The following is a 115,343-nucleotide window of genomic DNA, read 5'->3' as shown; positions in this document are numbered from 1 at the left end:
ATGCGAACAACTTGCCCAGCGCGGCTTCGCGGGTCATGCCGCCGCCGCTGACCAGGCCGGTATCGCGCAGGCGGCTGCCAGCGGCGTAGGTGTCGAACACCACCGAACCTTCCGGGCATTGGCTGATGGCAACGATCATCACGCCACGCTGGCGGGCCTCATGCAGCACGTCGAGCAGTGCCTGGTCATCGGACGGGCCGGTACCGCTGCCGTAGCATTCCAGCACCAGGCCCTGGATGCCGCTGTCGAACAGACCGCGCAGATGGGCGGCCTGCAGGCCGGGGTACACCGGCAGCACGGCCAGGTTGACCGGGACCCGTGGCTGGCGGTAGTCCAGCCGATCCGGGACTGCCGCCGCCCGCTCGCCTTCGCGATGACGGGATGGCGCGGTGAAAGCGTCGAACGCCTCGCTGCGCAGTTTCGAGGCACGGCAGCCGTGCAGCAACTGGCCGTGGAAGAACAGTTGCACACCGTTCGCCAGGCCGTGCTCGAAGTGCTTCAGGGCACCGAGCAGGTTGTCCCAGGCATCGCTGTCCGGCGCACCGGCCGGCAGCATGGAGCCGGTCAGCACTACCGGTACCGGCAGGCCGAGCAGCAGGAACGACAGGGCCGCGGCGCTGTAGGCCAGGGTGTCGGTGCCGTGCAGCACCAGCACGCCGTCATGGCCACGCTGTTCGACGGCGTCGACGATGGCATCGCGCATCGCCAGCCAGTTGGCCTGTTGCATGTTGGCGCTGTCGATCAGCGGGTTGAGCTCATGCAGCGACCAGTGCACCTGCGGCGCGTCGGCGCAGCCGGCGAGGTATTCGCGCATGCGCGCCTCGAAGCCGCCAGCCGGAGCCAGGCCTTCGGCGGTCTGCAGCATGCCGATGGTGCCCCCGGTATAGAGGACGAGGAGATTCTTGACTGCACCCATGGGAGCATTCCGTAGAGATTTGGCGAGAGAAAGACACAGCCGCCCACGAACGGGGCGGCTGAGGCAAGGAGAATATCAGCGTTGCGGCTGCGCTTGGGCGGCTGCTTTGTCAGTGGCTGTTTCTACTTGCGGGTTGGCGGGCCAGGCGGCGCGGTCCAGGTCCAGGTCGTTGAACTTGCTGGAATCGAACACGGGCTGGTCGACGCCGGCACGACGTTGCTCGTCGTAGTCGCGCATCACCCGCAGACCGACCTTGAACAGCAGGGCCAGGGCGATCAGGTTGACGAAGGCCAGGCAGGTCATGGTGATGTCGGCGAAGGCGAACACGGTCGACAGGTTCTGCATCGAGCCCCAGACGATCAGGGCCAGTACCAGGGCGCGGTAGGTCATCAGCACGGCGCGGTTGCGGCTGAGGAACTGCAGGCTGTTCTCGCCCAGGTAGTAGTTGTAGAGGATGCAGGTGAAGACGAACAGCGACAGCGCGACGCTGACGAAGATCCGGCCCCAGTCACCGACCACGGCGGCCAGGGAGTTCTGGGTCAGGACGATGCCGTCCCCTTCGAAGCCCGGGGTGTAGAAGCCCGACAGCAGGATCAGCAGCGCGGTGCAGGTGCAGATCACGAAGGTGTCGAGGAACACGCTGAATGCCTGGACCACGCCCTGGGCGCCCGGGTGTTTCACGGCCGCCACGGCGGCCACGTTCGGGGCACTGCCCAGGCCGGCTTCGTTGGCGAACACGCCACGCTTCACGCCCATGACGATGGCGCTGCCGAGCAGGCCGGCGAAGGCCGGGTCGAGGCCGAAGGCGCTCTTGAAGATGGTTTCCAGCATGGCCGGCACGTGTTCGATCTGGGTGCCGATCACGTACAGGGTCACGCCGATGTAGGCCAGGGTCTTGACCGGCACCAGCAGGTCGGAAACCGCGGCGATACGCTTGATGCCACCGAGGAACACGATCGCCAGCAGGACGGCGAGGACGATACCGGTGTGGTTGGGCGAGAAGCCGAAGGCGTTCTGCAGCGAATGGGTCACGGTGTACGACTGCAGGCCGTTGAAGGCGAAGCCGTAGGTGACCAGCAGCAGTACGGAGAACACCACCGCCATGCCTTTCAGCTTCAGGCCGTGCTGGATGTAGTAGGCCGGACCGCCACGGTACAGGCCATCGCCATCGGCGCGCTTGTAGACCTGGGCCAGGGTACATTCGAAGAAGCTGCTGGACATGCCGACCAGTGCGGTGACCCACATCCAGAACACGGCGCCCGGACCACCGAGGGTCACGGCGATACCGACACCGGCGATGTTACCGGCACCGACGCGGCCGGCCAGGCTCAGCATCAGGGCCTGGAACGAGCTCAGTTGGCCTGCCTGGCCGCGGAGGGACTCCTTGAAAACACCGAACATGTGGCCGAAGTGGCGGAATTGGACGAACCGCGAGCGGATCGTGAAGTAGCTGCCGAGTCCGACGATCAGCACGATGAGCAGTTTCCCCGAGAGGAAATCATTGAGTGCTTCTAGCATTGGAGAATGACCTCGATTCTTATTCTTTGCGTGAAAAGAGCAACAGGCGGCAGGCGCGCTGCTATCCGTTGGGGCGCATGGTTGGTCATGGCAGGGGTGGTGACAATTTCGCGGGTTGCTCTGCTTTGGTGCGAGTTGATGCTAGAATGGCGTCACTCGCACCATCCGGGTTCATCGTCATGAGCGACAATTTCGCCGTCAATCTCAAGCTGGCCTGCAGTCATTACCGCTCTATTTCAGAGGTTTGCCGCCAGCTGTCGATCAATCGTGCACAGTTCAACAAGTACTTGAGCGGGCAAAGCCATCCGACGAACTACAACCTCAAGCGCATCGGCGACTTCTTCGGGGTGGAGGATTACGAGCTGGGCCTGCCGCCGGAGCAGTTCGCCCGTCTGATCGGTGCGCGCAATCCGGCGCAGCGCACCGAGCAGCGCAACGATCCGATCAGCGAGCTGTTCAAGCCGTTGCATCAGGAGGCGGGCAACCTGTCGCGTTATTGCGGTTACTACTTCGAGTATTCCAATTGCATGTCGGTTCCCGGCTCGATCCTGGTGTCGCTGGTGCACCTGCGCGAGGAACGAGGGCATTTCCTCTTCGAGCGCCAGGAGCGCCAGGAGCGCAGCACCGCCAACGACGGGCATGCCGAGGTGCGTTGCCGTTATCTCGGTGCGGCCTTCCAGTTGCAGGATCGGCTGTTTCTGATCGATTACGAATCGCTGACCCTCAACGAGATGAGCCAGACGATCCTCATCCCCAGTTTCAAGAGCCGCATTACCCGCCTCAATGGCCTGAAGACCGGGGTTTCCAGCGGCGACCGGCGTAACCCGGCGTGCACCCGCGTGGTCTGGGAGTTCCTGGGGAAGAAATCAACCGCATCAACGCCTACCGCCAGGTCAAGCTCTACCGCCCGGATGACCCGCGGATCGATGATGACGTGCGCGAACGGCTGAGTGCCGGCTCGGTCGGCAACGGCCTGTTCGAAATCGAATAAGGCGCTGGAACCGGCTGTGGGAGCCGGCTCCCACAGACCCGGAGAGAGGCGCTCAGTAAAGCGCCGCGAACAGCTTGCGCCGGTAGGTGGTCACCAGCGGATGGTCGTTGCCCAGCAGGTCGAACACCTGCAGCAGGGTCTTGTGTGGCAACCCCTCGCTGTAGCCGCGATTGCGGGTGAACAGCTTGAGCAAGGCATCCAGTGCGGCTTCGTACTGCTGGCGGGCCAGTTGCTGGATCGCCAGTTGGAAGGTCGCCTCGTCATCCTGCGGGTTCTGGGCCAGGCGGGCCTTCAGGTCGGCAGCATCGGGCAGGTCGGCGGCCTGGCGCAGGAAGGTCAGTTGCGCCTTGGCGCCGGCCAGCGCCGCCTTGTGCTCGTCGCCCTTGACCGCATCGAGTACGGTCTGGGCCTCACCCAGCTCACCGCGTTCGGCGAGGCAGCGGGCGTACAGGATCAACGCCTTGGCGTTGCTGTTGTCTTCATTCAGCAGGGCGACGAGGGTGGCCTCGGCTTCGGCGACGCGGTCTTCGCCGAACAGCGCCTGGGCCTGTTCGAGCGGGTCGGCGGCGGCCGGCGGCGGCATCTGCACATGGGGTTCGAGCATGGCGCGTACCGCCGATTCCGGCTGGGCACCGGCGAAACCGTCGACCGGCTGGCCGTCCTTGAACAGCACCACGGTCGGCAGGCTGCGGATACCGAAACGGGCGACGATGTCCTGCTCGGCATCGCAGTCGACCTTGGCCAGCAGCAGCTCGCCCTGATAGCTCTCGGCGATCTGTTGCAGCATCGGCATCAGCGCCTTGCAGGGCGCACACCACTCCGCCCAGAAGTCCACCAGCACCGGCTTGTGGAAAGAGTTCTGGATCACCGACTGGTCGAAGTTCAGGGCGGTGGCGTCGAAGATGTAGGGCGTGTCCTGGGTCATCGGGAGTCTCGAAGAACGGGGTATCGCGCAACTATAAGGCCTGGGCCGGTTGGCCGAAAGCGGGTGTTCACAGGAGTTTGCCAATCAGGCCACTGTGGGAGCGGGCTTGCCCGCGAATGGACCTGCATGTCCACGGCAAGAGCGTGTCAGGCCAGATGCCCTCGTGGCCGGCTGGCGTGATAGAGGCTGACCAGGCGAAATTCCTCCGGTTCCATCAGGTCCGGCAGGGTCAGGGCCTGGAGGATCTCCAGGCGCCGGTATAACGGATGACGGAAATCCCGCACCCGCGAGTCGGCCACCAGCGCCTCCCGGCCGCGGCTGAGGAACTGGTCCAGCAGCGGCAGGTTTTCCCGGTCGTACAGCACATCGGCGACCAGAATCAGGTCGAAGCGATCGCTCTCGGCGAAGAAATCCTCGCTGTAGTGGAGCGTCACCTTATTGAGTGCGGCATTCGCCCGGCAGGCGGCCAGTGCCAGTGGGTCGAGGTCGCAGGCCACCACTTCCCGCGCCCCGGCGCGGGCCGCGGCAATGGCCGCGATGCCGGAGCCGGCGCCGAAATCCAGCACGCGCTTGCCGGCCACCCACTCCGGCCGTTCGGCCAGGTAGCGGGCCATGGCCAGGCCGCTGGCCCAGCAGAAGCACCAGTAGGGTGGTTCGTGCAGGATGCGCCGGGTCTCTTGCGGGGTGAACTCGCGATCCATGTTCCCGGCGTCGATCAGCCACAGTTTGAGGTCGGTCCCAGGCAGCGCGCTGGCGGTCAGCCGCGCATCGCCGAGCAGTGCGGCCAGCGCCCGCTGCAGGTCGAGCGGGGCGTTCATGGGGCGCTGACGAATTGCAACGGGCCCATGGCCTGAGTGGTCGGCTGGGTCACGGCCACGGAGGGCAGGTGCAGGATCAACTGCCCGGATTGGCTGGCCCGCCCGCGCAGTTCGACGCGCGCACCGACCGGGAACACGTCCGGGTTGAAGCGCAGACGGAACGGCAGTACCTGGCCGGTGCCATTGATCCTGCTGCTGGCGAGCAGCTGCTGCGGCCGGCCGCGCTCGTCGATCACCAGCAGCGCCAGCTCGACCTCGGCATTGGCCGGTACCCCCAGCAGGGTGCCGCTCAACTCGCGCTGGTACGCGGGCAACGGGCCGAGTGCTTCGTATTCATTCACCGGCTTCTTCACCTGCTGCTGGGGCGGTGGCGTCGGCACGGGCTTGGGTGCACTGCTGCAGGCGAGCAGCAGGCCGGTGAGGCTGAGCAAAACAAGCGGTCGTACTGACATCTACAGCTCCAACTGAGGCGAAAATCGACGGTTCTGATGGGATAACGTTAGCCCGCCGACTGTATACCGCAAACCCTATGGCTTGTCTTGCCACGGAGATGCGCTACCATGGCCCTCCCATTTTTTGTTGCCTGCCACCATGCACTGTCCCTTCTGCGGTGCCAACGACACCAAAGTCATCGACTCGCGTCTGGTCGCCGAGGGCGAACAGGTGCGCCGCCGGCGCGAATGCGTGGCCTGCGGTGAGCGTTTCACCACCTTCGAAACCGCCGAACTGGTTCTGCCACGCCTGATCAAGCAGGACGGCAGCCGCCAGCCCTTCGACGAAGAAAAACTGCGTGCCGGCATGCAGCGGGCCCTGGAAAAGCGCCCGGTGAGTGTCGAGCGCCTGGAAGCCGCACTGGCCCATATCAAGCACAAGCTGCGCGCCACCGGCGAGCGCGAGGTCAAGTCGCTGGTCGTCGGCGAAATGGTGATGACCGAGCTGCAGAAACTCGATGAGGTCGCCTACATCCGTTTCGCCTCGGTCTATCGCCGCTTCCAGGACCTCGACGAGTTCCGCGAGGAAATCGATCGTCTTGCCCGGGAGCCCGCCAAGGAATGAGCCTTGCAGCCGAACAGGCGGTTCTCGACGCCCACTACATGGCCCGTGCCCTGGAGTTGGCGCGCAAGGGGCGCTATTCCACTCATCCGAACCCTCGGGTCGGCTGCGTCATCGTGCGTGACGGCGTGGTGGTCGGCGAAGGTTGGCACGTGCGCGCCGGCGAGCCCCATGCCGAGGTCCATGCCTTGCGCGAGGCGGGCGAGTTGGCCCGTGGCGCGACCGCCTACGTGACCCTGGAGCCGTGCAGCCACTTCGGGCGTACGCCGCCCTGTGCCGAAGCGCTGGTCAAGGCCGGCGTGGGGCGGGTGGTGGCGGCCATGCAGGACCCCAATCCGCAGGTTGCCGGCAATGGCCTCAAGCGTCTGGCCGATGCCGGGATCGCCGTACACAGCGGCGTGCTCGAAGGCGAGGCGCGGGCGATCAACCGCGGCTTCCTCAAACGCATGGAGCACGGCCTGCCGTTCGTGCGGGTCAAGTTGGCGATGAGTCTCGACGGGCGCACCGCGATGGCCAGCGGCGAGAGCCAGTGGATCACCGGCCCTGCCGCGCGTTCCGCCGTGCAGCGTCTGCGCGCCGAGTCCAGCGTGGTGCTTACCGGCGCCGATACGGTGCTGGCCGACAGCGCCCGGCTGACCGTGCGCCCTGCCGAGTTGGGCCTGGACCCCGAGCTGACGGCCCTGGCCGAGAGCCGGCCGCCGCTGCGGGTGCTGATCGACGGGCGCCTGCGGGTGCCCCTGGAGGCGGCATTCTTCCAGGCCGGCCCGGCACTGGTGGTGACCTGCGCGACCGCGGTCGGCGCCGCCTACCAGGCCGCCGGCCACGAAGTCCTGAGCCTGCCCGGCCATGATGGCCAGGTCGACCTGGCGAAATTGCTCGGGCAACTGGCTGCCCGTGGCGTCAACGATCTGCTGGTCGAGGCCGGTCCGCGCCTGGCCGGCGCCTTTGCCCGCCAGGGGCTGGTGGACGAGTACCAGATCTTCGTCGCCGGCAAGTTTCTCGGCTCCAGCGCACGGCCCCTGCTGGACTGGCCGCTGGAACGGATGAGCGAGGCGCCACGGCTGAAAATCACTGAAATGCGTGCGGTCGGCGATGACTGGCGAGTCACCGCAATACCTGACCCGGCACCCGGCGTATAATTCGCGGCCAGCGCCAGGCGCTGGCTCGTTTTCGAGGAGTACTTCATGTTTACCGGCATCATCGAATCCATCGGCAGCATCCGCGCGCTGAGCCCGAAAGGCGGCGACGTGCGTGTCTATGTAGAAACCGGCAAGCTCGACCTGGGTGACGTCAAGCTCGGCGACAGCATTGCGGTCAACGGCGTCTGCCTGACCGCCGTCGAGCTCCCGGGCGACGGGTTCTGGGCCGACGTCAGCCGCGAAACCCTGGACTGCACCGCCTTCAACGACCTCAAGGCCGGCAGCCGGGTCAACCTGGAAAAGGCCCTGACGCCGACCACCCGCCTGGGCGGTCACCTGGTCAGCGGCCACGTCGACGGCGTCGGCGAGATCGTCGCCCGCGAGGAAAACGCCCGGGCCATCCAGTTCCGCGTGCGTGCACCCAAGGAGCTGGCCAAGTACATCGCCCACAAGGGCTCGATCACCGTCGACGGCACCAGCCTGACGGTCAACGCGGTGCACGGCGCCGAGTTCGAACTGACCATCGTCCCGCATACCCTGGTCGAGACCATCATGGCCGACTACCGCCCCGGTCGTCGGGTCAACCTCGAGGTCGACCTGCTGGCCCGCTACCTGGAGCGCCTGCTGTTGGGCGAGAAGGCCGCGGAGCCGACCAGCGGCGGCATCACCGAAAGTTTCCTGGCCGCCAACGGCTACCTCAAATCCTGACGCAAGGGGGTGCCGCGTGGCGCTCAACACGATTGAAGAACTGGTCGAAGACATTCGCCAGGGCAAGATGGTCATCCTCATGGATGACGAAGACCGCGAGAACGAAGGCGACCTGATCATGGCCGCCGAGTGCTGCAAGGCCGAGCACATCAACTTCATGGCCAAGTACGCCCGTGGCCTGATCTGCATGCCGATGAGCCGCGAGCGCTGCGAACTGCTCAAGCTGCCGCTGATGGCGCCGCGCAACGGTTCCGGTTTCGGCACCAAGTTCACCGTGTCCATCGAGGCCACCGAAGGGGTGACCACCGGCATCTCCGCCGCCGACCGAGCGCGCACCGTGCAGGCGGCAGCGGCCAGGGACGCCAAGGCCGAAGACATCGTCAGCCCCGGTCACATCTTCCCGCTGATGGCCCAGCCCGGCGGTACCCTGGCCCGCGCCGGCCACACCGAGGCCGCCTGCGACCTGGCGCGCATGGCCGGTTTCGAGCCGAGCGGGGTGATCTGCGAGGTGATGAACGATGACGGCACCATGTCCCGGCGCGCCGAGCTGGAAGCCTTCGCCGCCGAGCACAACATCAAGATCGGCACCATCGCCGACCTGATCCACTACCGGATGATCCACGAGAGTACCGTTCAGCGGATTGCCGAGCAGCCGCTGGACAGCGAACTGGGCCAGTTCACCCTGGTGACCTATCGTGATTCGGTGGAAGGCGACGTGCACATGGCCCTGACCCTGGGCAAGGTCTGCGCCGAAGAGCCGACCCTGGTGCGGGTGCACAACATGGACCCGCTGCGCGACCTGCTGATGGTCAAGCAACCCGGGCGCTGGAGCCTGCGCGCGGCGATGGCGGCGGTGGCCGAGGCCGGTAGCGGCGTGGTGCTGCTGCTCGGCCATCCGCTGGATGGCGACGTGCTGCTGGCGCATATCCGCGAGACGGTCGAACATACGCCAGTGAAAAAGCCGACCACCTACAGCATCGTCGGTGCCGGTTCGCAGATCCTGCGCGACCTGGGCGTACGCAAGATGCGCCTGATGAGTGCGCCGATGAAGTTCAACGCGATATCCGGTTTCGACCTGGAAGTAGTAGAATACGTGCCCTCCGAATAAAAGGCCGGCTGGTTTCGACCTTGATTCGCGGTACACATATCCCTGAGGGGCGCGTATCAGACGCGTCCCGGCTCTTTAAGAGAATTGTCGAATGACCCTGAAGACCATCGAAGGTACCTTCATCGCCCCCAAAGGCCGCTATGCCCTGGTGGTCGGCCGTTTCAACAGCTTCGTCGTCGAAAGCCTGGTCAGCGGCGCGGTTGACGCCCTGGTTCGTCACGGCGTGAGCGAAAGCGATATCACCATCATCCGTGCACCTGGCGCGTTCGAGATCCCGCTGGTGGTGCAGAAAGTCGCCCAGCGTAGCGAATACGCGGCGATCATCGCCCTGGGCGCGGTCATTCGTGGCGGTACTCCGCACTTCGAATACGTGGCGGGTGAGTGCACCAAGGGCCTGGCCCAGGTGTCCATGGAGTTCGGCGTACCGGTCGCCTTTGGCGTGCTGACCGTCGATTCCATCGAACAGGCCATCGAGCGTTCCGGCACCAAGGCCGGCAACAAAGGTGCCGAAGCCGCCCTGTCCGCCCTGGAAATGGTCAGCCTGCTGGCGCAGTTGGAGGCCAAGTGATTAACGACGACAGCGATCGTTTCAACCCGCGCGAGCCTCGCCCCGAAGGCGCCGGCAAGCCGTCCAAGAGCGCCAAGCGTCGCGAAGCCCGTCAGCTCGCGACCCAGGCCCTCTATCAATGGCACATGGCCAAGCAATCGCTGAATGAAATCGAAGCGCAGTTCCGTGTCGACAACGATTTCAGCGATGTCGACGGTGCGTACTTCCGTGAAATCCTTCACGGGGTTCCGCAGTTCAAGAACGAGATCGACAACGCGCTCAAGCCCTGCCTGGATATCGAGATCGAAGAGCTCGACCCGGTCGAGCTGTCGGTGCTGCGCCTGTCCACCTGGGAACTGCTCAAGCGTGTCGACGTGCCGTACCGCGTGGTGATCAACGAAGGCATCGAACTGGCGAAGATCTACGGTTCCACCGACGGTCACAAGTTCGTCAACGGTGTGCTCGACAAGCTGGCACCGAATCTGCGCGAAGCCGAAGTGAAGGCGTTCAAGCGCTGACCGGCGCTTGCTCCTCCCATGGGTGAGTTCGAGCTGATCCGCAATTTCTTTGCCGCCGCGCCCTGTGCGCAGGCCGGCGAAGGTGTTGCGTTGGGCATCGGCGACGACTGCGCCCTGCTCGATGTCCCCGTCGGGGAGCAATGGGCGATTTCCACCGACACCCTGGTGGCCGGTGTGCACTTCGCCGATCCCTGCGATGCTTTCCTGCTCGGGCAGCGTGCCCTGGCCGTGGCCGCCAGCGACCTGGCCGCCATGGGCGCGACGCCGGTGGCCTTCACCCTGGCCCTGACCCTGCCGCACAACGATGTCGACTGGCTGCAGGCGTTCGCCCGCGGGCTGGACCGGATGGCCCGCCAGTGCGGGTTGCGCCTGGTCGGCGGCGATACCACCCGTGGTCCCCTGAGCCTGACGCTGACGGTGTTCGGCCGGGTGCCCGTCGGCCAGGCGCTGACCCGTAGTGGCGCGCAAGTCGGCGACCTGCTCTGCGTGGGGGCGACCTGGGCAATGCTGCCGGCGCCTTGCCGCTGGTGCTCGGCCAGCGGAGTGCCGAGCCGGCGTTGGCCGAGCCATTGCTGGCCCACTACTGGTCGCCCCGGCCGCAGTTCGAACTGGGGCTGGCCTTGCGCGGCAAGGCCAGCGCGGCGCTGGATATTTCCGACGGCCTTTTGGCCGATTGCGGACATATCGCGGCGGCATCCGGCGTGCGTTTGCTGGTCGAACGTGAAAAGCTGCCGTTGTCCCCGTCACTGCTGGGCTTTCTCGGCCAGGCGGCGGCCTGGGAGGCGGCGCTCAGTGGCGGTGACGACTATGTCCTGGCATTCACCCTGCCTCCCGCCGAGCTGCCCGCGCTGTTGCTCGGCCATGACTCGGTTCGGGTGGTCGGGCGTGTGGTCGCCGGGCAGGGCGTTGCCCTGCTGGCGGCCGATGGCCAGGACATCACCCCGCGAGTCCGCGGTTATCAACATTTTCCGGAGACGCCGTGACAGATCATCCCAAACAGGTTCCCGCCGAGTTCGTGCCACCGTCGGTGTGGCGCAACCCCTGGCATTTCCTGGCGTTCGGCTTCGGCTCCGGAACCTTGCCCAAGGCCCCGGGTACCTGGGGTTCGCTGGTTGCGCTACCCTTTATACCGTTGTGGCAGATGCTGCCGGACTGGGGCTACTGGCTGATGCTCGGCATCACCATGCTGTTCGGCTTCTGGCTGTGCGGCAAGGTCGCCGATGACCTGCGGGTGCATGACCACGAAGGCATCGTCTGGGACGAGATGGTCGGCATGTGGATCACCCTGTGGCTGGTGCCGCAGGGCTGGTACTGGTTGCTGGCGGGCTTCCTGATGTTCCGCTTCTTCGACATCCTTAAGCCCTGGCCGATCCGCTGGATCGACCGGCATGTGCACGGTGGGGTCGGGATCATGCTCGATGACGTTCTGGCCGGGGTGTTCGCCTGGCTGGCCATGCAGGGACTGGTGCATCTCTTCACCTGAGGAATTGACTATGTCCGGCTTGCGTTTGTGGGGCCTGCTTGCGCTGGTGCTGCTCAGTCCGTTGCTCAGGGCGCAGGAGGTCGCTGGCTTGCCGGCGCAGGTCCGCCTGGTCAGCGAGGAGTGGGCCGACTACACCAATGCCGATGGCAGCGGGCTGGCCTGGGACGTGCTGCGCGAGGTGTTCGAGCCGCAAGGGATCAAGGTCGAGATTCGCAGTGAGCCGTACGTGCGTTCGGTGGGGCTGGTGGAGCGCGGCGAGGCGGATGCCTGGGTGGGCTCCTACAGCCAGGAGATCAGTGGAGCCCTGTACCCGCGCTGGAACTACGATACCGATCACATCTATGCCGTGGGCCTGGCCAGCAAGCCGGTGCCCACCCTGGATAACCTCGGCAGCTATCGCCTGGCCTGGGTGCGTGGCTACAAGTACCAGAAGTACCTGCCCAACGTGCGCGACTTCAACGAGATCCAGCGGCGTGACGGGATCCTGTCGATGCTGCAGCACGATCGGGTCGATTTCTATATCGATGCGTTGACCGAGGTCGAATCTGTACTCGGGCAGGCCGAGGATCCCAAACTGTTCCGTAATACCCACCTGGTGGAACTGCCACTCTACCTCGGCTTCGCCGACAACGAGCGGGGGCGGGCGCTGCTGGCGCTGTATGATCAGCGCATGACCGAGCTGGTCAAGGCGGGTGGCCTGCGCAGGATATTCGAGCACTGGAAGCAACCCTACCCGTTCGAAAGCGGAAAGTTTCCGGCTGTGACCGATCAAACTTATTGATAGTTATCATGGACAAATCGGCCTAAGCGTCTGTAGGAACCTCCTGTTACAATGTCGCAACCGCGAATTTCCAGCCTTCATACTGATCAGGAGCACAGGGTGCCTGTCGTTTTTGTCGCTGCCTCCAAACTGCCTACCCCCTTCGCGACTTTCACCATGAACGGTTTTCTCGAGGAAGCCACCGGTCGTGAACATGTCGTGCTGACGCTCGGGGATGTGGCCGATGGCGCACCGGTGCTTGGCCGCGTGCATTCCGAATGCCTGACCGGCGATGCCTTGTTCAGCCAGCGTTGCGACTGTGGTTCGCAACTGGAAGCCGCCCTGCAGGCGATTGCCCGTGAAGGCCGTGGCGTGTTGCTCTACCTGCGCCAGGAAGGTCGGGGTATCGGCCTGATGAACAAGATCCGCGCCTACGAGTTGCAGGACGGTGGCGCCGACACGGTCGAGGCCAACGAGCGCCTGGGTTTTGCCGCTGACCAGCGTGACTATGCGATCTGCCGGCCGATGCTCGAACACCTGGGCATCCAGTCCCTGCGGCTGATGACCAACAACCCGCGCAAGGTCAAGGCGTTGACCGACATGGGTATCACCGTGGCCGAGCGGGTGCCGCTGCACACCGGGCACAACCCGCACAACCGGCTCTACCTGGCCACCAAGGCCGGCAAGCTCGGCCACATGATGGGCAACGAGCACCAGAGCGAGGCCGACCCGGCGTGACTCGCGGGCAGGTGAAACGGCGGCTCGCCTTCGGCTGGTACAAGCAATTGCTGCTGACGGTCCTGCCGCTGTTCGTCGCCAACTGGACCTTTGGCCAGACGGAACCGGTGCTGCCGGTGCTGGCGATGCCGTTGTTCATTGCCGGTATCGCTTCGATGTTCATCAGCCTGCGGTTTTTCGGCGGCTACAAGCATGCGTTGATCGCCACCGAGAAGGCGCTGGATACCCCTGAGGAACCGGCGGCCTGGATCACGCTGGCCAACGTCCGGCGCAAGGCACTGGTGATCGCGGCCCTGCCGACCTGGATCGGCACCCTGGCGGTGTTCGTCGGCCTGGAGGCGGTGCCGCTGATTCTGCTGGTGCTGTCCACCGTGCTGCTGTTCTACCTCTACCGCATTCCGCGCCAACTCGGCTGATGGGACGCTGGCTGGCGGTGTTGCTGCTGGCCGTTGTGACGTCGGCTGGCGCTGCGCCACGGGTCAGCTTGAGGCGGTCTTGCAGCGTGATCCGCAGGTGATCCTGGCGAGCAACCAGGCTCAGCTCGATGCCTGGAAGGCCTGGCCGCTGCGGGAAGGACGGTTGGTACAGGTGCCGGACAAGGAGTTGGAGCGGCCCAGTGGGCAGATGATCGAGGCGGTGGCTCGCCTGTGTGCGGTGATGGTGCCGGGGCGGTAGCGCGCGATGGCTGCATTCGCGGGCAAGCCCACTCCCGCAAGGGCGGGGCTTTCGATGGCGTGAGGGCTTTTCCGTGGGAGCGGGCTTGCCCGCGAAGGGGCCGCCCACCATTCCACTTGGCTTAGAGGCCGAGCAGCTTCATCCGCTCGGTGACCGAAGCCTCGATCCCCGCCACATCCAGCCCGCACTCGGCCAGCATCTGCGCCGGCTTCGCATGCTCGACGTAGGCGTCCGGCAAGCCCAGGTGCAGGGTCGGCTTGAGCAGGTTGTCCTGTGCCAGGAACTCGCTGACCGCCGCACCGGCGCCACCCATGATGGCGTTTTCCTCGATGGTTACCAGCAACTCGTGGCTGCCGGCGACCTCGCGGACCAGTGCCTCGTCCAGCGGTTTGACGAAACGCATGTCGACCACGGTCGCATCCAGTTTCTCGGCCACCACCAGCGCTTGCGCCAGTTGCACGCCGAACACCAGCAGGGCGACCTTGCTGCCGCGGCGGCGCACCACGCCCTTGCCGATCTCGATCGGTTCGAGGTTCTTCTCGATGGTCGCGTTCGGACCGCTGCCACGCGGGTAGCGCACGGCCGCCGGGCCGTTGTACAGGTGGCCGGTGCTGAGCATCTTGCGCAGTTCGTTCTCGTCGCTCGGCGTCATCACCAGCATGCCGGGGATGCAGCGCAGGTACGACAGGTCGAAGCTGCCGGCGTGGGTCGGCCCGTCTTCGCCGACCAGGCCGGCGCGGTCGATGGCGAACAGCACGTCGAGGTTCTGCACCGCCACGTCATGCACCAGTTGGTCATAACCGCGCTGCAGGAAGGTCGAATAGATCGCCACCACCGGCTTGGCGCCTTCGCAGGCCATGCCGGCGGCGAAGGTCACCGCATGCTGTTCGGCGATCGCCACGTCGAAGTAGCGCAGCGGGAAACGTTCGCTGAAGGCCACCAGGTCGGAGCCTTCCTTCATCGCCGGCGTAATGCCGACCAGGCGAGGGTCGGCGGCGGCCATGTCGCACAGCCATTCGCCGAACACCGCGGAGTACTTCGGCCCGCTGGGCTTCTTCGGCGCGGCGGCGGGGGCGTCGAGCGGCTCGAGCTTGGTGATCGCGTGGTAGCCGATCGGGTCGATTTCGGCCGGGGCAAAGCCCTTGCCCTTCTTGGTCACCACGTGCAGGAACTGCGGGCCCTTGAGGTCGCGCATGTTGCGCAGGGTGGCGATCAGGGTCGGCAGGTCGTGGCCGTCGATCGGGCCGATGTAGTTCCAGCCCAGCTCTTCGAACAGGGTGCCGGGTACCAGCATGCCCTTGGCGTATTCTTCGGTGCGGCGGGCGATTTCCCAGGCGCCGGGCAGGCGCGACAGCACTTTCTTGCTGCCTTCGCGCATGCTGGCGTAGGTGCGGCTGGAGAGAATCTTGGCCAGGTAGTTCGACAGCCCGCCGACGTTGCGCGAGATCGACATGTCGTTGTCGTTGAGGATCACCAGCATGTTGGCGTCGACTTCCGGCGCGTGGTTCAACGCCTCGAAGGCCATGCCCGCGGTCAACGCACCGTCGCCGATCACCGCGATGGCCTTGCGCTCGCTGTTCTGCAGGCGGGCGGCGATGGCCATGCCCAGCGCGGCGCTGATGGAGGTGCTGGAGTGGCCGACGCCGAAGGTGTCGTACTCGCTCTCCGAGCGGCGCGGGAAGGCGGCCAGGCCGTCCTTCTGGCGCAGGGTGTGCATCTGCGCGCGGCGACCGGTGAGGATCTTGTGGGGATACGCCTGGTGACCCACGTCCCATACCAGCCGGTCGTCCGGGGTATCGAAGACGTAGTGCAACGCGATGGTCAGCTCGATGACGCCAAGCCCGGCACCGAAGTGCCCGCCGGTCTGGCCGACCGAATAGAGCAGCTCCTGGCGCAGTTCATCGGCCAGGGTTTCCAGCTCGGCTTCACCTAACCGGCGCAGGCCGGCCGGCGTGTCGGCACGGTCCAGCAGGGGCGTGGTCGGGCGCTGGCGGGGAATCTCATGGAACGTCGTGGGCATCAGGCGAATCGTTATAGGTATGAAGACGCGGCAGTTTACCTTATGGAGCGCACGCTGCCCACGCGATGTCGCATCAGCGGGTCGGATGCTGGCGTTTCGATTGTGCGAAAGGCCAGCATGACCGTCCGGTCAGCTGCGCCGTTCGACGATGTAGCGGGCCAGCTCGCGCAGTGGCTCGGCGGCCGCGTCAAACGGTCGCAGGGCGTGCAGCGCCTGGTCGCGCAGCTCCAGGGCGTAGGCCTTGGCCGCCTCCAGGCCGAGCAGGGCCGGGTAGGTCGGCTTGTCGCGGGCGATGTCGGCACCCTGGCGTTTGCCGAGGGTGGCGGTATCGCTTTCGACGTCGAGGATGTCGTCCTGCACCTGGAAGGCCAGGCCGATGGCCTGGGCGTAGGTCTGCAGCGACTTGAGTTCGTCCTTCTGCACGTTGACGCTGGCCAGGGCACCGAGGGTGACGCTGGCCTCGATCAGCGCACCGGTCTTGTGCCGGTGCATGGTTTCCAGGGCCTTCTGGTCGAGCTTGAGGCCCACCGAGCCGAGGTCGATGGCCTGGCCGCCGACCATCCCGGCCGGGCCTGCGGCGTGGGCCAGGGTGTTGACCATCGACAGGCGGATCTCGGCGTTCAGGTCGCTCAGGCGCGGGTCGAGCAGGGCGCTGAAGGCCAGGCTCTGCAGGCCGTCGCCGGCGAGGATCGCACAGGCCTCGTCGAAGGCCTTGTGGGTGGTCGGCTGGCCGCGACGCAGATCGTCGTCGTCCATGGCCGGCAGGTCGTCGTGGACCAGCGAATAGGCGTGGATCAGTTCAACGGCGCAGGCGGCGCCGTTGGCCTGTTCCGGCTTGCCGCCGAGGGCTTCGCAGGCGGCATAGACCAGCAGCGGGCGTACCCGCTTGCCGCCGTTCATCACGCTGTAGCGCATGGCCTCGTAGAGACGGGCGAGCCCGGCGCCGGGCGGCACGAACAGGGTGTCCAGGGCGGCGTTGACCCGTTCCTGGCAGGCGGCCTGATAGCTTTTGATCATTCTGGCTGTTCCGCATCGAAGGGCTCTTCGGCCAGTTCGCCGTCGCGCTCCAGCAGGATCTGTACCTTCTGCTCGGCCTGGGCCAGGGCGTTCTGGCAGTCGCGGGTCAGGCGGATGCCCTGTTCGAAAGCGGTCAACGAATCTTCCAACGACAGCTCGCCGTTCTCCAGGCGCTCGACCAGTGTCTGCAGATCGGCGAGGGATTGTTCGAAATCCAGGGAAACTTTTTTGCGGGCCATGGCGGCGATCTCGGTAGGCGTTCAACGGGCGCGACACTAGCAGACAGCGGGTTGCGGGGCAAATGCGAGGGGTTGCCAATCATGAGGGCATCAGGTGTGTCCGCAGCCTTTTGGCGGGCACCATCATACCTCCTGAATCATGGGGTGATTTGGGGCACGCATGACAGTCTGTGATAGTGGCCTTTTGCCTTGTTCTGCGGGGCTTCCAGGCCATTGAGTGTGCACGATCTCTCATTTGCCGATTGCCCCTGTAAATACCGGTTTTCCGCCATTGTGTAACAAGATCTGAATCGCTAACCTCTGCGACTTCCCGACCTGCCTCGCCAGGTTCTTTCTGATTTTTCGTGTTTCAGGGGTGCGCCGGTCTGGATCGGGCGCAGGGTTTCGTGATGCATGGCAAGGAGGCTGTTGATGCGCCGGTTATTTCCAATGCTGATAGCTCTCTGGGCCGCGACCGCCTGGGCCGAGCCCTCGGCCGAGCTGCAGGAGCCGACCGGCGGCTGGCGTTACTCGGGCCTGCTCGATCGCAGCGATGCGCCGCAGGTGGCCTATCCGACGCCGCCCATCGACCGTGGCATCCAGCGCAGTCGCACGCCGATCGAAGGGCGGATCAACCCGCCCTCCGGCCCGCGTGAACCGCATACCCTGGCGGTCAACGGCAACCCCCTGAATCTCTACACCGATGACAACGGCCGGTTCGTGCGCCCCTATGCCTTCGGTTCCGGCTCCAACAGCGTCGAGGTGCGCAGCGCCCAGGGCAAGTCCCTCAAACGCGTACAGTTCTACGAAGCCAACCAGCAGATAACGCCGGCGCGCATCCGCGTGGTGCTCGGCTGGGATGACCCCAAGGCCGAGCTGGACCTGCACATCATCACCCCCGACGGCCAGCACGCCTTCTACGCCAACCCGCGCCTGACCAACGGCGGCGGCCTCGACCCCGACGGCGTCGACGGCCCTGGCCCGGAGATGTTCACCATGACCGCGCCGATGCACGGCACCTACCTGGTCTACGTGAACTACTGGGGCAACTACAGCGCCAGCGACGGCTATAACTTTACCGAGCGAGCCAACCAGAACGAGGTCATCACCTCGCAGATCAACCTGGTGCTCAACGAGAACACCGTCGATGAAAAGCGCGAGAGCTTCACCGTACCGCTGCGCGCCATCGGCGACCTGCTGCTGGTCAAGACCTTCAACTATTGAACATCCCGCTCCACGGATGAATGGGCTTTGCGAACATGAGCGATAACACTGCTTCCCCGGCCGCCGCCGCGCCGGCCACTCCTCCAACTGCCGGTTCGCGCCGCTGGCTGGGCCTGGTGCTCGGGCTGTGCGTGACCGGTGCGGTGGTCGGCGGCCTGGGCTGGTTTTTCCAGCACAAGTCGGTTGCCCCGGTGCCGGAACTGGCCCTGGAAAAACTCGGCGTCAGCCGCCCGGACGCGCTGCTGGAAACCGCGTCGCTGAGCCAGTTGCCCAAGGACCTGCTCAGCGTGCCGTTCCTGCGCGACACCCTCACCGAGGACTTCGTCTTCTACTACGAGAGCCATGGCGATCGCCTGGGCCTGATCGGCAGCCTGCGGCGGATCATCTACGAGCACGACCTCAAGCTGCAGGACAACCTGATCGAGCAACTGTTCGACCAGCCGGCCGACATCGCCCTTTGGCGTGGCGCCGATGGCCGTCTCAAGGACTTCCTGCTGGTGATGGACCGTGGTGGCCTGGCCAAGCTGCTCGAACCGCTGGCCCATGTCGCCCTCGACGACACCCAGTTGAGCAAGGTCGGCGAGTTGAAGGTCGCCGGCGACAACGTGGCGCTCTACCGCCTGGCCTACAACGCCAGCAAGGCGCTGCTGTTCGCCTCCCGTGGCGACAAGCTGGTGGTGCTGTCCAACCCGGATCGCCTCTACGAGCAGACCAGCGATGACAGCGAAGTGGCGCCCGGCGAGGTGTCGAGCCAGGCCCTGGCCGCGCTGCTGGGGGGCGACAAGCTGTTCCCCGAGGCGTTCGGCCTCAAACCCCGTGAAGCGACCGTCAAGCAGCGTATCTCGGTGGCCTCCAGCGTCCTGGCCATGGGTTATCAGCGCTTTATCCCCAGCTTCGCCGGCCTGCGCCTGGACATGGACGACAAGGGCTGGCACAGCTTCCTCGCGCTCGACGAACAGGACAAGTCCGCCGACTTCGACTTCAAACCGATCTGGCAGGCCATGCCGGTCGGTGCCAGCGCCTGCGTCGCCCTGCCGCTGGCGGCCGAGCAGCAACAGCCGCTGCTGGTCAAGCTCGGCGCCGATGCGGCCACCGCGCAGAAACTCACCGAACACATGAGCGGTGCCGCCGGCCTGTGCTGGTATGCCGATTCACGCCTGTACACGCCGCTGCTGGTGGCGAACCTGAACAAGGACAACGACAGCCTCGATGCCGACCTCGGCAAGCTGTTCGGCTCCATGGTCGGCACCCGGGAAAGCAACGTCGAAGGGGGACTGTTCCCGATCGACGAACAGAACAAGGACAGCCTGCACCAGTGGAAGCGCGTGGTCAGCTCGACCTTTGGCCAGTACGCCGCCCAGGAAGCCGAGAACCCCGACGCCATCACCGGCCGCGCCTTCTTCCGCGTGAGCCTGGCACGGCACGGCTCGACCCTGTTGTTCTCCCTGGACGACAAGCTGGTGGACAAGGCCCTCGGCACCCTCGACAAGCACTTCCCGCCATTGGCGGACGTGGTGCCCCAGGATGCGCTGACGCCGGTCTACCTGGGCCCGGACTCCCTGGCGCAACTGATGAAGCAGGAGACCCTCGACAGCCTGCCCCAGGACATGGAACCGGTATTTCGCAACGCCGCGCAGACTCACCTGCTGCCCAAACTGCAGAAGCTCGCCGGCTTCGGCAAATACGCCCTGACCCTGCCCGAAGGCACCGAGCCTGACGGTCACTGGCAGTGGCTGCCGCTGCAATGGCGGGCGATGTGATTCGTCTGTCCAAGGCCCTGAGCGTGCTGGCGCTGCTGAACCTGGTGTTCGGCACGTCGGCGTTCGCCGTCGAAACGCCGGCCCTGGATGTCGAGCAGTCCCAGGTGTTCCGCGCCTGGTTCGTGCGCATCGCCCAGGAGCAACTGACCCAGGGGCCGAGCCCGCGCTGGTACCAGCAGGACTGCGCCGGCCTGGTGCGCTTCGCCGCCAACGAAGCGTTGAAGAAACACGATGACAAGTGGCTGCGGGCCAATGGCCTGTCCAACCGTTACCTGCCGCCCGAGCTGAGCCTCAGTGACAGCCAGCGCAAGCTGGCCCAGCAGTGGCAGCAGGGCGGCGGCAAGGTCGGTCCGTACGTCAATGCGATCAAGCTGATCCAGTTCAACAGCCAGCTGGTCAGCCGCGACCTCAACCAGGCGCGGCCCGGCGACCTGCTGTTCTTCGACCAGGGCGACGACCAGCACCTGATGATCTGGATGGGCCGCAACATCGCCTATCACACCGGCACCACCACCCCCACCGACAACGGCATGCGCTCCGCCAGCGTGCAGCAACTCATGACATGGAAGGACACCCGATGGATACCCGATGCAACGAACCCCAACTTCATCGGCGTCTACCGGCTGAACTTCCTCTCTCGATGAACGGGTCTTCCATGATGCGTCTGTTATCCCGAATGGTTTTCGCCCTGGCCGTGCTGTTGCCGGTCACCGCTGGTGCCGCCGATGACTCGGTGCCGCCGAGCAACTACACGCCGATTGCCGGCGAAAGCTTCTTCCTGCTCGCCGACAGCAGCTTCGCCAGCGACGAGCAGGCGCTGGTCCGCCTGGAAGCACCGGGCCGCGACTACCGGCGTTTCCGCATGGAACCGTACGGTGGAGCGGACATCCGCGTGTACCGCATCGACCAGCCGCTGGAGTTTCTCAAGCGCCAGAAAAACCTGCATCGGGTGGTCAGCGATGGCCAGTTCAAGGGCGAGGGGTTGTCCAATACCCTGGCCTACCTGTGGGACAACTGGTACCGCAAGTCCCGTCGGGTGATGCAGCGGGCGTTCTCCTACGAGTCGCGCAAGCAGGTGACCGAGGAGGTGCCGGAACTGAAGATGGGCGACGTCATCAACCGGCCGACCCAATATGACAACCCGCCACAATACGCGCCGCTGCCGGGCCTGCCACTGGTCAGCCAGTTCCGCTACCCGCTGTGGGACGCCAAGCCGATCCAGCCACCCAAGGGCGTCGACCTGGCCGGGTCCTCCAGCCAGTTCATCAGCGTCGCACCGGGTAACGTCTATATCCCGCTGGGCAAGCTCAAGCCGGGCCTGTACCTGGTCGAGGCGCTGGTCGGCAAATACCGCGCGACCACCGTGGTGTTCGTCTCCAACACCGTGGCGGTGAGCAAGATCGCCGGCGACGAACTGCTGGTGTGGGCCGCACGCAAGCACGAAGGCAGCTCGGTGCCCAAGGTCAAGGTGCTGTGGACCGATGGCCTGGGCGTGATGAGCAGCGGCGAGACCGATGCCGAGGGCCTGCTGCGCCTGAAGCACGTCAGCCCCGAGCGCTCGTTCATGATCGGCGAGGATGACGAGGGCGGGGTGTTCGTCTCCGAGAACTTCTACTACGACAGCGAAATCTACGACACCAAGCTCTACGCCTTCACTGACCGGCCGCTGTACCGGCCGGGGGACTGGGTGTCGCTGAAGATCGTCGGTCGCGAATTCAAGAACGCCCGCGACTCGGTCAACCCGACCGGTGCGCCGGTGCGGGTCAGCGTGCTCGATGCCACCGGCACCACGCTGCAGACTCTGGACCTGAACCTGGACGGCAAGGCCGGTACCCAGGGCCGTTTCCAACTGCCCGACAACGCCGTGGCCGGCGGTTACGAGCTGCGTTTCAGCTACCGTGACCAGACCTACAGCAGCGCCTTCCGCGTCGCCGAGTACATCAAGCCGCACTTCGAAATCTCCCTGGACCTGGCCAAGCAGGACTTCCGTACCGGCGAGCCGGTCAAGGGCAAGTTGCAACTGCTGTACCCGGACGGCAAGCCGGTGGTCGATGCCCGGGTGCAACTGACCCTGCGTGCCCAGCAACTGTCGATGGTCGACAACGAGCTGCAATACCTCGGGCAATTCCCGGTGGAACTGACCAGCGCCGAGCTGACCACTGACGACAAGGGCCAGGCCGTGCTCGACCTGCCGGCGGCGGAGAAGCCCAGCCGCTACATGCTCACCGTGTTCGCCAGCGATGGCGCGGCGTATCGGGTCAAGACCACCAAGGAAATCCTCATCGAGCGTGGCGCGTCGCGCTACAGCCTGTCGGCCCCGCAGCGCTTCAGTGCCAGCGGCGAGAAGGTCGCGTTCAGCTACGCCAACGAGTCCGCCGTGGAGCCGGCCAACGCCAGCAAGCCGAGCAGCTACAGCTGGGTACGCCTGGAAGACCAGTCCACCGGTGGCGGCAAGCTCGCGGCCGGCGACAAGGGTTTCAGCCTCACGTTCGACCGTCCCGGCACCTACAACCTGTCGCTCAAGGACGAACACGAACGCATCCTCGGTGCCACCGGCCACTCGGTGACCGGCGATGGCGTCAAGGCCGTGCCCGGCACCGTGGAGATCCTGCTCGACAAGCCCGAGTACCACGCCGGTGACGAAGCCCTGGCGCTGATCACCTTCCCGGAGCCGGTCAACGACGCGCTGCTGTCTCTTGAGCGCGACAAGGTCGAGGCCACCGCGCTGCTGTCCAAGGGGCCGACTGGCTGCGCCTGGAGAAGATCAGCGCCAACCAGTACCGCGCGCGGATTCCGGTGAAGGACAACTTCGCCCCCAACCTGACTTTCTCGGTGCTCTACACCAAGGGCGGCGAGTACAGCTTCCAGAACGCCGGCCTCAAGGTCGCCACGCCGCAGATCGACGTGGCCATCGCCACCGACAAGGACAGCTACCAGCCGGGCGACACCGTCTCGGTGGACCTGACCACCCAGTTCGCCGGCAAGCCGATCCCGGCGCACCTGACCGTCAGCGTGGTGGATGAAATGATCTATGCCCTGCAGCCGGAAGTGGCGCCGAGCATCGATCAGTTCTTCTACCACCCACGGCGCAACAACGTGCGCACCAGCGCCAGCCTGTCGTTCATCAGCTACGACGTGGCCCTGCCGGGCAGCCCCGGTGCGCCGGGCAAGGCCAACCGCAGCGAACGCGGCGTGAAGGTGCTGGAGCGGCCGCGTCGTGAAGACGTCGACACCGCCGCCTGGCAGCCGGAACTGGTCACCGACGCCAACGGCAAGGTGCGCTTCACCTTCCGCATGCCGGACTCCCTGACCCGCTGGCGCATCACCGCCCGGGCCATTTCCGATGCCGGGCAGGTAGGCCAGCGCAACCAGTTCATCCGTTCCGACAAGCCGCTGTACCTGAAATGGAGCGGTCCGACCCACTTCCGCAACGGCGACCAGCCCAAGCTCGGCCTGTTCGCCTTCAGCCAGGACGACAAGCCGGCCAAGGCCGAACTGCTGATCCGCTACGCCGGCCAGGAACAACGCCTGCCGCTGTCGCTGAACAAGGGCATCAACTACATCCCGCTGCCGGCGATCGCCCTCGGCAGTGGCGACTGGACCGCCGAACTGCAACAGAACGGCAAGGCCCAGGACACCCTGGCCGTACGTCTCACCGCGGTCGCCGACGGCTGGCAGGTGACCCAGAGCCAGAGCCTCAGCGTGGCCAGCGGCGATACCCCGCTGAGCCTGCCGGCCGATGCCAGCGACATTCGCCTGCGCCTCGACGACAGCCCGCAGGCGCTGTTCCGGGCCAGCCTCGACGACCTGCTCGGCTACCCCTACGGTGGTGTCGAGCAGACCGCCAGCCAGTTGCTGCCGCTGAGCATCGCCTACCCGGCGCTGTCGGGTAACGCGCAGATCCGCGATCGCCTGCGCCTGATCCTGCAGAACAGCCGCCTGCGCCTGGTCTCGATGGCCGGTCCCGATGCCTGGTTCACCTGGTGGGGCGAGGACGTCACGCCGGATGCCTTCCTCACCGGCTACGCCTATTACGCCGACTGGTACGCCAGCAAGGCCCTGGGTGTGAGCCTGCCGCCGGAGCATTGGCAGCGGGTGCTGGACGTCTACGGCAAGCAGGCTTCCGCTACGCCGTTGCTGCAACGGGCACTGGTGCTGTCGTTTGCCAGGGACATGCAACTGCCGGTCAACACCCTGCTCAGCGGCCTGATGGACGAACTGGCGAAAGCCGGCGAGGGTGCCGACGCCAACCTGCTGGATGATGGTGAAGACAGCGTGGTGATGGGCGCACCGGACTCGGCCCTGGGCCTTGCCAGCGCGCGGGTACTGACCGCAGCACTGGCGCGCCAGAGCAAGGTCGCCTTGCCGGACGCGTTCAGCCGGCAACTGCCGGCCGCCGAACAGCGCCTGGGCGCCAGTTCGCAGCCGTTCGCCACCGCCCTGAACCTGTCGCTCAAGCCGTTCAATGCCGAGCAGGCCCAGGATCTGCTGCAGCGTCTGCTGCCGCAACAATCCACCCTGGAGCGTGCGCTGGCCCTGACCTGGCTGCAACGCAGCGTCGAGCAGACCCCGAAAATGGTCAGCCTGACTCCGGGCGAAGGCTGGCAGGTCCGCCAGGGCAGCACCGGCGAGGCCTACTGGCAATGGCAAGGCCAGGGCGTGCCGAGCGTGCTGACCCTGAGCGGTGCCCAGGAGCGTCCGTTGCGCGCCAGCCTGAGCTACCTCAGCCAGGGCAAGGCCGCCGCCGACCTGCCGGTGCAGATCAGGCGCCGCCTGCTGGAACTGGTGCCGGACGGTGAGCCCAATAGCTTCAGCCTCCAGGCCGTGGGCGACAAGCCGCTGTCCAGCGACAGCCTGTACCTGGACGAAGTGATCCTCACCAGCAAGGCGGCCAAGCCGGTGCGTTACGGCATGCTCGAACTGCCGCTGCCACCGGGGGCGGATGTCGAGCGCACCACCTGGGGCGTCAATCTGGCCGGGCTGGCCGGCGAGGAAGCCACGCCGCTGGAGAAGGCGCATTTCGAACCGGGGCAGATGGCCTACGGGGTGCCGGTCAACAGCCTCAACGGCGAGGTGCGCGTGCGTCATCTGCTGCGCTTCTCGCAGAAGGGCCAGTTCAAGCTGCCGCCGGCGCGCTTCAGTCAGATCTATGCGCCGGAGCACCAGGCCCAGGAGCAGAAGGCGGCCCTTGGACAAGTCACGGTTCAATGACATGAGCCGTCCGCTGACCTGGCTGGTGCTGTGCCTTCTTCCTCTGCTGGCGACGGCAGAGGAGGCGCCGTTGCGCCTGGCCTGGAAAACCGCTGGCGGTTATGAGCTGGTGCAGTTGAACACCACGCAGGTGCTCAGCCGCGAACCGTTGCCGGCGGACCTGCAAACCCCGCTGGGCAGCCTGTGGAAGCTGTTCGTCTATGCCTGGCTGGTCGATACCGACCAGCAGGAGCCGGCCTACGATTGCCACGGCCAGGATCACGAGGAAGTCTATTGCTGCACGCCGGGCGGCAACATCGCCCGCGATGCGGCGCTGGTCCGTTCCTGTGGGTTGTACTTCGACCCCAAGCGGCTGAACCTCGATGCCGGCCGGTGGCGCGACTACTGGCAGGCCCGCCAGGCTCCCGCCTGGCTGCAGAGCCTCGACCACCTGCAGCCGCAGACCCGCGTCCCCGTGGCACAACTGCTGGAGTCGCTGCGTACGCTGCCGGCCCAGGACGCGGCGCGTCGGCTGCTGCTCGACGTGGTGCTCAACGCCGCCGACGGCCAGGCCGTGGCGGTGTTGGGTGGGCGGCTGCGGGTCAAGACCTGGAGCTGGCTCGGCGACCAGGACCCGCAGTCGCGCCAGGGCGGTTTCGCCGGCTGGCTGGCGGACGGCACGCCGCTCTGGGCCGGTGGCCGCGGCACCAGCCAGATGGTGTTGCGACACTACTCGGACGTGCTCGGCGGTTTCCTGCCGGCACCGCAGGCGGAAGACGCCGGGCGTTGCGTGCAGGTCGAGCTGTTCTCGCGCTACCCGCTCAAGGGCGTCAGCCGTGTGGATGGGCTGGCGGCCGCGGAGGGGGGCCTGCAAGGCCGCTACCGGGTCGACTTCGCCAACGGCAACCAGCTGGACATCGAAAGCACGGGCGAACTGTTCCTGTTGAAGAACGCCGGCCAGCCACAACTGGTGGCCCGGCTCGATCGTGAGGAGTACGTCGCCCGGGTGTTGCAGCGCGAGGCCAGGAGCGAACCGGCCGAGGCGGCCAAGGCCCTGGCCGTGGCGATCCGCAGTTACCTGTTGCAGAACGCCGGGCGCAGCGGCGACTGCCTGAGCATCGACGACAGCAGCAGCCGCCAGCGCGTGGCGCCGCGACCGGCCACGGCCGAAACACGTGCCATCGCCGCCTGGACCAGCGACCTGGTGCTGGCCGGCAGCCCGGTGACCTACCACTCCGACCAGCCCGGCCCGGACAAGCTGTCCTGGCAGCAGGCGGTGGAGCAGGCCAACAACGGCGCGCGCTACGACCAGATCCTCCAGCACGCCTATCCACGGGCGAGCCTGAGCCGCTGGGACAACCCGGTGGCGTCCTGCGAGCCCTTGCCGGCGGCCCAGGAGTGGCTGCTCAAGCAGCGTCGCGTCTGGCGCCAGCGGCTGGACCGGGAGGTCGGCTATAACGAACTGAGCCGCTTCGCCGTCTGCCGCGTGGCGTTCGGCCGGCCCTATGTCGATCGCGAGCGCCAGCGCATCTACGTGCGCGGCGTGCTGACCCAGCAGGACCGCCTCGACCTGACCCATGAATACCTGCACCTGGCGTTCGAGGCCCACCCGAACGGCCAGGACGAAGACTACATCGAAGGGCTTGCCCGCCACCTGTTACTGGAATAGGCCATGACATTGCGTATCCCCACCCTAGCCCTGTTCCTCGCCACCCTGGCGGTGCTGGGCACGGCCCATGCCGACATCAAGCTCGACACCCCGCGGGGTGGCTGGCGCCAGGGTTCGTCGGACGGCGAAAACTACAGCCAGACCGTCAACTACCCGGCCTCGTCGGTCAACACGCCACTGGGCCAGGCCGACACGGCGCGAATCATGGGCCAGATCAAGGGCACGCCGAAGAGTGCCCGCGAGCCGGGCAACCTGATCGTCAATGGCGTGAGCATGCCGCTCAAGCTCGATGCCTCGGGCAACTTCGACCGGCCGTTCGCGTTCCCCAATGGCACCAACAGCATTGAAGTGCGCAGCCCTGACGGCCAGCAGCGCAAGCGCGTGCAGTTTCTCAACGCCGGTGGCGCGACCAAGGCCAAGCTGCGCATCCTGCTGTCCTGGGACAGCGACCACTCCGACCTCGACCTGCACGTGGTCACGCCAGACGGCGCGCACATCTGGTACGGCGACCGCACGGCGCCCAACGGCGGCTCGCTGGACGTCGACGTCACCACCGGCTACGGCCCGGAAATCTTCTCCATGCCGGCGCCGATCAAGGGCCAGTACCTGATCTACGTGAACTACTACGGCGGCGGCTATCGCAGCGATGACGACGGGGACGGTGGCCAGGAAAACGCCGTACAGGCCCTGACCACGGCGAAGATCACGCTGATCACGGAAGAGGGTACGGTGAACGAGAAGATGGAATCGTTCATCGTCCCGATGCGTGCGCCGGGCGAGCTGACGCTGGTGCGCAAGTTCAGCTATCCCTGAGAGCGTGGCGTTTCCAGGCTGGCGAACAAGTCTTGAGGGCCCATTCGCGGGCAAGTCGGATCGCCGCACCGCCGGCTCCTACAGAGACCGCGCCAGACACCTGTCCGATGTGCGCTCCGGGGGCGCAGCATTTATCCGCGAAAGAGCCCGAGAGGGCAGACCAGGACTGATCCGTTATCAGCTAACTCGCGTCATTCCCTGCCAGCTCACGCTCGATCTGTTCGATACTGGGTAGGCTGGTTTGCAGCTCGGCTGGCAGGGACTCCACCAGCTGATACTCGGCCACTCCGATGGGGAGGGCACTATCTCGCAGAGCGTATTCAGCCACGACCTTATTCTTGCTTTTGCATAGCAGTAGGCCGATGGTTGGTGCGTCCTGGGGATGTTTGAGTTGGGCATCTACTGCTGTCAGGTAAAAGCTCAATTGACCCAAATGCTCAGGTTTGAATTTGCCAGCCTTGAGCTCGATCACCACGTAGCAACGCAGCTTCAGGTGATAGAACAGCAGATCAATGAAGAACTCGTCTCCGCCGACATCCAGCAACACTTGTTTGCCGACGAAGGCGAATCCCGCACCCAGTTCCAGCAGGAATTCGGTGACGTGTTTGATGAGGGCACTTTCAATCTCGCGCTCTTGGGCATCGGCGGTCAGGCCGAGGAAGTCGAAGCGGTAAGGATCTTTCAGCGATTCGCGGGCCAGATCGGAGTGGGGCTTGGGTAGATGGTTTTCGAAATTGCTGGCAGCGTTGCCGCTACGCTCCAGCAGGCGGGATTCGATCTGCATCACCAGAATGTTGCGCGACCAGTTGTGCTCGATGGCTTTGGCTGCGTACCAGCGACGAGTCTCTGGGCCGGGCAACTTGTCCAGCAGCGCTAACTGGTGATACCAGGGTAATTGTGCAAGCACCTCTTGCACAAATTCCGTGTCCGGCCACGCTTCGGCAAATGCGCGCATGTATTTGAGGTTGCGGGGCGAAAACCCTTTCATGTCGGGAAAGGCAGTGCGCAGGTCCTGCGCCAGGCGCTCTATGACCTTGGCCCCCCCCAACCCTCCTGGACCTGCCGAGTCAGGATCTCGTGGCCGATCTGCCAGTAGAGCAGCACCAGCTCTTGATTGACCGCCAGCGTGGCGCGCTGTTGAGCGGTATGGATGCAACCTTTGAAGTCGCCATATCCTTCGGGAGGTGAGCTCAGACCAGCAGGTTGGTTGCTCATGCCTTTTCCTCGTGACGTTCCTTGTGCTGCATTTGCGGGTATCCGGGAGCGCAGGTCAAACGGTTTCCTGAACGATCAGATTTCGAAATCTTACGCAGGCCGTTGGCCTTGGGGTTCAGGAGGATGTGTTTGAAGAGGGGAGCACCTTGCTCACCCGAAGTCGAAATCGAAGATAGTCACCCGAATGGTCAGGCACAAGCGCACTGGAATTTCTAGAAAACTTCAGGCGAAGGAAAGGGAGTCGTCCTGCCAGCGCCGGCAAATCATGCTCAAAAACGCTCAATCCGGTCACTGAACCGATCAGTCTGCGGCGCTGCTCATGGCGACTTCCACGCGGTTACGCCCCTTGCCCTTGGCGCCATACAGCGCCTCGTCCGCCAGTGACAGCAACCGTGACAGTTCGTAGCCGTTTTCCCGCGTCGTCACCACCCCGATGCTCACGCTGAGCAGGCCCGGCTCCAGCAAGGTCAACGCGGCAAACTCGCGACGGATGCGTTCCGCCACGTCGACGGCCGCCGCCTCGTCGCTTTCCAGCAGACAGGCGAATTCTTCCCCGCCAATGCGTCCGAACACGTCCTTCTCGTGCAACGCGCGGCCCATGACCCGGCTGAAGGCGATCAGCGCCTGGTCTCCCACGGCATGGCCGAAGGTGTCGTTCAGTCGCTTGAAATGGTCGAGGTCGCAAAGCAGCAGCGCCATTACCGTACCGCGCCGCTGGCAGGCCTCCAGCCGGCGTGCTCCACGGTCCATGAACGCCCGGCGGTTGCCGACACCGGTCAGGGCATCGCTGTAGGCGGCCGCCTTGAAGCGCAGTTCGGCGCGTTCCTTGACCATCGCCAGGGTCATGTAGGCGATGCCGATCACGTAGACCATGGCCTCGAACAGCAGGAACGAGAAAAACGAGGTGCCCTTGCCGACACCGGTCAGCGCCTGTTCGAGCCCCATGCCGGTGTCGTAGAAGGCCCGGATGTAATAGAACACCGTGTGCAGCAGGGTCAGGAAAAAGGCTGGCAGGTAGGAGACTTCGAGACTTTTCTGGCTGCGCCAGAACTCCAGCACCGTAACCGATCCGTAGACGGCGGTCAGCAGCGAGTAGGCGGTGACCCGCATGCTCAGCGACTCCATGAAGGCGGGCACCAGGCACAGGGCCAGCCAGGCCCCCGCACCGGCCAGCATGCCTGGCAGCGACGGCGCCCGTCCGGCCAGTATCCGCATCGCCGTCCAGTTCATCGCGGCGCTCAGCAACAGCACGACATTGCCCAGCACCAGGGGCACGAAGTCGATGCCCATGCCCCGCAGGCTCACCAGCACCATGCCCAGCGACGCCAGCAGCATCGTGCCGGCCAGGTAGGCGAGCGGTCGTTCGCGGGTTTCACGGCTCCAGGCGTGCAGGGTCAACAGGCCCATCACGCAGAAAATGAGCACCGACACGATGAGCAGGGTCGGGATGTGAAGCGTCATGCGCTGAAGCTCCTTTACCTGGCGCGCAGAGGGTCTCACGGCAGGCGCAAGGGTATGGCTAAAGGACGGCAACTGTACCTCAGTTGCTGCGTGGTTGACCGCACTCCCTTGCGGCGCCTGCTGGAGACTGGCGCAGCTTCAGATGCCAGGTCCGATGACGCGCGCTGGCAGCCTGGCCAGACGATCCCAACCGTCGGCATCGATCCCGGAGCAGTTCTGCAACGACAATTCTTGCAGCGGCAATTGCTCCAGCGCAGGTATCACGGCCGAGGTGATCCGCGATTCCCCCGGGCTTGCCGTGAGCGTCAGGCTGCGTAACGGCAGGTGGGCAAGATGGGCGACACCGGCATCCGTGAGCCAGGGGCTGTCATACAGGCCGAGGTGCTTCAGGGGCAGGTCGCGCAGGCAGGCGAGGTCGGCGTCGCGCAGGTCCAGACCGCCGATCTCCAGTGCTTCCAGCGGCAGGCCCAGTTCGGCCAGCGTCCGCAGCGCCTTGCCGTCCACGCCATTGCAGAAGTTGAGCTTCAGCCTTTTCAGCGGCAGGCCCGCCAGTTGTTTCAGCTCCTTGCGGGTGACCTCGTTCAGGGAAAGGTCCAGCGACTCCAACGCCAGGCCACGCAAGTCGCCCAGGGTGTCCGCATCGATGCCCTGCACATCGCAGAGCCCCAGCCGCTTGAGCGGGAAGGCGTGCAGTGTGTCCAGCCGCTCGATCATCACCTGGGATGCCTTCAGATCCAGATCGGCGAGCGGCATGCCTTCCAGTTCGGCAAGGTCCTCATCGCTGATATAAGCGCACTGCAGTGACAGCCGCTCGATCGGCAGATCGCGAATCGCCTGCAGGGTGGCCTCGTTCGCATAGCAGTAGTCGAGGCTCAACGAGCGCAAGGCCGTCAGGCTGCGCAGCCAACTGGCGTCCTCGAGTATGGCGAGACGGCCCCAGCCGAGGGACAGATGTTCGAGTGGGTGTCTGGACAGATGGGCCATGCCGCGGGAAGTGAGTTGTTCGATGCGCTCCAGTTCCAGGGAGCGCAACGGCAAGCGCGATAGCGCGAGCAGACCGTCGTCGGTGATCTCATCGCAACGGTTCAGCGACAGTTCCTGCAGCGCACTGTCGCCGAGTTGCCGGAGGAACGCGTCGTCGAAGTCATCACCGTAGGTTTGCAGTTTCAGCCGGCGCAACCGCTCGACTGACGGTAGGCAGGTCTCGTTGTCCGAGCGGGAAAAGCCGCTGATCTCCAGCGTCTCCAGGGCCAGGGCGGGCAGGCGGCGCCAGAGCTCCTGGTCGCAGCTGAAGTTCGGGCCGTCGAGCACCAGCGTGCGCAGTGGCAGTCCGGCCAGGGCATCCAGCCAGTCCGGTTCGGCATCGCTCAGTTCCAGGCGGTCGACCGGCAGCCCGCGCAGCTGCGGCAGCCAGGCCCTGGGCCGGTTGGAATGTGGTTTGGCGTGCAACCCGGCAATCACCGTCAGGGCGGCCGGATCGCCCAGGCCGGCGGCGAGCCGCAAGCCATCCAGGGCCACATCGGCGGTGTCGAGCAGGTCGCGATAGAGCGCGGCGCGTACCGCAACATCGTCGGGGGCGGCGGCAAGCCGGTCGATCAGGGTCCTGCGGTCGGGATTCAGCACTGTGCACGTTCCGTCGTATTTTCCTGGTCGAGCCAGGCCTCGACCGATGCCGGCGACATCGGTCTGGAATAGTAGTAACCCTGTACCAGCGAGCAGCCCAGGCTGGCCAGGGCATCCAGTTCAGGCTGGGTTTCCACGCCTTCGACAATGCAATCGAGCTGCATGTCCAGGCTCAGCGCCACCAGCGATTTGACGATCTTGTAGCTGGCCGGCTTTTCATGCAAGCCGGTGACGAAGCTGCGATCGATCTTGATCTTGGTGAAGGCCAGCGAGTGCAACTGGCTGAGGCTGGAGTAGCCGGTGCCGAAGTCGTCGAGGGAAATGCCGCAACCCAGCCGGCGGAAGCCGTCGATGGTGCGCTGCACCTGGACGATGTCCTGCATGGTCGCCGTCTCGGTGATTTCCAGGTCCAGTCGCCGGGGATCGAAACCGCTCGCCACGATCACTTCGACGATCTGCTGCGCCACTTCGTCCGACGCGCAGTCGTGGGCCGAGAGGTTGAACGACAGGCGAATGTCGGCCGGCCAGCCGTTGGCGGTTGCCAGCGCCTTGCGCAGCAGGGGCGGGGTCAGGCGGTTGATCAGGCCGATCCGCTCGGCCACCGGGATGAACCGGTAGGGCGAGACATCGCCCAGCTTGGGGCTCTGCCAGCGCGCCAGGGCCTCGAAGGACACGGTGCGTTGAGTGCGCAGGTCGATCACCGGCTGGAACACCAGGTGGAATTCCTGCTCGATGTCCGCCCGGCGCAGGGCCTGCTCCGTCACGCCTTCGTGCAGCAGTTGCTGGTGGTGGCAGGCGGTGAACATCGACAGCGCACCGCGGTTGGTGCGTTTGCTGTGATAGAGCGCGTAGTCGGCGTACTCGAACGCCTCGATGGCATTGGTCGCCATGTCCGGGAAAGTCGCCATGCCCAGGGAGCCGCCGATCTGCACCGGCAGGTCGGTGAGCAGGAACGGCGTGGCCAGGGCCTCGCAGACCCGCTGGCCGAAGGCGGCCAGGGCCTGGTCATCGGCGTCGTTGGCCAGGATCAGCGCGAACTCGTCACCGCCCAGGCGCGCCAGGTGCATGCCATCTTCCAGCAGGCCGTTCAGGCGCTGGCCGACCTGGGCCAGCAGGCGGTCGCCGACGCTGTGGCCGAACTGGTCGTTGACCGGCTTGAAGCCGTCGAGGTCGATGATACCCACCGCCAGCCGTGAACCATTGGCCTCGGCGTTGGCCATCTCGCGGTCCAGGGTGCTGAAGAACTGCCGGCGGTTGGGCAGCCCGGTCAGGCTGTCCTCGTTCGCCAGCTTGAGGTTTTCGTCACTCAACTGCTCGGCCTTGGCCTGGGCGTCGACCAGCCGGGTAAAGGCGCGGTAGTGGTTGTTGAGGATCACCAGCATGGTCATGGACACCAGCAGCACGTTCAGCGCGGTGGCCGTGAAGGCGGTGTTGCCCATGCTGGAGAAGAACACCACGAACACCACGTTGACGATCAGCGCCGTGCTCTGTGCGGCCGGGCGCAGGTGCATCATGCTGAAGATCACGCCGATGACGGTGATTGCCATATAGAAGGCGACGTGGGATTGGGCATAGATATCGCCATAGGGGAACAGGGCCAGTGACCAGAAGGTAAAGGCCGTGGCAATCGGTGGCGCCAGCAGATTGGTCCGCACCAGCGCGCGGGCGATCAGCTCCGGTGCCGGCGGATGATGGCGCATGCGCCACCACATGCCGCCGCGGATGCCGCAGATCAGGGTCATGGCCACCGGGATGTAGAAGGCCAGCCAGTCTGGCGCATTGTCCAGGTGGGTCATGACCAGCGCCCAGGTGTTCACGATCAGGATGAAATACATCAGCGGCAACTGGCGAGCCAGCGCGATGTACTGGGCCTTGAGCAGCCTTGGGTTATCCAGGGGTGGGGTGACGAGTTTTCGAAGCTTCTTGAATAGGCCAGTCATTATCACGAGAGCCTCTATGGCCGTGGTCGATACAGCTCCCTCTGCTTGAAGGCGGCCTCGCGCATGCATGATTGCGAGGTTCAGGCGCCCGCAGGCCGATCTTTGCCGGCTGTAGCCTTTATTTCGGCTGGGTGGGCGAGTTCTGGAGGGAGGGGGCTGGCTTTTGAGGGGTTAAGAGAATGAGAGGCGATCAACGGTGCTGTCGGGCAGCGCACCTCGAGGAGGCCGGGTGAATGGCAGGCATTAAAAAGCCGGCTTGTGGCCGGCTTCTCGGGGACGGGTTTGGCTTATTTTTGGTAAGCCTCGCCCGCCTTCAAAAGGTACATGCGCAAAGGCAATGTCTGGTCGGGAGACCCTGCGCGGTAGTCTCGCACAGGGTGGGTGGCAGGCTGACCCGCTTTCGGGGGACGCTGCCAGAATGTGCGGCGCAGGATACCCACATTTGCGACATATGCCCAGCGAAAACCGCCATGCAGAGCGATCGTTTTCAGATAAATCCACATTTCGACGCTATTTGCAGGGCACTGGCGGGCGGCGCTTGTTCAAGGTCGACCACCAGAACACCCAACCGAGGATCCGAATGCCCTGGCGCTCGATCTCTTCGGCGCTGAAGATCTCGTCGGGATATTCGTCGCTGTTGTGGCTGCGCAGCCGCAACGCGCCTGCCGGCAGGCGGTAGACGTATTTCACCCGGAGCATGCCGTCGTGTTCCAGGGCATAGATTTCGCCGTCCACCACCTGGGTCAGGCTGCGGTCGATGGCGATGGTGGAGCCGTCCTCGATCTTCTCGGCCATGGCATTACCGATCATCGGTGCGCAGATGGCCTTGTCCGGGTCGACGCCCATGGCCTGCAGGATCCGGTACGGCAGGCGTACCTTGCGCCCGGGGATGGCGCTGACCTGAGTCTGCTTGGAGCCGGGGGCCGTAGGCGTTTCCTTGTAGAGCGGAACCTGTACGTCGTTGCGCTCGCTGGCGGCCAGGTCGTCACGGGCCGAGTAGGGCTCCTGTTCGCCGGCCCGTGGCCGCAGGGCGTCGGCCTCCGCCTCGGCGGCAGAAGCACCCGGATGCTTCGGACCCTCGCCCGTTCGTAGCCAACGGCTGTTGACGCACAACAACTCCGCTATCTCATCCATGCGGGCCATGGGGATGCCACGCTTGAACCAGTTATTGACGTGCTGCGGCGTCACCTGCCGGTTGGCAGCGAAGTCCGAAGCGGAAAGATGGCACTCCCGCAGGAGCGCTCTTAAGCGATCGCCTGATGTATTCATGAACACAGAGTTTACTGGCGTGCTACACCCGTTTAAATAAACGAGATGTTCAAAAATAGCCGGCAAAAGCACACAACGTGATTGATTTCGTTGACTATTCCTACTCTTGCGTGTGGACGCCCGTTTCGCGCTGTTTATTCATTAAACGCCTTGTTTGTCCCGGGGTAAACGGGCATAAAAAAACCCCGGCGGACCGGGGTTCTTCATCAGCGTGCGCTGTCGGTGCGAATCAGCCCTTGAAGGCGGCAACCGACTTGCTGATTTCGGCGCGGGCGGCGTCAGCGTTGCCCCAGCCTTCGATCTTGACCCACTTGCCTTTCTCGAGATCCTTGTAGTTCTCGAAGAAGTGCTTGATCTGCTCCAGCAGCAGGGCTGGCAGGTCGGTGTATTCCTTCACGTCGACGTACAGCTGGGACAGCTTGTCGTGAGGAACCGCGATCACCTTGGCATCGCCACCGCCGTCGTCGGTCATGTGCAGGATGCCGACCGGACGGGCACGGATCACCGAGCCTGGAGCGACCGGGTAAGGGGTCACGACCAGCACGTCGAGCGGATCACCGTCGTCGGCCAGGGTGTTGGGGATGAAACCGTAGTTGGCCGGGTAGAACATCGGGGTGGCCATGAAACGGTCAACGAACAGGCAGTCGCTGTCTTTGTCGATTTCGTATTTGATCGGCGCGTGGTTGGCCGGGATTTCGATCGCGACGTAGATGTCGTTCGGCAGGTCTTTGCCAGCCGGGATCTTGCTGTAGCTCATTGGGCGATGCCCCCGTTAGTTGACCAGAAACCTGGTTGGATTGACCAAAAAGTGGCGGCGATTATAGGCACATTCCGGGGTGGATGCCACGTGTTGCAGGACGTGTGGGCGCGGCCGGTGCATGAGTTGTCCGGGACTTCTGGGGCTGTTGGCGAACCCCATCGTCCTCGGATCAGGGGGCAGGCTGGTAGCGCGGGTCGTGCGCCTGCAGGTGCCGCAGCCGCGCCAGCGGGTCCTGGCGGTAGAACGCGCGCAGTTGCTCGTAGACCCGTGGGTAGGCCGCGTCCAGCAGATCCGGGGCGCTGAAGAAGTATTCGCTGGTCACCGCGAAGAATTCCGCCGGGTTCTCGGCGGCATAGGGGTCGATGGCGGTCTCGGCGTCGGGGTCGCGGTCCAGCTGGCGGTTGAGGTCGTCGTAGGCGTGTTGCATGGCCTGGGCCCAGTCGCCGACCCGCATGTCGCTGTGCAAGGGCGGCAGGCCGTTGGCGTCGCCGTTGAGCATGTCGAGCTTGTGCGCGAGTTCGTGGATCACCAGGTTGTAGCCTTCCCAGGCACCACTGGCGAGCACGCCGGGCCAGGCGAGGATGACCGGGCCACGGTGCCAGGCCTCGCCGCTGTGTTCGGCATCCCACTCGTGTTCGACCCCGCTGGCATCGCGATGACGTTGCGGGCTCAGGAAATCGTCCGGGTACAACACGATTTCATGAAAACCCGAATACCACGCCAGATCGCCCAGATGCAGCAGCGGCAACTGCGCCTGGGCCGCTAGCAGCAGCCGACTGTACTGATCCAGCTCGACCCCCGGCAGGGCGCTCAGGTGCTTGTCGGCGAGGAACAGCACGCTGTGCTCCAGCAGCCAGCGGTCCTCGGCCTCGCTCAGGCCGTCGAGAAAACTCAGGTGCTCGCGGACCCGCTGCCAGGTTTCACGGGCAACGGGATGGCGGGCGAGGGTTCGGCGGCGGCGCCAGGCACTCAGCGACCACACGGTTTCAGTGGGTCTCGGCCTTGGAAGCACCGCCAAAACGGCTGCGCAGCACGCCGATGATCATCGGCACCAGCGACAGCAGGATGATGAAGACCACCAGCAGCGACAGGTTCTTCTTGATGAACGGTACGTTGCCGAAGAAGTAGCCGAGGGTCACCAGGCCGCCGACCCAGAGCACGGTACCCAGCACGCTGAAGGCGAAGAACCGCGCATAGGGCATCTTGCCGACGCCGGCGACGAAGGGGGCGAAGGTCCGCAGGATTGGCAGGAAGCGCGCCAGGGTCACGGTCTTGCCGCCATGGCGATCGTAGAAGTCGTGGGTCTTGTGCAGGTAGTCGCGGCGGAAAATCTTCGAGTTCGGGTTGCTGAAGAGCTTTTCGCCCGCCGTGCGGCCAATGATGTAGTTGGTGCTGTCACCGAGGATTGCCGCCAGCATCAGCAGCCCGCCCAGCAACACCGGGTCCATGCCGCCGCCGGCCGCGACGGCGCCGGCGATGAACAGCAGCGAGTCGCCCGGCAGGAAGGGCATCACCACCAGGCCGGTTTCGCAGAAGATCACCAGAAACAGGATGGCGTAGATCCATGGCCCGTAATTGTTCACCAGCATGTCGAGGTACACATCGAGATGCAGGATTAGGTCCAGCGGGTTGAAATCCATGGGTGGCACCTGTGTTGACGGTCTGAATCGGCAGACCTGCGCAAAAAATGGACACGTAGTTAACTACATCGAATGTAGTTTTTTCGTACATTGATTTGAAATCGGGATTATAAGAGTTGGAGAGGATTCTGCTTGCAGAGTTTGTAGCGAGGGATGTCTTGCGCTGGCCCTGCGAATGAGCCGGTGCTGGGCTTGGGGCCCTCTTCGCGGATAAACCGGGACGCCGGCGTTCCGGTTTATCCGCGAAGAGGGCGCCGCAGGATTTTGAGAGGACGGCCGGTCAGTCGTCGCTGATCGGCAGCACGTAGTTCTTGAACTCGGTGTCTTCGCGAAAACCGATGGACTCGTAGGTCTTCTGTGCCACCTTGTTGTCGCTGCTGGTGGACACCCGCAACCGCACGGCATGGGTCTCGCGGGCCATCTTCTTCGCCGTGCGCATCAGGTTGTCGGCCACCAGTTGGCGCCGGGCGTCCTCGGCCACGTAAATGTCGTTGAGAATCCACACGCGCTTGAGCGACAGCGAGGAAAAGCTCGGGTAGAGCTGGCAGAAACCCAGCAGCTTCTTGTCGTCATCATCCGCCAACGCCAGGTAGATCACCGACTCCTTGCGGCGCAGGCGCTTTTCCAGAAAGCTGCGCGATGAATCGGGAAGGGGCAGTGAACCGTAGAATTCACGGTATTTGACGAACAGGGGCGTCAACAGGTCCAGATGTTCCAGGGTCGCTTGAGTAATCCGCATAGATCAGGCCTCAACTTCGTGGATATGACGGCAAACGGTTCACTCTCTCGGGCAGCCGCTACGCCGATGCTGCCCAAAGCCTGGGAAAAGAGCAATCCGGATGACCTTCAATCCCGGGGGAGCCCAGTAGGAAGTTGCCGCTTGAGTGGACATCCGATTCGCTTTCCAGTGTTTGCACTTGGGCCTCGTCCTTGAGATTGACCCCCGACAGCTGTCGGCGGCAGGCTTCTTTCATCAGGTACAGCAGTTTATGGGCGGCCAGGCCGTAACTCATGCCCTCCAGCCGGACATTGGAGATGCAGTTGCGGTAGGCGTCAGTCAGGCCGACCTTTGGATTATAGGTGAAATACAGCCCCAGGCTGTCCGGAGAGCTCAAGCCCGGGCGTTCGCCGATCAGGATCACTACCATTTTCGCGCCCAGCAGCTCGCCGATCTCGTCGGCGACGGCGACGCGGCCCTGTTCCACCAGGATCACCGGCGACTGCGACCAGCCTTCGGCTGCCAGCTGTTCTTCCAGGCGGGTGAGGAACGGCACGGTATGCCGATGCACGGCCAGCGCCGACAGCCCGTCGGCGACGACGATCGCCAGGTCGACCCCGCCCGGATGGGCCTGGGCATAGTCGCGCAACTGCCGGGCCGAGGCGTCGTTGAGCCTGCGGCCCAGGTCCGGGCGTTGCAGGTAGCTGTGGCGGTCATCGGCGGCGCTGTGCAGCAGCAGGGTTTCCCGCCCGCGCTCGGCCAGTTGGCTGGCGAGCCCGGCGTGGTCGAAGGGCAGGTGCACGGCATCGCGGGCCTGCGCGTGGGCGAACTGAAAGTCCAGTTGCGCGCGGGTCGGCAGGCTGGTGCCGGTGCGGCCCAGGGCGATCCGCGCCGGGGTCAGGCGGCGCAGTTGCAGCCAGGGGTTGTCGCTGTCGATCTCGTTGCCCATGTCGTTCATCCTAGCTGCTCCAGGGCCTGGCGGAAGGCCGGGGGCAGGTTGCTGCCGAAGCGTACCTTGCCGTCGGCCTGGGTGAAGATGCCCATCTTCGCCAGCCACTGCTCGAACTCCGGCGCCGGCTTGAGGCCCAGGGTCTGCCGGGCGTAGAGGGCGTCGTGGAACGAGGTGGTCTGGTAGTTGAGCATGATGTCGTCGGAGCCGGGAATGCCCATGATGAAGTTGATCCCGGCCACGCCGAGCAGGGTCAGCAGGGTGTCCATGTCGTCCTGGTCGGCTTCGGCATGGTTGGTGTAGCAGATATCGCAGCCCATCGGCACGCCCAGCAGCTTGCCGCAGAAGTGGTCCTCGAGGCCGGCGCGGATGATCTGCTTGCCGTTGTACAGGTATTCCGGGCCGATGAAGCCGACCACGGTGTTGACCAGAAACGGCTTGAAGTGCCGGGCCACGGCGTAGGCGCGGGTCTCGCAGGTCTGCTGGTCGACGCCGAAGTGGGCGTTGGCCGACAGCGCGCTGCCCTGGCCGGTCTCGAAATACATCAGGTTCTGCCCGAGGGTGCCGCGATTGAGGCTCAGCCCGGCGTCGTAGCCTTCCTGGAGGATTTTCAGGCTGATGCCGAAGCTGGCGTTGGCCGCCTCGGTGCCGGCGATGGACTGGAACACCAGGTCCAGCGGCACACCACGGTTGATCGCCTCGATGGAGGTGGTGACGTGGGTCAGCACGCAGGCCTGGGTGGGGATTTCGTAGCGTTTGATCACCGCGTCGAGCATGTTCAGCAGGTCGCAGATCGAACTCAGGCTGTCGGTGGCCGGGTTGATGCCGATCATGGCGTCGCCGTTGCCGTAGAGCAGGCCGTCGAGCACGCTGGCGGCGATGCCGGCCGGGTCGTCGGTGGGGTGGTTGGGCTGCAGGCGGGTCGACAGTCGGCCGCGCAGGCCCAGGGTGCCGCGGAATTTCGTCACCACGCGGATCTTCTGGGCCACCAGCACCAGGTCCTGCACGCGCATGATCTTCGAGACCGCGGCGGCCATTTCCGGGGTCAGCCCCGGAGCCAGGGCGCGCAGGCTCTGTTCGTCGGCGGCATCGCTGAGCAGCCAGTCGCGCAGGCCGCCGACGGTCAGGTGGCTGACGGCGGCGAAGGCCTGCTTGTCATGGGTGTCGACGATCAGCCGGGTGACTTCGTCGGACTCATAGGGGATCAGCATTTCCTCGAGGAAATGCTTGAGGGGAATGTTGGCCAGAGCCATCTGGGCCGCGACGCGTTCGCCGTCGTTCTGCGCGGCGACACCGGCGAGAAAGTCCCCGGAGCGGGCGGGACTGGCCTTGGCCATGACCTCCCTGAGGCTGTCGAAGCGATAGGTCTGGGCGCCGACGGAATGGGCGAATGTGGCCATGGGGCGGTGTCCTCCTGAACCCTGGTTATCGATGACTCTACCCTGTCTTGCCCAAAACTGGCGTACGACAGAGGCTCCTGCGGGGCGTGGTGTTTTTTGTTCCGTGGCGGGGCTTGGCATGCCCCGCCCTGGTGCAACTCAGTTACCGGTGAGCATAGCGTCCGTTGGCGCTTGCGAGCGCTGGCTGGCGGTCAACTGGAAGTAGATGAACCCCGCCACCATGAAACCCAGGAAAATCAGGCCGATCAGGGTGTTGAACCAGGCCATCGCCACCAGGCAGACCAGGGCCAATGCAAGGGCGATGCCGGGGACCAGCGGGTAGCCCGGCGCGCGGAAGGTCCGTTCCAGGTTCGGCTCGCTGCGGCGCAGCTTGAACAGGCTGAGCATACTGATGATGTACATGACGATGGCGCCGAATACCGACATGGTGATCATCGCCGCCGTCAGGCTCAGGCCCTGCAGGTTGACCAGCCCGTCGCTGTAGATCGCCGCGATGCCGACCACTCCGCCGGCGAGGATCGCCCGGTGGGGCGTCTGGAAGCGCGACAGCTTGGCCAGCGACTGCGGCAGGTAGCCGGCCCGGGCCAGGGCGAAGAACTGGCGCGAGTAGCCGAGGATGATCCCGTGGAAGCTCGCCACCAGGCCGAACAGGCCGATCCACACCAGCATGTGCATCCAGGTCGAGTTGTTGCCGACCACCGCTTTCATTGCCTGGGGCAGCGGGTCGTTGATGTTCGACAGCTGGCGCCAGTCGCCGACGCCGCCGGCCATCACCATCACGCCGATGGCCAGGAACACCAGGGTCAGGATGCCGCTGACATAGGCTTTGGGAATGGTCCGTTTCGGGTCCTTGGCTTCCTCGGCGGCCATGGCCGCGCCCTCGATGGCGAGGAAGAACCAGATGGCGAAGGGGATCGCCGCGAAGATACCGGGAACCGCGTCAAGGCTGAAGGTGCTCGACCCCGACCAGCCATTGAGGACGAAGTTGCTGAAGCTGAAGCCCGGCGCGACCACGCCCATGAACACCAGCAGTTCGGCCACGGCCAGCACGGTGACCACCAGTTCGAAGGTGGCGGCGATGCTGACGCCGAGGATGTTCAGGGTCATGAAGACGAGATAGGCGCCCACGGCGGCGATCTTCGGATCGAGGCCGGGATACTGCACGTTGAGGTAGGCTCCGATGGCCATGGCGATCGCCGGTGGAGCGAAGACGAATTCGATCAGGGTGGCGATGCCGGCGATCAGCCCGCCTTTTTCGCCGAAAGCCCGGCGGCTGTAGGCAAAGGGGCCGCCGGCGTGGGGAATGGCGGTGGTGAGTTCGGTGAAACTGAAGATGAAGCAGGTGTACATGGTCGCCACCAGCAGGGCGGTGACGAGGAAACCCAGGGTTCCGGCGGTACCCCAGCCATAACTCCAGCCGAAGTATTCACCGGAAATCACCAGGCCGACCGCGATACCCCACAGGTGCAGGGTGCCGAGGGTCGGTTTGAGTTCGGTTTGGGTTGTCATAAGTCCTCGCTTGTCTTTCTTATTGTTTGGTTGTTGGACTTTCGGGTGTCGATTTGCTGTACAGCGCGCACGCAGGGCCCGTAGCGGGGCAGCCAGAGGTTATGGGGTGTCAGGGGGCCTGTTCGCGGGCAAGCCCGGCTCCTACAGTGGGGTGTCGTCCCCGGGATGGTGTTTCACATGAACCTGTAGGAGCGTGGCTTGCCCGCGAAGGCAATTTCAGGGTTTAGAAGAACCCGAGCGGATTGATGTCATAGCTCACCAGCAGGTTCTTGGTCTGCTGGTAGTGGTCGAGCATCATCTTGTGGGTTTCACGGCCGACGCCGGACTTCTTGTAGCCACCGAAGGCGGCGTGCGCCGGGTACAGGTGGTAGCAGTTGGTCCACACGCGACCGGCCTTGATCCCGCGGCCGACGCGGTAGGCGCGGTTGATGTCGCGGGTCCACAGGCCGGCACCGAGGCCGAACTCGGTGTCGTTGGCGATCGCCAGGGCTTCGGCCTCGTCCTTGAAGGTGGTGATGCTCACCACCGGGCCGAAGATTTCCTCCTGGAACACGCGCATCTTGTTGTTGCCCTTGAGCAGCGTCGGCTGGATGTAGTAGCCGCTGGCCAGGTCGCCGTCGAGTTTCTGTACCTGGCCGCCGGTCAGCAACTGGGCGCCTTCCTTCTTGGCGATTTCCAGGTACGAGAGGATCTTGTCGAACTGCTGCTCGGAGGCCTGGGCGCCGACCATGGTGTCGGTGTCCAGCGGGTCGCCGCGCTTGATCTGCTCGACCTTCTTCATCACCGCCTGCATGAATTCGTCGTAGATCGACTCCTGCACCAGCGCCCGGGATGGGCAGGTGCACACTTCACCCTGGTTGAAGAATGCCAGTACCAGGCCTTCGGCGGCTTTCTCGATGAAGCTCGGTTCGGCCTGCATGATGTCTTCGAAGAAGATGTTCGGCGACTTGCCGCCCAGCTCCACGGTGGACGGAATGATGTTCTCGGCGGCGCACTTCATGATGTGCGAGCCGACCGGGGTCGAGCCGGTGAAGGCGATCTTGGCGATGCGCTTGCTGGTGGCCAGGGCTTCGCCGGCCTCCTTGCCGAAACCGTGCACCACGTTCAGTACGCCGGGAGGCAGCAGGTCGCCGATCAGTTCCAGCAGCACGCAGATGCCCAGCGGGGTCTGCTCGGCGGGCTTGAGCACCACGCAGTTGCCGGCGGCCAGGGCCGGGGCGAGTTTCCAGGCGGCCATCAGCAGCGGGAAGTTCCACGGGATGATCTGGCCGACCACGCCCAGTGGCTCATGGATGTGATAGGCCACGGTGTTGCCGTCGATCTCGGCGGCGCTGCCTTCCTGGGCGCGCAGGCAGCCGGCGAAGTAGCGGAAGTGGTCGGCGGCCAGCGGGATGTCGGCGTTGAGGGTTTCGCGCACGGCCTTGCCGTTGTCCCAGGTTTCGGTGATCGCCAGGGTTTCCAGGTTCTGTTCGATGCGGTCGGCGATTTTCAGCAGGATCAGCGAACGGGCCTGCACCGAGGTGCTGCCCCAGGCATCGGCGGCGGCATGGGCGGCGTCGAGGGCCTTGTCGATATCCTTGGCGTTGGAGCGGGGGAACTCGGCGATGGGCTTGCCATTCACCGGCGAGGTGTTGGTGAAGTACTGGCCGTCGACGGGCGCGACGAATTCGCCATTGATGTAGTTGCCATACTTGGCCTTGAACGAAACGATGGCGCCGGCAGTACCAGGGTGGGCATAACGCATGGTGAGTGTCTCCTTGGCTTTTGTGCTTATTAGGGAGTACGCGGTTTAGCGTCTGACAAGCGTAGAGCAAAGGTCGGGCCAGTGCGTTGAAAGCGCTCTATGTCGGGGCCCGGTCTGGTTGGACTGACACGTGGGCCGCCGGGTTGTGACACGGCTGGTACAGTCGGGGGTGACACTTTGTCACGCCTGTGGCACAGCCCATGACTCATCGGTCGCGGGGCGATTGCAATGCTCGCCGTGCAGGAGGATGCTGGGCGTCGAGGTGAAGTCGAACGTGCTGCGGGGCCTGGCGCCCTGGGCCACGCTTGATGGCCTATTCGCGGGCAAGCCCGCTCCCGCACAATCCGGCTCCCGGAGTGGTTGTGGGGGAGAGGCCATTCCTGGACGGGGGAGAACAATAAGAAATGCAGAACAACCATCTGAGTCGTCACGCCCGGCAGGTGCTCACCGTGACCCAGGGCAAGGCCCTGAGCGGTGGCCCGGGCAGTGATCCATCGATCGCCCGTTCCTGGCTGCGTTGCCTGGAGGATTACCACCTCGACCCCTCGTTGAGCATCGCCCCCACCGTGCTCGAACACGGTCGCCTGCTGGAAAGCCGCGAGCGCCTGCGCCAGGTACTGCAGATTGCCGGCAACGAGATGACCAGCCTGCACCAGCAGTTGTCCGGCGCCGGTCACGCGGTGCTGCTGACCGATGCCCGCGGGGTGATCCTCAACTGTGTCACTGCGCCGTCCGAGCGCAAGATCTTCGAGCGCGCCGGGCTCTGGCTCGGCGCCGACTGGAGCGAAGCCTGCGAAGGCACCAACGGCATCGGCACCTGCGTGGTGGAGCGTCAGGCGCTGACCATTCACCAGGACGAACACTTTCGCGGCCGCCATACCGGGCTTACCTGCTCGGCCAGCCCGGTGTTCGATCCCCAGGGCGAGCTGCTGGCGGTGCTGGATGTTTCCTCGGCCCGCCCGGATGTGTCCCGGCAGAGCCAGTTCCATACCATGGCGCTGGTGAACCTGTCGGCAAAGATGATCGAGAGCTGCTATTTCCTGCGGCATTACGACCAGCACTGGTTGCTGCGTTTTCATCTGCAGGCCGAATCCGTCGGCCTGTTCAGCGAGGGGCTGCTGGCGTTCGACGGTGAAGGGCGGATCTGCGCGGTCAACCAGAGTGCGCTGAACCTGCTCGGGTTTGGCCGCGGCGGTTTGCTCGGGCAGCCGGTTGAGGCGTTTTTCGATTGTTCGCTGGATGAGCTGCTCGGCCGCGCCAGTACCCAGGCCAGCGCCAGTTGGCCCTTGCGGACCCGCGATGGCCGCAGCCTGTTCGCGGTGCTGCGTGGCCAGCCGCGCAGCGTGCCCAGGCCGTTGGTGCCGGCGGCGGTGGCGGTCGGGCGGGTCGCTGCGGCGGACATCTGCCTGGACGACGAGACCCTGCAGAGCGATTTTCGCAAGGCCTTGCGGGTGTTCGAGCGTGATGTGCCGCTGTTGATCAACGGCGAAACCGGCTCGGGCAAGGAGGCGTTCGCCAAGGCGGTGCACCAGTCCAGCCAGCGCGCCGACAAGCCGTTTGTCGCGCTCAACTGCGCGGCGATTCCGGAAAGCCTGATCGAGAGCGAACTGTTCGGCTATCGCGGCGGCAGCTTTACCGGCGCGCGCAAGGAAGGCATGCGCGGCAAGTTGCAACAGGCCGATGGCGGCACGCTGTTCCTCGACGAGATCGGCGACATGCCGCTGGCATTGCAGACCCGCCTGCTGAGGGTGCTGGAGGACCGGCAGGTGGTGCCGATCGGCGGTGAGCCGGAGGCGGTCAACGTGCGGATCATCAGCGCGACCCATCGCCATCTGTTGGAGCGGGTGCAGAACGGTGGTTTCCGCGAGGACCTGTATTACCGGCTCAACGGCCTGGAAATCGCTCTGCCGGCCTTGCGCGAGCGCAGCGACAAGTCCCGGTTGCTGGATTTCCTGCTGGCGCAGGAGGCGGCGGGGCAGGGGGTGTCGATCGATGCGGCAGCGCGTCAGACCCTGCTGGGGTTTGCCTGGCCGGGGAACGTTCGGCAGTTGCGCACGGTACTGCGTACCCTGGTGGCGCTGTGCGAGGACGGTCGGATCGGCGTGACGGATCTGCCGGCGATGATTCGCCAGGCGCGGCCGCTGGTCGAGGATGTGCCGGCTGAACCGGCTGGCGCGTATCCGCTGGAAGACGCCGAGCGGTTGGCGCTGCTCCATGCGCTGGAGCAGCAGCGTTGGCATATGACCAACACGGCCGGGCAGCTCGGAGTCAGTCGCAACACCCTGTACAGAAAGTTGCGCAAGCACGGGATCGCCCGCCAGGGGCGGAGCCTGTGAGCAACCCCTCTCACCGTCTTGAGAGGGATTTCAGGGGTGGGCAAGGCTGACAGGCCTTTTCGCGGGCCTGGCCCAGAACCCGGGTGTCACCCACAGGCCTGGTCCAGGTACCGTTCCGGTCCGCTCAGACCCGGAAGTGGCTGACCATCGTCTGCAACTGGCTGCCCAGGCGTGCCAGCTCGACGCTGGAGGCGGCCGTCTCGTCGCTTGCGGCCGCCGTCTGCTCGCAGACATCGCGAACGTTGATGATGCTGCGGCTGATCTCTTCGGCCACCGCGCTCTGCTCTTCGGCCGCCGCGGCGATCTGCTGGTTCATCGACTGGATGTTCGACACCGTGCGGGTGATGTTTTCCAGCGAAACCCCGGCCTTGCGGGTCAGCTCGACGCTGCTGTCGGTCAGCGAGCGGCTGTTGTTCATCACGGTTGCCACCTGCTGCGTGCCGCTCTGCAGGGCCGCCACCAGGCCTTCGATTTCCTCGGTGGACTTCTGGGTGCGCTGGGCCAGGCCGCGAACCTCGTCGGCGACCACGGCAAAACCACGACCGGCTTCACCGGCACGGGCGGCTTCGATGGCAGCGTTGAGCGCCAGCAGGTTGGTCTGTTCGGCCACGGCCTTGATCACGTCCATCACGCTGCCGATCTTGTCGCTTTCCTGCTGCAGCACGGTCATGGCTTCGGTCGAGCGCACCACTTCAGTCGCCAGGCGTTCGATCTGGGCGATGGCTTCGCCGACCACCCGGTCACCGGCACGGGCTTCGCCGTCCGCGGCGGAGGCTGCCGTCGAAGCCTGTTCGGCGTTACGCGCCACTTCCTGCACGGTGGCGGTCATTTCGTGCATGGCGGTGGCCACCTGGTCGGTCTCGACCTTCTGGCTGTTGGCCCCGGCGCTGGTCTGGCTGGTGACTGCCGACAATTGTTCGGCGGCGCTGGCGATCTGGGTCACGCCATCGCGAATGCCGCTGATCAGGTCACGCAGGGTCGCTCCCATGCGCTGGATGCCCTGTTGCAGCACGCCCAGTTCGTCCCGGCGGGTGACCACCAGGTTGTGGGTCAGGTCGCCGGAGGCGATGCGTTCCACCACGCCCAGGGTTTGCTGGATCGGGCGGGTGATCTGGCGGGTGATGACCACGGCGGCGAGGATGCCGAACAGCAGCGCGAGCAGGGTGCTGCCCAATTGCAGGCTGCGGGCCTGGGCGCTTTCGCTGTCACGACGGTCCAGTTGGATCTGGTACAGCTGCTCGCTGAGGGCGACGATGCTGTTGCCCTGGTCGGTCATTTCCTTGCGGGCCTGCACGACATCGTTGTTGGCCTGCTTGTACGCCAGCACGGCCGTACGGTAGTTGGCCAGGCCGTTTTCCAGCTGTTGCAGTTCGCTCTGCTGGCTGCTGCTGAAATGCTCGGCCAGTTGTTTGAGGCCGGCAATCGTTTCGTTCAGCTGATTGGCAGCCTTCTGTTCGGTTTCCGGGTTACTGTTGCCGGTGTAGCCACGCACTTCGTAGCGGGTCAGCAGGAATTGTTCCTTGGCGCGGATGATGGCCTGGAAGCGCTCGAAGCGGTTGTCCTCGCCTGGAGCCATCTGCAGCACGTTGTCGTGGATCGTGGCGATCAGTTTCTGCACGACTTCGGCCGTCTCGCTCATGCTCTGGCGGGCGCCGTTACCGGTGCGGTAGGCCTCGCGCATCTTGTTCAGCGACTGTTGGTAGGCGGTGATGGTCGCCGCCTGCTCCTTGAGCAGCTTGACGTTTTCCGGGCTCTTGAAGCTGTTGAGCAGTTTCTGCTGCTGGACGATGAACGCGTCGAGGTTGACCTGCACGTTCTGCGCGGCGGTTTCGTCGCCGTTGGTCAGCATGTATTGCAGCCGGGCCACACGCAGTTTGGTCAGCGAGGCGTTGAGCTGGGTGATGTCGCTCATCCAGTTGCTGCGGTCGATCAGACCGCCCAGGCTGGTCCAGCCGGTCAGCGCCAGGATCGTGGTCAGCGCCAGGACCAGGCCGAAGCCCAGGCCCAGTTTCAGATTGACGCTGATATTGCCAAACCAGCTATTCATTGAATTCCTCCAGTAACTTGGTGTTGCTTGCTCATCGGGTGGCTGGAAGGTGTTGTTATTGGTGCCAGCTGAATTTGTTCGTAAGGGCTGTATCGGCGGGAAAGCCGATAGCTGAAAGGTTTTTCTCGGGGAAGGTGTTTCACCAATTGTAACTTCTTGCAGGAGATTCGGATGTTTCGAGGGTGTTTACGTTTCGTCAGGGGCGTTCAGCCAGGCCGGATCGAGGTCGGCGATTGAGGAATTTTTCACATTCCTTTCACCGCGACGCGACCTTCACGAACCTAGGCTCTGTGTTCGAATGAGTTTGCAGCAGGCAGGGAAGCGGTTTCTCCAGCGGCAGTCAAGCCCGAGGCTCAGTTGTCATTTTTGTGCTGTAGCGTCGCCGACATTGCCTACTCAACCGGCCTTTTTCGCAGAGGCAGCCGAACGTGGAATCAAGACTGCCGTATAGCTGGTTGAAGCGCTCGTTCGAACTGAACCGCCTCGTCCGGTACCGGAACGCCCTGCTGGTATCGCTGGCAGCGCTGCTCGTCATTCCGCTGACGCTGGTGATGTTGCGGCCCGCTGCCGTTGTCGATCTGGCCCAGGCTGGCAATGATAGCGCGATGGCGCTGACTGCGGGGTGGGCCAGGGGCGAAATGGTGGTGCTGGTGCGCCATGTCGAGCGTTGCGACCGCTCCAGGGCGCCCTGCCTGGCGGAGCCGGACGGCATCACCGATCGCGCTCGCGACGTGGCGGTGGCGTTGGGCGCGCGCTTCGAAAGGCTCGGCCTGTCCCGAACGGATATCTATAACAGCCCGTTGACCCGTGCCGTGCAGACCTCCGCCTACATGTTCAACCACGCCAGCAGCACCCAGGACTGGCTGTTCAATTGCCGCAAGACCCTGCTGCGCGACATTCGCCGCTACAAGGTGCCGGGGCGCAACCTGGTGCTGGTCACCCACAGCGAATGCATGGGGGCACTGGAAGACGCCATGAATTTCTCCATGCCGTCGCCAGGCTACGGGCTGGCGCTGTTTCTCACCGAGCATTCGGCCAGCCAGGCGCCGAAGGTGATGGGTTATATCGAAGCCCCGGACTGGCCGCAGGTGTTCAAGCCCTAGGGCAACGCCGAGAATCGCCAGGCCCAGACCACATGGCACTCGATGAAGCATTTGAGTTTGCCGCTATCCCCTTTACAGTACGCGTCCCCGGGAAATGACTCCCGGGTTTTTCCCATGGAGTTATCCCTTGAAATACGCGAGCAAAATCGCCGCTTCCCTGCTGGTTACCCTGGCGCTGGGCGGTTGCACCGGCACGGCGATGAAAACCCGGCAGCTGGACAGCAACCAGTACACCGTGGTCGGTCACAGCGAAGCGACCGCTACCGGCATGCTGCTGTTCGGATTCATCCCGATCCGCCAGAACGACCGTTTCGTCCGTGCCCAGACTGCTGCCATCCAGGCCAAGGGCGGTGACGCACTGATCAACACCCAGGTCCAGGAAAACTGGTTCTGGGCCTGGGTCCTGACCGGCTACACCACCAAGGTGTCCGGCGACGTGGTCAAGCTGAAGAACGTTCAGTAAGTACCCGCCCCATGAAAAACGGCGCTCCAGGAGCGCCGTTTTTTTATGCCCACGAGTGTTCAGCGGGTGTAGAAGTAGTAAGTGCGCTTGCCGCCGATGGTGACGGTGGCCAGTACCTTGTGCGAGGCATCGGGTTGCTGGTTCTGGGCCACGGCGACATTGTCCGGCGAGGCCTGCAGGAACGCGTCCAACTGTTCCTGGGTTTGTACCACCGCTTGTTGGCGCTGGGTGTAGAACACGGTCGAGGCCAGGCGTTCGTCCGGCTGGTACAGCGCGACCTGCTTGCCGCTGGCCTGCAGGGCGATGACCTGGTCGGTCACCGGCTTGAACGAGGTGTTGCGGTCGGCCAGCGGCGCCCGCCAGGCGGCCACCAGATAACCGCAGACGACCACGGCCAGCAGCGCCGCAGCCAGCGGGCGGCGCTTGTCGACCAGTTGGCGGCTGAGCGTGGAGGTGGCGGAGCGCCGACGCAGCCAGGCGAGAACCACCGCGCTGTATTCGGCGGCGATGATAGCGGCGGCGGGCGCCATGGACACCATGTACACCATGCGCTTGCTCGAGGCCAGGGTCAGCAGGGTGAACTGGGCCAGGAACCAGACGCTGGCGAACAGCAGGTGGCGTTTGCGCACCAGCTCCTTGCGCAGGTGCCAGAGCCCCAGGTACACCAGCAGATTCCAGGGCAGGAACGCCTCCGGCAACTTGGTGAAGTAATAGTAGAAGGGCTCGTAGTGGCCGGCCGCAGTGAACGAGCCGCTGAAGCGGCCGACACTGTTGGCCCAGAGCACTTCACGGACAGCATCCGCGCCGCCCTGCCCGTATAGCAGTTTCAGCCAGATCAGCAGCGGGATCAGCCCCACCAGGGTGAACAGTGCCGGGCGCAGCCAGTTGCCGAGGGTCAAGCGCCGGTCGAGCAGGCTCTCGCTGACCAGATAGAAGAAAATCACCACCCCCGGCAGGGCCAGCCCCAGTACGCCCTTGGTCAGGGTCGCGATCGCGATGCCGAGCATGAACACCAGCCAGCTCCCCAGGGTGGCGGCCTGGCGCTTGCGCTGCTCATTGGCCTGGAAAAAGGCGAACAGCGCCAGCGATACGCCGAGGCTGAGAATGGCGTCCTCACCGACCTGGCGGGCATTGCCCAGGTAGCTGGCCATGGTCATCAGCATTGCGGCGGCGGCCCAGGCCAACAGGGTGGGGCGGCCGATCCTGCGCATGAAACCGTAGAGCGCCAGCACCGTGAACAGCCCGGCGAACGCCGAGGCCAGGCGCACCGCCAGGGGCGTGCCGCCCAGCAGTTTGATCGCCGTGGCATCGAGCCAGAGGCTCAGCGGGGGTTTTTCCAGGAACGGGTCGCCCAGCAGGCGCGGGGTGATCCAGTCGTTGTTCAGGTGCATTTCCATGGCGATCCCGGCCACCCGGGATTCGGTGGAACCCTGCAACTCATGGTTGCCCAGGGCAAAGAAGAACAGCAGGCAGCCAAGCAGGAACAGCAGGATAACGGGACGTGTCGTGCGCATGGGGATACCGGGGAAAGGAAAGTCGGCCCTGAGGCCTCCAGATGACCCGGCACTATACGGAGGAATATCTTAATAAATTGTGAATGACTGTGTAGCGGGCCCGGCAACGGTGGCGAGCGGGCCCGCCACCGTCCTTGCACGTCAGTCGCCCAGCGCCTCGCCTTCGCGCCGCGGGTCGGCGCCACCGGCCCAGGACGTGCGGCCCTGGGCATCACGCACGCGCATGATCGCCTGAGTGCCGCTGGTCATTTCCAGTTCGTTGACCTCATGCCCCTGCTGCTTCAGCGTGTCGATCAGTTTTGGCGAGAACAGGCCGGGCTCCAGCTCGGTCGGGCCGTTGCGGCTGCCGAAGTTGGGCAGGTTGATCGCGGCCTGCGGGTCGAGCTGCCAGTCCAGCAGGCCGACCAGGGTCTTGGCCACGTACTCGATGATCTGCGAGCCGCCCGGCGAGCCGACGGTACCGAGGAATTCGCCATTCTGGCGATCGAACACCAGGGTCGGCGCCATCGACGAGCGCGGGCGCTTGCCCGGCTCGACGCGGTTGGCCACCGGCTTGCCGTTTTCGCTGGGGATGAAGGAAAAGTCGGTCAGCTGGTTGTTGAGGATGAAGCCCTCGACCATCAGGTGCGAACCGAACGAGCTTTCCACCGTGGTGGTCATGGACACCGCGTTGCCCTGGTCATCCACGGCGACGATCTGCGAGGTGGAGATGCGCAGGGGCGAGCGGTCGGGGGCCAGGGCCACCTGCACGCCGCTCGGTACGCCGGGTTCGGCCTTGCCCAGGCTGCGTTCGCTGATCAGCCGGGCGCGCTGGGCCTGGTACGCCGGGTCGATCAGGCCGGCCACCGGTACCGGGACGAAATCGCTGTCGGCCACGTACAGGCCGCGGTCGGCATAGGCCAGCCGTTCGGCCTCGGCGATCAGGTGCACGGCCTCCGGGCGAGGTTCCAGGCCGGCGGCGGTCGACGTTTTCAGGGGCGGCAGTGCCGGCAGCGCCCAGCGCTTGTCGCGGGCCTCCAACGCCTGCAGCGTGCCGAAGATCTGCGCGATGGCGATCGCCCCGGAGGAGGGCGGTGGCATGCCGCAGAGTTTCCATTGCTTGTAGTCGGAGCAGATCGGCGTGCGTTCCTTGGCCTGGTAGCCCTGCAGGTCGGCCAGCGATAGGCTGCCGGGGTTGGCGCTGCCATTGACCGCGGCGACGATCTCCTCGGCGATGCGGCCTTTGTACAGCGCGTCGCTGCCTTCGTTGGCGATACGCTTGAGCACCGCGGCCAACGCCGGGTTCTTCAGTACCGTGCCGACCGCTTTCGGGCGGCCATCCGCGTCCAGGAAGTAGGCGGCCATGGCCGGCGATTTCGGCAGGAACGGGCTGGCGGCGATCTGCTTGTGCAGGCGTGGCGAAATCGGGAAACCCTGCTCGGCCAGGCGGATCGCCGGCTCGAACAGCTTGGCCCAGGGCAGCCGACCGTTGCTGCGGTGGGCCAGTTCCAGGGCACGCATCACGCCGGGTGTGCCGACCGAGCGGCCGCCGATCTGTGCCTGGGTGAAGGCCATCGGGGTGCCGTCGGCGTTCAGGAACAGTTTTTCGTTGGCCCCGGCCGGAGCAGTTTCGCGGCCGTCGTAGGCGTGTACCTGCCGGCCGTCCCAGACCATGATGAAGGCGCCGCCACCGATCCCGGTGGCCTGCGGCTCGACCAAGGTCAGCACGGCCTGCATCGCGATGGCCGCGTCCACGGCGGAGCCGCCCTGGCGCAGGATCTCGCGCCCGGCTTCGGCGGCCAGCGGGTTGGCGGCGGCGGCCATGTGCTTGCTCGCCTGCCGGGTGAGCAGGCCGCTGCGATAGCCGGTGCCAATCTCCGGGGCGTCGGGCAGGGCCTTGGCCTGGCTCGGGGCGCTGAACAGGGCCAGCGAAAGGGCGAAAGTCAGGGTACGAAGGGACTGGTGGCGGAGAGTGATTCTGGAGTGCACTGCGTAGGCTCCTACCTTGGACTGACTGGGGACTATAGAGGGTGCCAAGGGCCGGGGGTAGCACAACCTGCCGAGAAGGATTCCCAGTCACGCGGGTTCTGGCCTTCGTTCAGGCAGCATTCAGTGCCCCGCACGGCACCATTAGGGTTTGCCCGTCCACCCTGTCGTTGCGGATGAGTCGTATGCCGATGGCCCACGAAAAACGCCCTAGCCTCGAATCGTTGTCGATCTTCCTGGTCGCCCTGCTGCTCTTCACCCTTGGCATCTGGGACCAGACGGCCCAGGGTTTCGACGGCCGCTGGTGGCTGTTCCTCGAGGAAATGTTCCGTCATGGTCCGGGCTTTTTCGCCACGACCTATGGCGAGCCCTATCCCGATTACCCGGGCACCGCGACTTTCCTGAGCTACCTGTTCGCCCGGCTGTTCGGCGCGCCGAACCACTTGGCCAACGTCATGCCGACGGCGCTGGCCTCGGCGGGCGTGCTGGCGATGATCTACCGGCTGCTGGCGCCAGCGGGGCGCACCTGGGCGCTGCTGACGGTGCTGCTGACCGCGCTGACGACGCAACTGCTGGAGAAGTCCCGCTCGGTGTGCCTGGACCAGATGACCTCGCTGTTGTGCCTGGCCTGCTTCTACCTGCTGCACACCGGCGAACGCCTCGGTTCGCGGTTGCGACAATACGCGGTGTTCCCGCTGTTCGTGCTGGGCTTCGTCATTCGCGGGCCGCTGGGGCTGATCGAGGTCTGTGGCGTGGCCTGTGTCTACTGGGCCATGGGCGTTTGCCGGTCGCGGGCCGAGACGCTGCAGGTCGTGCGCAGGGTGTTGGGCTACGGCGTGGTCGGCCTGCTGTTGCTGGCGGCCTGCTGGTGGGCGCTGATGAGCCTGGCCCGGCTGAGCGGTGGCGAGGACTTCGCCAGGCAGGTCTACACCATGCAGATCGGCGGGCGCCTGGGGGACAGTGGCGAGCCGTTCTTCTTCTACTTCCAGCTCAGCCTCTACCGCTACTTCCCGGTGGTACCGCTGGCGCTGGCAACGCTGATCGCGCTGCGCCACACATGGACGCAGCGTGACCGCGACGATGAGGTGCAACTGGCCCTGCGGCTGGGAGCCTGTGGCCTGATGATTCTGCTGGGCTTGTCGGTGCCGCACTTCAAGCGAGCCTATTACATCCTGCCGATGGTGCCGATGTTCGCGGCGGTGGCGGCCTATGGGTTGTTGAACGCGCACGGTTGGCTGGCGGGTGTGCGGCGTTTTTATACCGGGTTGGTGGCGTTGCTGCCGGGGCTGGGGATTGTCGTGGTGTTCGTCCTGCGCCATTCCTGGCTCAAGCATGGGTTCTGGCCGCAGGTGTCGGTGCCGTTGCTGGTGGGCGTGCTGGTGGTGCTGCAGGTGCTCGCCGCCAGGCTCTGGCTGAAGCCATCCGCCGAACCGGGGCGGCGCCTGGTGCTGCTCAGCCTGATCGCCCTGGCGGCCCAGTGGCTGCTGCTGGTGAAGGTGGTCGAGCCGGCCAAGGACCTGGAATTCGACACCCGGGGCTTCGTTGGCCCGGTGGAGCACCTGCGTGCGGCGAATCCGGGGCCGCTGGTGTTCCTCAATCTGGGCCAGGACACCTGGGCGGTGCGCTACATGATGAACCTGGACCACGACGAGAAGCCGCTGTTCATCGCGGCCAGGAATGCGCCCAGCCTGGATTCGCTGCCGCGCCCGGCCTGGGTGATCCTGTCGCGCAAGGAGCAGAACCTGCTGGCGGGCACCTCGCTGGAGAAGGCGGAGCCGGCGTTCGAAGGGCGCTTCAACGGCAATCCCTGCCTGGTGTTCGAGCTGAAGTAAGGGACAGCCTTCGTTCAAATAGTGCTCGCCAAGGCCGGGACATGGGGCTTTAATCGGGTCCGATTCCATTCAACCCGATTCGAGGTGACGAGCCATGTCCCAAGCAAACAACCCGGTCAGCTTCAAACGCCCGGACGGCCGCGAAGTCAGCGGCTACCTGGCCCGCCCGGCCAAGCTGGAAGGTGCCCCGGCCATCGTGGTCATCCAGGAGTGGTGGGGCCTGAACGACCAGATCCGCGGTGTCGCCGATCGCCTGGCGGCCAGCGGTTACCTGGCGCTGGTGCCGGACCTGTACCGTGGCGAGTCCACGGTGGAAGAGGAAGAAGCCCACCACCTGATGAGCAAGCTCGACTTCGCCGAAGCGGTGAGCCAGGACATCCGTGGCGCGGTGCAATACCTGGGCGGCTACACGAAGAACATCGGCGTGACCGGCTTCTGCATGGGTGGCGCGCTGACCCTGCTGTCGCTGAATGCGATCCCCGAGCTGACCGCTGGCGTGGTCTGGTACGGCTTCCCGCCGCTGGAGTACCTCGACGCCTCGGCAATCAAGGCACCGCTGCTTGGCCACTGGGCGACCCAGGACCTGTTCTTCGCAATCGAGACCGTCGATGCCCTGGAAGCCAAGCTGCATGAGGCCGGCGTCGATGCCACCTTCCACCGTTACCTGGCCCACCATGCCTTCGCCAACGAAACCGCCGTGGGCAATGGCCGCATCGCCGGCACCCAGTTCGACCCGGTGTGGTCGCAACTGGCCTGGGACCGCACCCTGACGTTCTTCGGCAAGACCCTTTGGCAGAATTGATCCCTTGGCACTGATCGTTCCCACGCTCCGCGTGGGAACGATCGGAGCTCCGTGTGGGGAGGCGCTCGGGGTTTTTCAGTACGCCCGCACCCACCGCACCCGAGTCGTCGCCTGGGTCGAGGTGCCGCCGCTGCCCGTGCTCGGCGTCGACGGGTTGGTGATGGTCTGGTCGCTGGTCACCGAGGAGACGTCTATGGCGATACCGCCCTGGGAAATGGTGGTCGGGCTGGGGCTGTTGTTGCCGGTGGTAAGCGAGCCCTTGATGTTGGTGGTGGCGCCCGAGGTGCTGACCAGGCCACCGAGAATCACGTTGCCGTAGAGCGTCCAGCCACTTGTGGACAGCCCGCCGTTGGCCTCGATCGCGATGTTGCCGATGGGCAGGCCGCTGTGGGTGACGTTGGCGGAGTCGGTCCAGGTGGCCAGGCCCGGTGGCGAGGCACTCTTGTTGCACAGGTTGGTCGGGTAGAACGAGCCGGTGCACAGGTTCGAATAGCCGGAGAAGTTCGGCGAGTACAGCGGCACCATGCCGCTGCTGGTCAGGGTCACGTCACCGGTGGTCAGCACGGTGTTGGTCAGGCGGCTCATGCTCTGCACGCCGTTGAAGGTGACGTTGCCGTCGAACCACAGCACGCCCGGTGGGAACGCGGTGATGCCGGTCAGGTTCCAGCCGTTGCCCGGCGTGGCACCGTTGCCGCAGGTGCTGTTGCCGTAGTTGCAGATCATGAAGTTGTTGCCCAGCAGGGTGCGCAGGTCGGTGGTCGCCAGGTTGTAGGGCCCGGCGGAAACCGTGGTGCCGGCCGCGGTCTTGACGTTCTGGATGGTCAGCATCGGCGTGTTCCCGGAGAACGAGAACACGTAGTTGGCCTGGCTTTTCAGCGGCGTGACATCCACCGGCGTGGCGGTGATGTTGCAGTACGGCACGCCGGGCAGGCCGGGCGAGGCGCCGGCGACGTTCGCGGTCAGGTTGGCGATGGTGTTGCCGGTGTAGGGCGTGCCGTTCTGGTTGAGGATCTGTCCGGCGATCTGGCTGGCGGTGCTGAAGGTCGGCGTGTTCCATTGCGTCACGCTGAGGTTGCCGCCGCCCTGGAACTTGCCGACGTTGGCGGTGAGGATCGACACGTCGCTGTTGGCCTTGAGCGTGTTGTAGGTGGCGCTGTAGCCGGTCAGCGCCAGGGTGTTGCCCCAGAACGTGCCGACGGTGCCGGTGAGGAAGTTGACGTCGCCGCCATAGACCGCGTTGTAGGTCAGCGAGATGCTGGCGGGCAGGGTACCGGTGCCGGAGATCAGTTGCGCGTTGCTGGTGCTGATGGCCCCGGCCGACTGCGTGGCCTTGCTCAGGTCCAGGGTGTAGACCGCCCCGGAACTTAGGGTGATCAGCGCGGTGCCGCTGCTGGCGGCAGTGATCGAGTTGTCGCTGTTGCGGATACCGCCGACCAGCGCGGTACCGACGGTCGAACCGCCCGACAGCACGTTGGCGCGGAACGCGCCGGCCTGGATCGCCACGTAGCTGCCACCGGACTGGGTGATATTGATCGACTTGGCACCCACCGTCAGGTTGACCGGCGCGCTGCTGGAACTCATGGAGAAGGTGCCCTCGGTGTTGAGTGTCGCGTTGTCCGCGATGCCGCCGCCACTGAGGTTGATGCCGCCCTTGGCGCAACCGGAGACATAGGCCTTGGCGCCGTTCGAGATATTCAGCACGCCGTTGACGACGATATTCGCCAAAGTCGTGCCGTTGGTGATCGACAGGCTGCCGCCGGTGTAGTTGAAGTTGCCGTTGAACTGCAGCGCCGGCGGCAGGCTGGCACCGGCCGGCGTTGCGGGCGTGCTGCTGGCCGGGGTCAACACATACACCACCTGTAGCGTATTGGTGGCCAGGTTGTTGGTGGCGGTGATGGTGGCCGTGACCAGGGTGCTGCTGCCGCTGGCGACCTTGGAGACGATCTGCGCACTGAGCCCGGTGGCGCTGATCGGCAGGTTGCCGACGGTAACGTTGGCCAGGGTACTGTCCTGGGTCAGTTGGCCCTGCAGGTACAGGCGCACCCATTCCACGCCGCTCCACACCCGAGACTCCGCCGGCGACGTGGCATGGGCCGCCATCTGCTGCTGTTGGGCACCGCCGATGCCGTACATCATGCTCAGCGCGGTGACGCTCAGGGCCATGCCGACGAACAGGATCATCAGGGTGGCGGCCATGCCGCGCTGGGAAGCGCGCGTCGATCGGAAAAACGCGGGTGCAGGCATCGGGCGCTCGGTCAGGAAGTGGGTTTTTCGAAATTGATCAGACAGGCCGTCGCCTTGCTTTTGACGTAGGCGGGCTGGGGATCGGTGCTGTTGGGATCGAGCGTGCTGTTGTTGGCACTCAGGCTGACCTGCAGCCGATAGGCGCTATTGGTGGTGTCGGTGGTGCGGCCATAGGGCCAGCAGGTGGCGAAACCGACCGACAGCGAGGCGGTGCCCTGACCGCTTTCGATCAGCGGGGTACTGGTCCAGGTGGTGCTGCTCCACTGCGTCGACGCCTGGGTGCAACTCGCCGCGGCTTTCAGGCTGAGCAGCGCGCCGTTGCTGATCAGCAACCCGGCGCAACTGGCGGTGGCGGTGGCACTGGTCTGGTAGGACCAGATGATCGCATTGCCGCTGATGCCGTTCGGCGCCGTGCTGGTCAGGGTCGGGAAGCTGGTCTGGGCGGTGGCGGTCCCGCTCAGGGTGCCGTTGCTCAGCAGGGCGCCGGACAGCAGGATGAAGTTGTTGTCGATGTCGGAGGTGGCCCGCGCCGTGGCGCTGCCGCTCCAGAAGCCGGCATTCATCAGTTCGCGCTGGGCGGTGATCAGCGCCGAGGCCACCTGGCCGTCCTGGCGCGAACTCTGTGATGAAGCCAGGGCGTTGTAGACCACGTTCTTGTACAGCGCGAGCATGGCCAGGATGCTGATCAGGGAAATGGTCGTGCCGATCAGCAGGCTGATCAGCGTGAAGCCACGCTGCGCGCGGTTCAAGACTCGTCTCCGACCCGGATGATGCCACCGAACAGGCTGCTGTCCTGGGCGCGGGTGGTGAGCACCACCGAGCTTTGCGGCGTGCCGCCGGTGATCGTGCTGGTGCCGACGGTGACGCTCGGTGCGTTGGTGCAGGTCGCGGTGATCGGCACGGTGTCGGTCTGGCTGGGAATGGACACCACCAGCAGCGAGGCCTTGCTCGAGCACAGCAGCGCGCCGTTCTGTTCCAGCAGGCTGCGCATCTGGTTGACCACGATGTTCTGCAGCTTCATGTCGCGCTGGCTGATGGCCGCCCGTGATGAGGCATAGGTGATGCCCAGGCCGATGGTCGCCATCAACAGGATGCCGATCAGCGATTCGAGCAGGACATCGCCGCGCTGGTGCCGGCGCAGTTTAAATGAGCGGGACATCGACCGAACTCTCGCTGCCTGCCGTAACCTGCAGCGTACCGGTGCTGCAACTGTTGCCGCTGACCGCCAGGCCACGGTTGCTGAAGGCGACGCAGGCCATGTCGACTCCGGCGACCTTGATTCCCGCCGCGGCCGGGATCGTGCTGCTCCAGACCGGTTGGCTGGTGGCGTTGCAATCGATCGACTGCCCGGCGTTGAGCCGGAACAGCTTGAGATTCTGCCCGGAGCGGCACAGCACGGCGGCGGGTGCGCTGTCCTGCACGGCGCCCTGGTTGCGCAGTGCGGTCGCCTTGGCGCGGCTGATGCCCTGCTTGAGCAGGCCGGCGGCATCGCGCTGGTAGCTGCTGTTGGTCCAGGACTGGGTGAGTGGTACGCCCACCATCAGGATAAGGCCGAGCAGGGCGACGGTGATCATCAGTTCGACCAGGGTGAAGCCGCGGCAGCGCATTACAGCCAGCTACCGTTGTACGAACTGCACGAGCTGATGCTGCGGCTGTTGCTCTGGTCCAGGGTGATGGTGCACCCGTTGAGCGCACCGCCGTTGCCGGTCGCGGTCACGGTGTAGGTGGTCGAGGTGGAATTGATCGAATAGTTGAACTTGCCCGACTGGCTCGGCTGCCAGCCCGACGACGGGCTGGTGCAGGGCGACGGGTTACCGATCAGCGCGCACTGGATCTGGGTGACACCGCTGGCGGTGGAGGTCGGATACACCAGCTGTTTCTGGTAGCTGTTTTCCAGGTTCAGGCTCAGGGCAACCAGGTCGGCCTGAGCGGCCTTGATCGTGCTCTTGTTGACGTAGCTGCTGTAGGCCGGAACGGCGATGGCGGCCAGGATGGCGACCACGACGACGCTGACCATCAGTTCCACCAGGGTGAAACCCGACTGTGCTGGATTGTGCTTCATGGATGTTTGACCGATGTGTTCCGGGGACCCCGTGGGCGCGGCGCATTATGCCACTATTGCGTAACGTTTCGGTGACTGTCCCCACTACCGTTGGGTAATCTTTCTGGCTCCGGCTGTCCGCTGGATTTCGCTGTTGGATTTCGCGTCCTACGCGGTTTTGTACTTCACTGCTTGGCATCCTCAGGCAAGGCCTGCCCCCGCCAGGAGGGCACACAAGTACAAGATCGAGGGGACACCATGACTTCACCCAGCTACACCCGTGGCCGACAGGACAAGCCGCTACTGGCCATGACCATCGGCGCCGCATTCGACCAGACCGTGGCGCGCTTCGTCGAGCGCGAGGCACTGGTGGTGCGCCACCAGCAGGTGCGCTACAGCTGGGCGCAACTGGCCGAACAGGTCGAGCGCTGCGCCCGTGCGCTGCTGGCGATCGGCATGCAACCGGGCGAGCGCCTCGGCATCTGGGCGCCGAACTGCGCCGAGTGGTGCATCGCCCAGTTCGCCAGCGCCAAGGTCGGCGTGATCCTGGTCAACATCAACCCGGCCTACCGCGTCAGCGAACTGGAATACGCGCTCAAGCACTCCGGCTGCCGCTGGCTGATCTGCGCCGACGCCTTCAAGACCAGCGACTACCACGCCATGCTCGGCGAACTGCTGCCGGAACTCGCCGGCAGCGCCCTGGGCGCCTTGCACAGCCGCCTGCTCCCGGAACTGCGCGGCGTGATCAGCCTGGGCCACAGCCCGGCCGCCGGCATGCTCGGCTGGGCGGCGCTGCAGGAGCGCGCCGAGTGTGTCGCCGCCGAAGACCTGCGCGCCTGCAGCGCGCAATTGCAGTTCGACGAACCGATCAACATCCAGTACACCTCCGGCACCACCGGCTTCCCCAAGGGCGCGACCCTCAGCCACTACAACATCCTCAACAACGGCTACCTGGTCGGCGAAAGCCTGGGCCTGACCGAGTACGATCGCCTGGTCATCCCCGTGCCGCTGTACCACTGCTTCGGCATGGTCATGGGCAACCTCGGCTGCCTGACCCACGGCAGCACCCTGATCTACCCGGGCGACGCCTTCGACCCGCTGACCGCCCTGCAGGCGGTGGCCGAGGAACGCGCCACGGTGCTGTACGGCGTACCGACCATGTTCATCGCCGAACTGGACCACCCGCGCCGGGCCGAATTCGACCTGTCCAGCCTGCGCAGCGGCATCATGGCCGGCGCCACCTGCCCGATCGAAGTGATGAAACGGGTGATCGGCGAAATGCACATGGCCGAAGTGCAGATTGCCTACGGCATGACCGAGACCAGCCCGGTATCGACCCAGACCGCAGCCGATGACGACCTGGAGCGCCGCGTCGCCAGCGTCGGCCGCACCCAGCCGCACCTGGAAAGCAAGATCATCGACGAAGCCGGGCGCATCGTGCCACGCGGGCAGATCGGCGAACTGTGCACCCGCGGCTACAGCGTGATGCTCGGCTACTGGAACGACGCCGAGGCCACCGCCCAGGCCATCGACGGTGCGCGCTGGATGCACACCGGCGATTTGGCGGTGATGGACGAGGCGGGGTACGTGAGCATCGTCGGGCGCAACAAGGACATGATCATTCGCGGGGGCGAGAACGTGTACCCGCGGGAGATCGAGGAGTTTCTGTTCAAGCATCCGGCGGTGGCGGACGTGCAGGTGATCGGGATACCGGATGAGCGGTATGGCGAGGAGATTGTGGCGTGGGTGAAGTGTCATCCGGGGCATAACGCAGATGAAGAAGAGTTGAAGGCCTTCTGCAAGGGGAAGATTGCGCACTTCAAGGTGCCCAGGCATTTCCTGTTTGTGGAGGCGTTTCCGATGACGGTGACGGGGAAGGTGCAGAAGTTTCGGATGCGGGAAATGAGTTTGGAGCGGTTGGCGGTCGAGAAGGCGGGGTGAGGACTTTCTCTGACTTTTACCCCGGCTGATGTCGGCGTTTTTGAGCGAGTAGGGGAGAGGTTTTCCCTTCTCACCTACCCGCTCGATGGCGTCTCGTAATGAGTAGAAATAGCTTTCAAAATGAACTTACTTTTCCTACGTGATTTAGGCGTGGGAGAATATTGTGTGCGCCCAATGCTGTGTCTAGATTCCTGAGGTCGCTGCAAATTCAGCGACACGGGTTTCGCAGCCCGGTAGTGAGCTGGCGCACAGCGCCGCGTAAGCGGCTTTTTTATGCCTGCGTTATGGCGGGCTGTGCGCAGGAGGCTTATGCCTGCCGGTTTCCAAGCTCACCGGTCTGCGAACCTGCGTACAGTTCGCCACCCTTGGTTTCGCAGCCAGTGTGGTGATCCCCTCAAATGAGCTCGGAGATCTACCATGGTGAAAAAAATCACACCTGATCCACCGTCTGTATCCAGCGAGTCTGTGGAGTCAAAGAGGCCCGATGCGGCCAGATTGCTTGATACGCTCGCGTTGACCCTTTCCAAAACCGTCAATCGTGCTGATCCGCTTTGTCCCTCGATTTTTGCTATCCAGCCTGGTGTCACGGCTCATGATGCGTTGAGCTATGTGTCGAAACTGCTGGAGGTTGCTGAGCTGAATGGGGATGAAATCAGCCTGCATGAGAACCCGGTGGAACGGACGTTATTTTGGGGGATGCTGCATTCGGTGGAGGTGGCGAAGGCTGTGGTGGATGCGTTGCTTGAAGGATCGCCGCCGCCCCTAAACTGTTGAACATCTGGTTGTTGGTCTAAAGAGACCAGAAATGACAAAGCCCGCATTCGGCGGGCTTTGTTTTTTCATTTGCCGGGGTAATCTGAACTGAAAATGTAACTTATTGATTTTAAAAAATTATGTCGGTTAGATTTTTTTGTTGGAATGCCATTTGGAATGCCAATAGGATTTGCTTGGTACCCTTGGTACCCTTGGGGCGTCTTGGTGGGGGGCTATCGCTAGCTTTCGGCTAGGTATACGCCAGCGTCAGCCTCCATCCTCACCAGGTTCTCAATAATTTGAGCACGCTTCAGGCCGTGCGCCTTCGCTAGCGCATCAAGCTGGGCGATCACCGTTTTCGAGAGAATGACGTTGACCTGCTTCTTGTCGGCAGTACGCTCGTCAAATTGCTTACGACTCCATCGCCTTTTGATCTCTCGAAGTATGGCCTTCCTTTCGTGACGGCCTACATCCCCTTGGTCGAAGAACATCAGCAGCTCTTGGTAGTTGCTGATTGGCGTTTGCCTAGAGTGCGACGGCAGATGATTCTTTTTAAGCCACTCCCAGGCGCAGGCACAGCGCTTTTCGCTCTCTTTCTTATCGGTGAACCATTCGAATTCACTGTCCTTCGCCTTGTGTCTGAGCCAGTCCCGGTGAAGCTGTTCGACCTCCGATGCCTTTTCGACAATATCGATATCCCAAAGGTCGATCATGCCGATGAGGCGATCTCTGCCGGTGAGGTGGACTAGGCCGCGAGGCAGGCGCAAGTCAGTCATTTTCTCGATCTCGCGGATCAGCCATTGATGCTGCCGTTCATCCTCTTCGATCCACTCCAGCTTTTCGTTTGGAAGTAAGAGTCGATCTTTCTCTTGGGGGATGCGGGACTGGAAGAGCCTATGGTCCCTCAGGGCTCTGGCTATCTCGTCACGCATGGTTAGGCCGTTGCAGGTTCTGAGGTCAAGCCTCGCCTCTTTGCAATGGTAGAGGTGCAGCCACAGCCAGATGTCGTGGCGATGGTTTCGATGAGGTTCTTGGAGCAGTTCGCTCAGCCTGTCGGCATCTTTGGTACGCGCGTGATTGTCAGTCTTCACGTCATTTCAGTTCCGATCTAAGGGCATTTCTGGTTCGGATTTTCGTCCGATTCTACATCTATTCTAGATCGATTCTAGCTAGTTTCTTTCTGAAATCTATCCCCTCTCTATGACGATTCTAGAATCATATTTTTCGTGTAAACCCCATTTCTACTGGGGTTCAGTAGGGTTTTTGACTGTTTTTTGAGCTTTATATTGTCGAATAGCCGCGAGGCAGGGCTATAGCCTAAGTCGGCGTTCGGGTACCAGAGAAAACTGTACGTATGCACGTTCACTGGCTGTAGGTGAATGAGAGGAGCGCCAGCGGATCAGTTCTTCAGTGCTTTTTTACCGGCTCTGCCAATCCTCTGAACGAATACGAGGAGCCCCGTTCATGAGGATCATCCGTCTGAAAGAAGTCATCGACTCGACCGGCTTGGCGCGGTCGACCATCTACAAATACATCGGGGAGGGCACCTTCCCGAAGCCCGTCTCGCTGGGGGATCGCTGCGTCGGTTGGGTCGACAGCGAGGTGCACGACTGGATCCTGGCTAGGATCGAGGAGCGTGACTTGGCAGAAGGTACTGCGGTGCGCACCACTGGACACCTGAGCAGGGCCAGCTAGAAACCACCATTTACGCCATGACCGGTTGGCAGCTGGTCATGGCGCTTATGCCGCTTGGGATAATTCGGGATTCTCAGCTAACTCTCCCAAGATGCAATTCGGCAAATCCCCTGGTGGGCTTGGCAATGTTGCTCCCCATTGCCTGGCTCGCCGGGAGGGTTGGTAATGGGCTGGGCTGCTTCTAGTGATATAGCTATTAGCTATCAATGCCTAATAGTCCAATAGTCATTGACACTTATCCAGTACTACACCTACTGAACAGGTAGGGATAGGTGATCGGTTAAAAAACACACAACGCGTACCTGGTATGTATAACAACCAGCCAGGTACCCATCCATGACCAATCGCAGAACTTACACTCACCTTTCCCAGTCCAACATTGCTCTTCAGATTGAGCGACTTGTCCAAGTCATCGAAGATTCCGATTCACCGGCATTCCGCATCAAGCAAGCCCGCACAGGGTACGAGCGCGTCCAAGAGACCAAGCTCTCTCAGTATTTCGATCATATCCGGCAGATGGTTGACCTATTCGAAGGCCGTATCGAATACAGCTACAGTGAGCATCTGCAAGCGTTTAGGGCTGCATGTCAGGACATCGGGCTGGAGCGTCACCCTGATGGCCCTACCTGTCTGAATGAGGAGGGTACGGCCTACCTGGATCATCATCACAGCATGAACGTCTTGGTCGCCCGGATCCGTCAGTTGGTTCGTGAGCGGTGGTATCTCCGCAGGAAGCATGACCTCCGCCACCAGGCCAAGGAGCAGGAGATCCAAGTCTGCGACTACGCCGATGCCTTATGTGAGCTCTACTCGCGTATCACCGTCATCCGGGTCGACTTCCACTACCGTTCTGAGGCACAGGTCAGGCTGCGAGTCGAACATGTCTTCGATGACTTGGATGAACTGATCGCCAAGCACAAGCGCAATACGATCTTTGATCACCTCATCGGCCACATTTATTCAGTGGAGCAGGGTGATAGGAAGGATGGTGGGGGCTACCACATCCATGCTGCCTACTTCTTCAATGGCAACGAGGTGCAGGGTGATGTCTACAAGGCCATCCAGCTCGGCGAGTTGTGGGAGGACATCACGTATGGTCAGGGCTACATCTACAGCTGCAACCACGATAAGGAACAATACGAAAACGGGTGTGGTATCGGCCGCATTCTGAGGAGTGATCGAGCAATTCGGCCCCACGTGCATAAGGCCATGAAGTATCTCGTCAAAAATGCTCAGCATCTACGACTTAAGCCTAAGGGGGGGCGAAGCTTGCGTATAGGCCAACCGAGGAGATGCCGCTGAGTCGGACGTTTAGCCTCTGTACCGTCGTGCCTCGTTCTAGAGCTTAGGTGTGACATACCGGCTAGTGTTGTCGAGCTCCCCGCTAGCGGTTGGGCGGGATGTCGCCTACCCAACCGCTATGAGCCGATCTAGTTAATTCAGTACACCTGCTATGATATCGTCCACGCTACTCGCACGCCCGAAGTGCAGGCTGGCGGCATCGGCTGCAAGCATTTCGAAATGAGCGGCGCCGCAGTCGATTTTTGCTCGCTCGATAGGCCGCAGGTCATCATTGAACAAGCTAGCCTTGGTCTCTATTACGAAGTAGAGGCGCTCCGCACCATCTTGCTCTACCAATATTGCCCAGTCAGGGTTGTAGCTGCCAAGTGGGGTGGGGATACGGAACCAGCCCGGCAGCTTCGCGTAAACCTTCACAGCATCGTTATGCTCCAGCGCCTGGGCGAAGTTGCGTTCGACTGCTGAGTCGTAGACCACGTGCTCGTAGACGGATTTCTCGGTGTTGAGCAGCATGTTTTTCAGGTAGCCGGTCAGTTCCTGCTGCTCGAACAGCTCCTGAGCGTAGAAACTGTTGTGGTCCAGTTTCACGTACTTGATGCCGTGCACCAGCACTAGGCGCTTGCATCGGTTGATGATTTCGCCGGCCAGTTCAATAAATTGCTGGGGGTTGCGCTTGAAGTCGTCTAGGCGCTTACTTTCCGTGAGGATGCGTACCAGCGTCCGGCGGGTCAGCTGGGTGCGATCCTGGAGGTCGGTCAGAATGTCTGGCAGCTCGATATTGCTCTCGTCCAGGTTGACGGTATATGCGCCTTTCTTCTCGTTGGCTTCTACGCCTGACTTGCCGATGGCCAGATCTGCTTTGCGCCATTGAAGGCGAGGGCGGAATACAGCAGGGGCTTTCTGCAAGTTTTCGATGCAATCGGCGATCAGCTTTTCGTTATCAAAGTCAACGCGGTAGGTCGTCTGATGCTTGATCCGATCCCAAAGGGCTTTGAACTCTTCGCTCTGCAACACGGCCTGGCGGGTAGGGATGGCACGGCGCTCGTCTGCATTCTTGATCTCCAGGCGGCCGGAGACCTTCTTCAACTGTTCGATGATCTGCAACCGCTGAGCCTCGAATTCAAGCGGTAGGTGCAGCTGGCCATCTGTTAGTGCCTGTTTAAGCAAGTCTTGCACCTTGCCCTTGGCATCGATGTAATGCTGTGCTCGCAGGAAATCCCACAGTACCTTGGACTGCTCAAAACCAAGTGGCTTTGACTCGCCGTTAGCATCGGTGACTGCGACTGCTGCGAACTGGTGCTGCTCGACGATACCGAAGCGAATGCCAGTGTCTGCTTCAATCTCTTTCTGCAGGTTCTCGGCAAAGGCCTCGTAGTTCTCTGTGGCGATCACCGTAAGAGTGTTCACCTCAAAGCCACGCACTCGCTCGCCGTTCTGGTTGACGCACAGACGCAGGCCGCGGCCGATGGTTTGCCGGCGCTCGCGCTCGGATTGAATGTCACGCAGCGTGCAGATTTGGAAGACATTGGGATTATCCCAGCCTTCCTTGAGTGCTGAGTGGGAAAAGATGAACTTCAAGGGGGTACTGAAGCTGAGCAGCTTTTCCTTGTCCTTCATGATCAGGTTGTAGGCGCGCTCAGCGTTCTCTCGGTTGCCGGCGTTGTTCTCGGCGGTGTCAGACCAGCCACCCTTTTTGTCGATGGAGAAGTAGCCGTTATGCGCCTCTTCAGCGCTGTGGTTGAAGTCGACCTCGCTGAACAGGCTTTGGTAATCCGGATGCTTGGCAAGTCGCTTGTATTCTTCTTCGAAAATTGTGGCGTACACTCCTTTTACCGGATTGCCGTCAGCATCGTACTGGCGATAGCGCTCGACCGTGTCGATGAAGAACAGCGACAGCACTTTTATCCCCATGGGGCGGAAGCGTTTTTCCTTATCCAGGTGCTCCTTGATCGTGCGGCGGATCATTTCGCGCTGAATCGCTAACGGCTCCATGCCGCCGTGGATTTCACCAATGCGCAGATATTTCTCGCCACCTGGGTAGCGCAGCTCGACAAACTCTTCGTCCTTGGCGGTGTTGATTTCGCCAATACGGAAGTCTTTGTAAATGGCACGCTTGGTGGTCTGCTCCAGATCATCGCCGTCGTACACAGTCGCTTCTTGAGTCGCCACACCACCGGAGGCTGTAGCAACATCTAGCTCGACTTTGGCTGAAATTGTGCCGCGCTTGTTGCTTACCGCCACCAGTCGAACACGCGGCTTGTTGTGGGCGTCCTCAATCGTTGCCGAGGCCACCTCGATCTGCTTCACCAGGCGGCGCTCATAGGCGTCGACCGCATCCAGGCGGTAGACCATGTGATGCTTGTCCACATGGGTTGCGGAATAGCGCAGGGTACACAGTGGGTTCATCGCATCCAGCGCGCTTTTGCCAGCTCCTTTTAGGCCGCCATCGACGCTCTGCGGTTCGTCGACAATCAGAATCGGGCGGGTAGCCTTGATCAGGTCGATGGGCTTCTCACCGCCGGTCTTTTCGCTGTCCTTGTAGAGGTTGTTGACGTCCTTTTTGTTGATCGCACCTACGGTGACCACCATGATCTGGATGGTCGAGCTGGTGGCAAAGTTGCGCACCTCTCCGAGCTTGTTCGAGTCGTATAGGAAGTAGCCGTAAGGCGCGCCGGCATAGAGCCCCTTGAAGTGCTCCTCGGTGATTTGTAACGACTTATAGACGCCTTCCTTGATCGCCACCGAAGGCACCACGATGACGAACTTGGTAAAACCGTAGCGTTTATTCAGTTCAAAGATCGTGCGCAGGTAGACATAGGTTTTGCCTGTGCCGGTTTCCATCTCAACGGTGAAGTCGCCAGAGGTGAGCAAACCCGAAGGAGGTAGGCCGCCACTAAGCTGGATGTCGCTGAGGTTTTTGTGCAGTTCGTCGTCGAGCAGCGTCAGGCGGTTGCCGATACCCAGGTCGGATTCGGCGATGCCTAGGGCATACTGCTGAGGGGAAGTTCCTTGCGAGAAATCGTTGTCTGTGGGCGAGGGAGCCTTCATGGTAACCGTGAACTCGGTACGACACGCCTCTTGGCCACGGAATAGATCGCATACCGCTTCGATGGCCCGTAATTGGTAGTCGAGATCCGGCTCGAAGTGCAGTTTCATGTTCAATCCATTTTCAAACTCGCCATCAGGCAGGGGCGAGATATTTAGTCATTTAGCTCATGGACTCCCCATGCCTCGCAGCGGCATGGGGAGTCGAGTCAGGTTCATGAGAAGTCAGGCGCTTAGTGCTATCGGCTCGATCCAGCCTTTGTTCGTCAGCACATCGAGGGCTATGCCGATTTGGCGCGGAGTGAACTGCTTTTTGCGAGAGTTCCAGGCGTAGGTGCGGGTGATCACCTCATCGACGCTGGTTACGGGTTCCCCGTTCTTGACGATCCAATGCACTGTCGCCAGCAGCTCCAGACCGAAGGGCGTCTCGAAGCCCGCCACCAGCTCGCCGACTCGGTCGAATCGGGCTCGTGTCTCGGCATTGACAGCCAGGAAGGCATTAGCTTCATCGACTGCCCCAGGCACCAGCGTCATCGGCTTTTCTGGGGCATCCCCACCGTCGGCATAACCCGCGACCAGATGACCTTCAATGGCGCGCAATACGTGACGAAGATTCTCGGCGTAGGGGCCGTAGGCGGCTTGCACGTACTTGAGGCGTAATGGCTCGCCTGCGGCCTGCATGAAGTACATCAGCTTATGTACCTCCAGCAGGCTGATCGTTGGATCTAGCAGGCCTCGGACATAACGGTTCATCAGTTCCACCAGTGCGGCGCGTCCAGCGGTCATGCTTGGCACTTCGCGGCTGTGGTGCATGGTGTCTGTAGCGGGAGCGCCCTTGGGTTCGTAAACGCGTACGTGTACATCCGGCAGATCGGCCATGGCTGCCTCGATACGGGGGCGCACCTCAGCCCAATCCAATCCCCCCAAACCGCTGCCCAACGGTGGGATGGCGATGGAGCGGATACCACGGTTGTGAATCTCGGCCACCAGCGCGCTGAGCCCCGCTTCTATGTCCTGTAGGCGGCTCTTGCCGCGCCAGTGACGCTTGGTGGGGAAGTTGATGATGTAACGCGGCGACGTGAGCTGGTCGGTGTAGAACACGAACATTCGGCCAGGCTGCACCTCTTCGCGCTTGCACGCAGCCTCGTAAGCCTTGAAGTTTTCCGGCCACATGTTCTTGAACTGTAAGGCGATGCCACGGCCCATCACACCGACACAGTTCACGGTGTTAATGATGGCTTCGGAGTCATCCCGCAGGATGTCGCCGCTAGTAAATTCGATCATGACAGGGTCTTCACTCAGTAATACCACTCTGGGCGTAGCTCGACCGTTGGTCTGTGCCCTTGTGCAGGCAACACATTCGCTACCTGCGTATAAATTTGCCGGGACTGTACACCGATGCGCTCGACTAGGTGCCAGGGGAAGCTGTATTCGAGCAGAAACTCGGCTTGCTTACCTTCCTTGCGCTGACGCCAGTCGCGGGCTTGCACGGCGTTCCAGTCAATCTCATTGAGCCGGGTCAGATCCGCTCTGTCTTCAAAGTAGTAGGCCCCAGCATTGGATAGCGTGAACGCCCAGCGTCTGGCTTGGGCGTTAGCCCACTGTACAGCGGCGTGCAGGTCCGCTTCCAAATGCACGATAGGCCCTTGCCCACCCCTGTACGCTAGCTCTTGGCTTTGCCGGTAGATCAGAAAAAGCATCACTGAGCGGGGGCAGAAGTAGAACGGCACGCATTCACCCACATGCAGTGTGGGATGACTGGCCAATCTTAGTTCTTCAAGACGGCGCTGCTTGATGTGGTTCATGCCTATGACCGTACCCGGCAGCGCCTGATTCAACAGTACTGCATCGGACAGCAAGCCAGCGCTGGCGATGATGGACGGCAGACGGTCCACGTGGCAGATGTGGTAAATCTTGGGCTGCGCGGGCACGGCCATTTTACAAGCTCCGTACGTTCTTGATACCGGCCTGGTTGAGGATGGCGGCAAGGTTGGTTTTGGCTATGTCATTGGCAAAGGCGCTGTCGCGGAACACGCAGGTGCTGTCGCTTGCAGGAGCTAGCGCCTTGTGCCAGGCAACTATGCCTTGAGCGAGCTCCTCCACCTGATCGCGAGTGATCTGTTCAGTCAGGCATGCCAATAGTACGCCACCGCCGATGCTGTACACCGTTTCTTCTGCAATCTGCTGCTGCTCAATGGGGACGCACAGGTCTAGACCGAGCTTAAGCAGCAGTTCGTAAAGAATGTCGTACTCGCTCCGGCCTTCAATAAGGTGCTCTTGATGAGCCAGAAGATCGGCCGTCAGGTCTTCTGGGGTTGGATTCCATGCTCGGATATTTGATGTGTCCAGCTTGAAATTGCGGAATCCCGTATCACCAGAAAACATGGGGTTATCGGCTTTGATCTTATTCGCTGCGCGACGTAGCCGTTCTTTTGTTAATTCTGCAATGTTTTGTTTTACTCCGAGAGTATTGCAGAGCGCCGCGGCAGCCTTTTGATCTTTATGTTCAGGGTCTAGGGCTTCTGGAAGCTGTACAAGAATATAGCGGCGATTCCCGCCGTCAATGGAGTTCTGTGCCAACACCGCATGGCCAGTGGTTCCGGAACCGCCAAAAAAATCTAAAATAATTTCGTCGCCAGATGATGCAAGTGCACATATTTTGCGAAGCAATTTTTCAGGTTTTGGAGTTTGGAAACAAGCTTCTCCATCGAAAAGCTGTTTCAGCTCCAGGCTTGCCTCCTTGTTTGTGCCAAATTCGTTATGATTCCACCATGTGCTTGGTGTTAAACCATCTGCGACTTCCGATAAGAATTTTTTCAACATTGGACGGCCCTCTCCGGACATTCCAAATGTTATCCTGTTATCTGCAAGCCAAGTTTCATACTGTTGTTGGTTGCATCGCCAGTATCTTCCCGGTGGTGGAAGGAATTCTTGGCTTGTAGGTCCCGTTATCTTGAACTGTCCGGCTGCATAGAATTTTCCAGCAGATAAGTTCTCAGCTTTCCAAGGGCCGCGTGGATCATTATCTGGGTTCTTGAATTTTGCTATCTGGTCTTCTGTGCGGTCAAATCGTCCCAGGGCTGCAAAGTCACAATCTTTGGCAAAAATAAAAATATGGTCATGCGTATTTGACATGAACTGAGCGGTCATATTTGCTGTGTAGGCTTTCTCCCACACGGCATTGCCAATAAAGTTCTCTTCCCCAAATACTTCTGACATTATTAGCTTTAGATTTCCGGCCTCGGTATCATCAATGCTTACAAAGATCAGTCCGTCGTCTCTAAGCAAATTTCTGGCAAGCTTTAATCGTGGGTAAAGCATGTTCATCCAGTCAGTATGGAAACGACCGCTGGACTCTGTATTGCTGCTTATTCTTGCTCCGCCATCAATTTGCCCAGTCAGCTCGAGATAGTTCTTGATGCTATCTTGAAAGTTGTCTGGGTATACGAAATCTTGGCCGGTGTTATAGGGCGGATCGATATAGATCAGCTTTACCTTGCCCGCATAGCTTTTTTGCAGCAATTTGAGTACTTCGAGGTTATCACCCTCGATCATCAGGTTTTGTGTGGTGTCCCAATCCATGCTTTCATCGGGGCAGGGAAGTAGCGTACCCGTGCTAGGCGTGAGCGCGAGTTGGCGCGCGGCGCGCTTGCCGTGCCAGTTCAAGCCGTACTTTTCGTCGGTGTCCGTTACGGTTGCCTCGCCGATTAGCTGTCTGAGTACGTCCTGGTTAATGGCTACGCCGTTGGGGCCTTCGGTGATCAGCTCAGGGAACAGGGTTTTGAGCTTCGCTATGTTTCCGGCCTTGAGGTCGGCGCTTTGCGCTTCCGGCGACTGTGCGTCGATTTTTTGCAGGTTCATTCGTTCTTTCCTTCACTATCTGCCTGCAGATAGTGGTTTGCAGGCATGGTGTAATGCTGGCTGGCATGGTATTTCATTTCGCCAACCTTTTAACGGTTATTGGCCAGGGGGCTGCTGTTTGCAGCAGGCCATCCGTCTAAAGTTTTGCTTGGGCTTCGTCGAGGGCCTTTTGCAACTGCTTCAGGTGCAAGTTCAGCTCCACCTGGCGAGCAATTTGCTGAGCCTTTTGAGCCAGGGTACGTACTGCGCTGATCTGCGCTTGTAGCTCGATACAGGCTTGCAAGGTTTGGTGCCTTGCAGCGGCATCTGTCGGACTGCTGGCCATGCGAAAGCTGCCGGTAAGATAAGCTGCCTGCATTGCCAGCAGGGTATCTATCCAACCCTGATAGAACGCGTAGAGGTTGCTGCGCGGTTGTCGCTCCAAGCTTACTGCAGCCAGAAAGTCTGCCTTAACCTGAGGGGTAGCCCGCAACGCGACAGTGGCGATATCTCCATCGAGCACGATTTTACCGGCTTCGTTCTGTGCCCAGCGTTTGTGACAGACGGAAAGCTGTAACGAGTCTGGAGTGCTGACCAGCACTAGTGCCGGGTGCGGTACAGCACGGTGCAGCAGTTCAATCAGCCTGGCCGGCCGTGCGGATTGGCGTAGGTTGAGGTGCAGCACAGCTGTCTCCACATACTCACGCTGAGCGTCACGGTAAACGGGAACTCCGCAATTGCCTGGCTTAAGTGCGGCTACCCACTGAACCTCTTCGACGCCGTCATTGATCTGCTGGCGATCCGAGGTTGTGGGGGCAAGATTCTCAATCAACAGCTTCTTGGCCACACGTTGGTTGACTCGCGTCTGTTCCGGTAGCTGCAGGGCTGCAATGATGTCCTCGGCAACCACGGCTTACTCCTGCGACAAAACGACCATAAAGGCGATTACCTCGAAGTCGTTGCTGCCGGCGAACTCGCCCTTCATCGCATGACTACCGGCTGGATTGAATAGGCTGGCAATGGCGCGCTCTTCGCTTTTGCCGGCTACAGATGACACGGCTGCCGCCAGCAGGCTTTGTGCATAGCGCATGTCTTCGCCCTGTTTGGTTACCTCGTCGAATCGACTGCCAGCGCTGGCATCAGGTAGCTCACGGCCGAGGGCCAGACGCTTAAGCCGATCCAGAATGCGTTTGGCCTGGGTGAAGGGCAGTAGCACTGTGTCATCTTCGGCCACATGGATGAGATAGTGGGGGGCGAGTGGATAGCCATCGCTGATCTTGTCCGCCGCTTCCCCCTCTGCGCGTAGGCAAAAAATAATGCCAGGCGGTATGTCCTCATCGCGAGTTGTAGTAATGGCACAGGCTCCCAGTGGCATGTTCTCCAACACGCCGGGATGGGTCTTTAGGTACTGGGCCAGATCTATGCGGAAGTCGGTGAGGGTGAGGTCAGTGATCGAAACGCCACTGGATAGGTCTTCCAGATCAATAACGGCATCCTGCAGCTTGAGTAGTTGCTTGCGGCGGTATTCCAGATCATTCATCGCATTGCCGGACTGCGCTTCGATCAGGTTCTCTTCCCCGGTAGCCGACACGTCTAGTAGAACCATGCGGCCGCTGACGCGTTGCTCCAGATTGATGTATTCCTCCAGCTGCATGTTGGGCCAGAAGTTGACTAGCTGGATGTGCTGGTTGGGCGAGCCTATGCGGTCGATACGACCAAAGCGCTGGATGATTCGCACCGGGTTCCAGTGGATGTCATAGTTGATCAGCCAGTCGCAGTCCTGCAGGTTTTGGCCTTCGGAAATGCAGTCGGTGGCAATCAACAGATCCAGCTCGCCTTCCTCGGCCAAGTCGGTAGGGCGCTCTTTCGAGCGTGGGGAGAAGGTAGTCAGTATGGATGCCAGATCGGTACGCAGGCCAGGAATCGTGGTTTGGTTGCGGCCGGAGCCGGTGACCAAGGCAGTTTGCAGGCCCAAGGTTTCGCTGGCCCATGAGGCAAGTTGGTCATACAGGTAGCGAGCCGTATCGGCAAAAGCGGTGAAGATGATGACCTTGCGATTGCCTGGATTGATCGGGTTTTGGCACTTGTTAGCGAGCAAGTTGCGGAGCTCCGCCAGTTTGGCGTCGCGCTGGGGTTGTACTTGTTGTGCCGCCGATAGGAGCGTGGCCAGGCGATTGCGATCTTCCAGCAGATCTTGCTTCCAGCGTACCAGGTCAACGTCACTCAGCAGCACCTTGACCTTGCGTCCGACCAACAGTGCTTCAAACGCCGGATCGTCGATGTCGACATCGGTGATATCGATCTCTTCAATTTCGTGAGCGTACTGCTCGATACGTTCGAGTGTGCGTTCGACATCCTTGAGCTGCCGTTCGAGGGTCAGTGCAAATGAAGACACCGCGCTTTCCATGCGCTTGAGGACGTTGATGCGCAGCAGGTGGATCAGGCTTTCTTCACGATCAGCCTGGCGGAAGAAGCTCTCGCCACCACGAATCTCCGTGCTGTATTTAGCGTCATATGCCGCTTGCTTGTGCTGCATGACGTAACGCAAGGGCGCATAGCTGGCGAGGTTGAGCCGGCGAATCTCTTGGTTGATTTCACGGATGGCGCGGAACTGCCCAGCTGCATCGACGTCCGCCTTGATGTTGATCGGGGGCAGGCGAGTGGGGAAACGACCCGTTTCGGTGGTGCCGTAGTACTTCTCGATATGCCTGCGTGAGCGGGCGATGGTTAGTAGGTCGAGCAGGGTGAAGTAGTCGAAGCCGAGCATTTCGACCAGGCGCTCTGGCGTCTTTTCACGCTCATCCAGGTCCAGCCAGCGATTGAATTGTAGCTGGGCTTTGCGGGTAGTGGCTTCGATGCTGCTGATGCCGTATTCAAACAGGGCGTTGTCATCGCCCTCGGTCACGAAAGCGATCTGGTTACGCAGATCAGCCAGGCGGTTATTGACTGGCGTGGCTGAGAGCATAAGGACGCGGGTTTTCACGCCTTCGCGGATGATTCTGCGCATGAGTCGGTCGTAGCGCGTTTCCTGGCCTTGGCGTGGCGCTTTCTTGTTGCGGAAGTTATGCGATTCGTCGATTACGACCAAATCATAGTTGCCCCAGTTGATATGGGATAGGTCGAGGTCGCCGGATAGCCCGGCCTCCCGCGATAGGTCGGTGTGGTTGAGGACGTCGTAGTTGAAACGATCTGACGCCAAAACGTTGCGCCGGTCGTTTGCCTTGTAGAGCGTCCAGTTGTCACGCAAGCGCTTCGGGCACAGCACCAGCACACGGTCGTTGCGCAGTTCGTGATATTTGATGACGGCGAGTGCTTCGAAGGTTTTTCCCAGGCCAACGCTGTCAGCGATGATGCAGCCGCCAAAGCGGTTGAGCTTGTCGATTGCACCCACAACGCCATCGCGTTGGAATTTGAAGAGCTTGTTCCAAACCACCGTGTTGCGTATGCCAGTGGCAGATTTCACCACGCGTTCTTCATCCAGCCCATCGTCCCTCTCTTTGAAGAGCTGATGGAGAACCAGGTTGTACAGCGTGGCCGGCGAGCGCTGTTCGGCAATCTCGCGCAGGACGTTCAGCAGTTCAGTTTTGTCACTGGGGCGAGTATTCAGGGTTTGCCATTGGTTATCGAACCAAGGCGCAAACATCGCCGCCTCCTGAGGAGATTCGCTGGCCTGAATCAGGCTCATCGGGTTGCCGGGCGTTATGCCGAGGCCGTCGGTGGTCAGTGCAAAGGAGCCCATGACGACCTGATCGGGCGTGCCGGTGGCATCTCTCAGTAAACCGATACCTTGAGGAATAACTGAATTGGCGCGTTTCAGCTCGACCTTGGCATTCAGCCATTGGTGGCAGCGCCGAGCGAGGCTGCGTGCAGTGAGACGATTACGTGCAGCTCGGTCTGCTTCTCCGCCAAGCAGTTCCAGACTCTCGCTGTCGGACGGCAGAATCAACTGAACTTTGCGTAGCTGAGCAAAGGCTTTGGCCAGTTCAGAGAATGCAAATAAGGAGAGCGCTGGGGAGGCACAGGCTAGTTGGTGATCCACATTCATTCGCTCGTTGAGCAAATCGATCACTCGGTCTTGGCCAGCGTTCTGAATCAACCTCATTGCATGTTCCCTTGCGCAGTGGCACACATTTGTCAGGCATCATAAACGTGTTTACATATGTGGCGGAATGCCTGTGTGGCCCTGCGCCAGCAAGCGGCTGGCGCTTGTATTCCTGTGAAAGGCGATCAGTAAGCGGCCAGCAAACACACTGTAACCGCCCAGACTGACCGCCGTTTCCGCCCATACCAGCAGCGTCATGTCGCCTAAATAGAGCGGATGGCCAGTTGCCTCTATCTACATCAGATCAGCTACTATGGCTGCCTTGCCACGGCTACATGCTGACAGCGGCCAAGGAGGGACATGATGTGGGTCGATAACGAAACAGACACGGACTTCCTCAATTTCTCTGGGGTTGCCGACACCGTCGCAGAGATCGTGTACCAGGCCAATGGACGTCCGATTTCCATCGGGGTTTCAGGTGCGTGGGGAGCGGGCAAGTCCTCCATGATCAAGCTAATTCAGGCGTCGCTACGTAATCCTCCGGAACCGGGGAAAAAGCCTGAGAAAGACTTCGTCTTTGTCGAGTTCAATGCCTGGCTGTACCAAGGGTATGACGATGCGCGCGCTGCACTGATGGATGTCATCGCTTCCCGACTGCAGGAAGAGGCCGAGGCGCGACAAACGGCACTCGATAAGGTTTCCGAGCTGGCTGAGCGCGTGAATTGGCTGCGTGTAGCCAAGCTTATGGGTGGTGCGGCGGTGTCTTTTGCAGCCGGTGTGCCCGCACCTGGTCTCATCGGTGATATGTGGGGCTTGGCCAAGCAATGGTGGTCTGGTGAGGTCGATCAGGCGATGATCGGCGAGACCCATGATAAGGCCGAGAAAGCGGCGGATGAGGCCAAGAAACTCATCAGGGAAAAACCCAAAAAAACCTCTCCGCCTAAGGAAATTCAGGCGCTTCGAGATAATTTTGAATCGGTCTTGGACGAGCTTGGTGTCACATTGGTCGTTCTGATCGACGACCTGGATCGTTGCTTGCCCGAAACGACAATCTCGACCCTCGAGGCAATCAGGCTTTTCCTGTTCTTGCGCAATACGGCCTTTGTCATCGCTGCGGATAACGAAATGATCAAGCATGCGGTGCGCCGGCATTTCAGCGGGGTACCGGACGATATCCTGGTCACCAGCTATTTCGACAAGCTGATCCAGGTTCCGATCCGGGTGCCGCCTTTGGGGACGCAGGAAGTGCGGGCGTACATGATGATGCTGTTCACAGAGAACAGCGGCCTGCCCAAAGAAGATATCGAGTCAATTCGTGTCAGCGTTCGCGATCAGCTTCGGACAACCTGGCAGGGTGGCCGAGTGGACAGGGCCTTCATGCAGTCCCTGTCCAACAAATACCCCGAGGAGCTGATCGGTAAATTCGACACGGCAGAGCGACTTGCAGCAGTGATGACCTCAGCGTCGGGCATTCACGGCAATCCCCGGCTCATCAAGCGGTTTCTAAACGCTCTGGCGATCCGGATGAGTATCTCTCGTGCCCATGGTGTGGGTGTGGATGAGGCAGCATTGGTCAAATTAATGTTGTTCGAGCGCAGCGGGAATCCCAAGGCCTTTGAAGAGCTGATGAAGGCGGTTGCGGCTGATAAGCATGGCAAGCCCGCGATGCTCACCGACTGGGAAGCTGATGTGAAGCAGGGCAAGGACTTTTCTTTGCCGCAGCCCTGGGATCACCCCTTCGTGAAAGAGTGGCTTGCCCTGCCCCCTGCACTGGCGGACAAGGATTTGCGCGGCGCCATTTACGTCAGTCGCGAACATGCGCCGATTATCACGGACGAAGATCGACTTTCATCGACCGCCGCCGAGTTGCTTACTGCGTTGCTCGACTCGCCCGATATGGCGGCTCAGCTCAAGGATCGCCTTGGGCACATTGCTCCCATCGAGATCAGTGTGATCATGGATCGGCTCCTCGACAAAGCAGGTAGCGAGCAAGAGTGGGGAGTGCCACCTGTACTGGATGCGATGCTGGTCATCGCCGGTATTGATGGGTTGCAGGGCCCACGCCTCGCGGCATTTTTGAAAGAGCGTCCGCCCGCGCAGATCCAGGCGGGAATTGTGCCGAAGCTGAAAGACGAAGCATGGGCGAGGTCTGTATTCGATTACTGGCTGAACCTTGATGCCAGTGCCCCTGTTAAAGCTGCAATAAGGAAGTTGAATGGGAACGTCCCAAAATAGCGACGGGCCAGGCAAAGGGGTGCCGATGGTGCCCCCGTGGACGCCGCCGCTGCCGCCAATGCCTCCACCACCTGTCCCACCTCTGCCGCCAGAGCCACAGGATCTGCCAGACCCTGAGCTGCCTGATCCCGGAGAGGATCAGACTGATCAAGATGATCATCAACCAGATGATTCTCCGGAGGATGACAACGACTCGAGGACAGCTCCGGAGTCGCCGCCACCACTCGCGCCACCAGGCCGTTTTGGCGGGGCGCGTCGAGGGTTGGGTGACTATGCCAGGAACGGTGACCGCAGCGGTCTCCAGAGGAGTTTGAAGCACTATGTCAAGCATGGGTATGGAGGAGCCAAGACCACCACTGCACGATTTGGCGGCACAGCGGCAGTTGCTGGGATACTCGGCAGTACCCTGCAGTCGGTGGCTGATGGCGCCAGCCAGGCAAGTCCGAACCCCATTGATCCCGTTCTATTAAACGGTCGGTCGGCATCGGAAGTGATGGATGCGCTCGTCGAGGCTGTACGCCCTGTCGATGGCACTCAGGATGCGGAGGCTGAGCGAGCTTCAATCCGTGGTTCTTTATCCGATGTCCTTGTGAAGTACCCAAATGCCGATTTGTTGAATCTGTCTCCTGAGGAGCGGGCTTACGCAATTGAGCGCTTCACCGCGATGGATGTGTTTCATCGCTACGAGCTTGATCTGGGGAAAACGATCCAGGAGAAAGCCTCGTCGGCTTTGGTTGCGGTACGGCGTCTGAAAGAGATCAAGGAGTACATCAAGGAGTGTGTATCGGCGTCTTTTCGTACAATCGCAGCCAATGGAGCCCGGTTGACGACGGGGCGGATTTCTCAAGTCGTGACCCAGGCGCTACAGGAGACCTTTGAGGTTTTTGAGGGGTATGTCGAATGAAGTTCATTTGTGGCCCTGCGGGCTTCCAGGTGCGAGCTGTTGACCAGGCGATGCAGGTGGTGATCTATGGCCAGGCGGAAAAGGGGCAGGTCAGTGTTGGAGGCTATGCCCGGCATCTGCTTGAGAAGGCTCACTTGGAAATCTCACTTCAGGCGTGGGATTTTCTGAGCATTGCTCTTTCCGTCGTTGCGGCGGACTTCACAGATCTGCGCGCCAGAAGCGCGGATGGATGGACGCGTACGCTCGAGCTTCACATTGCTGTTCAGGATCCAGCGTTCTGGAATGCTCAGTCACGAGCACTGGAAGCTGCGTTGGGCTTTTTGACGACTGACGTGTGGACGTTCGTCTTCTATTCAGGTGGGTATGGGCCACCTGCTCAGTTGCAGGCATTGCATCCCCGAGAAGACTCGGTCACCCTGCTTTCTGGAGGGATGGATAGTTTGATCGGAGCCATCGATCTGATCGCTCAAGGGGAGAGGCCATATGCCGTCAGTCAAATTGTCCGGGGTGATGGTGAGAAGCAGGACGCGTTCGCTCAAAGTCTTGGGTTGTCTAGGATTGGCCTCAATCACGTCGCCAAGTCTCCGGGGGCTCAAGAGCCCTCCCAGCGGGCACGATCCATCGTTTTTCTGGCATTTGGCTTAGCCGTTGCGACGTCCCTTGATCGCTATCATCAGGGTGATCGCGTACCTCTCTACATCTGTGAGAATGGTTTCATTGCCATAAACCCACCATTGACGGTGACTCGGCTCGGTAGCTTGAGTACCCGAACTGCGCACCCAGAGTACCTCGGTCGATTGCAGCAGATTTTCGATGCTGCCGATATCAACGTTCAGATTCAGAACCCCTACGCGCTGATGACAAAAGGCGAGATGTTGGCGGGGTGCCTAAATCAGGATCTACTCAAACTGCATGCTGTGACATCTACCAGTTGCGGGCGTTTTCAGCGTTTTGGATACAAACATTGCGGGCGATGTGTTCCGTGCCAGGTCAGAAGAGCGTCCTTCAAACGATGGGGGGCGCTGCAAGACAGCACGCCATACGTCTACGGCGACCTGAGCATCAGTAGCCCTCAGTATGGGCGCTTCGAAGACGTTCGTTCTGTGGGGATGGCGGTGGCGAGCGTTGCGCAGGACGGTTTCGATCAGTGGCTAGGACACAGCCTTTTTTCGCCGTTCATTACTGACAGGGTTGGGTATCGGCGAATGCTTGCCCAGGGCCTTGATGAGCTGGCGAAGTTGCACGCGTTCTATGGGCTTGCCTGAATGAAGCGGCACAGACCGTGCTGCATTCACTCATCCGGGCTCAGGTGAACTCTCAGAAACTCGATGAATTTCTGCGTCTTTGCGGGCGACAACGTCGTCTCATTTTCTAGCCGAACAATGTAGGCAATGTCCGCGATGGGGGGAAGCCGCTGTTTACGGTTGGTCGTAATCGACCCAGAGGCGACCTACTCTGTTTCGGGATGGGCAAAAAATAAATGTTGAAGTCAAGTCGATAAGGGGCGAGTGCCCCTTATTGTCAGGATTGCCATGCGACTGTTCGTTAACTGTCCCAACAGCACTCAGGATTGTTATTGTAACAAATAGCCCATCGGCTGATCATTTTTGTCGAAGCAGAGGATGGCTTCACAGTGGCCGCCTAGCTGGTCGGCATTCGACTCGCTGATGTCCGGTAACCATTTACCCAATTCCGCAACTGGCACCTTCTTGTTGTTGATATAGCAATCGTCATCCATGCGTGGATTGCACCATGCGGTTTTGACCTCAGGCCATTCGGACTGGGAAGCAGAAGGACTCTTTGTCGCAGCTGATACAGCCCCGCCTTTATCCTGATTCCACGCAGCCCAACCACCGATGTACCGCTTGTCGAAGGTCGAAACCAACTCATTATCCGGGACGCCTGCATCTAAGTAGAACTTCATAAGCAGGCTGCCCGCTTCCGCGTATGACACCTGATGGGTTGCGTTGGTGCGGTATGCGACCGGCTTGCCATCAGTGCTACTGCCTATGCGATACCAGATCGAGAGTTGGAACGGTATGTCCTCCCTCCAGTTACCTACCTCTGCACCTTGGGTTCGACAATTGCCACGTTGACACAGGCCATTCACTTTGTTGGTGATACGGATGTTCTGTTGGCGTTGAGCATCCCAGACGTCAACGTACCGCGTGCTGGTTAGCCAAGTACAGAACAGCATGGGTTGACCCGTATGAGCCGATCTGGTGACACAGGGGATGGCGTCGGGTAGACCGCGCGGTGACGTCTCATCGGGAAAGAAAGCCGCAGTACCTTGGTATGCGGAAATTTCAGCGTTTGCCTGAGCACAGGACGCAAGAAGAAGGATGCCAAAGATACGTTTCATGGTTTATTTCTGACTATGGCGGGGAGGGTGGAGTAAGCAAAACGACTATTTCTTGTAAACAACCTTGAGCTTTTTGTTGACGTAGTCCTTGATGATTTCGTAGTCGGGGTTGTACGTGACGAGCGTATGGCCGACACCTGCTGCGGCCGTTAGTGTTGCGATGGTCAATGTCGCAGGTGTTGTGAGGACGCTGAACACGGCACCGAGTGCGCCGCCCTGCACCACGGCACTTTTTACGTCGCTTCTGACTCGACACTTCATTCCCATGCCCTCGATCTTGGCTTCAACCAGCTTGATACCGGCCATGAAATTGCCCCGAAGACCGACTACCTCGAAGGATGCTCGCGTTCTCAAGAGGCTTTCGATCAAGTTTTCGTTCAGACCTGTTATGACATTCATGGTGTTCTGAGCTCCTAGCAAGGTGGTGCTTAAGGCGAGAAGTCTTAAGGCGAGAAGTCTTAAGGCGTTTTTCTGGTTAGGATGGCGCTAGGCGTTGGCCGGCTTTCACCTCCACGTGAACAGGGGATTTCCAACTGCATAGGCACAAGTGGGTGCAATCTGACGTCAATAGTGCCCAAACTTGTGAAATGGGTCGTAAATGCCGTGGTCGTTTTGGCATCATAGCCCGACGATTTTTGCCATGGCAAGAATCTCCGCAATCCAAGACAAAGACCGCGATCTCGTAAAGCTGGGGGCGGCTGTACGAGCCCGCCGCCTTGCTCTGGATCTCTCTCAAGAAGCCCTGGCAGATGCCGCATCGATAGATCGCTCTCACATGGGAAAAATCGAACGTGGGGAGCGAAACGTCACTTTCCTAAATATTTGCCGGATTGCCGCAGCTATTCGGTGCAAGCCATCCGATCTGCTTGCTGATGCGGGTCTTTAGGTTCGGGGATATGGGGCTTACTGCTGACTATTCGGTTGAACACGATACATGCCAGTATGCCTATCAGCAGTAATGGCCAGAAACGCAGCATGAATGCGAGTAGAGCGACGGCCACCGTACAGCTGGCCAGCACACCGATGAACACGAACAGCAAACCAATGAAGCGCACCAGGCTCATGGCGCGATCCTCCTCGTAGATTGAATGGTGAAGTGACAATGCGGATGTCACTCCGCGGTGCGCTGGGTTCGGGCTTTCAGTAACGTCGATAAAGTGGGTTCTGATTTGGCTTTTGACTCTGCTGCAGAAACGCTCGAAGGTGGCGCTTCAGGTCCCGGTTCCGGGAAGAACTCTTCGGCAATGGCACAGATCTCTTCTTCACTGTCCTCGAAAGCACCATTGGCGAGTCCCAGTCGTGCCGTAGCACCCAACGCCATTTGATCGAAGCCAGAAGCCTGGCGTGCCTCGTCAAGCTCCCGGGCTCGCAGCAACGCCTCCTCCATCGAAAGTCCGCTGCGCAGTGTGATGTCGACATAGAAGATCGGGGTACCGAGGCTTTGGCGAGTCGATTTGCCACGCAGCCGCAACTCCAGCGGCAGACAGGCCAGCCGATTGCCCGAGATTGCCTGGAAGTAATGCAGGCGAGCCGCCAAGGTCCGGATGCTATTGAAACCCGTGGTGCGGAACACGAAGCTACCCAGCGGATCGTCGTCGCCAATGACCACGTTCAGCCGGCCGTAAGGCTTGCACGCTCTACCCTTGGCCAGCGGACAGGCATCGGGCGAAGGGCAGGGCAACGACTGTATGCCGTCTTGGGTGACACGCTTGCAGGTCTCGCCATTGCCGACACATAGCGGCCGTCCTGACTGGCGATCAAACAAGGTATAGTCGGCACGGAAATTCAACTCCGGCTCGTTGAATAGCATTCGCACGGGAATGTTGCGCAGCTTGTCTCCATGGCTCTGACGCAGTTCGTCGTTGAGCGGGTGCAACAGCCAACCGTCCTTGCTCTGTATCTGAGAGGTAATGGTGAACTGATCATCTTTTTCCGGCAGGCGCTTGCCGTTCTTCTCGATGACCTTACCGATGGAGATTCGCCCGAGAACAGGGGGCGTCAGGGCTAAGCCTTTGAGCATGTGATTCTCCTGGGAATGAAAAAGGCCAGCCATGCAGAGCGAACTGCATGGACTGGCCAAGGGGAGGGAAGGGCGAAGGAAATGGAAATCAGCCGACCAGAAAACGCCGCGCGCCGGGTTTCAGCAGCGGGTATTTGGCCTGCAGGTAGGGCTTGTCCTGAAGCAGTTGAGCGACATTGAGACCGAGGCTGTCCTTGGCTTTGCGCCAGCTGACATAGCCGCTAGAGAATTTAGCTCGGCTGGCATTACCCATGGCCTGCTGCAGAATTTGCTTGAGCTCAGCCTCGCGCTTTTCCTTATCGGCGATCGACTGGCGTACGGCTTTGAGCTCGATGAAGACGGCGCTCAGTCCGGCGTGGTTGCTGAAGTCGATGATCTGGCCGTTATCCTCCGGATAGAGACAGCTTAATGCCGCTTCAGCAGAAGCAGTGCCATCGGTTGGCGGTGGCGTTTCGGTCTCCACGTACTGCCAGAACTTACGCTCCAGTTCGATCAGGCGCGCGATGAGTTGTTCGTCCCTCTCAATTCGATGGACCTCCAGCGTCTGACCGCCAAGCAGCACCGCTACATCTGCAGCCTGCTTGCCCGTGACGGCGAGCTGGTGCATGACCTGCAACACCACATACTCGGGCACGCCTTCCTTCCAAAGGCGTGCCCCGTTTATGCCGGCTGTCTTGCATTCGAGGATCTGAACATCATCGGCACCTAGTACCTCGCGGTCGATGTTTGCGAGCATCCAGGACAGCTCCGGATTCGGGTGCTGCAGCACGGCGTTGATACGCCGCACCTTGTGCTTGGTGCGTTTGCTGTAATGCCAGGCCACGATGGGTTCCAGAACGTTGCCCCAGTACATCGGGCTTTCCTCATAGTGGGGGTCTGCCTTCGGTAGCGTGGTATCGCGGCCAGTCTTCTCAAGCCACAACTCCAACTGAGATTTGTAGGGATTCAGCCCCACGGCAGCTGCGGCATCCGAACTGCCGATACCCTGCTTGCGAATCTGTAGCCAGTCCTCACGCGGTAACTCCTTGGTGCTGACCAGGTGTAGGGCAGGGCGTTTCTTGCGGGTGTTGCCGTTCAATGACGTTGCTTTCATGGTATTCACCTGCAGACATAAAATCGCCCGACCAGCACAAGGCTGACCGGGCGCGAGGAGTGAGGTAAGTGAGGGTTAAGCGACAAGCTGCAGCGCGGCATCCAGGGCGCGTTGCTTGATCTGCGCGCCCTGGCCGAACCAGGCCGAGTCCATGCGGTACTCGTTGCTACGCGCGCGGCGTTCGTGGTCGACAAACTCGGTCACGGCATTGAGCAAGCCCCAGGCGGTGCCGCGTGCCGAATCCAGCTGGCTACCGCGACCATGGCCTTCGTACAGTTCCTGGACCTTGCGCAGGGCACGCTCGTTGGGCAGTTGCTCCGGCAGAGCACCGGTCGGGCTGGTCTCGCACAACACGTTCATAAAGAAGCCCAGCGCCTCATGCCACTGCACTTTGCGCTCGGCCAGCACGCGCATGCGGTACATGAAGTCGTCCCATTGCGAGACGGCGATACCGAGTTGCTTCTTTATCGCCTTGGGGTCGAAGCGGGTGTTGTGCGGCACCTTGATCGCCCGACTGGTGCCGTCCAGTGCGATGCTTAGGGTGTTGTTGCACACCACGCGCACGGTGGTCGGCGTGGCGGTGGTGGCCAGAGTGCCGTCGCAGGAGGTCGCCAGCAGCAGATAGCCATTCACCTGGTCGTTACCCTTGAGCGCCGCGCCTTGCCCGGTACGCGCCAGCGCCCAGAGTTTGCGACCACCCTTGAGTACTCCGGCCGTTTCCAACTCGTAGTCGGAAACCTCGGTGAGGTCGCGATAAAACTCCAACACTTCCCGAGGTTGCACCGTGTGGTAGCGCTGAGAGACTACCGATAGCGGTGCCTTGGTGTCGGAGCGATAGAGCACCTTCTGCTCTGGAAAAGAATGGATAGCTCCCAGGTGGCCGATGGCATCCGACTTGAAATGCACGGGGCTTTCGAGGATCTGCCAGTCCATGCCGGCTTCGCGTTGCCAGACTTCGATGGGTTGCTTCTGCGTGAGCTGATTGCCCAAGCCATGCCACGGGGTAGCGCCAGCGTAGGCCATGGTTTCGACTAGATGTGCCATGTGAACGATTCCTATGGATGTAGGCCGGAATAAAGCGCCGCGCCAGGCGCAGCACCGACCGGATAATTGAAATAAGTGGAGAGAAAGGGCCGGATCAGGCAGGCAGGTTGAAGCGATGACCGCAGAGTAGACAGAGGTTGTGGGCCAGGACGTGGCGGTCGAGCGACTCGCCGAGCTGAGCGCCGAGCGCACAGCCGCCAACCCCGCCAGCTAGGCCACCGAGGATGGCGCCAGATACAGAACCGAGAGTGATACCAACAGGGCCGGCGAACGCGCCGATAGCTGCGCCAGCCTGCCCGCCTGCCAGGGCAGTGCTGACTCCGCGCGCAACACCGCCCACGGTGCCGATGGCGGCGCCGACTTTCATGGCGTGGTGGAAGGAAGCGACTTTGGGGGAGTGACAGCGAGGGCATTGCAATGACATGGGGCTAACCTCCTTGGTGCTGATGTCATCGCGATAATGTGTGGTTGAGATTTTTTCGAAACGAATGGCAGTTGTAGGGCGTTGATTTCATGTCCTATTCGGCAGAAAACGCCCAACAACGGTCATCTGATATCTAAGAAAACTGGGCGATTCATTTCTTCTATGGCTAGGCAGGTTTGGCTGGTTAAGCCAAGCTGAGGCGTCGAGCCAGCATAAGGATCTGCGAAAATGCGCATTATCAATCTGAAGATTGAGAACTTTCGGGGTGTGAAGTCAGCGGATCTTACGTTTGACGGACATACCCTGCTTGTAGGGGGCAACAACGTCGGAAAGAGCACGATTTGCGAAGCTTTGGATCTTGTGCTCAGTCCAGATAGGCTTTCTCGCTTCCCCCGGTTCAGGAGTTTGATTTTTACAATGCCTCGTACCTCGATGCTGACGGGACTACCCCCGTAAAGATCAGGATCGAAGTCATGCTGGTTGATCTCAGTGGTGAGGTTGAGCGCACCTGCGCGGCTCACACCGAGCTGTGGCACGTCAAAGAGCAACGTCTGTTGGAGGCTGGTGAGGCAGATGCCGCCGTCCCTCCTGAAGTTATTCGATGTCTGCGCATTGAAACGCAAGCCTTTTACAACCCAGAAGAAGATGAGTTCGAGGCGGACACGTTCTTCTCATATAGCCCCAGCCTCGAAGACGGCGAGCTTCAGCGTGTAAAGAAAACAGTGAAGCGGTTGTTTGGGTTCCTCTACCTTCGAACCCTGCGCACAGGTTCACGTGCCCTCAGTCTTGAGCGAGGTTCTCTGCTCGATCTCATCCTCCGGTTGCAAGGCGTTCGAACCGGGCTTTGGGAAAAGTCTATCAAGCGGCTTCGGGAGCTGAATCCCCCGATCGATTCGGATGCTACCGACCTCCGGCCAGTACTGGATTCCATTGAAGAGAGGCTTGCCCAGTACATTTCCGTGGGTGGGGCTGGCAAGGCGACCCAGTTATTCGTTTCGCAGCTTACGAGAGAGCACCTGCGCAAGACGATGTCGTTCTTTCTTTCCATTACAGAGGATCAAAAGCCAGTCCCCTTCCAGCATGTCGGGACAGGTACGCTGAACACCCTCGTGCTGGCTCTGCTGTCGTTCATCGCCGAGGTGAAAAAGGACAATGTGATTTTCGCGATGGAGGAGCCCGAAATAGCACTGCCACCGCATACGCAGCGCCGAATTGCGAAGTACCTTTTGGAAGAGACGACGCAGTGCTTTGTCACCTCGCATTCACCGTATGTGATCGAGCGATTCGACCCATCTCAGATCATCATCTTGAGACGCAACGCTGAGGCAACGGTGGAGTCGACGACCGTTGCGTCAGGCACAACCCTGAAAGGCAAGATGTACAAGCGTCATGCACGAAGAGGCCTTGCGGAAGCAATGCTCGGTCCTGGGGTGATTGTTGCGGAGGGGGTCACCGAGCACAGTGCCTTGACCGCAGTCGCTGAGAAGATGGAACAGGCCAACCCGGATCTGTTTGCCCTGGACTTGGCAGGCATCACGATCTTCCCCGTTGATGGCGACGGTTCGTTGCCTAATTTCGGTGCTTTCTTCAAAGCACTTGGCCTTCGAACCTATGCTTTCTATGACTACAAGCCACGCAAGGCAGAGGAAAATCAGAAGTTTGCGGAAGCCTTCGATTTCCCGAACGAGATTCCTTTCCCAAACATCGAGCAGCTACTGGTCACCCAAACGCCGGTTGAGCACCAATGGACGTTCCTTTGTGATCTTCGTGATTCCGGGGAGCAGGGGAACATTGGCATCCCTGCCGAGCGCCCAGATGATAAGGGGGTAGTGGACAACATGCTCAAAGCGCTCAAGAGTAACAAAGGCAACGGATATGCAGCCCGGTTGCTGGATCTTTGCGCACTGCACGAGCTGCCAGTCGGGATCACAGATTTCCTGACGCGTGTTTACGAGGACTTCCCAAAACCTGCTTCTGCTGCTCAGCCCGGTGATGAACCGGCTGAGGAAGAGAATGAAGAGGATCAGGTAGGCGCCATATGATCATCTGCGAGCGGCGTCAGACGATTCTGGACGAGGATGGCCACCTCCTGATTGTCGGAGGGCCTGGCAGCGGGAAGACCACTATCGCCCTTCAGAAGGCCACGAAGATTATTGCTGCTGGGTTACAGCCGGGGCAGTCGATACTCTTCCTCAGCTTTTCTCGGGCAGCCGTGGCAAGGGTCGCAGAGGCGTCGAGTCTGCTGGTCGATAAGACCGTACGTTCTCAGCTCAGCCTCCAGACCTTTCATTCCTTCTGCTGGTCATTGCTCAAAAGCCATGGCTACCTGCTCGGCTCTCCGAAAGGAAAGCTCAAGATCCTGCTGCCTCAAGATGAAAAGGCCTTGTCCGGTGGAGTCAAAGCACCGCAGAAGAGAGAGAGGCCAACAGCCGAATGGCTCGCGTGGCAAGCTGAGCGGGCGCGACTGTTCGCGGAGGAGGGGCAAATCTGTTTCGACTGGTTTGCTCCCAAATCCAGTGAGCTGCTGGAAAGGTGTCAGTTGCTCCGGGAACTGGTAGCGGACACTTACCCTGTCATCATTGTTGATGAGGCTCAAGACACTGGGAATACGGCTTGGAGCTGCATTGAGAAGCTGGCAGACCTCTGCCAGATCATCTGCCTGGCTGATCTTGATCAGCAGATTTTTGACCACCTTGAGGGAGTCGGTCCGGAGCGAATCGATCATATCAAAGACGCCTTGTCTCCCGTTTTTGTAGATCTTGGCTCCGACAATAACCGCAGCCCTGGCACTGAGATCGCTGTGTTCGGCAATGACATCTTGGCGAAGACGCCGAGAAGAGCCCCATATGCCGGTGTCGGTCGAATTCTGTATGACCCGAGACACGAACCGATTCAGTGGATGCGTGCGGCGCTCGGTCGATTTTACGCAGGTGCTAAAGCGGACGGTTTGCGCGTGGAAAATATGGCCATACTCGCAACCACCGGCAGTGGCGTCGCCAAGATTTCAGCCGCCTTGAACGGAGGCGCGAAACCTATTCCTCACAAGGTGTTGTTCGACGAGGCCGCAGTTCTGCTATCGGCCCGATTGGCAGCATTTCTTCTGGAGCCCAAGCTTCCTGAACGGCGTGCAGCTGATATCGCAACCTGTCTTGAATTACTTGCCTTGATCAGGCGTGCAGACGGTAGTGCAACGGCAATCAGGGAGGCAGCAACCTACCTGAAATGGAGTGCCAGCATCGCTGGTGGTAAGCCCCCGAAGACCAATCTTGCGAGGAGTGCTGAAGCACTCATCGATGGCGCTGCGGGTCTGGTGCTTACCGGTGACCCTGGCAGGGATTGGATTCAGATCAAAACGCTGCTCTACCGAACCGGCGTCACTGAGTTCAAGCAGGTCGCGGGGGCTCTCGACTATTTGATCGCTTTCAATCGTGGGAAGCGAATCAGCGCGAGCTTGTCGGAGATGTGGATGACGACTGGCGCATACACCACCGCGCGTCAGGGGCTCGATAACGCCCTGGTGCAGGATCAACTGCTCGCTGATGGAAACGATACTCAAGGCATACACGTCATGACCATCCATAAGTCCAAGGGCAAGCAGTTCGATGCCGTTATCCTGGTTCGGGAAAGCATTAGGCAGGGAGCGCGGGAGTTTCGCTCTTCCTTGGTCTGGCGTGGGGATGAAGCGCCCTATGACCGCAGTCGGAAAATTCTTCGCGTTGGAATCACCCGCGCGCGGCGTTACGTTCTGATGCTCGAGCCGACATTTCCGGCATGCCCCATCATGTCGGAGCACAGATTATGAGGATGACCGCTTGTGGCCGGTTGTTGCCTGTTGCTACTGGCTGCTTTGCGGCAGTTGGCACTAATCAGCGTATCGGCACGACCTTCCTGTCCCGATTTTCCTTGATAGCTGACATCGAAAGGTTGCCGGTAGCTGCGTCCTGAATATGCTCGCTCCACCAGGCCATCATCGGACGCCTGCGTTCGATGTAGTCCGCTCGGTTGTAAGCGCTGCGTACTTCATCCTTGTCCACGTGGGCAAGCGCTACCTCGATCAGTTCAGGATCCCAGCCATGCTCGTTGAGGATGGTGCTAGCCATCGAGCGCATGCCGTGGCTGACCAGGCGCCCTTCGAAGCCCATGCGTTTGAGTGCCATGTTCGCGGTCTGACTGTTGCAATGGGTGCGAGGGTTCCGATCTGCCGGAAACACGTATTCCCTGTGTCCACTGTAAGGCTTGATTGCTTCCAGAAGCGCGAGGGCCTGCTCCGTGAGCGGGACGATATGCGTACGGCGTTTCTTCATGCGTTCAGCGGGAATCGTCCAGATCTTCTTCTCGATGTCGAGGTCTGCCCAGCGGGTAGTCGCTGCTTCGACTGGCCGCGTCATGGTGTGGAGCTGCCACTCGATCAGGCAACGAGTCGTTCGTTTGATGCTGGCATTGGCGATCGCCACCATGAGATCTTTCAGCTCATCGGGGGGAAGCGCCGCCATGTTCTTCTTCTTCGGCTTCTTGAAGACGGAGCGGATGCCGCTAAGCGGGTTCGCGTGAATCACTCCCGAGTTGACCCCGTAGGTCATGATCTCGTTGAGTCGCTGCGTCAGCCGCTTCACGGTTTCAAGGCTGCCCTTGGTTTCGAGTGGTCGGAGCAGGTTGATGACTTGAGGTGCGCTGATGGCCGAGATCGGTGTGGAGCCCAAGTCCGGGAATACGTGCAACGTTAGCGAGCGCCAGATGTCCTCAGCGTAGGCCGACGTCACAGCATCTTTCTTCAGCTCATACCAGGACGTCGCCACATTCTGGAATGTGTGCTCAGTCGCGGCTTGTTTAGCTTGCAGCACAGCATCCCGTTTCTCTTTAGGGTCGATGCCATGGGCAAGTGCTTCCCTCGCTTCAATGGAACCCTTGCGTGCTTGCGCTAACGAGACTTCAGGGAAGGTCCCCAGTCCCATGTTGATCCGCTTCTTCGTCACAGGGTGTCGATAGTTGAAGTTCCACAGCTTAGAGCCATTGCTTCTCACTCGCATTTGAAGTCCGCCTCCATCAAATAGGACATAGTCCTTTTCAGCAGGCTTGGCAGATTTGATTTTGAGTTCAGTGAGGCGGGTAGCTTGTGCGCACATTGGCATTCCAGAATTGATTTTGGCATTCCAAAAATTAGCACCTACGGGCTTGGAATGCCATTTGGAATGCCAAAAGGCGTGGCTGCTGATGGACGTCCGTGGACACTGATAGCGCTGAAAGTCCCGTACTTACTGGGTTTCAGGCACAAAAAAAGACGTCCGTGGACGTCTTTAGATGATTATTTGGTGGAGCCGGGGGGATTTGAACCCCCGTCCGCCAGTACTCCGCTGTCGGTCCTACATGCTTAGCCGTGTCTATTGAGTTAACCCTCAGCGACCCGACGGGCAGGGTGCTTTGGGCGAGTTGTGTAAGTTTTAGCCACTTCGTCCACAACGTACTACGCGGCGATTCTGTTCTGTATGACAATCATTTCGGGTTTACAGACATCCCCTGATGATTGCTGGGCCCGAAGGCACCAGAAGTGCATGTCAGCTGCAATTAAGCAGCGAGAGCAGCACCGTATTGGTCGTCGTTGGCAACTATAGAAGTTGCAACAGTGGATTAACGAGTTCTGTTACCAACTCGGCATGCACCTAGAGTTTCGCAACCAGCGTCGAATCCAAAACGGCCCCGAACCGGCTTACTTCTCAGTAGGCAGGGTCAGTGTACGCCACTGTGGCTCGAAAGGCCATCCCAAAGCGTAGCGTGCGGTTTTGACTAGCCGCCTTTCTGGCTGTTCTGGATCTGCTGGATCGCGCGCTGGGTGATGGCGATGCAGTCCTTGGTGCCTTCGGCGGTGTTTTTCGCCTGGGCGGCCTGGGCCTGCTGCACGCTGTTGGCGATTTCGCCCTGCAGGTCGGCGGCGAGGATGGTGGTCTTGGCGTTGTTGATGGTTTGCAGGTTGGTGGTGCACAGGTCTTTCTCACCATCGGCGAAGGCCGGGGCGGCAAGGAGTGCGGTGACTACGAACAGGCCGGGCAGTACGGAACGTTTCATGTGGATCTCCTTGAACCTGGGGTTCAGGCTGCGAGGTTGCCGAAGTGGCAGGGAGGCCCCGATTGGTGGCGGCTTGCTCGGTAGACTGCGCGGGGTGTTCAAGGTTCTGTTTTTGTTGAGCGCGGTGGGGCCTGCAGGAGCGTGGCTTGTCGGGGCCCTAACCGCCGCGCAGCTTTTTAGCGGTTTCGAGGGCCCATTCGCGGGCAAGCCCTGCTCCTACAGTTGGGTGGCGGTGTTCCGTAGGCCGGTGGTGTTTACCGGGGTGGTGAGAGAGGTTTGGGCTGGGTGACGCGATCGACCAGGTAGACCAGGCCGTGGTAGTCGATGCCGCCGTGCTGGCTCAGGCCGATTTCGCAGGTGCGGCTGGTGGAAATGCCTTCTTCGCAGTACTGCACCGCATCCTTGAGGGTGCGCAGCGAGTGGGCGTTGAGTTCCGGGGTGGTGAAGCCCTTGTCGCCGGCGAATCCGCAGCAGTGGATGCCTTCGGGGATCACCACGTTGTGGCTGCAGCGCCGCGCCAGGTCGATCAGCGCCTGGCTTTCCCCCAGGTGCTGGGTGCTGCAGGTCACGTGGACGGCAATCGGCGCGTCCTGCGGGGTGAAGGTCAACTTATCCACAAGGTGCGTGCGAATGAAGCGCACCGGGTCGTAGAGGTCGAGGCGGCTGTCGCCCAGGTCCTGGACCAGGCGCAGGGTGCACGGGCTGGTGTCGCAGTAGATCGGGTCGAGGCCGCCGCGGCTGGCGTGCAGCAGGGCGCCGATCAGTTCCTGGCGCTTGTGTTCGGCCTGTTCGACGTAGCCCTTGGAGGCGAACGGCTGGCCGCAGCACAACTGGTCGGTGTTGTCCGGGAACACCACCTGGTAGCCGGCCTTTTCCAGCAGCGAGCGGGTTTTGTCGAGCAGCGAGACCTGTTCCTTGTCGCCCGCCGCCGGGCCCATCACCCGTGAGACGCAGGCGGCCAGGTAGACCACCCGTGGGCGTTCATCGTTGACCGCCGGGCTGAAGCGCACCGCGCGCTCGGGTTGCGGCATGGCATTGGTCCACAGGGGCACGCGCCCCTTGGACAGGCGGGTCAGCCCGGCCGACAGCCGCGCCAGGCGCGGGGCGCCGAGCAGCATGCGGGCGCCGTTGGCGACGTGCAGGGTGAAGCGCGCGCCTTGCAGCGTGGTGGCGAAGTTCGTCGCCAGCCAGTCGGCGCGCTTCACCTGGGTGGCTTCGCGGCCGCGCAGTTTCTTCACCAGCTCGCCGGTGTTGATGCCCACCGGGCAGCGCTGGGCGCACAGGCCGGTGGCGGCGCAGGTGTCGATGCCCTGGTAGTGGTAGGCGGCTTCCAGTTCGGTGGTGTCGATGCCGGCGCGCTTTTTCGCCTGGATATCGCGCCAGATGACGATGCGCTGGCGCGGGCTGAGGGTCAGGCCCTTGGATGGGCACACCGGTTCGCAGAAGCCGCACTCGATGCACTTGTCGACGATCTCGTCGGCGGCCGGCAGCGGCTTGAGATTTTTCAGGTGGATCTGCGGGTCGTCGCTGAGCACCACGTCCGGGTTGAGGATGCCCTGGGGATCGAGCAGGCGCTTGATCGCCCACATCAGTTGGTAGGCGTCGCTGCCCCATTCCTGTTCGACGAAGGGCGCCATGTTGCGCCCGGTGCCGTGCTCGGCCTTGAGCGAACCGCCGAACTCCACGGCCACCAGTTGCGCCACGTCGTCCATGAACGCCTGGTAGCGGGCGACTTCCGCGGCGCTGTTGAAGCCCTGGGTGAAGACGAAGTGCAGGTTGCCTTCCAGTGCGTGGCCGAACAGGATCGCCTCGTCGTAGTGGTGCTTGTCGAACAGCTCGATCAGGCGGTTGACGCCGATGGCCAGTTGTTCGACCGGGAAGGTCACGTCCTCGATGATCACCGTGGTGCCGGTCTGGCGTACGGCGCCGACCGCCGGGAAGGTGTCCTTGCGGATCGCCCAGAGCCTGGCGTTTTCCGCCGGGTCTTCGCTGAAGTCGACCTGTTTCTCTACCGGGAAGCTCGCCAGCGAGGTCATGATCTGCGCCAGTTGTTCGTGCAGCAGCGACGAGCTGGCGGCGCGGGATTCGATCAGCAGGGCGCAGGCGTTGTTCGACAGCTCGCGCACGAACGCCGGCATGCCGGGCTTGTCCTGCACCGAGCGCAGGCTGCGGCGGTCGAGCAGTTCGACGGCGGACACCGGCTGGCGCTTGAGCACGGTGACGGCGGTGCAGCAGGTTTCCACGTCGGGGAAGACGATCAGCGCCGAGGCCTTGTGCGGGTGGTCGACCACGGTGTCGTAGGTCACCGCGCTGATGAAGCCGAGGGTGCCTTCGGAGCCGACCAGCAGGTGGCTGAGGATGTCCAGCGGCTCGTCGAAATCCACCAGGGCGTTGAGGGACAGGCCGGTGGTGTTCTTCAGCCGGTACTTGTGGCGGATCTTCGTGGCCAGTTCGGTGTTGGCGCGGGTTTCGCGGGCCAGGGTCGCCAATTGGTCGAGCAAGGCACCGTGGCTCTGGCGGAAGGCCGCGACGCTGGCCGGGTCCTCGGTGTCCAGGCGGCTGCCGTCGGCCAGCACCAGGCGCAGGCCGGCCAGGGTGTGGTAGGTGTTCTGCGCGGTGCCGCAGCACATGCCGCTGGCGTTGTTGGCGACGATGCCGCCGATCTTGCAGGCATTGATCGAGGCCGGGTCCGGGCCGATCTTGCGCCCGAACGGTGCCAGCCAGGCGTTGGCCTGGGCGCCGATCACCCCGGGTTGCAGGCGGATCTGCCGGCCCTCTTGGCGAATCTCGCGGCCGTTCCAGTTGTCACCGAGGACGATCAGCACCGAGTCGCTGATGGCCTGGCCGGACAGGCTGGTGCCGGCGGCGCGGAAGGTCACCGGCACCTGGTCGCGGGCGGCCAGCTTGAGCAGGGCGACCACTTCGTCTTCGGATTCGACGCGGATCACCAGTTGCGGAATCAGCCGGTAGAAGCTGGCGTCGGTGCCGAAGGCCAGGGTCGAGAGCGCGTCGTCGAAGCGGCGCTCGCGGGGAATCAGCTGTTCGACCGAGCGGAGGAACGGGGTGGGCAGGCTCATGCAAACTCCTAACGAGGCCGTTGGCATCTGGCGTGCCCTGGCCGGCCCCGTTCAATCAGGCGGTAATTCGTGCGGGCGCGACGGTTCAGGCGCCCAGTTCACGGACCAGCGAGTCACGGGTGATCTCGCTGATCGACTTGGCGCCGGTCAGCACCATGGCAACGCGCATTTCCTTCTCGAACAGCTCCAGCAGGTTTTTCACGCCCGCTTCGCCGGCGGTGGCGAGGGCGTAGAGGAAGGCGCGGCCGATCAGCACGGTGTCGGCGCCGAGGGCGATCATGCGCACCACGTCCAGGCCGCTGCGGATGCCGGAGTCGGCGAGGATCTTCAACTCGCCTTTCACCGCATCGGCGATGGCCGGCAGCGCGCGGGCACTGGACAGCACGCCGTCGAGCTGGCGCCCGCCATGGTTGGAGACGACGATGCCGTCGGCACCGAATTTCACCGCGTCCCTGGCATCCTGCGGGTCGAGGATGCCCTTGATGACCATCGGGCCGTCCCAGAATTCGCGGATCCACTCCAGGTCCTTCCAGGAGATCGACGGGTCGAAGTTGGCGCCGAGCCAGCCGATGTAGTCGGCCAGGCCGGTCGGGTTGCCGCGATAGCGCGAGATGTTGCCCAGGTCATGGGGCTTGCCCAGCAGGCCGACATCGAGGGTCCAGCGCGGGTGGGTCATGGCCTGCCAGACGCGGCGCAGCGGCGCGTTCGGGCCGCTCATGCCGGAGTGGGCGTCGCGGTAGCGGGCGCCGGGGACCGGCATGTCGACGGTGAACACCAGGGTGGTCACGCCGGCGGCCTTGGCCCGTTCCAGGGCGTTGCGCATGAAGCCGCGGTCTTTCAGCACGTAGAGCTGGAACCACATCGGCCGGTCGATGGCCGGGGCGACTTCCTCGATCGGGCACACCGAGACCGTCGACATCGTGAAAGGGATGCCGTGGGCGGCGGCCGCGCGGGCGGCCTGCACTTCGCCACGGCGGGCGTACATGCCGGTCAGGCCGACCGGGGCCAGGGCCACCGGCATGCTCAGGGTTTCGTTGAACAGCCGGGTTTCCAGGCTCAGTTCGGACATGTTCTTCAGCACGCGCTGGCGCAGGGCGATGCCGGCCAGGTCCTCGACGTTGTGGCGCAGGGTGTGCTCGGCGTAGGCGCCGCCGTCGGCATAGTGGAACAGGAACGGTGGCAGCTTGCGTTGGGCGGCTGCGCGATAGTCGGTAGAGGCGGAAATGATCATGGGAACTCGCAGCGTGGGTTGACGGGTAACGGCTGCCGGGACCGTCGACGGGCCCCGGCACCTATCACGTTAGTGCACCAGCATGCCGGTGAACACATAGGCCTGGGCCAGGGTGATCAGGCCGACGAGGGTGGCGAAGAACAGACTGTGCTTGAGCGTGAAGCGGAACAGGTCGGATTCCTTGCCCACCAGGCCGGTGGCGGCGCAGGCGACGGCGATCGACTGCGGCGAGATCATCTTGCCGGTCACGCCACCGCTGGTGTTGGCCGCGACCAGCAGAGTGTCGTTGACGCCGATCTGGTGTGCGGTGGTGGCCTGCAGCGAGCTGAACAGCGCGTTCGACGAGGTGTCCGAACCGGTCAGGAACACGCCCAGCCAGCCGAGGAACGGCGAGAAGAACGGGAACGCCGCGCCGGTCGCCGCCAGTACCAGGGCCAGGGTCGAGGACATGCCCGAGTAGTTGGTGACGAAGGCGAAGGCCAGCACCATGCCGATGGAGAGGATCGGCCAGCGCAGCTCGTAGAAGGTCTCCTTGAAAGTGGTCAGACCAGTTTTGAAGTCGATCTTGAGCACCAGCATCGACACCAGGGCGGAGAAGAAAATCGCCGTGCCGGTGGCGGAGATCGGGTCGAGCTTGAACACCGCCGGAATCGGCGTCGGGTTGGCGACGATCGGTGCGGTCTTGATCACCAGCTGGTCCAGGTGCGGTACGGCGAAGCTGAAGACGCTGCTGTACATCGCGCCGCCGGTGGCGAACATCGCCTTGAACGACTTCAGGGTCCAGATCGTCACCAGCACGGTGAGGATCAGGAACGGCGACCAGGCCTTGAAGATCTGGCCCAGGCTGTAGGGCGAGGCCAGGGTGCGGCGTGGCTGGCCGAAGCCGCCGGCGCTGGCCGTGACGGCGGCGCCCGCGGTGGCACCGGCGATCTGTGCGCCGGCGGTGCGGCGTGGCTGCCAGACTTTCAGGAACAGGGTCAGGCTGATCAGGCTGGCCAGGGCCGAGGTGATGTCCGGCAGTTCCGGGCCGATGAAGTTCGAGGTGAAGTACTGGGTGATGGCGAAGCTCAGGCCGGCGACCAGCGCGGCCGGCCAGGTTTCCCGCACGCCGCGCAGGCCGTCCATCATGAACACCAGCCAGAACGGCACGAACAGCGACAGCAGCGGCAGTTGGCGGCCGGTCATGGCGCCGATCTTGAACGCATCGATGCCGGTGACCTGGCCGGCGACGATGATCGGGATGCCCAGGGCGCCGAAGGCCACTGGCGCGGTGTTGGCGATCAGGCACAGGCCGGCGGCGTACAGCGGGTTGAAACCCAGGCCCACCAGCAGCGCGGCGGTGATCGCCACGGGCGCGCCGAAGCCGGCCGCACCTTCGAGGAAGGCGCCGAAGCAGAAGCCGATCAGCAGGACTTGCAGGCGCTGGTCGTCGGTGATCGACAGCACCGAGCTGCGGATGATTTCGAACTGACCGCTCTTGACCGTCAGTTTGTAGAGGAACACCGCGGCGACGATGATCCAGGCAATTGGCCAGAGGCCGTAGGCGAATCCATAGCCGGCAGCGGCCAGTGCCATGTCCACCGGCATCTTGAAGGCGAAGATCGCCACCAGGATCGCCAGCGCCAGGGTGATGCTGCCCGCCACGTGCCCCTTGAGGCGGAACACCGCCAGGGCGAGGAAGAAGAACACGATGGGAATGACGGCCGCGAGAGCGGACAGGCCGAGGCTGCCGAGCGGGCTGTAGAGCTGTTGCCAGGTTTGCATATGGGGTGGCCCCTAATTGTTGTTGGTAGGCGCAGATAAGTCGATTTGGATAATTGGTAATACCAATTTACAATCGCTGAGCGCTAGGTTAAAAGCCTTGCAGGGCATGTGTCAATTTGCCGCCCTGAAACTTTCGTCGCACAGCGGTCGGGAAAAGGAACTGATCGGGTGATTCAGGCGCTCTCTGGTGGGTGCTGGCGCGGCGCCAATAGGCCAGAATAGGCAGCCCCGGCAAGGGTTCGGGAGCGTGAGGAGTGAGTGATGGGGTTTGATCAGATTCGTCAGCGCCGTTTGTCTGACGATATTGTCGAGCGGCTCGAGGGGATGATTCTCGAGGGTACGCTCAAGCCCGGTGAGCGCCTGCCGGCCGAACGGGTGTTGGCCGAGCAGTTCGGCGTGTCGCGGCCGTCGTTGCGCGAGGCGATCCAGAAGCTGGTGGCCAAGGGGCTGCTGGCCAGTCGACAGGGCGGCGGCAATTACGTGGTGGAGACGCTGGGTTCGACGTTCAGCGATCCGCTGCTGCACCTGTTGGAAAACAATCCCGAGGCCCAGCGTGACCTGCTCGAGTTTCGTCATACGCTGGAGGCGTCCTGTGCCTATTACGCGGCGATGCGTGCCACCGAAGTGGATCGGGAACGGCTGAGGGTGGCGTTCGAGCGATTGCAAAGCTGTTATTCGCGTGCGGACGAGGTGAGTCGCGCGGAGGAGGGCGAGGCCGATGCGAACTTCCACCTGGCGATTGCCGAGGCCAGTCATAACGCGGTGTTGCTGCACACCATTCGTGGGTTGTTCGATCTGCTCAAGCGCAACGTGGTGACCAACATCGGCGGGATGTACAAGCAGCGCACGGAGACGCGCGACATGCTGATCGCGCAGCATCGGGAGTTGTACCTGGCGATCATCGAGGGGCGGGCGGAGCAGGCGCGTGAGGTGTCGAGCCGGCATATCCTGTATGTGCAGGAGGTGCTGGAGGAGGTCAGGCAGGAGGCACAGCGGGTGGCGCGGGCGGAGCGGCGCAAGGGGATTTGAGCGGGCGGTTGCGTTTGTTCGGGTGGGGCGGTTGCCTTTGGATCGCAATCGCCAGCAAGCCGGCTCCCGCAGTGGACGGGTCGTACCCGGAATTGGTGTACGGTACGGACCTGTAGGAGCGGGGCTTGCCCGCGAAGAAGGCCTCGAGGCCGCCAAAAGCTTCGCGGGCAAGCCCGGCTCCTACATACAGGGCGGTGCCTGGGGCGTCAGTCTTCCTTGCCCTTGTTGCGCACCGCACGCTGCAGCTCGCGACCGGCGTCGCGTTCGCGTTCGGTATCGCGCTTGTCGTATTCCTTCTTGCCCTTGCCCAGGGCAATCTCGCACTTGACCAGGTGCTTGCTCCAGTACAGCGAGAGGCAGACGCAGGTGTAGCCCTTCTGCTGCACGCCGGCGAAGATCTTCTCCAACTCGCGCTGGTTGAGCAGCAGCTTGCGCGTGCGCGTCGGGTCGGCGATGACGTGGGTGCTGGCGGTGGTCAACGGCGTGAAGTGGCTGCCGAACAGCCAGGCTTCGCCATCCTTGAGCAGCACGTAACTGTCGACCAGTTGTGCCTTGCCCGCCCGCAAGCTCTTTACTTCCCAACCGGCCAGGACCAGGCCAGCCTCGAACCGTTGTTCGACGAAGTAATCGTGGCGCGCCTTTTTGTTTTGCGCGATGGTCCCTGTAGGGTGTTTCTTCTGTTTAGCCATAGGGGCGGCATTATAGGGGGTTGCGCGTCCGTCGGCTACGGTGAAGCTGCGTGCTTGAGCGCGTAGGATGAATCCCGGACAATGCGCCCTCTTTTGTATGCTGCCCAGCCGTGGAATTGACGCTGACATGACGACCCATATTCAACGTTCGGCCTTGCTGCCCTATCCGGCGCAGGCGCTTTATGACCTGGTGAACGACGTCGCACGTTATCCGGAATTCCTGCCGTGGTGCTCGGCCTCCCAGGTGCTGGAAAGCTCGGACGTGCACATGCGCGCCACGCTGTCGGTAGCCAAGGGTGGCCTGAGCCAGCAGTTCGTGACGCGCAATACCCTGGTGCCGGGGCAGTCGATCGAGATGAATCTCGAAGAGGGGCCGTTCACTCAACTGCATGGTGTGTGGGTGTTCAAGGCACTGGGCGAGAAGGCCTGCAAGATCAGCCTCGACCTGACCTTCGATTACGCCGGGCCCATCGTGCGTGCGACGCTGGGGCCGTTGTTCAACCAGGCGGCGAATACCTTGGTGGATGCGTTCTGCCAGCGGGCGAAGCAACTTAATGGCTGAGTCGTTGGTGGCCATCGAGGTGGTGTACGCCGAGGTCGGGCGCCAGTGCCTGCTGGAGGTGTCGGTGCCGGCGGGGACGACAGTGCGGGCGGCGGTTGGCTTGTCGGGGATGGCCCAGCAGTTTCCCGGGGTCGATCTGTCGGGCTGCCCGTTGGGAATCTTCGGCAAGGTGGTGAGTGACCCCGAGGCCAGGGTAGTGGCTGAAGGGGAGCGCATCGAGATTTATCGGCCGTTGCTGGCGGACCCGAAAGAGGTTCGGCGGTTGCGGGCGGAAAAGGCGGCCAGGGCGCGGGCGCAGAATTTGTAGAAGGATTGATTGTTCCCGCGCTCCTGCGTGGGAACGATCAACAAGGAGTCTTGCGCCGATTGGCAGGCAATAAAAAGCCCGGACATGCCGGGCTTTTTTGCGTCGCAATATTACTGCGGCGAGGTGTCCAGCGGCTCCGGGGTCGGAACCGGCACGGTCTTCACGCCATCGACGTCTTTCTGGATCTGGTCGAGCAGCGAGCCTGGCTTGGCCGGCTTTTCCTTCTTCTTCGGCGTTTCGGTGTTCTGCGCCGGGGCTTCGACCGTGGTGCCGCTGTCCTTGCCGAGAATGGCTTCGTCACGGCTCACGCCGGGCATGAAGTCACCCGCGAGGTTCACCAGCTTGTCGTCGTCACTGAAGATCAGGCTGACGCGCTCCTGCTGGCGCTCACCGCCACCTGGTTGCAGGCTGTACAGATAATCCCAGCGATTGGCGTGGAATGTGTCGGTCAGCAAGGGGTTGCCCATGATAAACCGTACTTGCCGCCGGGTCATTCCGGGGCGCAACTGGTCTATCATGTCCTGCGTGACGACATTGCCCTGTTGGATGTCGATTTTGTAAACCCCGGGGAATGAACAACCGGCGAGTGCGAGCAGTCCCACTAAGGTGAAACTGGTTAGCAAGAGCTTGGTGTTTTGCATCGGTGGGCGACTTCCACTATCTTGGCTGGGACAACGTAAACCCCGATCATACCCGTATTAAGAGAAGCTGCGAAGCAGCATCGGCGAGAAAGCTGACCATGGTTGAAAATAGCGAACTACGCAAAGCTGGCTTAAAAGTGACTCTGCCACGGGTCAAGATTCTACAGATGCTCGATTCCACCGAGCAGCGTCACATGAGTGCCGAGGATGTCTACAAGGCGCTGATGGAAGCTGGCGAGGACGTCGGCCTGGCGACGGTCTACCGTGTACTGACCCAATTCGAAGCGGCCGGGCTGGTGGTCCGCCACAACTTCGATGGCGGCCATGCGGTGTTCGAGCTGGCGGACGGCGGCCACCACGACCACATGGTCAACGTGGATTCCGGCGAGGTCATCGAGTTCATCAACCCGGAAATCGAGAAGCTCCAGCACGCCATTGCCGAGCAGCATGGCTACGAGCTGGTGGATCACAACCTGGTGCTGTACGTACGCAAGAAGAAGTAATCCTGCCGTGCGGATTCAGCTCCGGTGAAATGAACGAAGGCGACCCCAGGGTCGCCTTCGTGTTTTTTGTTACCTGAAATGTTGTGGCTCAGCTCTTGGCGGTGACCACCATCTTTTTCGCGTGGGCGATGGACTCCTTGGTGAGGTCGATGCCGCCGAGCATCCGCGCGACTTCCTCGACCCGTTCGGTCTTGCCCAGCTTGGACACGGCCGTGTGGGTCGCATCGCTGCCGCGCACCTTGTGCACGAATAGATGATGGTGACCCTGGGCGGCCACCTGCGGCAGGTGGGTGACGGTCAGGACCTGGCCGCGGTCGCCGAGGCGGCGCAGCAATTGGCCGACGATTTCCGCAGTCGGCCCGCCGATGCCCACGTCCACTTCGTCAAAGACCAGGGTCGGGATGCGTGAGGTCTGCGCGGTAATCACCTGGATCGCCAGGCTGATACGCGACAGCTCGCCACCCGAAGCGACCTTGGCCAGGGCCTTGAGGGGCTGGCCGGGGTTGGCGCTGACCAGCAGCTCGACCTGTTCCAGGCCATAGGGCAGCGGTTCGTCGCTGGTATTGGCGTGCAGCTCGATGCTGAAGCGCCCGCCGGGCATGCCCAGGCGCTGGATTTCCTGCTCGACCGCACTAGCCAGGCCGGTGGCGGCCTCGCGACGCAGTTCGCTGAGTTCGCGGGCGCGCTCCTGGTAGTGCCGGGCGTAGGCGGCCAGTTCTTCGCCGAGGCGTTCGATGGCCTCGTCGTTGGCGTTCATGGTTTCGATTTCGTCCAGCAGCTTCTGCTGCAGGGTCGCCACCTCGGTGGGCTGGATGCGGTGCTTGCGTGCCAGGGTGTAGATGGCGTCCAGGCGCTCTTCGAGATACTGCAGGCGGCCCGGGTCGGCGTCGAAGTGGTCGACGAAGCGGTTCAGCTCGCCGACGGCTTCCTCCACCTGGATCTGTGCGCTGGCCAGCAGGTTGGCGGCTTCGCCCAGGGCGCCGGAGCCGTTGCTGACGCTGGTCAGGCGGTTCAGGCAGGTGGTGAGGGCGTGGAGCACGTTGCCCGAGTCGCTTTCGCTGCACTGCTCGACCACCTGCCGGCAGACGCCGAGCAGGGTCTCGGCGTTGGTCAGGTTCTTGTGTTCCTGCTCCAGTTCATCCAGCTCGTTTTCGCCGAGTGCGAGGTTTTCCAGCTCTTCGAGCTGATAGCTGAGCAACTGGTGGCGCGCCCGCTGCTCGTCGCCGGAGTTGGACAGGCGCTCCAGCTCCTGGCGGGCCTGGCGCCAGCGCTGGGCCGCGAGCTGCACCTGGCGGGCGAGGTCGGTGGCGCCGGCGTACTCGTCGAGCAGGCGGCGGTGGGTGTCGGTCTTGAGCAGGGACTGGTGTTCGTGCTGGCTGTGGATATCGATCAGCAGTTCGCCCAGGGCCTTGAGGTCGCCGAGGGGGCAGGTCGAGCCGTTGATGTAGCCGCGGGAGCGCCCTTCGGCGGTAATGACTCGGCGCAGGATGCATGGCCCGTCGCTGTCCAGGTCGCGTTCGGCGAGCCAGTGGCGCGCCTCCGGGATGTCCTGCAGGTCGAAGGTGGCGAGAATGTCGGCCTTGTCCGCGCCGGGCCGCACCACGCCGCTGTCGGCGCGATCGCCGAGGGTCAGGCCGAGGGCGTCGAGCATGATCGACTTGCCGGCACCGGTTTCGCCGGTGATGACGCTCATCCCGCGGTCGAGTTCCAGGTCGAGATGCTCGACGATTGCGTAGTTGTGTACGGACAGGTGCACCAGCATGAAGGCCGCTCCCAGGTTTAGGTCTGGTTATTTATACAGTGTTTTGATTTTGCCTGACAATGCCTGCCTTTAGTTCGATTCGCTTGAATGGCCGGATTTTTTAGCGCGATCGGCGATGCATGACCTCCATCGATCGGGTGAAGAGCATGTTTTGGGCACTTGAACCTGGAAAATGCGGCCCCATATACGGGGGCAGAAGCGCGGGCCGAGCCCGCGGACGATATTGAAAGGAGGTTTTTATGGCTGACGAACAGAATCTGGATGCGCAAAATCAGGAAGCCAATCAGGCTGCCGAGGCTTCGAGCGATGACCTGGCAACCCGCGTGCAGGTGCTCGAAGAGCAACTGGCCGCTGCACAGGACCAGGGGTTGCGCGTAGCCGCCGACCTGCAGAACGTTCGCCGCCGTGCCGAGCAGGATGTCGAGAAGGCGCACAAGTTCGCCCTGGAAAAATTCGCCGGTGACCTGCTGCCGATCCTCGACAGCCTGGAGCGCGGCCTGGAGCTGTCCAATCCCGATGACGAAAGCATTCGCCCGATGCGCGAAGGTATCGAGCTGACCCTGAAGATGTTCCAGGACACCTTCAAGCGTCACCAGCTGGAAGCCATCGATCCCCATGGCGAACCCTTCAATGCTTCGCTGCACCAGGCCATGGCCATGCAGGAAAGCGCCGACGTCGAGCCGAACAGCGTCTTGAAGGTGTTCCAGAAGGGCTACCAGCTCAACGGTCGCCTGCTGCGTCCGGCCATGGTGGTGGTGAGCAAGGCGGTTGCACCGGTTTCGCCGACTATCGACGAGCAGGCTTGAAATCGGTCGTAGCGACCCCATCTATAAGTCAAGCGTTTAAGTGCTACCGCAGTTGGCAATAACCGCTGCGGCAAAAAATCCAAGTTTCGGGAGAGTGAAATGGGCAAAATTATCGGTATCGACCTGGGGACTACCAACTCCTGCGTCTCCATTCTGGAAAACGGCAACGTCAAGGTGATCGAGAACGCCGAAGGCGCTCGCACCACGCCGTCGATCATTGCATACGCCAACGATGGCGAAACCCTGGTTGGCCAGTCGGCCAAGCGTCAGGCTGTAACCAACCCGCACAACACCCTGTACGCGGTGAAGCGTCTGATCGGTCGCAAGTTCGACGAAGAAGTCGTACAGAAAGACATCAAGATGGTTCCGTACAAGATCGCCAAGGCCGACAACGGTGACGCCTGGGTTGAAGTGAACGGCCAGAAGATGGCTCCGCCACAGATTTCGGCTGAAATCCTGAAGAAGATGAAGAAGACTGCCGAAGACTACCTCGGCGAGGCCGTGACCGAAGCGGTGATCACCGTTCCGGCCTACTTCAACGACAGCCAGCGTCAGGCCACCAAGGACGCCGGCCGTATCGCCGGTCTGGACGTCAAGCGCATCATCAACGAACCTACCGCGGCTGCACTGGCCTACGGCATGGACAAGGCCAAGGGCGACCACACCGTCATCGTTTATGACCTGGGTGGTGGTACCTTCGACGTTTCCGTGATCGAAATCGCCGAAGTCGATGGCGAGCACCAGTTCGAAGTACTGGCCACCAACGGTGACACCTTCCTCGGTGGTGAAGACTTCGACATCCGTCTGATCGACTACCTCGTCGACGAATTCAAGAAAGAAAGCGGCATGAACCTCAAGGGTGACCCGCTGGCGATGCAGCGCCTGAAGGAAGCTGCCGAAAAGGCCAAGATCGAGCTGTCGTCCTCGCAGTCGACCGACGTCAACCTGCCGTACATCACGGCTGACGCCACCGGTCCGAAGCACCTGAACGTGAAGATCTCCCGCGCCAAGCTGGAAGCGCTGGTGGAAGACCTGGTTCAGCGCACCATCGAGCCTTGCCGCATCGCTCTGAAAGACGCCGGTATCGACGTCGGTTCGATCAACGACGTGATCCTGGTCGGCGGTCAGACCCGTATGCCGCTGGTGCAGAAGGCCGTGACCGATTTCTTCGGCAAGGAACCACGCAAGGACGTCAACCCTGACGAAGCCGTTGCCATGGGTGCTGCGATCCAGGGCGCCGTACTGGCCGGTGACGTGAAGGATGTGCTGCTGCTGGACGTCAGCCCGCTGACCCTGGGTATCGAAACCATGGGTGGCGTGATGACCGCGCTGATCGAGAAGAACACCACTATTCCGACCAAGAAGTCGCAAGTGTTCTCGACCGCCGACGACAACCAGAGCGCCGTGACCATCCACGTGCTGCAGGGTGAGCGCAAGCAGGCCGCGCAGAACAAGTCGCTGGGCAAGTTCGACCTGTCCGAGATCCCGCCAGCGCCACGTGGCGTGCCGCAGATCGAAGTGACCTTCGACATCGACGCCAACGGCATCCTGCACGTCGGCGCGAAGGACAAGGCTACCGGCAAGGAGCAGAAGATCACCATCAAGGCCAACTCCGGCCTGTCGGATGAAGAAATCCAGCAAATGGTGCGCGACGCCGAGCTGAACGCCGAGGAAGACCGCAAGTTCGAAGAGCTGGCCGCTGCCCGTAACCAGGGTGATGCGCTGGTTCACTCGACTCGCAAGATGGTCGCTGACGCCGGTGACAAGGTGACCGCGGAAGAGAAGACCGCGATCGAAGCCGCCGTGGTTGCCCTGGAAGCCGCCGTGAAGGGTGACGACAAGGCTGCCATCGACGCCAAGGTCGAGGAGCTGTCCAAGGTCTCCGCACCTGTGGCGCAGAAGATGTACGCCGAGCAGGGCGCCAAGCCTGAAGCCGGTGCGCAGCCTGCCCAGGAAGAAGCGCACAAGGACGACGTCGTCGACGCCGAGTTCGAAGAAGTCAAAGACCACAAGTAATTCTGCTTGTTGGTCGGCCGGTTGACTGCGTTTGCGCGGTGACTGGTAGGATGTCGCCGCGCGGGAGCTTGCTCCCGCGTTGGCGTGTCTGGAGTACGCAAATTTTTACAGCATGCGACTACGCTCGGGTGCTGGCCTCAGGGGCAATTTATGGCAAAGCGTGACTATTACGAGGTATTGGGGGTCGAGCGTGGCTCCAGCGAGGCGGAGCTGAAAAAGGCTTATCGTCGTCTTGCGATGAAATATCACCCGGACCGCAACCCGGATGACAAGGCTGCGGAAGAGAAATTCAAGGAGGCCAACGAGGCCTACGAGGTTCTGTCCGATTCCAGCAAGCGCGCCGCTTACGACCAGTACGGTCATGCCGGCGTCGACCCGAGCATGGGTGGCGGTGGTGCCGGTTTCGGTGGGCAGAACTTCTCCGACATCTTCGGCGATGTGTTCAGCGATTTCTTTGGTGGCGGTCGCGGCGGTTCCCGTGGCGGCGCCCAGCGCGGCAGTGACCTGCGCTACACCCTGGAACTGAACCTGGAAGAAGCGGTGCGCGGGACCACCGTGAATATCCGTGTGCCGACACTGGTCAACTGCAAGCCGTGCGACGGTTCCGGCGCGAAGAAGGGTTCTTCGCCGGTGACCTGTCCGACCTGTGGCGGTATCGGCCAGGTGCGCATGCAGCAGGGCTTCTTCTCGGTGCAGCAGACCTGCCCGCGTTGCCATGGCCAGGGCAAGATCATTTCCGATCCGTGCGACTCCTGCCATGGCCAGGGCCGTGTCGAAGAGTACAAGACGCTGTCGGTCAAGGTGCCTTCGGGCGTCGATACCGGCGATCGTATTCGCCTGTCCGGCGAGGGCGAGGCGGGCACCCAGGGTGGTCCGACCGGCGACCTGTATGTGGTGATCAACGTGCGTGAGCACGATATCTTCCAGCGCGACGGCAAGCATCTGTACTGCGAAGTGCCGATCAGCTTCGTCGATGCGGCCCTGGGGGCGAGCTGGAAGTGCCGACCCTCGATGGCCGGGTCAAGCTGAAGATTCCGGAAGGCACCCAGACCGGCAAGCAGTTCCGTCTGCGCGGCAAGGGTGTGGCGCCGGTGCGTGGCGGTGGGGCGGGCGACCTGATGTGCCGCGTGGCCGTCGAGACGCCCGTGAACCTGAGCCGTCGTCAGCGCGAGCTGCTGGAAGAATTCCGCGCTTCGCTGGATGTCGACAGCTCCCATTCGCCCAAGGCCAGCGGTTGGTTCGAGGGCATGAAGCGCTTCTTCGGCGACCTGTAAGGAGCGTTTATGCGACGTATAGCTGTGATGGGTGCCGCCGGGCGCATGGGCAAGATCCTGGTCGAAGCGGTACAGCAGCAGGTGCCGGTTGCCGGCCTGACGGCGGCCGTGGTGCGTCCGGGCAGTTCGCTGGTCGGCGCCGATGCCGGTGAGCTGGCTTCCCTGGGGCGTATCGGCGTGCCGTTGTCCGATGCCCTGGAGAAGGTGGCGCAAGAGTTCGATGTATTGATCGACTTCACCCTGCCGGAAGTGATGCTGAAGAACCTGGCGTTCTGCCGCAAGGCCGGCAAGGCCATGGTCATCGGTACCACTGGCCTGACGGGCGAGCAGAAACAGTTGCTGGTGGAGGCGGGCAAGGACATTCCGATCGTCTTCGCCGCCAACTTCAGCGTGGGCGTCAACCTGTCGCTGAAACTGCTGGAACTGACCGCCCGCGTGCTGGGCGAGGATGCGGACATCGAGATCATCGAGACCCATCACCGGCACAAGGTCGACTCGCCTTCCGGGACGGCCATGCGCATGGGCGAGGTGATTGCCGATACGCTGGAGCGTGACCTGCAAAAGGTCGCGGTCTATGGGCGTGAAGGTCATGTCGGCGCGCGGGCGCGTGACACCATCGGCTTTGCCACCGTGCGCGGTGGTGACGTGGTGGGCGATCACACCGTCTTGTTTGCGACCGAGGGTGAGCGCCTGGAAATCACCCACAAGGCCTCGAGCCGCATGACGTTCGCCAAGGGAGCCGTGCGTGCGGCGCTGTGGCTGGATGGCAAGGCGGCCGGGCTGTACGACATGCAGGATGTGCTCGACCTGCATTGATGTCAGGGCGGACACCTGTTTCTGGTGCGCCTCGTTCTTGTAGGAGCAGGGCTTGCCCGCGAAGCTTTTAGCGGCCTCGGGGTCGCTTTCGCGGGCAAGCCGCGCTCCGGCAGGGGTTTGACAGGAGCGGGCGCATGCCTCTCAAACCGCTTGGCGACGTCCTGTCGCATTTCCTGGCCTTCAAGGCTCATTAGCGGTGGATTAAAAAAGCATTTTTCTGTAAGCTACAGCTTTAGTGTGTCCACTAAAAGCGCGCAGAATAATTCAGTGAAAGAAGCGGGGTGACGTGTCCATACGTCACTCCGCTTTTTTACAACCTGCGATCGCCCTTTCAGGCTTTATTTACGGGAGGTCTTCTTGACTAAGCCAGCCATACTTGCCCTTGCTGATGGCAGCATTTTTCGCGGCGAAGCCATTGGAGCCGACGGCCAGACCGTTGGTGAGGTGGTGTTCAACACCGCAATGACCGGCTATCAGGAAATCCTTACCGATCCTTCCTACGCCCAACAGATCGTTACCCTGACCTATCCGCACATCGGCAACACCGGCACTACGCCGCAAGACGCCGAGTCCAACCGTGTATGGTCGGCCGGCTTGGTCATCCGCGACTTGCCGCTGGTGGCGAGCAACTGGCGTAACACCCTGTCCCTGTCTGACTACCTGAAGGCCAACAATGTCGTGGCCATCGCCGGTATCGACACCCGTCGCCTGACCCGCATCCTGCGTGAAAAAGGCTCGCAGAACGGCTGCATCCTGGCCGGTGACAACATCACCGAGGAAGCGGCCATCGCCGCAGCGCGCGGCTTCCCGGGCCTGAAGGGCATGGACCTGGCGAAAGTCGTCAGCACCAGGGAAGCCTACGAGTGGCGTTCGACCGTCTGGGAACTGAAGACCGACAGTCACGCGACCATCGATGCCGCCGACCTGCCTTACCACGTCGTGGCCTACGACTACGGCATCAAGTCGAACATCCTGCGCATGCTGGTCGAGCGCGGCTGCCGCGTCACCGTGCTGCCGGCCCAGGCGCCTGCCAGCGAAGCCCTGGCCCTCAACCCGGATGGCGTGTTCCTGTCCAACGGCCCTGGCGATCCGGAGCCTTGCGACTATGCGATCCAGGCCATCAAGGAAATCCTGGAAACCGACATCCCGGTGTTCGGCATCTGCCTGGGTCACCAACTGCTGGCCCTGGCCTCCGGTGCCAAGACCATCAAGATGGGTCACGGCCACCACGGTGCCAACCACCCGGTACAGGACCTGGACACCGGTGTCGTCATGATCACCAGCCAGAACCACGGTTTCGCCGTGGACGAAGCGACCCTGCCAGGCAATGTCCGGGCTATCCACAAGTCGCTGTTCGACGGCTCGCTGCAAGGCATCGAGCGCACCGACAAGAGCGCGTTCAGCTTCCAGGGCCACCCTGAAGCCAGCCCGGGCCCGAACGACGTGGCACCGCTGTTCGATCGCTTCATCAATGAGATGGCCAAGCGTCGTTGATTGCCTGAACGCCCAGGGCGGCCCCGCCACGCGGAGGCCCCCTCGGCAACTTCAAGGATTGTTCAACGGCTTGCCGACTGACCCGCGGATTTGAGTGACAAACCCATGCCAAAACGTACAGACATTAAAAGCATCCTGATTCTCGGTGCCGGCCCGATCGTCATCGGCCAGGCCTGCGAATTCGACTACTCCGGCGCCCAGGCCTGTAAAGCCCTGCGCGAAGAGGGCTACCGCGTCATCCTGGTGAACTCCAACCCGGCGACCATCATGACCGACCCGGCCATGGCGGATGCGACCTACATCGAGCCGATCAAGTGGCGCACCGTGGCCAAGATCATCGAGAAGGAGCGTCCGGACGCCCTGCTGCCAACCATGGGTGGCCAGACCGCCCTGAACTGCGCCCTGGACCTGGAGCGCGAAGGCGTGCTGGAGAAATTCGGCGTGGAGATGATCGGCGCCAACGCCGACACCATCGACAAGGCCGAAGACCGTTCGCGTTTCGACAAGGCGATGAAATCCATCGGCCTGGAATGCCCGCGTTCCGGTATCGCCCACAGCATGGAAGAGGCCAATGCGGTCCTCGAGAAGCTCGGCTTCCCGTGCATCATCCGTCCGTCCTTCACCATGGGCGGCACCGGTGGCGGCATCGCCTACAACCGTGAAGAGTTCGAAGAAATCTGTGCCCGTGGCCTGGACCTGTCGCCGACCAAGGAACTGCTGATCGACGAATCGCTGATCGGCTGGAAAGAATACGAAATGGAAGTTGTCCGCGACAAAAAGGACAACTGCATCATCGTCTGCTCCATCGAGAACTTCGACCCGATGGGCGTGCACACCGGTGACTCGATCACCGTGGCGCCGGCCCAGACCCTGACCGACAAGGAATACCAGATCCTGCGTAACGCCTCCCTGGCGGTGCTGCGCGAGATCGGCGTGGAAACCGGTGGTTCCAACGTGCAGTTCGGTATCTGCCCAAACACCGGCCGCATGGTCGTCATCGAGATGAACCCGCGGGTTTCGCGTTCCTCGGCGCTGGCTTCGAAGGCCACCGGCTTCCCGATCGCCAAGGTCGCCGCCAAGCTGGCTGTGGGCTACACCCTGGACGAACTGTCGAACGACATCACCGGCGGCAAGACCCCGGCGTCCTTCGAGCCGTCGATCGACTACGTCGTCACCAAGCTGCCACGCTTCGCCTTCGAAAAATTCGGCCAGGCCGATGCGCGCCTGACCACCCAGATGAAGTCGGTGGGTGAAGTCATGGCCATCGGCCGGACCTTCCAGGAGTCCCTGCAGAAAGCCCTGCGCGGCCTGGAAGTGGGCGTCTGCGGCCTGGACGAGAAAGTCGACCTGAGCAATCCGGAAAGCATGAGCGTGCTCAAGCGCGAACTGACCGTGCCGGGCGCCGAGCGTATCTGGTACGTGGCGGACGCCTTCCGCGCCGGTCTGAGCGTCGAAGAAATCTTCGGCATGAACATGATCGACCCCTGGTTCCTGGTGCAGATCGAGGACCTGGTCAAGGAAGAAGAGCGCGTCAAGACCCTGGGCATGGCCGCCATCGACCGTGACCTGATGTTCCGCCTCAAGCGCAAGGGCTTCTCCGACCAGCGTCTGGCCAAGCTGCTGGGCGTGACCGAGAAGAACCTGCGTACCCACCGCCAGAAGCTGGAAGTGTTCCCGGTCTACAAGCGCGTCGACACCTGCGCGGCCGAGTTCGCCACCGACACCGCCTACCTGTACTCGACCTATGAGGAAGAGTGCGAGGCCAACCCATCGACCCGCGACAAGATCATCATCCTGGGTGGCGGCCCGAACCGTATCGGTCAGGGCATCGAGTTCGACTACTGCTGCGTACACGCGGCACTGGCGCTGCGCGATGACGGCTACGAGACCATCATGGTCAACTGCAACCCGGAAACCGTTTCCACCGACTACGACACCTCCGATCGCCTGTACTTCGAGCCGGTGACCCTGGAAGACGTGCTGGAAATCGTCCGCGTCGAGAAGCCCAAAGGCGTGATCGTCCAGTACGGCGGCCAGACTCCGCTGAAACTGGCGCGTGCCCTGGAAGCGGCCGGCGTACCGATCATCGGCACCAGCCCCGACGCCATCGACCGTGCCGAAGACCGTGAGCGCTTCCAGCAGATGGTCGAGCGCCTGAACCTGCGTCAGCCGCCGAACGCCACCGTGCGCAGCGAAGACGAAGCCGTGCGTGCGGCCAGCAGGATCGGCTATCCGCTGGTGGTGCGTCCGTCCTACGTTCTGGGCGGCCGGGCGATGGAAATCGTCTACAAAGAGGAAGAGCTCAAGCGCTACCTGCGTGAAGCGGTCCAGGTGTCGAACGACAGCCCGGTCCTGCTCGACCACTTCCTCAACTGCGCCATCGAGATGGATGTGGACGCGGTCAGCGACGGCACCGACGTGGTGATCGGCGCGATCATGCAGCACATCGAGCAGGCCGGCGTTCACTCCGGTGACTCCGCGTGCTCGCTGCCACCGTACTCGCTGCCGGCGCACATCCAGGACGAGATGCGCGAACAGGTCAAGAAAATGGCCCTGGAACTGGGCGTGGTCGGCCTGATGAACGTGCAACTGGCCCTGCAGGGCGAGGACATCTACGTCATCGAAGTGAACCCGCGTGCCTCGCGTACCGTGCCGTTCGTGTCGAAGTGCATCGGTGTGTCCCTGGCCATGATCGCCGCCCGCGTGATGGCTGGTAAGACCCTGAAGGAACTGGGCTTCACCAAGGAAATCATCCCGAACTTCTACAGTGTGAAAGAGGCGGTGTTCCCATTCGCCAAATTCCCAGGCGTCGACCCGATCCTCGGCCCTGAGATGAAGTCCACCGGTGAGGTGATGGGTGTCGGCGATACCTTCGGCGAAGCTTTCGCCAAGGCGCAGATGGGGGCCAGCGAAGTGCTGCCGACCGGCGGTACCGCGTTCATCAGCGTGCGTGACGACGACAAGCCACTGGTTGCAGGCGTGGCCCGTGATCTGATCAACTTGGGCTTCGAAGTGGTGGCGACCGCCGGTACTGCCAAGGTGATCGAGGCGGCAGGCCTGAAAGTGCGCCGGGTCAACAAGGTGACCGAAGGCCGTCCGCACGTCGTGGACATGATCAAGAATGACGAAGTCACCCTGATCATCAACACGACCGAAGGTCGCCAGTCGATTGCCGACTCGTACTCCATTCGTCGTAACGCGCTGCAGCACAAGATCTACTGCACAACCACCATTGCTGCTGGCGAAGCCATCTGCGAAGCGCTCAAGTTCGGTCCCGAGAAGACCGTGCGTCGCTTGCAGGATCTACACGCAGGATTGAAGGCATGAGCATAACCAAGTACCCCATGACTGTTCAGGGTGCCAAAGCCCTGGAAGATGAGCACGCTCACCTGACCAAGGTCGTCCGTCCCAAGCTGAGCCAGGACATCGGCACGGCCCGCGAGTTGGGTGACCTGAAGGAAAACGCCGAATACCATGCTGCCCGCGAGCAGCAGGGTATGGTCGAGGCGCGGATCCGCGATATCGAAGGTCGTCTGCAGAACGCGGTGATCATCGATGTCACGACTATTCCGCACACCGGCAAGGTGATTTTCGGCACCACGGTGGAGATCGCCAACGTCGAGACCGACGAGAGCGTGACCTATCACATCGTGGGTGAGGATGAAGCTGACATCAAACAGGGCAAGATCTCGGTGGTTTCCCCCATCGCCCGTGCCCTGATCGCCAAGGAAGAAGGTGATGTCGTGACCGTCAAGACGCCTGGTGGCGTGATCGAGTACGAGATTGTCGCAGTCCGTCACATCTGAGCGCAGACGCCCGCTACGCGCGGGCGCCATGCTCTGGCAGCTGGCCCAGATGCTCTGGGTCGGCGGCTTGTGGTTATTGCATGTGGGACTGTTGCCGGTCCTTGCGCAAATCGGCCTGGCTCCGTTGCTGATCGAGGAGATCGGTGCTCAGTTGGGCGTCCTGTTGGTGGGATTTGCAGTGGTCTGCGTGACCGTGCAGGTCCTGGTGCTGGTTTTTGCCGAAGGTCGGTCGAGCCTGTGGCGCGATACCCGTGGGCAATTGCTGTTGATGGGCTGGTATGCGTGCGCGATGTATTTCGCGGTGCGTTACTGGCAGCCGCAAGCCTTGCGCTGGCAGTTGTTCAGTTACCTGGTGCTCGGCCTGTCCGGCCTGGTGCTGGTGCTGCAGCCCGTGCCGGGCGAGGGTGGCAGGGCACGCGAAGCGTA

92 protein-coding genes, 1 other RNA gene and 7 pseudogenes (2 of these 100 only partly in view) are annotated in these 115,343 nt (G+C 62.1%); 47 read left to right on the top strand and 53 right to left on the bottom strand.

Annotated elements, in window-relative coordinates:
• Window positions 1–916: the 5' portion of an asparaginase gene (locus ACZ5KU_RS27970; protein ID WP_054061489.1), read on the bottom strand. It extends 74 nt beyond the left edge of the window; only the first 916 of its 990 coding nucleotides appear in the window; it begins with the start codon at window positions 914–916; its stop codon lies beyond the left edge, outside the window.
• 75 nt (window positions 917–991) lie between these two features.
• Window positions 992–2,434 (bottom strand): alanine/glycine:cation symporter family protein, encoded by a 1,443-nt coding sequence (locus ACZ5KU_RS27965; protein ID WP_054062535.1) that lies wholly within the window; start codon window positions 2,432–2,434, stop codon window positions 992–994.
• Between the two features lie 179 nt (window positions 2,435–2,613).
• Here ACZ5KU_RS27965 and ACZ5KU_RS27960 point away from each other — a divergent pair.
• A pseudogene (locus ACZ5KU_RS27960) lies at window positions 2,614–3,425 on the top strand (XRE family transcriptional regulator).
• Between the two features lie 52 nt (window positions 3,426–3,477).
• Here ACZ5KU_RS27960 and trxA read toward each other — a convergent pair.
• The 3 genes from trxA to ACZ5KU_RS27945 all read right to left on the bottom strand — a co-directional run bounded on the left by trxA (window position 3,478) and on the right by ACZ5KU_RS27945 (window position 5,620).
• Entirely contained in the window at window positions 3,478–4,350 is an 873-nt protein-coding gene (gene trxA / locus ACZ5KU_RS27955) for a thioredoxin (RefSeq protein WP_464736551.1), read from the bottom strand.
• A gap of 146 nt (window positions 4,351–4,496) precedes the next feature.
• Window positions 4,497–5,168: a 50S ribosomal protein L11 methyltransferase gene (locus tag ACZ5KU_RS27950; protein WP_464736550.1), complete on the bottom strand. Its 672-nt coding sequence runs from the start codon at window positions 5,166–5,168 to the stop codon at window positions 4,497–4,499.
• Complete coding sequence (locus ACZ5KU_RS27945; protein WP_054060971.1) at window positions 5,165–5,620, bottom strand: YbaY family lipoprotein; 456 nt, start codon at window positions 5,618–5,620, stop codon at window positions 5,165–5,167. The genes ACZ5KU_RS27950 and ACZ5KU_RS27945 overlap by 4 nt, the downstream gene beginning before the upstream one ends.
• 139 nt (window positions 5,621–5,759) lie before the next feature.
• On the opposite strand from ACZ5KU_RS27945, the gene nrdR reads away from it, so the two are divergent.
• From nrdR to ACZ5KU_RS27885, 12 genes and pseudogenes are all read left to right on the top strand, one after another.
• On the top strand, window positions 5,760–6,224 hold the full coding sequence (gene nrdR / locus ACZ5KU_RS27940; RefSeq protein WP_026144921.1) for a transcriptional regulator NrdR: 465 nt from the start codon (window positions 5,760–5,762) through the stop codon (window positions 6,222–6,224).
• Window positions 6,221–7,360 carry a bifunctional diaminohydroxyphosphoribosylaminopyrimidine deaminase/5-amino-6-(5-phosphoribosylamino)uracil reductase RibD gene (ribD, locus tag ACZ5KU_RS27935; protein WP_273824156.1) on the top strand — a complete coding sequence of 380 codons (1,140 nt, stop codon included), beginning with the start codon at window positions 6,221–6,223 and terminating at the stop codon, window positions 7,358–7,360. The genes nrdR and ribD overlap by 4 nt, the downstream gene beginning before the upstream one ends.
• 45 nt (window positions 7,361–7,405) lie before the next feature.
• A complete protein-coding gene (locus ACZ5KU_RS27930; RefSeq protein WP_054061163.1) occupies window positions 7,406–8,068 on the top strand; it encodes a riboflavin synthase in 663 nt (220 codons plus the stop codon).
• 16 nt (window positions 8,069–8,084) lie between these two features.
• A complete protein-coding gene (gene ribBA, locus ACZ5KU_RS27925) occupies window positions 8,085–9,176 on the top strand; it encodes a bifunctional 3,4-dihydroxy-2-butanone-4-phosphate synthase/GTP cyclohydrolase II (protein ID WP_054061162.1) in 1,092 nt (363 codons plus the stop codon).
• A gap of 91 nt (window positions 9,177–9,267) precedes the next feature.
• Entirely contained in the window at window positions 9,268–9,744 is a 477-nt protein-coding gene (gene ribH, locus ACZ5KU_RS27920) for a 6,7-dimethyl-8-ribityllumazine synthase (protein ID WP_017902308.1), read from the top strand.
• Window positions 9,741–10,241 (top strand): transcription antitermination factor NusB, encoded by a 501-nt coding sequence (nusB, locus tag ACZ5KU_RS27915; RefSeq protein ID WP_054062531.1) that lies wholly within the window; start codon window positions 9,741–9,743, stop codon window positions 10,239–10,241. Before ribH ends, nusB begins: the two co-directional genes overlap by 4 nt.
• An 18-nt stretch (window positions 10,242–10,259) precedes the next feature.
• Window positions 10,260–11,224, top strand: a pseudogene (thiL, locus tag ACZ5KU_RS27910) (thiamine-phosphate kinase).
• Entirely contained in the window at window positions 11,221–11,724 is a 504-nt protein-coding gene (locus ACZ5KU_RS27905; RefSeq protein ID WP_017902311.1) for a phosphatidylglycerophosphatase A family protein, read from the top strand. The pseudogene thiL and the gene ACZ5KU_RS27905 overlap by 4 nt, the downstream one beginning before the upstream one ends.
• Window positions 11,725–11,734: 10 nt before the next feature.
• Window positions 11,735–12,505, top strand: coding sequence for a substrate-binding periplasmic protein (locus ACZ5KU_RS27900; RefSeq protein ID WP_464736549.1), 771 nt, complete (start codon window positions 11,735–11,737; stop codon window positions 12,503–12,505).
• Window positions 12,506–12,604: 99 nt separating this feature from the next.
• Window positions 12,605–13,222, top strand: a complete 618-nt coding sequence (gene ribA / locus ACZ5KU_RS27895) for a GTP cyclohydrolase II (RefSeq protein WP_054057971.1) — start codon at window positions 12,605–12,607, stop codon at window positions 13,220–13,222.
• Window positions 13,219–13,638, top strand: coding sequence for a hypothetical protein (locus tag ACZ5KU_RS27890; protein ID WP_054057972.1), 420 nt, complete (start codon window positions 13,219–13,221; stop codon window positions 13,636–13,638). Before ribA ends, ACZ5KU_RS27890 begins: the two co-directional genes overlap by 4 nt.
• A 67-nt stretch (window positions 13,639–13,705) precedes the next feature.
• Window positions 13,706–13,897: pseudogene (locus ACZ5KU_RS27885) on the top strand (cobalamin-binding protein); the annotation flags it as partial.
• 121 nt (window positions 13,898–14,018) lie between these two features.
• Here ACZ5KU_RS27885 and dxs read toward each other — a convergent pair.
• The 3 genes from dxs to ACZ5KU_RS27870 form a co-directional block, all read right to left on the bottom strand.
• On the bottom strand, window positions 14,019–15,917 hold the full coding sequence (gene dxs / locus ACZ5KU_RS27880) for a 1-deoxy-D-xylulose-5-phosphate synthase (RefSeq protein ID WP_464736548.1): 1,899 nt from the start codon (window positions 15,915–15,917) through the stop codon (window positions 14,019–14,021).
• A 129-nt stretch (window positions 15,918–16,046) separates the two neighbouring features.
• Window positions 16,047–16,934: a (2E,6E)-farnesyl diphosphate synthase gene (ispA, locus tag ACZ5KU_RS27875; RefSeq protein ID WP_054062528.1), complete on the bottom strand. Its 888-nt coding sequence runs from the start codon at window positions 16,932–16,934 to the stop codon at window positions 16,047–16,049.
• A complete protein-coding gene (locus ACZ5KU_RS27870; RefSeq protein ID WP_054062527.1) occupies window positions 16,931–17,173 on the bottom strand; it encodes an exodeoxyribonuclease VII small subunit in 243 nt (80 codons plus the stop codon). The genes ispA and ACZ5KU_RS27870 overlap by 4 nt, the downstream gene beginning before the upstream one ends.
• Before the next feature lie 411 nt (window positions 17,174–17,584).
• Here ACZ5KU_RS27870 and ACZ5KU_RS27865 point away from each other — a divergent pair, with 411 nt between their 5' ends.
• From ACZ5KU_RS27865 to ACZ5KU_RS27840, 6 genes and pseudogenes are all read left to right on the top strand, one after another.
• Window positions 17,585–18,376 carry a YfaP family protein gene (locus tag ACZ5KU_RS27865; protein WP_054057976.1) on the top strand — a complete coding sequence of 264 codons (792 nt, stop codon included), beginning with the start codon at window positions 17,585–17,587 and terminating at the stop codon, window positions 18,374–18,376.
• A gap of 35 nt (window positions 18,377–18,411) precedes the next feature.
• Entirely contained in the window at window positions 18,412–20,136 is a 1,725-nt protein-coding gene (locus tag ACZ5KU_RS27860; RefSeq protein ID WP_464736547.1) for a DUF2138 domain-containing protein, read from the top strand.
• Between the two features lie 5 nt (window positions 20,137–20,141).
• Complete coding sequence (locus ACZ5KU_RS27855) at window positions 20,142–20,780, top strand: DUF1175 domain-containing protein (protein WP_464737438.1); 639 nt, start codon at window positions 20,142–20,144, stop codon at window positions 20,778–20,780.
• Window positions 20,777–25,347 (top strand): annotated as a pseudogene (locus ACZ5KU_RS27850) (alpha-2-macroglobulin family protein). Before ACZ5KU_RS27855 ends, ACZ5KU_RS27850 begins: the two are co-directional and overlap by 4 nt.
• A 1-nt stretch (window position 25,348) precedes the next feature.
• The gene (locus ACZ5KU_RS27845) at window positions 25,349–26,995 is read left to right on the top strand and encodes a DUF2300 domain-containing protein (RefSeq protein ID WP_464736546.1); all 1,647 of its coding nucleotides are present in this window, start codon (window positions 25,349–25,351) and stop codon (window positions 26,993–26,995) included.
• 3 nt (window positions 26,996–26,998) lie between these two features.
• A complete protein-coding gene (locus tag ACZ5KU_RS27840; protein ID WP_464736545.1) occupies window positions 26,999–27,808 on the top strand; it encodes a YfaP family protein in 810 nt (269 codons plus the stop codon).
• Window positions 27,809–27,989: 181 nt separating this feature from the next.
• Here ACZ5KU_RS27840 and ACZ5KU_RS27835 read toward each other — a convergent pair.
• The 13 genes and pseudogenes from ACZ5KU_RS27835 to exaC form a co-directional block, all read right to left on the bottom strand.
• Window positions 27,990–29,023 (bottom strand): annotated as a pseudogene (locus ACZ5KU_RS27835) (PDDEXK nuclease domain-containing protein).
• A 300-nt stretch (window positions 29,024–29,323) separates the two neighbouring features.
• Window positions 29,324–30,484, bottom strand: coding sequence for a GGDEF domain-containing protein (locus ACZ5KU_RS27830; RefSeq protein WP_054058419.1), 1,161 nt, complete (start codon window positions 30,482–30,484; stop codon window positions 29,324–29,326).
• Window positions 30,485–30,622: 138 nt separating this feature from the next.
• The gene (locus tag ACZ5KU_RS27825) at window positions 30,623–32,107 is read right to left on the bottom strand and encodes a leucine-rich repeat domain-containing protein (protein ID WP_464736544.1); all 1,485 of its coding nucleotides are present in this window, start codon (window positions 32,105–32,107) and stop codon (window positions 30,623–30,625) included.
• Entirely contained in the window at window positions 32,101–34,047 is a 1,947-nt protein-coding gene (locus ACZ5KU_RS27820; protein ID WP_464736543.1) for a putative bifunctional diguanylate cyclase/phosphodiesterase, read from the bottom strand. The genes ACZ5KU_RS27825 and ACZ5KU_RS27820 overlap by 7 nt, the downstream gene beginning before the upstream one ends.
• Window positions 34,048–34,557: 510 nt before the next feature.
• On the bottom strand, window positions 34,558–35,316 hold the full coding sequence (locus ACZ5KU_RS27815; RefSeq protein WP_054058416.1) for a LexA family transcriptional regulator: 759 nt from the start codon (window positions 35,314–35,316) through the stop codon (window positions 34,558–34,560).
• 229 nt (window positions 35,317–35,545) lie between these two features.
• Window positions 35,546–36,073, bottom strand: coding sequence for an inorganic diphosphatase (gene ppa / locus ACZ5KU_RS27810; protein WP_054058415.1), 528 nt, complete (start codon window positions 36,071–36,073; stop codon window positions 35,546–35,548).
• 172 nt (window positions 36,074–36,245) lie between these two features.
• Complete coding sequence (locus tag ACZ5KU_RS27805; protein WP_054058414.1) at window positions 36,246–37,058, bottom strand: M90 family metallopeptidase; 813 nt, start codon at window positions 37,056–37,058, stop codon at window positions 36,246–36,248.
• 4 nt (window positions 37,059–37,062) lie between these two features.
• Complete coding sequence (locus ACZ5KU_RS27800) at window positions 37,063–37,716, bottom strand: DedA family protein (RefSeq protein ID WP_054058413.1); 654 nt, start codon at window positions 37,714–37,716, stop codon at window positions 37,063–37,065.
• A gap of 280 nt (window positions 37,717–37,996) precedes the next feature.
• Window positions 37,997–38,455, bottom strand: a complete 459-nt coding sequence (locus ACZ5KU_RS27795) for a GNAT family N-acetyltransferase (protein WP_054058412.1) — start codon at window positions 38,453–38,455, stop codon at window positions 37,997–37,999.
• 58 nt (window positions 38,456–38,513) lie between these two features.
• Window positions 38,514–39,392, bottom strand: coding sequence for an ethanolamine ammonia-lyase subunit EutC (gene eutC, locus ACZ5KU_RS27790; protein ID WP_464736542.1), 879 nt, complete (start codon window positions 39,390–39,392; stop codon window positions 38,514–38,516).
• Window positions 39,389–40,783, bottom strand: a complete 1,395-nt coding sequence (locus tag ACZ5KU_RS27785) for an ethanolamine ammonia-lyase subunit EutB (RefSeq protein ID WP_054059794.1) — start codon at window positions 40,781–40,783, stop codon at window positions 39,389–39,391. The genes eutC and ACZ5KU_RS27785 overlap by 4 nt, the downstream gene beginning before the upstream one ends.
• A gap of 138 nt (window positions 40,784–40,921) precedes the next feature.
• Window positions 40,922–42,292 (bottom strand): ethanolamine permease, encoded by a 1,371-nt coding sequence (gene eat, locus ACZ5KU_RS27780; RefSeq protein WP_054059793.1) that lies wholly within the window; start codon window positions 42,290–42,292, stop codon window positions 40,922–40,924.
• Between the two features lie 223 nt (window positions 42,293–42,515).
• On the bottom strand, window positions 42,516–44,036 hold the full coding sequence (exaC, locus tag ACZ5KU_RS27775) for an acetaldehyde dehydrogenase ExaC (protein ID WP_054059792.1): 1,521 nt from the start codon (window positions 44,034–44,036) through the stop codon (window positions 42,516–42,518).
• Between the two features lie 404 nt (window positions 44,037–44,440).
• Here exaC and ACZ5KU_RS27770 point away from each other — a divergent pair, with 404 nt between their 5' ends.
• Window positions 44,441–46,372 (top strand): sigma-54-dependent Fis family transcriptional regulator, encoded by a 1,932-nt coding sequence (locus ACZ5KU_RS27770; protein ID WP_464736541.1) that lies wholly within the window; start codon window positions 44,441–44,443, stop codon window positions 46,370–46,372.
• Window positions 46,373–46,496: 124 nt separating this feature from the next.
• On the opposite strand, the gene ACZ5KU_RS27765 is transcribed toward ACZ5KU_RS27770, so the two are convergent.
• On the bottom strand, window positions 46,497–47,201 hold the full coding sequence (locus tag ACZ5KU_RS27765; protein ID WP_416773572.1) for a methyl-accepting chemotaxis protein: 705 nt from the start codon (window positions 47,199–47,201) through the stop codon (window positions 46,497–46,499).
• 198 nt (window positions 47,202–47,399) lie between these two features.
• A pseudogene (locus ACZ5KU_RS27760) lies at window positions 47,400–48,284 on the bottom strand (methyl-accepting chemotaxis protein); the annotation flags it as partial.
• Between the two features lie 563 nt (window positions 48,285–48,847).
• Between ACZ5KU_RS27760 and pmrG the strand changes: the two are divergent.
• Entirely contained in the window at window positions 48,848–49,522 is a 675-nt protein-coding gene (gene pmrG / locus ACZ5KU_RS27755) for a lipopolysaccharide core heptose(II)-phosphate phosphatase PmrG (RefSeq protein WP_416770651.1), read from the top strand.
• 127 nt (window positions 49,523–49,649) lie between these two features.
• A complete protein-coding gene (locus ACZ5KU_RS27750; protein WP_054062516.1) occupies window positions 49,650–49,985 on the top strand; it encodes a hypothetical protein in 336 nt (111 codons plus the stop codon).
• 59 nt (window positions 49,986–50,044) lie between these two features.
• Here ACZ5KU_RS27750 and ACZ5KU_RS27745 read toward each other — a convergent pair whose 3' ends face one another.
• Together ACZ5KU_RS27745 and ggt are read right to left on the bottom strand one after the other, a co-directional pair.
• Window positions 50,045–51,499, bottom strand: coding sequence for an ArnT family glycosyltransferase (locus ACZ5KU_RS27745; RefSeq protein ID WP_464736540.1), 1,455 nt, complete (start codon window positions 51,497–51,499; stop codon window positions 50,045–50,047).
• Between the two features lie 141 nt (window positions 51,500–51,640).
• On the bottom strand, window positions 51,641–53,467 hold the full coding sequence (gene ggt / locus ACZ5KU_RS27740; protein ID WP_464736539.1) for a gamma-glutamyltransferase: 1,827 nt from the start codon (window positions 53,465–53,467) through the stop codon (window positions 51,641–51,643).
• A 188-nt stretch (window positions 53,468–53,655) separates the two neighbouring features.
• Between ggt and ACZ5KU_RS27735 the strand changes: the two genes are divergently transcribed.
• Both ACZ5KU_RS27735 and ACZ5KU_RS27730 read left to right on the top strand, forming a co-directional pair.
• Complete coding sequence (locus ACZ5KU_RS27735) at window positions 53,656–55,296, top strand: ArnT family glycosyltransferase (RefSeq protein WP_464737437.1); 1,641 nt, start codon at window positions 53,656–53,658, stop codon at window positions 55,294–55,296.
• A 94-nt stretch (window positions 55,297–55,390) separates the two neighbouring features.
• Window positions 55,391–56,098 (top strand): dienelactone hydrolase family protein, encoded by a 708-nt coding sequence (locus ACZ5KU_RS27730; protein WP_054062513.1) that lies wholly within the window; start codon window positions 55,391–55,393, stop codon window positions 56,096–56,098.
• 75 nt (window positions 56,099–56,173) lie between these two features.
• On the opposite strand, the gene ACZ5KU_RS27725 is transcribed toward ACZ5KU_RS27730, so the two are convergent.
• From ACZ5KU_RS27725 to ACZ5KU_RS27705, 5 genes are read right to left on the bottom strand one after another with little or no spacing between them, the layout of a single operon-like run.
• Window positions 56,174–58,342 carry a beta strand repeat-containing protein gene (locus tag ACZ5KU_RS27725; protein WP_464736538.1) on the bottom strand — a complete coding sequence of 723 codons (2,169 nt, stop codon included), beginning with the start codon at window positions 58,340–58,342 and terminating at the stop codon, window positions 56,174–56,176.
• A gap of 11 nt (window positions 58,343–58,353) precedes the next feature.
• Window positions 58,354–59,091, bottom strand: coding sequence for a PilW family protein (locus ACZ5KU_RS27720; RefSeq protein WP_054062511.1), 738 nt, complete (start codon window positions 59,089–59,091; stop codon window positions 58,354–58,356).
• Entirely contained in the window at window positions 59,088–59,501 is a 414-nt protein-coding gene (locus ACZ5KU_RS27715; RefSeq protein WP_054059338.1) for a hypothetical protein, read from the bottom strand. Before ACZ5KU_RS27715 ends, ACZ5KU_RS27720 begins: the two co-directional genes overlap by 4 nt.
• Window positions 59,485–59,949 carry a pilus assembly FimT family protein gene (locus tag ACZ5KU_RS27710; protein ID WP_054059339.1) on the bottom strand — a complete coding sequence of 155 codons (465 nt, stop codon included), beginning with the start codon at window positions 59,947–59,949 and terminating at the stop codon, window positions 59,485–59,487. The genes ACZ5KU_RS27715 and ACZ5KU_RS27710 overlap by 17 nt, the downstream gene beginning before the upstream one ends.
• Window positions 59,949–60,404, bottom strand: coding sequence for a type IV pilin protein (locus ACZ5KU_RS27705; protein ID WP_054059340.1), 456 nt, complete (start codon window positions 60,402–60,404; stop codon window positions 59,949–59,951). The genes ACZ5KU_RS27710 and ACZ5KU_RS27705 overlap by 1 nt, the downstream gene beginning before the upstream one ends.
• A gap of 237 nt (window positions 60,405–60,641) precedes the next feature.
• Between ACZ5KU_RS27705 and ACZ5KU_RS27700 the strand changes: the two genes are divergently transcribed.
• Together ACZ5KU_RS27700 and ACZ5KU_RS27695 are read left to right on the top strand one after the other, a co-directional pair.
• Window positions 60,642–62,324: an AMP-binding protein gene (locus ACZ5KU_RS27700; protein WP_464736537.1), complete on the top strand. Its 1,683-nt coding sequence runs from the start codon at window positions 60,642–60,644 to the stop codon at window positions 62,322–62,324.
• A 417-nt stretch (window positions 62,325–62,741) separates the two neighbouring features.
• Window positions 62,742–63,098 (top strand): hypothetical protein, encoded by a 357-nt coding sequence (locus ACZ5KU_RS27695; RefSeq protein ID WP_273821508.1) that lies wholly within the window; start codon window positions 62,742–62,744, stop codon window positions 63,096–63,098.
• Window positions 63,099–63,316: 218 nt separating this feature from the next.
• On the opposite strand, the gene ACZ5KU_RS27690 is transcribed toward ACZ5KU_RS27695, so the two are convergent.
• Window positions 63,317–64,168, bottom strand: a complete 852-nt coding sequence (locus ACZ5KU_RS27690) for a hypothetical protein (RefSeq protein ID WP_464736536.1) — start codon at window positions 64,166–64,168, stop codon at window positions 63,317–63,319.
• 373 nt (window positions 64,169–64,541) lie between these two features.
• Here ACZ5KU_RS27690 and ACZ5KU_RS27685 point away from each other — a divergent pair, with 373 nt between their 5' ends.
• Window positions 64,542–64,772: a helix-turn-helix transcriptional regulator gene (locus tag ACZ5KU_RS27685; RefSeq protein WP_464736535.1), complete on the top strand. Its 231-nt coding sequence runs from the start codon at window positions 64,542–64,544 to the stop codon at window positions 64,770–64,772.
• 336 nt (window positions 64,773–65,108) lie between these two features.
• Window positions 65,109–66,074, top strand: a complete 966-nt coding sequence (locus ACZ5KU_RS27680) for a hypothetical protein (RefSeq protein WP_464736534.1) — start codon at window positions 65,109–65,111, stop codon at window positions 66,072–66,074.
• A 132-nt stretch (window positions 66,075–66,206) separates the two neighbouring features.
• On the opposite strand, the gene ACZ5KU_RS27675 is transcribed toward ACZ5KU_RS27680, so the two are convergent.
• The 6 genes from ACZ5KU_RS27675 to ACZ5KU_RS27650 form a co-directional block, all read right to left on the bottom strand.
• Entirely contained in the window at window positions 66,207–69,227 is a 3,021-nt protein-coding gene (locus ACZ5KU_RS27675; RefSeq protein WP_464736533.1) for a type III restriction-modification system endonuclease, read from the bottom strand.
• A gap of 114 nt (window positions 69,228–69,341) precedes the next feature.
• The gene (gene darG / locus ACZ5KU_RS27670; RefSeq protein ID WP_392483906.1) at window positions 69,342–70,400 is read right to left on the bottom strand and encodes a type II toxin-antitoxin system antitoxin DNA ADP-ribosyl glycohydrolase DarG; all 1,059 of its coding nucleotides are present in this window, start codon (window positions 70,398–70,400) and stop codon (window positions 69,342–69,344) included.
• A 14-nt stretch (window positions 70,401–70,414) separates the two neighbouring features.
• Window positions 70,415–71,053, bottom strand: coding sequence for a type II toxin-antitoxin system toxin DNA ADP-ribosyl transferase DarT (gene darT / locus ACZ5KU_RS27665; RefSeq protein ID WP_464736532.1), 639 nt, complete (start codon window positions 71,051–71,053; stop codon window positions 70,415–70,417).
• 1 nt (window position 71,054) lies between these two features.
• Complete coding sequence (locus ACZ5KU_RS27660; RefSeq protein WP_464736531.1) at window positions 71,055–72,977, bottom strand: site-specific DNA-methyltransferase; 1,923 nt, start codon at window positions 72,975–72,977, stop codon at window positions 71,055–71,057.
• Window positions 72,978–73,113: 136 nt separating this feature from the next.
• Window positions 73,114–73,866, bottom strand: coding sequence for a DUF4391 domain-containing protein (locus ACZ5KU_RS27655; protein ID WP_464736530.1), 753 nt, complete (start codon window positions 73,864–73,866; stop codon window positions 73,114–73,116).
• Between the two features lie 3 nt (window positions 73,867–73,869).
• Window positions 73,870–77,058 (bottom strand): helicase-related protein, encoded by a 3,189-nt coding sequence (locus ACZ5KU_RS27650; protein WP_464736529.1) that lies wholly within the window; start codon window positions 77,056–77,058, stop codon window positions 73,870–73,872.
• A gap of 303 nt (window positions 77,059–77,361) precedes the next feature.
• On the opposite strand from ACZ5KU_RS27650, the gene ACZ5KU_RS27645 reads away from it, so the two are divergent.
• The 3 genes from ACZ5KU_RS27645 (at window position 77,362) to qatC (ending at window position 81,402) form a co-directional block, all read left to right on the top strand.
• Window positions 77,362–79,233 (top strand): KAP family P-loop NTPase fold protein, encoded by a 1,872-nt coding sequence (locus tag ACZ5KU_RS27645; protein WP_464736528.1) that lies wholly within the window; start codon window positions 77,362–77,364, stop codon window positions 79,231–79,233.
• 262 nt (window positions 79,234–79,495) lie between these two features.
• Entirely contained in the window at window positions 79,496–80,137 is a 642-nt protein-coding gene (gene qatB, locus ACZ5KU_RS27640) for a Qat anti-phage system associated protein QatB (RefSeq protein ID WP_464736527.1), read from the top strand.
• Complete coding sequence (gene qatC / locus ACZ5KU_RS27635; protein ID WP_464736526.1) at window positions 80,134–81,402, top strand: Qat anti-phage system QueC-like protein QatC; 1,269 nt, start codon at window positions 80,134–80,136, stop codon at window positions 81,400–81,402. The genes qatB and qatC overlap by 4 nt, the downstream gene beginning before the upstream one ends.
• Before the next feature lie 308 nt (window positions 81,403–81,710).
• Here the strand turns inward: qatC and ACZ5KU_RS27630 are convergent, their stop codons facing one another.
• Together ACZ5KU_RS27630 and ACZ5KU_RS27625 are read right to left on the bottom strand one after the other, a co-directional pair.
• Window positions 81,711–82,499, bottom strand: coding sequence for a hypothetical protein (locus tag ACZ5KU_RS27630; protein ID WP_464736525.1), 789 nt, complete (start codon window positions 82,497–82,499; stop codon window positions 81,711–81,713).
• Between the two features lie 45 nt (window positions 82,500–82,544).
• Window positions 82,545–82,898 carry a hypothetical protein gene (locus ACZ5KU_RS27625; RefSeq protein WP_464736524.1) on the bottom strand — a complete coding sequence of 118 codons (354 nt, stop codon included), beginning with the start codon at window positions 82,896–82,898 and terminating at the stop codon, window positions 82,545–82,547.
• Between the two features lie 241 nt (window positions 82,899–83,139).
• Between ACZ5KU_RS27625 and ACZ5KU_RS27620 the strand changes: the two genes are divergently transcribed.
• Complete coding sequence (locus ACZ5KU_RS27620; RefSeq protein WP_464736523.1) at window positions 83,140–83,385, top strand: helix-turn-helix domain-containing protein; 246 nt, start codon at window positions 83,140–83,142, stop codon at window positions 83,383–83,385.
• Here the strand turns inward: ACZ5KU_RS27620 and ACZ5KU_RS27615 are convergent.
• The 5 genes from ACZ5KU_RS27615 to ACZ5KU_RS27595 all read right to left on the bottom strand — a co-directional run bounded on the left by ACZ5KU_RS27615 (window position 83,339) and on the right by ACZ5KU_RS27595 (window position 87,080).
• The gene (locus ACZ5KU_RS27615) at window positions 83,339–83,563 is read right to left on the bottom strand and encodes a hypothetical protein (protein WP_464737451.1); all 225 of its coding nucleotides are present in this window, start codon (window positions 83,561–83,563) and stop codon (window positions 83,339–83,341) included. The two genes, ACZ5KU_RS27620 and ACZ5KU_RS27615, sit on opposite strands and share 47 nt — an antisense overlap.
• 47 nt (window positions 83,564–83,610) lie before the next feature.
• A complete protein-coding gene (locus tag ACZ5KU_RS27610; protein ID WP_464736522.1) occupies window positions 83,611–84,519 on the bottom strand; it encodes a recombination directionality factor in 909 nt (302 codons plus the stop codon).
• Between the two features lie 88 nt (window positions 84,520–84,607).
• Window positions 84,608–85,612, bottom strand: coding sequence for a YqaJ viral recombinase family nuclease (locus ACZ5KU_RS27605; RefSeq protein ID WP_464736521.1), 1,005 nt, complete (start codon window positions 85,610–85,612; stop codon window positions 84,608–84,610).
• A 75-nt stretch (window positions 85,613–85,687) separates the two neighbouring features.
• The gene (locus ACZ5KU_RS27600; RefSeq protein WP_464736520.1) at window positions 85,688–86,656 is read right to left on the bottom strand and encodes a DUF932 domain-containing protein; all 969 of its coding nucleotides are present in this window, start codon (window positions 86,654–86,656) and stop codon (window positions 85,688–85,690) included.
• Between the two features lie 94 nt (window positions 86,657–86,750).
• Window positions 86,751–87,080, bottom strand: a complete 330-nt coding sequence (locus tag ACZ5KU_RS27595; protein ID WP_464736519.1) for a hypothetical protein — start codon at window positions 87,078–87,080, stop codon at window positions 86,751–86,753.
• A 228-nt stretch (window positions 87,081–87,308) separates the two neighbouring features.
• Between ACZ5KU_RS27595 and ACZ5KU_RS27590 the strand changes: the two genes are divergently transcribed.
• From ACZ5KU_RS27590 to ACZ5KU_RS27580, 3 genes are read left to right on the top strand one after another with little or no spacing between them, the layout of a single operon-like run.
• Window positions 87,309–87,536, top strand: a complete 228-nt coding sequence (locus tag ACZ5KU_RS27590) for an AAA family ATPase (RefSeq protein WP_464736518.1) — start codon at window positions 87,309–87,311, stop codon at window positions 87,534–87,536.
• 17 nt (window positions 87,537–87,553) lie between these two features.
• Window positions 87,554–89,122: an ATP-dependent nuclease gene (locus ACZ5KU_RS27585; protein WP_464736517.1), complete on the top strand. Its 1,569-nt coding sequence runs from the start codon at window positions 87,554–87,556 to the stop codon at window positions 89,120–89,122.
• Window positions 89,119–90,882, top strand: coding sequence for a UvrD-helicase domain-containing protein (locus ACZ5KU_RS27580; RefSeq protein ID WP_464736516.1), 1,764 nt, complete (start codon window positions 89,119–89,121; stop codon window positions 90,880–90,882). The genes ACZ5KU_RS27585 and ACZ5KU_RS27580 overlap by 4 nt, the downstream gene beginning before the upstream one ends.
• A 64-nt stretch (window positions 90,883–90,946) precedes the next feature.
• On the opposite strand, the gene ACZ5KU_RS27575 is transcribed toward ACZ5KU_RS27580, so the two are convergent.
• The 6 genes from ACZ5KU_RS27575 to ACZ5KU_RS27550 form a co-directional block, all read right to left on the bottom strand.
• Window positions 90,947–92,203: an integrase domain-containing protein gene (locus ACZ5KU_RS27575; protein WP_464736515.1), complete on the bottom strand. Its 1,257-nt coding sequence runs from the start codon at window positions 92,201–92,203 to the stop codon at window positions 90,947–90,949.
• A 184-nt stretch (window positions 92,204–92,387) separates the two neighbouring features.
• Window positions 92,388–92,776: a transfer-messenger RNA gene (gene ssrA / locus ACZ5KU_RS27570) on the bottom strand.
• A gap of 85 nt (window positions 92,777–92,861) precedes the next feature.
• On the bottom strand, window positions 92,862–93,140 hold the full coding sequence (locus ACZ5KU_RS27565; RefSeq protein WP_054057150.1) for a hypothetical protein: 279 nt from the start codon (window positions 93,138–93,140) through the stop codon (window positions 92,862–92,864).
• Window positions 93,141–93,394: 254 nt separating this feature from the next.
• On the bottom strand, window positions 93,395–96,217 hold the full coding sequence (locus ACZ5KU_RS27560; protein WP_464736514.1) for an FAD-binding and (Fe-S)-binding domain-containing protein: 2,823 nt from the start codon (window positions 96,215–96,217) through the stop codon (window positions 93,395–93,397).
• Between the two features lie 85 nt (window positions 96,218–96,302).
• Entirely contained in the window at window positions 96,303–97,448 is a 1,146-nt protein-coding gene (gene lldD, locus ACZ5KU_RS27555; protein WP_464736513.1) for an FMN-dependent L-lactate dehydrogenase LldD, read from the bottom strand.
• 69 nt (window positions 97,449–97,517) lie between these two features.
• Complete coding sequence (locus ACZ5KU_RS27550; RefSeq protein ID WP_054062496.1) at window positions 97,518–99,212, bottom strand: lactate permease LctP family transporter; 1,695 nt, start codon at window positions 99,210–99,212, stop codon at window positions 97,518–97,520.
• Between the two features lie 261 nt (window positions 99,213–99,473).
• Between ACZ5KU_RS27550 and ACZ5KU_RS27545 the strand changes: the two genes are divergently transcribed.
• Entirely contained in the window at window positions 99,474–100,241 is a 768-nt protein-coding gene (locus tag ACZ5KU_RS27545; protein ID WP_054062495.1) for an FCD domain-containing protein, read from the top strand.
• Between the two features lie 206 nt (window positions 100,242–100,447).
• Here ACZ5KU_RS27545 and smpB read toward each other — a convergent pair whose 3' ends face one another.
• Window positions 100,448–100,930 (bottom strand): SsrA-binding protein SmpB, encoded by a 483-nt coding sequence (gene smpB / locus ACZ5KU_RS27540; protein WP_010447282.1) that lies wholly within the window; start codon window positions 100,928–100,930, stop codon window positions 100,448–100,450.
• Window positions 100,931–101,057: 127 nt separating this feature from the next.
• On the opposite strand from smpB, the gene ACZ5KU_RS27535 reads away from it, so the two are divergent.
• Entirely contained in the window at window positions 101,058–101,492 is a 435-nt protein-coding gene (locus ACZ5KU_RS27535) for a type II toxin-antitoxin system RatA family toxin (RefSeq protein ID WP_054058265.1), read from the top strand.
• On the top strand, window positions 101,485–101,799 hold the full coding sequence (locus ACZ5KU_RS27530) for an RnfH family protein (protein WP_464736512.1): 315 nt from the start codon (window positions 101,485–101,487) through the stop codon (window positions 101,797–101,799). The genes ACZ5KU_RS27535 and ACZ5KU_RS27530 overlap by 8 nt, the downstream gene beginning before the upstream one ends.
• Window positions 101,800–101,909: 110 nt before the next feature.
• Here ACZ5KU_RS27530 and ACZ5KU_RS27525 read toward each other — a convergent pair whose 3' ends face one another.
• Window positions 101,910–102,440 (bottom strand): outer membrane protein assembly factor BamE, encoded by a 531-nt coding sequence (locus ACZ5KU_RS27525; protein WP_054058263.1) that lies wholly within the window; start codon window positions 102,438–102,440, stop codon window positions 101,910–101,912.
• 98 nt (window positions 102,441–102,538) lie between these two features.
• Here ACZ5KU_RS27525 and fur point away from each other — a divergent pair, with 98 nt between their 5' ends.
• Window positions 102,539–102,943 carry a ferric iron uptake transcriptional regulator gene (gene fur, locus ACZ5KU_RS27520; protein WP_026145177.1) on the top strand — a complete coding sequence of 135 codons (405 nt, stop codon included), beginning with the start codon at window positions 102,539–102,541 and terminating at the stop codon, window positions 102,941–102,943.
• 88 nt (window positions 102,944–103,031) lie between these two features.
• Here the strand turns inward: fur and recN are convergent, their stop codons facing one another.
• Window positions 103,032–104,705: a DNA repair protein RecN gene (gene recN / locus ACZ5KU_RS27515; protein ID WP_464736511.1), complete on the bottom strand. Its 1,674-nt coding sequence runs from the start codon at window positions 104,703–104,705 to the stop codon at window positions 103,032–103,034.
• A 239-nt stretch (window positions 104,706–104,944) separates the two neighbouring features.
• Here recN and grpE point away from each other — a divergent pair, with 239 nt between their 5' ends.
• From grpE to ACZ5KU_RS27475, 8 genes and pseudogenes are all read left to right on the top strand, one after another.
• Complete coding sequence (gene grpE, locus ACZ5KU_RS27510) at window positions 104,945–105,511, top strand: nucleotide exchange factor GrpE (protein WP_017904117.1); 567 nt, start codon at window positions 104,945–104,947, stop codon at window positions 105,509–105,511.
• A 99-nt stretch (window positions 105,512–105,610) separates the two neighbouring features.
• Window positions 105,611–107,527 carry a molecular chaperone DnaK gene (dnaK, locus tag ACZ5KU_RS27505; protein ID WP_054058261.1) on the top strand — a complete coding sequence of 639 codons (1,917 nt, stop codon included), beginning with the start codon at window positions 105,611–105,613 and terminating at the stop codon, window positions 107,525–107,527.
• Window positions 107,528–107,677: 150 nt separating this feature from the next.
• A pseudogene (gene dnaJ / locus ACZ5KU_RS27500) lies at window positions 107,678–108,801 on the top strand (molecular chaperone DnaJ).
• A gap of 9 nt (window positions 108,802–108,810) precedes the next feature.
• Window positions 108,811–109,617, top strand: coding sequence for a 4-hydroxy-tetrahydrodipicolinate reductase (gene dapB, locus ACZ5KU_RS27495; RefSeq protein ID WP_054062492.1), 807 nt, complete (start codon window positions 108,811–108,813; stop codon window positions 109,615–109,617).
• A gap of 357 nt (window positions 109,618–109,974) precedes the next feature.
• Window positions 109,975–111,111, top strand: a complete 1,137-nt coding sequence (carA, locus tag ACZ5KU_RS27490; protein WP_054062491.1) for a glutamine-hydrolyzing carbamoyl-phosphate synthase small subunit — start codon at window positions 109,975–109,977, stop codon at window positions 111,109–111,111.
• Between the two features lie 105 nt (window positions 111,112–111,216).
• Entirely contained in the window at window positions 111,217–114,438 is a 3,222-nt protein-coding gene (gene carB, locus ACZ5KU_RS27485; RefSeq protein ID WP_054058272.1) for a carbamoyl-phosphate synthase large subunit, read from the top strand.
• Window positions 114,439–114,440: 2 nt separating this feature from the next.
• On the top strand, window positions 114,441–114,917 hold the full coding sequence (greA, locus tag ACZ5KU_RS27480) for a transcription elongation factor GreA (protein ID WP_054058271.1): 477 nt from the start codon (window positions 114,441–114,443) through the stop codon (window positions 114,915–114,917).
• Between the two features lie 28 nt (window positions 114,918–114,945).
• Window positions 114,946–115,343: the 5' portion of a hypothetical protein gene (locus tag ACZ5KU_RS27475; protein ID WP_054058257.1), read on the top strand. The gene runs 7 nt beyond the window's last position; only the first 398 of its 405 coding nucleotides appear in the window; it begins with the start codon at window positions 114,946–114,948; the stop codon falls past the right edge of the window.

The organism is Pseudomonas sp. Tof1 (genome assembly GCF_055390395.1).
Note: the sequence above shows the minus strand (reverse complement) of the source record. Positions and strands in the feature narration are given on the sequence as shown.

What these genes read in the sequence shown, in the direction of transcription:
- ACZ5KU_RS27965 (WP_054062535.1), bottom strand. Translation starts at nt 2,434, where the DNA reads ATGCTAGAAGCACTCAATGATTTCCTCTCGGGGAAACTGCTCATCGTG.
- trxA (WP_464736551.1), bottom strand. Translation starts at nt 4,350, where the DNA reads ATGACCCAGGACACGCCCTACATCTTCGACGCCACCGCCCTGAACTTC.
- ACZ5KU_RS27950 (WP_464736550.1), bottom strand. Translation starts at nt 5,168, where the DNA reads ATGAACGCCCCGCTCGACCTGCAGCGGGCGCTGGCCGCACTGCTCGGC.
- ACZ5KU_RS27945 (WP_054060971.1), bottom strand. Translation starts at nt 5,620, where the DNA reads ATGTCAGTACGACCGCTTGTTTTGCTCAGCCTCACCGGCCTGCTGCTC.
- nrdR (WP_026144921.1), top strand. Translation starts at nt 5,760, where the DNA reads ATGCACTGTCCCTTCTGCGGTGCCAACGACACCAAAGTCATCGACTCG.
- ribD (WP_273824156.1), top strand. Translation starts at nt 6,221, where the DNA reads ATGAGCCTTGCAGCCGAACAGGCGGTTCTCGACGCCCACTACATGGCC.
- ACZ5KU_RS27930 (WP_054061163.1), top strand. Translation starts at nt 7,406, where the DNA reads ATGTTTACCGGCATCATCGAATCCATCGGCAGCATCCGCGCGCTGAGC.
- ribH (WP_017902308.1), top strand. Translation starts at nt 9,268, where the DNA reads ATGACCCTGAAGACCATCGAAGGTACCTTCATCGCCCCCAAAGGCCGC.
- ACZ5KU_RS27900 (WP_464736549.1), top strand. Translation starts at nt 11,735, where the DNA reads ATGTCCGGCTTGCGTTTGTGGGGCCTGCTTGCGCTGGTGCTGCTCAGT.
- dxs (WP_464736548.1), bottom strand. Translation starts at nt 15,917, where the DNA reads ATGCCCACGACGTTCCATGAGATTCCCCGCCAGCGCCCGACCACGCCC.
- ispA (WP_054062528.1), bottom strand. Translation starts at nt 16,934, where the DNA reads ATGATCAAAAGCTATCAGGCCGCCTGCCAGGAACGGGTCAACGCCGCC.
- ACZ5KU_RS27870 (WP_054062527.1), bottom strand. Translation starts at nt 17,173, where the DNA reads ATGGCCCGCAAAAAAGTTTCCCTGGATTTCGAACAATCCCTCGCCGAT.
- ACZ5KU_RS27865 (WP_054057976.1), top strand. Translation starts at nt 17,585, where the DNA reads ATGCGCCGGTTATTTCCAATGCTGATAGCTCTCTGGGCCGCGACCGCC.
- ACZ5KU_RS27860 (WP_464736547.1), top strand. Translation starts at nt 18,412, where the DNA reads ATGAGCGATAACACTGCTTCCCCGGCCGCCGCCGCGCCGGCCACTCCT.
- ACZ5KU_RS27845 (WP_464736546.1), top strand. Translation starts at nt 25,349, where the DNA reads ATGAGCCGTCCGCTGACCTGGCTGGTGCTGTGCCTTCTTCCTCTGCTG.
- ACZ5KU_RS27840 (WP_464736545.1), top strand. Translation starts at nt 26,999, where the DNA reads ATGACATTGCGTATCCCCACCCTAGCCCTGTTCCTCGCCACCCTGGCG.
- ACZ5KU_RS27830 (WP_054058419.1), bottom strand. Translation starts at nt 30,484, where the DNA reads ATGACGCTTCACATCCCGACCCTGCTCATCGTGTCGGTGCTCATTTTC.
- ACZ5KU_RS27820 (WP_464736543.1), bottom strand. Translation starts at nt 34,047, where the DNA reads ATGACTGGCCTATTCAAGAAGCTTCGAAAACTCGTCACCCCACCCCTG.
- ACZ5KU_RS27815 (WP_054058416.1), bottom strand. Translation starts at nt 35,316, where the DNA reads ATGAATACATCAGGCGATCGCTTAAGAGCGCTCCTGCGGGAGTGCCAT.
- ppa (WP_054058415.1), bottom strand. Translation starts at nt 36,073, where the DNA reads ATGAGCTACAGCAAGATCCCGGCTGGCAAAGACCTGCCGAACGACATC.
- ACZ5KU_RS27800 (WP_054058413.1), bottom strand. Translation starts at nt 37,716, where the DNA reads ATGGATTTCAACCCGCTGGACCTAATCCTGCATCTCGATGTGTACCTC.
- ACZ5KU_RS27795 (WP_054058412.1), bottom strand. Translation starts at nt 38,455, where the DNA reads ATGCGGATTACTCAAGCGACCCTGGAACATCTGGACCTGTTGACGCCC.
- eutC (WP_464736542.1), bottom strand. Translation starts at nt 39,392, where the DNA reads ATGAACGACATGGGCAACGAGATCGACAGCGACAACCCCTGGCTGCAA.
- ACZ5KU_RS27785 (WP_054059794.1), bottom strand. Translation starts at nt 40,783, where the DNA reads ATGGCCACATTCGCCCATTCCGTCGGCGCCCAGACCTATCGCTTCGAC.
- eat (WP_054059793.1), bottom strand. Translation starts at nt 42,292, where the DNA reads ATGACAACCCAAACCGAACTCAAACCGACCCTCGGCACCCTGCACCTG.
- exaC (WP_054059792.1), bottom strand. Translation starts at nt 44,036, where the DNA reads ATGCGTTATGCCCACCCTGGTACTGCCGGCGCCATCGTTTCGTTCAAG.
- ACZ5KU_RS27770 (WP_464736541.1), top strand. Translation starts at nt 44,441, where the DNA reads ATGCAGAACAACCATCTGAGTCGTCACGCCCGGCAGGTGCTCACCGTG.
- ACZ5KU_RS27765 (WP_416773572.1), bottom strand. Translation starts at nt 47,201, where the DNA reads ATGACCGCCACCGTGCAGGAAGTGGCGCGTAACGCCGAACAGGCTTCG.
- ACZ5KU_RS27745 (WP_464736540.1), bottom strand. Translation starts at nt 51,499, where the DNA reads ATGCGCACGACACGTCCCGTTATCCTGCTGTTCCTGCTTGGCTGCCTG.
- ACZ5KU_RS27735 (WP_464737437.1), top strand. Translation starts at nt 53,656, where the DNA reads ATGGCCCACGAAAAACGCCCTAGCCTCGAATCGTTGTCGATCTTCCTG.
- ACZ5KU_RS27730 (WP_054062513.1), top strand. Translation starts at nt 55,391, where the DNA reads ATGTCCCAAGCAAACAACCCGGTCAGCTTCAAACGCCCGGACGGCCGC.
- ACZ5KU_RS27725 (WP_464736538.1), bottom strand. Translation starts at nt 58,342, where the DNA reads ATGCCTGCACCCGCGTTTTTCCGATCGACGCGCGCTTCCCAGCGCGGC.
- ACZ5KU_RS27715 (WP_054059338.1), bottom strand. Translation starts at nt 59,501, where the DNA reads ATGTCCCGCTCATTTAAACTGCGCCGGCACCAGCGCGGCGATGTCCTG.
- ACZ5KU_RS27710 (WP_054059339.1), bottom strand. Translation starts at nt 59,949, where the DNA reads ATGCGCTGCCGCGGCTTCACCCTGGTCGAACTGATGATCACCGTCGCC.
- ACZ5KU_RS27705 (WP_054059340.1), bottom strand. Translation starts at nt 60,404, where the DNA reads ATGAAGCACAATCCAGCACAGTCGGGTTTCACCCTGGTGGAACTGATG.
- ACZ5KU_RS27700 (WP_464736537.1), top strand. Translation starts at nt 60,642, where the DNA reads ATGACTTCACCCAGCTACACCCGTGGCCGACAGGACAAGCCGCTACTG.
- ACZ5KU_RS27695 (WP_273821508.1), top strand. Translation starts at nt 62,742, where the DNA reads ATGGTGAAAAAAATCACACCTGATCCACCGTCTGTATCCAGCGAGTCT.
- ACZ5KU_RS27685 (WP_464736535.1), top strand. Translation starts at nt 64,542, where the DNA reads ATGAGGATCATCCGTCTGAAAGAAGTCATCGACTCGACCGGCTTGGCG.
- ACZ5KU_RS27680 (WP_464736534.1), top strand. Translation starts at nt 65,109, where the DNA reads ATGACCAATCGCAGAACTTACACTCACCTTTCCCAGTCCAACATTGCT.
- ACZ5KU_RS27675 (WP_464736533.1), bottom strand. Translation starts at nt 69,227, where the DNA reads ATGAAACTGCACTTCGAGCCGGATCTCGACTACCAATTACGGGCCATC.
- darG (WP_392483906.1), bottom strand. Translation starts at nt 70,400, where the DNA reads ATGATCGAATTTACTAGCGGCGACATCCTGCGGGATGACTCCGAAGCC.
- darT (WP_464736532.1), bottom strand. Translation starts at nt 71,053, where the DNA reads ATGGCCGTGCCCGCGCAGCCCAAGATTTACCACATCTGCCACGTGGAC.
- ACZ5KU_RS27660 (WP_464736531.1), bottom strand. Translation starts at nt 72,977, where the DNA reads ATGAACCTGCAAAAAATCGACGCACAGTCGCCGGAAGCGCAAAGCGCC.
- ACZ5KU_RS27650 (WP_464736529.1), bottom strand. Translation starts at nt 77,058, where the DNA reads ATGAGGTTGATTCAGAACGCTGGCCAAGACCGAGTGATCGATTTGCTC.
- ACZ5KU_RS27645 (WP_464736528.1), top strand. Translation starts at nt 77,362, where the DNA reads ATGTGGGTCGATAACGAAACAGACACGGACTTCCTCAATTTCTCTGGG.
- qatC (WP_464736526.1), top strand. Translation starts at nt 80,134, where the DNA reads ATGAAGTTCATTTGTGGCCCTGCGGGCTTCCAGGTGCGAGCTGTTGAC.
- ACZ5KU_RS27630 (WP_464736525.1), bottom strand. Translation starts at nt 82,499, where the DNA reads ATGAAACGTATCTTTGGCATCCTTCTTCTTGCGTCCTGTGCTCAGGCA.
- ACZ5KU_RS27625 (WP_464736524.1), bottom strand. Translation starts at nt 82,898, where the DNA reads ATGAATGTCATAACAGGTCTGAACGAAAACTTGATCGAAAGCCTCTTG.
- ACZ5KU_RS27620 (WP_464736523.1), top strand. Translation starts at nt 83,140, where the DNA reads ATGGCAAGAATCTCCGCAATCCAAGACAAAGACCGCGATCTCGTAAAG.
- ACZ5KU_RS27615 (WP_464737451.1), bottom strand. Translation starts at nt 83,563, where the DNA reads ATGAGCCTGGTGCGCTTCATTGGTTTGCTGTTCGTGTTCATCGGTGTG.
- ACZ5KU_RS27610 (WP_464736522.1), bottom strand. Translation starts at nt 84,519, where the DNA reads ATGCTCAAAGGCTTAGCCCTGACGCCCCCTGTTCTCGGGCGAATCTCC.
- ACZ5KU_RS27605 (WP_464736521.1), bottom strand. Translation starts at nt 85,612, where the DNA reads ATGAAAGCAACGTCATTGAACGGCAACACCCGCAAGAAACGCCCTGCC.
- ACZ5KU_RS27600 (WP_464736520.1), bottom strand. Translation starts at nt 86,656, where the DNA reads ATGGCACATCTAGTCGAAACCATGGCCTACGCTGGCGCTACCCCGTGG.
- ACZ5KU_RS27595 (WP_464736519.1), bottom strand. Translation starts at nt 87,080, where the DNA reads ATGTCATTGCAATGCCCTCGCTGTCACTCCCCCAAAGTCGCTTCCTTC.
- ACZ5KU_RS27590 (WP_464736518.1), top strand. Translation starts at nt 87,309, where the DNA reads ATGCGCATTATCAATCTGAAGATTGAGAACTTTCGGGGTGTGAAGTCA.
- ACZ5KU_RS27585 (WP_464736517.1), top strand. Translation starts at nt 87,554, where the DNA reads ATGCTGGTTGATCTCAGTGGTGAGGTTGAGCGCACCTGCGCGGCTCAC.
- ACZ5KU_RS27580 (WP_464736516.1), top strand. Translation starts at nt 89,119, where the DNA reads ATGATCATCTGCGAGCGGCGTCAGACGATTCTGGACGAGGATGGCCAC.
- ACZ5KU_RS27575 (WP_464736515.1), bottom strand. Translation starts at nt 92,203, where the DNA reads ATGTGCGCACAAGCTACCCGCCTCACTGAACTCAAAATCAAATCTGCC.
- ACZ5KU_RS27565 (WP_054057150.1), bottom strand. Translation starts at nt 93,140, where the DNA reads ATGAAACGTTCCGTACTGCCCGGCCTGTTCGTAGTCACCGCACTCCTT.
- ACZ5KU_RS27560 (WP_464736514.1), bottom strand. Translation starts at nt 96,217, where the DNA reads ATGAGCCTGCCCACCCCGTTCCTCCGCTCGGTCGAACAGCTGATTCCC.
- lldD (WP_464736513.1), bottom strand. Translation starts at nt 97,448, where the DNA reads ATGATCATTTCCGCCTCTACCGACTATCGCGCAGCCGCCCAACGCAAG.
- ACZ5KU_RS27550 (WP_054062496.1), bottom strand. Translation starts at nt 99,212, where the DNA reads ATGCAAACCTGGCAACAGCTCTACAGCCCGCTCGGCAGCCTCGGCCTG.
- ACZ5KU_RS27545 (WP_054062495.1), top strand. Translation starts at nt 99,474, where the DNA reads ATGGGGTTTGATCAGATTCGTCAGCGCCGTTTGTCTGACGATATTGTC.
- smpB (WP_010447282.1), bottom strand. Translation starts at nt 100,930, where the DNA reads ATGGCTAAACAGAAGAAACACCCTACAGGGACCATCGCGCAAAACAAA.
- ACZ5KU_RS27535 (WP_054058265.1), top strand. Translation starts at nt 101,058, where the DNA reads ATGACGACCCATATTCAACGTTCGGCCTTGCTGCCCTATCCGGCGCAG.
- ACZ5KU_RS27530 (WP_464736512.1), top strand. Translation starts at nt 101,485, where the DNA reads ATGGCTGAGTCGTTGGTGGCCATCGAGGTGGTGTACGCCGAGGTCGGG.
- ACZ5KU_RS27525 (WP_054058263.1), bottom strand. Translation starts at nt 102,440, where the DNA reads ATGCAAAACACCAAGCTCTTGCTAACCAGTTTCACCTTAGTGGGACTG.
- fur (WP_026145177.1), top strand. Translation starts at nt 102,539, where the DNA reads ATGGTTGAAAATAGCGAACTACGCAAAGCTGGCTTAAAAGTGACTCTG.
- recN (WP_464736511.1), bottom strand. Translation starts at nt 104,705, where the DNA reads ATGCTGGTGCACCTGTCCGTACACAACTACGCAATCGTCGAGCATCTC.
- grpE (WP_017904117.1), top strand. Translation starts at nt 104,945, where the DNA reads ATGGCTGACGAACAGAATCTGGATGCGCAAAATCAGGAAGCCAATCAG.
- dnaK (WP_054058261.1), top strand. Translation starts at nt 105,611, where the DNA reads ATGGGCAAAATTATCGGTATCGACCTGGGGACTACCAACTCCTGCGTC.
- dapB (WP_054062492.1), top strand. Translation starts at nt 108,811, where the DNA reads ATGCGACGTATAGCTGTGATGGGTGCCGCCGGGCGCATGGGCAAGATC.
- carB (WP_054058272.1), top strand. Translation starts at nt 111,217, where the DNA reads ATGCCAAAACGTACAGACATTAAAAGCATCCTGATTCTCGGTGCCGGC.